Origin of the sequence: Demequina oxidasica (genome assembly GCF_000975115.1) — a bacterium.
GTDB classification, from domain to species: domain Bacteria; phylum Actinomycetota; class Actinomycetes; order Actinomycetales; family Demequinaceae; genus Demequina; species Demequina oxidasica.
Genome location: NZ_BBRE01000001.1, coordinates 1,320,288 through 1,432,463, shown reverse-complemented (window position 1 = coordinate 1,432,463; position 112,176 = coordinate 1,320,288). Strand labels below are relative to the sequence as shown.

Annotated in this window: 114 protein-coding genes, 4 tRNA genes, 1 pseudogene and 1 riboswitch; of the genes and pseudogenes, 56 read left to right on the top strand and 63 right to left on the bottom strand. The window is 63.9% G+C overall.

What is annotated here, in order from left to right; genetic code table 11:
• Positions 1-84 precede the first annotated feature (84 nt).
• The 8 genes from AOP77_RS06645 to chvE all read right to left on the bottom strand — a co-directional run bounded on the left by AOP77_RS06645 (position 85) and on the right by chvE (position 10,736).
• A complete protein-coding gene (locus AOP77_RS06645; protein ID WP_152649792.1) occupies positions 85-2,097 on the bottom strand; it encodes a beta-galactosidase in 2,013 nt (670 codons plus the stop codon).
• Between the two features lie 6 nt (positions 2,098-2,103).
• A complete protein-coding gene (locus AOP77_RS06640) occupies positions 2,104-3,009 on the bottom strand; it encodes a carbohydrate ABC transporter permease (protein ID WP_062210967.1) in 906 nt (301 codons plus the stop codon).
• Positions 3,006-3,773 (bottom strand): carbohydrate ABC transporter permease, encoded by a 768-nt coding sequence (locus AOP77_RS06635; protein ID WP_236685762.1) that lies wholly within the window; start codon positions 3,771-3,773, stop codon positions 3,006-3,008. The genes AOP77_RS06640 and AOP77_RS06635 overlap by 4 nt, the downstream gene beginning before the upstream one ends.
• Before the next feature lie 215 nt (positions 3,774-3,988).
• Complete coding sequence (locus AOP77_RS06630) at positions 3,989-5,365, bottom strand: ABC transporter substrate-binding protein (RefSeq protein WP_062210964.1); 1,377 nt, start codon at positions 5,363-5,365, stop codon at positions 3,989-3,991.
• 132 nt (positions 5,366-5,497) lie between these two features.
• A complete protein-coding gene (locus AOP77_RS06625; RefSeq protein WP_062210961.1) occupies positions 5,498-6,526 on the bottom strand; it encodes a LacI family DNA-binding transcriptional regulator in 1,029 nt (342 codons plus the stop codon).
• A gap of 204 nt (positions 6,527-6,730) precedes the next feature.
• Positions 6,731-7,909, bottom strand: coding sequence for a multiple monosaccharide ABC transporter permease (mmsB, locus tag AOP77_RS06620; protein ID WP_062211554.1), 1,179 nt, complete (start codon positions 7,907-7,909; stop codon positions 6,731-6,733).
• On the bottom strand, positions 7,909-9,477 hold the full coding sequence (gene mmsA, locus AOP77_RS06615) for a multiple monosaccharide ABC transporter ATP-binding protein (RefSeq protein WP_062210957.1): 1,569 nt from the start codon (positions 9,475-9,477) through the stop codon (positions 7,909-7,911). The genes mmsB and mmsA overlap by 1 nt, the downstream gene beginning before the upstream one ends.
• Positions 9,478-9,554: 77 nt before the next feature.
• The gene (gene chvE / locus AOP77_RS06610; protein ID WP_062210953.1) at positions 9,555-10,736 is read right to left on the bottom strand and encodes a multiple monosaccharide ABC transporter substrate-binding protein; all 1,182 of its coding nucleotides are present in this window, start codon (positions 10,734-10,736) and stop codon (positions 9,555-9,557) included.
• 246 nt (positions 10,737-10,982) lie between these two features.
• Between chvE and AOP77_RS06605 the strand changes: the two genes are divergently transcribed.
• From AOP77_RS06605 to AOP77_RS06590, 5 genes and pseudogenes are all read left to right on the top strand, one after another.
• Complete coding sequence (locus AOP77_RS06605; protein ID WP_062210950.1) at positions 10,983-11,714, top strand: AzlC family ABC transporter permease; 732 nt, start codon at positions 10,983-10,985, stop codon at positions 11,712-11,714.
• Positions 11,711-12,025, top strand: coding sequence for an AzlD domain-containing protein (locus AOP77_RS12365; protein ID WP_062210947.1), 315 nt, complete (start codon positions 11,711-11,713; stop codon positions 12,023-12,025). The genes AOP77_RS06605 and AOP77_RS12365 overlap by 4 nt, the downstream gene beginning before the upstream one ends.
• Before the next feature lie 22 nt (positions 12,026-12,047).
• A pseudogene (locus tag AOP77_RS12515) lies at positions 12,048-12,146 on the top strand (formylglycine-generating enzyme family protein); the annotation flags it as partial.
• 118 nt (positions 12,147-12,264) lie between these two features.
• Positions 12,265-13,491 (top strand): kynureninase, encoded by a 1,227-nt coding sequence (locus tag AOP77_RS06595; protein ID WP_062210944.1) that lies wholly within the window; start codon positions 12,265-12,267, stop codon positions 13,489-13,491.
• Entirely contained in the window at positions 13,488-14,330 is an 843-nt protein-coding gene (locus AOP77_RS06590; protein WP_062210941.1) for a PaaX family transcriptional regulator, read from the top strand. The genes AOP77_RS06595 and AOP77_RS06590 overlap by 4 nt, the downstream gene beginning before the upstream one ends.
• Here the strand turns inward: AOP77_RS06590 and AOP77_RS06585 are convergent.
• The gene (locus tag AOP77_RS06585; RefSeq protein ID WP_062210938.1) at positions 14,309-14,746 is read right to left on the bottom strand and encodes a VOC family protein; all 438 of its coding nucleotides are present in this window, start codon (positions 14,744-14,746) and stop codon (positions 14,309-14,311) included. The two genes, AOP77_RS06590 and AOP77_RS06585, sit on opposite strands and share 22 nt — an antisense overlap.
• A gap of 27 nt (positions 14,747-14,773) precedes the next feature.
• On the bottom strand, positions 14,774-15,373 hold the full coding sequence (locus AOP77_RS06580) for a DUF1349 domain-containing protein (RefSeq protein ID WP_084622372.1): 600 nt from the start codon (positions 15,371-15,373) through the stop codon (positions 14,774-14,776).
• 58 nt (positions 15,374-15,431) lie between these two features.
• Between AOP77_RS06580 and AOP77_RS06575 the strand changes: the two genes are divergently transcribed.
• From AOP77_RS06575 to AOP77_RS06560, 4 genes are all read left to right on the top strand, one after another.
• Positions 15,432-15,504 (top strand) — tRNA-Lys (locus tag AOP77_RS06575).
• A 99-nt stretch (positions 15,505-15,603) separates the two neighbouring features.
• Complete coding sequence (locus AOP77_RS06570) at positions 15,604-17,121, top strand: CotH kinase family protein (RefSeq protein ID WP_062210935.1); 1,518 nt, start codon at positions 15,604-15,606, stop codon at positions 17,119-17,121.
• 183 nt (positions 17,122-17,304) lie between these two features.
• Entirely contained in the window at positions 17,305-17,745 is a 441-nt protein-coding gene (locus tag AOP77_RS06565; protein ID WP_062210932.1) for a MarR family winged helix-turn-helix transcriptional regulator, read from the top strand.
• The gene (locus AOP77_RS06560) at positions 17,742-18,386 is read left to right on the top strand and encodes an NAD(P)H-dependent oxidoreductase (protein ID WP_062210930.1); all 645 of its coding nucleotides are present in this window, start codon (positions 17,742-17,744) and stop codon (positions 18,384-18,386) included. Before AOP77_RS06565 ends, AOP77_RS06560 begins: the two co-directional genes overlap by 4 nt.
• Before the next feature lie 12 nt (positions 18,387-18,398).
• Here AOP77_RS06560 and AOP77_RS06555 read toward each other — a convergent pair whose 3' ends face one another.
• Complete coding sequence (locus tag AOP77_RS06555; RefSeq protein ID WP_062210927.1) at positions 18,399-18,776, bottom strand: hypothetical protein; 378 nt, start codon at positions 18,774-18,776, stop codon at positions 18,399-18,401.
• A gap of 14 nt (positions 18,777-18,790) precedes the next feature.
• Positions 18,791-18,906, bottom strand: a riboswitch (SAM riboswitch).
• Positions 18,907-19,036: 130 nt separating this feature from the next.
• Here AOP77_RS06555 and AOP77_RS12115 point away from each other — a divergent pair.
• Entirely contained in the window at positions 19,037-19,951 is a 915-nt protein-coding gene (locus tag AOP77_RS12115; RefSeq protein ID WP_084622370.1) for a DUF8612 domain-containing protein, read from the top strand.
• A 15-nt stretch (positions 19,952-19,966) separates the two neighbouring features.
• Positions 19,967-20,257 carry a DUF4143 domain-containing protein gene (locus AOP77_RS06545; RefSeq protein ID WP_062210920.1) on the top strand — a complete coding sequence of 97 codons (291 nt, stop codon included), beginning with the start codon at positions 19,967-19,969 and terminating at the stop codon, positions 20,255-20,257.
• A 43-nt stretch (positions 20,258-20,300) separates the two neighbouring features.
• Here the strand turns inward: AOP77_RS06545 and AOP77_RS06540 are convergent, their stop codons facing one another.
• Together AOP77_RS06540 and AOP77_RS06535 are read right to left on the bottom strand one after the other, a co-directional pair.
• Positions 20,301-20,483: a hypothetical protein gene (locus AOP77_RS06540; RefSeq protein WP_062210917.1), complete on the bottom strand. Its 183-nt coding sequence runs from the start codon at positions 20,481-20,483 to the stop codon at positions 20,301-20,303.
• 126 nt (positions 20,484-20,609) lie between these two features.
• Positions 20,610-22,445 (bottom strand): cytochrome c biogenesis protein DipZ, encoded by a 1,836-nt coding sequence (locus AOP77_RS06535; protein WP_062210914.1) that lies wholly within the window; start codon positions 22,443-22,445, stop codon positions 20,610-20,612.
• Positions 22,446-22,688: 243 nt separating this feature from the next.
• Here AOP77_RS06535 and AOP77_RS06530 point away from each other — a divergent pair, with 243 nt between their 5' ends.
• From AOP77_RS06530 to AOP77_RS06515, 4 genes are all read left to right on the top strand, one after another.
• A complete protein-coding gene (locus tag AOP77_RS06530) occupies positions 22,689-23,393 on the top strand; it encodes a fasciclin domain-containing protein (RefSeq protein ID WP_062210911.1) in 705 nt (234 codons plus the stop codon).
• A gap of 190 nt (positions 23,394-23,583) precedes the next feature.
• Entirely contained in the window at positions 23,584-24,096 is a 513-nt protein-coding gene (locus AOP77_RS06525) for an LURP-one-related/scramblase family protein (protein WP_062210908.1), read from the top strand.
• 66 nt (positions 24,097-24,162) lie between these two features.
• Entirely contained in the window at positions 24,163-24,534 is a 372-nt protein-coding gene (locus AOP77_RS06520; RefSeq protein WP_062210905.1) for a VOC family protein, read from the top strand.
• A gap of 47 nt (positions 24,535-24,581) precedes the next feature.
• The gene (locus AOP77_RS06515) at positions 24,582-25,433 is read left to right on the top strand and encodes an aldo/keto reductase (protein ID WP_062210902.1); all 852 of its coding nucleotides are present in this window, start codon (positions 24,582-24,584) and stop codon (positions 25,431-25,433) included.
• A 43-nt stretch (positions 25,434-25,476) separates the two neighbouring features.
• On the opposite strand, the gene AOP77_RS06510 is transcribed toward AOP77_RS06515, so the two are convergent.
• The 4 genes from AOP77_RS06510 to AOP77_RS06495 form a co-directional block, all read right to left on the bottom strand.
• On the bottom strand, positions 25,477-25,959 hold the full coding sequence (locus AOP77_RS06510) for a DUF4190 domain-containing protein (RefSeq protein ID WP_062210900.1): 483 nt from the start codon (positions 25,957-25,959) through the stop codon (positions 25,477-25,479).
• A 235-nt stretch (positions 25,960-26,194) separates the two neighbouring features.
• The gene (locus tag AOP77_RS06505; RefSeq protein WP_062210897.1) at positions 26,195-26,974 is read right to left on the bottom strand and encodes a siderophore-interacting protein; all 780 of its coding nucleotides are present in this window, start codon (positions 26,972-26,974) and stop codon (positions 26,195-26,197) included.
• A 14-nt stretch (positions 26,975-26,988) separates the two neighbouring features.
• Entirely contained in the window at positions 26,989-27,639 is a 651-nt protein-coding gene (locus AOP77_RS06500) for an NAD(P)-dependent oxidoreductase (protein WP_062210894.1), read from the bottom strand.
• 68 nt (positions 27,640-27,707) lie between these two features.
• Entirely contained in the window at positions 27,708-28,937 is a 1,230-nt protein-coding gene (locus AOP77_RS06495; protein WP_062210891.1) for an MFS transporter, read from the bottom strand.
• A gap of 225 nt (positions 28,938-29,162) precedes the next feature.
• On the opposite strand from AOP77_RS06495, the gene AOP77_RS06490 reads away from it, so the two are divergent.
• The 8 genes from AOP77_RS06490 to AOP77_RS06455 all read left to right on the top strand — a co-directional run bounded on the left by AOP77_RS06490 (position 29,163) and on the right by AOP77_RS06455 (position 36,987).
• Entirely contained in the window at positions 29,163-29,762 is a 600-nt protein-coding gene (locus AOP77_RS06490; RefSeq protein WP_152649791.1) for a Pr6Pr family membrane protein, read from the top strand.
• 10 nt (positions 29,763-29,772) lie between these two features.
• Complete coding sequence (locus AOP77_RS06485) at positions 29,773-30,774, top strand: CE1 family esterase (RefSeq protein WP_062210884.1); 1,002 nt, start codon at positions 29,773-29,775, stop codon at positions 30,772-30,774.
• Positions 30,775-30,810: 36 nt separating this feature from the next.
• Entirely contained in the window at positions 30,811-32,169 is a 1,359-nt protein-coding gene (locus AOP77_RS06480) for an APC family permease (protein WP_062210881.1), read from the top strand.
• Positions 32,170-32,243: 74 nt separating this feature from the next.
• Positions 32,244-32,945 carry a Pr6Pr family membrane protein gene (locus tag AOP77_RS06475; protein ID WP_062210877.1) on the top strand — a complete coding sequence of 234 codons (702 nt, stop codon included), beginning with the start codon at positions 32,244-32,246 and terminating at the stop codon, positions 32,943-32,945.
• Positions 32,946-32,984: 39 nt separating this feature from the next.
• The gene (locus AOP77_RS06470; RefSeq protein ID WP_062210874.1) at positions 32,985-33,887 is read left to right on the top strand and encodes a cation diffusion facilitator family transporter; all 903 of its coding nucleotides are present in this window, start codon (positions 32,985-32,987) and stop codon (positions 33,885-33,887) included.
• A 115-nt stretch (positions 33,888-34,002) separates the two neighbouring features.
• Positions 34,003-35,838 carry a BCCT family transporter gene (locus tag AOP77_RS06465; protein ID WP_062210872.1) on the top strand — a complete coding sequence of 612 codons (1,836 nt, stop codon included), beginning with the start codon at positions 34,003-34,005 and terminating at the stop codon, positions 35,836-35,838.
• Positions 35,839-35,904: 66 nt separating this feature from the next.
• Positions 35,905-36,351, top strand: coding sequence for a hypothetical protein (locus AOP77_RS06460; protein ID WP_062210869.1), 447 nt, complete (start codon positions 35,905-35,907; stop codon positions 36,349-36,351).
• Positions 36,352-36,444: 93 nt separating this feature from the next.
• Entirely contained in the window at positions 36,445-36,987 is a 543-nt protein-coding gene (locus AOP77_RS06455; protein ID WP_062210866.1) for a DUF305 domain-containing protein, read from the top strand.
• 36 nt (positions 36,988-37,023) lie between these two features.
• Here AOP77_RS06455 and AOP77_RS06450 read toward each other — a convergent pair whose 3' ends face one another.
• On the bottom strand, positions 37,024-37,521 hold the full coding sequence (locus tag AOP77_RS06450) for a GyrI-like domain-containing protein (RefSeq protein ID WP_062210863.1): 498 nt from the start codon (positions 37,519-37,521) through the stop codon (positions 37,024-37,026).
• A gap of 4 nt (positions 37,522-37,525) precedes the next feature.
• Positions 37,526-38,254: a flavodoxin family protein gene (locus tag AOP77_RS06445; RefSeq protein ID WP_084622431.1), complete on the bottom strand. Its 729-nt coding sequence runs from the start codon at positions 38,252-38,254 to the stop codon at positions 37,526-37,528.
• 53 nt (positions 38,255-38,307) lie between these two features.
• Here AOP77_RS06445 and AOP77_RS06440 point away from each other — a divergent pair, with 53 nt between their 5' ends.
• Positions 38,308-39,012, top strand: a complete 705-nt coding sequence (locus AOP77_RS06440) for a Pr6Pr family membrane protein (RefSeq protein ID WP_062210856.1) — start codon at positions 38,308-38,310, stop codon at positions 39,010-39,012.
• Here AOP77_RS06440 and AOP77_RS06435 read toward each other — a convergent pair.
• Both AOP77_RS06435 and AOP77_RS06430 read right to left on the bottom strand, forming a co-directional pair.
• Entirely contained in the window at positions 38,973-39,179 is a 207-nt protein-coding gene (locus AOP77_RS06435; RefSeq protein WP_201774094.1) for a YkvA family protein, read from the bottom strand. The two genes, AOP77_RS06440 and AOP77_RS06435, sit on opposite strands and share 40 nt — an antisense overlap.
• Positions 39,180-39,337: 158 nt before the next feature.
• On the bottom strand, positions 39,338-39,838 hold the full coding sequence (locus AOP77_RS06430) for a beta-class carbonic anhydrase (RefSeq protein ID WP_062210850.1): 501 nt from the start codon (positions 39,836-39,838) through the stop codon (positions 39,338-39,340).
• A 266-nt stretch (positions 39,839-40,104) separates the two neighbouring features.
• Here AOP77_RS06430 and AOP77_RS06425 point away from each other — a divergent pair, with 266 nt between their 5' ends.
• From AOP77_RS06425 to galE, 4 genes are all read left to right on the top strand, one after another.
• Positions 40,105-40,875 carry an SDR family NAD(P)-dependent oxidoreductase gene (locus AOP77_RS06425; protein ID WP_062210847.1) on the top strand — a complete coding sequence of 257 codons (771 nt, stop codon included), beginning with the start codon at positions 40,105-40,107 and terminating at the stop codon, positions 40,873-40,875.
• 235 nt (positions 40,876-41,110) lie between these two features.
• On the top strand, positions 41,111-42,277 hold the full coding sequence (gene galT, locus AOP77_RS06420) for a galactose-1-phosphate uridylyltransferase (protein WP_062210844.1): 1,167 nt from the start codon (positions 41,111-41,113) through the stop codon (positions 42,275-42,277).
• Complete coding sequence (gene galK / locus AOP77_RS06415; protein WP_062210841.1) at positions 42,277-43,437, top strand: galactokinase; 1,161 nt, start codon at positions 42,277-42,279, stop codon at positions 43,435-43,437. Before galT ends, galK begins: the two co-directional genes overlap by 1 nt.
• 209 nt (positions 43,438-43,646) lie before the next feature.
• Positions 43,647-44,621, top strand: a complete 975-nt coding sequence (gene galE / locus AOP77_RS06410) for a UDP-glucose 4-epimerase GalE (protein ID WP_062210838.1) — start codon at positions 43,647-43,649, stop codon at positions 44,619-44,621.
• An 84-nt stretch (positions 44,622-44,705) separates the two neighbouring features.
• Here galE and AOP77_RS06405 read toward each other — a convergent pair whose 3' ends face one another.
• On the bottom strand, positions 44,706-45,098 hold the full coding sequence (locus AOP77_RS06405) for a Rid family hydrolase (RefSeq protein WP_062210835.1): 393 nt from the start codon (positions 45,096-45,098) through the stop codon (positions 44,706-44,708).
• A 25-nt stretch (positions 45,099-45,123) separates the two neighbouring features.
• Complete coding sequence (locus AOP77_RS06400) at positions 45,124-46,887, bottom strand: ABC transporter ATP-binding protein (protein ID WP_062210832.1); 1,764 nt, start codon at positions 46,885-46,887, stop codon at positions 45,124-45,126.
• A gap of 125 nt (positions 46,888-47,012) precedes the next feature.
• Here AOP77_RS06400 and AOP77_RS06395 point away from each other — a divergent pair, with 125 nt between their 5' ends.
• Both AOP77_RS06395 and AOP77_RS06390 read left to right on the top strand, forming a co-directional pair.
• Entirely contained in the window at positions 47,013-47,831 is an 819-nt protein-coding gene (locus AOP77_RS06395) for an SDR family NAD(P)-dependent oxidoreductase (protein WP_062210829.1), read from the top strand.
• A gap of 9 nt (positions 47,832-47,840) precedes the next feature.
• Positions 47,841-48,068 (top strand): hypothetical protein, encoded by a 228-nt coding sequence (locus AOP77_RS06390; RefSeq protein WP_062210826.1) that lies wholly within the window; start codon positions 47,841-47,843, stop codon positions 48,066-48,068.
• An 86-nt stretch (positions 48,069-48,154) separates the two neighbouring features.
• On the opposite strand, the gene AOP77_RS06385 is transcribed toward AOP77_RS06390, so the two are convergent.
• Positions 48,155-48,499, bottom strand: a complete 345-nt coding sequence (locus AOP77_RS06385; protein WP_061964770.1) for a metallopeptidase family protein — start codon at positions 48,497-48,499, stop codon at positions 48,155-48,157.
• 16 nt (positions 48,500-48,515) lie between these two features.
• Positions 48,516-48,866, bottom strand: coding sequence for a metallopeptidase family protein (locus AOP77_RS06380; protein ID WP_062210823.1), 351 nt, complete (start codon positions 48,864-48,866; stop codon positions 48,516-48,518).
• Positions 48,867-48,987: 121 nt separating this feature from the next.
• Here AOP77_RS06380 and AOP77_RS06375 point away from each other — a divergent pair.
• The 5 genes from AOP77_RS06375 to AOP77_RS06350 all read left to right on the top strand — a co-directional run bounded on the left by AOP77_RS06375 (position 48,988) and on the right by AOP77_RS06350 (position 52,759).
• A tRNA-Glu gene (locus tag AOP77_RS06375) sits at positions 48,988-49,060 on the top strand.
• Between the two features lie 61 nt (positions 49,061-49,121).
• Positions 49,122-49,195 (top strand) — tRNA-Asp (locus tag AOP77_RS06370).
• Between the two features lie 79 nt (positions 49,196-49,274).
• Positions 49,275-49,350: transfer RNA gene (locus tag AOP77_RS06365), tRNA-Phe, on the top strand.
• A gap of 1,188 nt (positions 49,351-50,538) precedes the next feature.
• Positions 50,539-52,023, top strand: a complete 1,485-nt coding sequence (locus AOP77_RS06355; protein ID WP_062210817.1) for a hypothetical protein — start codon at positions 50,539-50,541, stop codon at positions 52,021-52,023.
• A gap of 355 nt (positions 52,024-52,378) precedes the next feature.
• Positions 52,379-52,759, top strand: a complete 381-nt coding sequence (locus AOP77_RS06350) for a phage holin family protein (protein WP_062210814.1) — start codon at positions 52,379-52,381, stop codon at positions 52,757-52,759.
• A gap of 7 nt (positions 52,760-52,766) precedes the next feature.
• Here AOP77_RS06350 and AOP77_RS06345 read toward each other — a convergent pair whose 3' ends face one another.
• From AOP77_RS06345 to AOP77_RS06335, 3 genes are all read right to left on the bottom strand, one after another.
• The gene (locus tag AOP77_RS06345; protein WP_062210811.1) at positions 52,767-53,798 is read right to left on the bottom strand and encodes a DMT family transporter; all 1,032 of its coding nucleotides are present in this window, start codon (positions 53,796-53,798) and stop codon (positions 52,767-52,769) included.
• Complete coding sequence (locus tag AOP77_RS06340) at positions 53,795-54,355, bottom strand: methylated-DNA--[protein]-cysteine S-methyltransferase (protein ID WP_062210808.1); 561 nt, start codon at positions 54,353-54,355, stop codon at positions 53,795-53,797. The genes AOP77_RS06345 and AOP77_RS06340 overlap by 4 nt, the downstream gene beginning before the upstream one ends.
• A gap of 181 nt (positions 54,356-54,536) precedes the next feature.
• A complete protein-coding gene (locus AOP77_RS06335; protein ID WP_061964772.1) occupies positions 54,537-54,743 on the bottom strand; it encodes a BldC family transcriptional regulator in 207 nt (68 codons plus the stop codon).
• A gap of 217 nt (positions 54,744-54,960) precedes the next feature.
• Between AOP77_RS06335 and AOP77_RS06330 the strand changes: the two genes are divergently transcribed.
• Positions 54,961-55,152, top strand: a complete 192-nt coding sequence (locus AOP77_RS06330; protein WP_062210805.1) for a DUF3073 family protein — start codon at positions 54,961-54,963, stop codon at positions 55,150-55,152.
• Positions 55,153-55,185: 33 nt separating this feature from the next.
• Here AOP77_RS06330 and AOP77_RS06325 read toward each other — a convergent pair whose 3' ends face one another.
• The 11 genes from AOP77_RS06325 to AOP77_RS06275 all read right to left on the bottom strand — a co-directional run bounded on the left by AOP77_RS06325 (position 55,186) and on the right by AOP77_RS06275 (position 67,583).
• Positions 55,186-56,211 carry an alpha/beta hydrolase gene (locus AOP77_RS06325; protein WP_062210802.1) on the bottom strand — a complete coding sequence of 342 codons (1,026 nt, stop codon included), beginning with the start codon at positions 56,209-56,211 and terminating at the stop codon, positions 55,186-55,188.
• A 55-nt stretch (positions 56,212-56,266) separates the two neighbouring features.
• On the bottom strand, positions 56,267-57,373 hold the full coding sequence (gene purM / locus AOP77_RS06320) for a phosphoribosylformylglycinamidine cyclo-ligase (protein ID WP_062210799.1): 1,107 nt from the start codon (positions 57,371-57,373) through the stop codon (positions 56,267-56,269).
• Positions 57,370-58,845, bottom strand: coding sequence for an amidophosphoribosyltransferase (purF, locus tag AOP77_RS06315; RefSeq protein WP_062210796.1), 1,476 nt, complete (start codon positions 58,843-58,845; stop codon positions 57,370-57,372). The genes purM and purF overlap by 4 nt, the downstream gene beginning before the upstream one ends.
• Complete coding sequence (locus AOP77_RS06310) at positions 58,845-59,270, bottom strand: hypothetical protein (protein ID WP_062210793.1); 426 nt, start codon at positions 59,268-59,270, stop codon at positions 58,845-58,847. Before AOP77_RS06310 ends, purF begins: the two co-directional genes overlap by 1 nt.
• Before the next feature lie 91 nt (positions 59,271-59,361).
• Complete coding sequence (locus tag AOP77_RS06305) at positions 59,362-60,318, bottom strand: carbohydrate ABC transporter permease (RefSeq protein WP_062210791.1); 957 nt, start codon at positions 60,316-60,318, stop codon at positions 59,362-59,364.
• A complete protein-coding gene (locus AOP77_RS06300) occupies positions 60,318-61,391 on the bottom strand; it encodes a carbohydrate ABC transporter permease (protein WP_369345399.1) in 1,074 nt (357 codons plus the stop codon). Before AOP77_RS06300 ends, AOP77_RS06305 begins: the two co-directional genes overlap by 1 nt.
• 85 nt (positions 61,392-61,476) lie before the next feature.
• Complete coding sequence (locus tag AOP77_RS06295; protein WP_369345398.1) at positions 61,477-62,862, bottom strand: ABC transporter substrate-binding protein; 1,386 nt, start codon at positions 62,860-62,862, stop codon at positions 61,477-61,479.
• A 248-nt stretch (positions 62,863-63,110) separates the two neighbouring features.
• Positions 63,111-64,172, bottom strand: a complete 1,062-nt coding sequence (locus AOP77_RS06290) for a glycoside hydrolase family 6 protein (protein ID WP_062210785.1) — start codon at positions 64,170-64,172, stop codon at positions 63,111-63,113.
• Positions 64,169-64,609: a sterol carrier family protein gene (locus AOP77_RS06285; RefSeq protein WP_062210782.1), complete on the bottom strand. Its 441-nt coding sequence runs from the start codon at positions 64,607-64,609 to the stop codon at positions 64,169-64,171. The genes AOP77_RS06290 and AOP77_RS06285 overlap by 4 nt, the downstream gene beginning before the upstream one ends.
• Positions 64,610-64,728: 119 nt before the next feature.
• Positions 64,729-67,074 carry a phosphoribosylformylglycinamidine synthase subunit PurL gene (gene purL / locus AOP77_RS06280; protein ID WP_062210779.1) on the bottom strand — a complete coding sequence of 782 codons (2,346 nt, stop codon included), beginning with the start codon at positions 67,072-67,074 and terminating at the stop codon, positions 64,729-64,731.
• A 74-nt stretch (positions 67,075-67,148) separates the two neighbouring features.
• Positions 67,149-67,583: a hypothetical protein gene (locus AOP77_RS06275; RefSeq protein WP_062210776.1), complete on the bottom strand. Its 435-nt coding sequence runs from the start codon at positions 67,581-67,583 to the stop codon at positions 67,149-67,151.
• 122 nt (positions 67,584-67,705) lie between these two features.
• On the opposite strand from AOP77_RS06275, the gene AOP77_RS06270 reads away from it, so the two are divergent.
• From AOP77_RS06270 to AOP77_RS06245, 6 genes are all read left to right on the top strand, one after another.
• Complete coding sequence (locus AOP77_RS06270; RefSeq protein WP_084622363.1) at positions 67,706-68,563, top strand: sensor histidine kinase; 858 nt, start codon at positions 67,706-67,708, stop codon at positions 68,561-68,563.
• On the top strand, positions 68,560-69,213 hold the full coding sequence (locus tag AOP77_RS06265) for a response regulator (protein WP_062210770.1): 654 nt from the start codon (positions 68,560-68,562) through the stop codon (positions 69,211-69,213). The genes AOP77_RS06270 and AOP77_RS06265 overlap by 4 nt, the downstream gene beginning before the upstream one ends.
• 90 nt (positions 69,214-69,303) lie before the next feature.
• Positions 69,304-70,068 carry an ABC transporter ATP-binding protein gene (locus tag AOP77_RS06260; RefSeq protein WP_062210768.1) on the top strand — a complete coding sequence of 255 codons (765 nt, stop codon included), beginning with the start codon at positions 69,304-69,306 and terminating at the stop codon, positions 70,066-70,068.
• A complete protein-coding gene (locus tag AOP77_RS06255; protein ID WP_062210765.1) occupies positions 70,065-72,080 on the top strand; it encodes an FtsX-like permease family protein in 2,016 nt (671 codons plus the stop codon). Before AOP77_RS06260 ends, AOP77_RS06255 begins: the two co-directional genes overlap by 4 nt.
• Positions 72,077-74,149, top strand: coding sequence for an FtsX-like permease family protein (locus tag AOP77_RS06250; protein ID WP_062210762.1), 2,073 nt, complete (start codon positions 72,077-72,079; stop codon positions 74,147-74,149). The genes AOP77_RS06255 and AOP77_RS06250 overlap by 4 nt, the downstream gene beginning before the upstream one ends.
• Positions 74,150-74,251: 102 nt before the next feature.
• The gene (locus AOP77_RS06245) at positions 74,252-74,674 is read left to right on the top strand and encodes a rhodanese-like domain-containing protein (RefSeq protein WP_062210759.1); all 423 of its coding nucleotides are present in this window, start codon (positions 74,252-74,254) and stop codon (positions 74,672-74,674) included.
• A gap of 130 nt (positions 74,675-74,804) precedes the next feature.
• Here the strand turns inward: AOP77_RS06245 and AOP77_RS06240 are convergent, their stop codons facing one another.
• Complete coding sequence (locus AOP77_RS06240) at positions 74,805-75,536, bottom strand: hypothetical protein (protein ID WP_062210757.1); 732 nt, start codon at positions 75,534-75,536, stop codon at positions 74,805-74,807.
• Between the two features lie 207 nt (positions 75,537-75,743).
• On the opposite strand from AOP77_RS06240, the gene AOP77_RS06235 reads away from it, so the two are divergent.
• The 9 genes from AOP77_RS06235 to AOP77_RS06195 all read left to right on the top strand — a co-directional run bounded on the left by AOP77_RS06235 (position 75,744) and on the right by AOP77_RS06195 (position 89,130).
• Positions 75,744-76,772, top strand: a complete 1,029-nt coding sequence (locus AOP77_RS06235) for a LacI family DNA-binding transcriptional regulator (protein WP_062210748.1) — start codon at positions 75,744-75,746, stop codon at positions 76,770-76,772.
• A 121-nt stretch (positions 76,773-76,893) separates the two neighbouring features.
• The gene (locus tag AOP77_RS06230) at positions 76,894-78,222 is read left to right on the top strand and encodes an ABC transporter substrate-binding protein (RefSeq protein ID WP_062210745.1); all 1,329 of its coding nucleotides are present in this window, start codon (positions 76,894-76,896) and stop codon (positions 78,220-78,222) included.
• Between the two features lie 63 nt (positions 78,223-78,285).
• On the top strand, positions 78,286-79,275 hold the full coding sequence (locus tag AOP77_RS06225) for a carbohydrate ABC transporter permease (RefSeq protein WP_062210740.1): 990 nt from the start codon (positions 78,286-78,288) through the stop codon (positions 79,273-79,275).
• Position 79,276: 1 nt separating this feature from the next.
• Positions 79,277-80,203 carry a carbohydrate ABC transporter permease gene (locus tag AOP77_RS06220; protein WP_084622361.1) on the top strand — a complete coding sequence of 309 codons (927 nt, stop codon included), beginning with the start codon at positions 79,277-79,279 and terminating at the stop codon, positions 80,201-80,203.
• Entirely contained in the window at positions 80,204-82,477 is a 2,274-nt protein-coding gene (gene yicI, locus AOP77_RS06215) for an alpha-xylosidase (protein ID WP_084622360.1), read from the top strand.
• Positions 82,478-82,669: 192 nt separating this feature from the next.
• Positions 82,670-85,888 (top strand): lamin tail domain-containing protein, encoded by a 3,219-nt coding sequence (locus AOP77_RS06210; RefSeq protein WP_084622359.1) that lies wholly within the window; start codon positions 82,670-82,672, stop codon positions 85,886-85,888.
• 67 nt (positions 85,889-85,955) lie between these two features.
• Positions 85,956-87,179 (top strand): O-succinylhomoserine sulfhydrylase, encoded by a 1,224-nt coding sequence (metZ, locus tag AOP77_RS06205; protein WP_062210732.1) that lies wholly within the window; start codon positions 85,956-85,958, stop codon positions 87,177-87,179.
• 14 nt (positions 87,180-87,193) lie between these two features.
• The gene (locus tag AOP77_RS06200) at positions 87,194-87,895 is read left to right on the top strand and encodes a hypothetical protein (protein WP_062210729.1); all 702 of its coding nucleotides are present in this window, start codon (positions 87,194-87,196) and stop codon (positions 87,893-87,895) included.
• Positions 87,892-89,130 carry a PrsW family intramembrane metalloprotease gene (locus AOP77_RS06195; protein WP_062210726.1) on the top strand — a complete coding sequence of 413 codons (1,239 nt, stop codon included), beginning with the start codon at positions 87,892-87,894 and terminating at the stop codon, positions 89,128-89,130. The genes AOP77_RS06200 and AOP77_RS06195 overlap by 4 nt, the downstream gene beginning before the upstream one ends.
• 76 nt (positions 89,131-89,206) lie before the next feature.
• Here the strand turns inward: AOP77_RS06195 and AOP77_RS06190 are convergent, their stop codons facing one another.
• Genes AOP77_RS06190 through AOP77_RS06180 form a run of 3 tightly spaced genes read right to left on the bottom strand, consistent with a single transcriptional unit; the run spans position 89,207 to position 92,329 of the window.
• Entirely contained in the window at positions 89,207-91,603 is a 2,397-nt protein-coding gene (locus AOP77_RS06190) for a heavy metal translocating P-type ATPase (RefSeq protein ID WP_062210723.1), read from the bottom strand.
• Positions 91,604-91,651: 48 nt separating this feature from the next.
• On the bottom strand, positions 91,652-91,882 hold the full coding sequence (locus tag AOP77_RS06185) for a heavy-metal-associated domain-containing protein (RefSeq protein WP_062210719.1): 231 nt from the start codon (positions 91,880-91,882) through the stop codon (positions 91,652-91,654).
• Positions 91,883-91,933: 51 nt separating this feature from the next.
• A complete protein-coding gene (locus AOP77_RS06180) occupies positions 91,934-92,329 on the bottom strand; it encodes a heavy metal-responsive transcriptional regulator (RefSeq protein ID WP_062210713.1) in 396 nt (131 codons plus the stop codon).
• A gap of 107 nt (positions 92,330-92,436) precedes the next feature.
• Here AOP77_RS06180 and AOP77_RS06175 point away from each other — a divergent pair, with 107 nt between their 5' ends.
• Positions 92,437-93,147, top strand: coding sequence for an aspartate/glutamate racemase family protein (locus tag AOP77_RS06175; protein ID WP_062210710.1), 711 nt, complete (start codon positions 92,437-92,439; stop codon positions 93,145-93,147).
• A 2-nt stretch (positions 93,148-93,149) separates the two neighbouring features.
• On the opposite strand, the gene AOP77_RS06170 is transcribed toward AOP77_RS06175, so the two are convergent.
• Together AOP77_RS06170 and AOP77_RS06165 are read right to left on the bottom strand one after the other, a co-directional pair.
• Positions 93,150-94,160 (bottom strand): GNAT family N-acetyltransferase, encoded by a 1,011-nt coding sequence (locus AOP77_RS06170; RefSeq protein WP_062210707.1) that lies wholly within the window; start codon positions 94,158-94,160, stop codon positions 93,150-93,152.
• Between the two features lie 28 nt (positions 94,161-94,188).
• Positions 94,189-94,530, bottom strand: coding sequence for a winged helix-turn-helix transcriptional regulator (locus AOP77_RS06165; RefSeq protein ID WP_062210704.1), 342 nt, complete (start codon positions 94,528-94,530; stop codon positions 94,189-94,191).
• An 81-nt stretch (positions 94,531-94,611) separates the two neighbouring features.
• Between AOP77_RS06165 and AOP77_RS06160 the strand changes: the two genes are divergently transcribed.
• Positions 94,612-95,262: an FMN-dependent NADH-azoreductase gene (locus tag AOP77_RS06160; RefSeq protein ID WP_062210701.1), complete on the top strand. Its 651-nt coding sequence runs from the start codon at positions 94,612-94,614 to the stop codon at positions 95,260-95,262.
• Between the two features lie 81 nt (positions 95,263-95,343).
• Here AOP77_RS06160 and AOP77_RS06155 read toward each other — a convergent pair whose 3' ends face one another.
• Entirely contained in the window at positions 95,344-95,877 is a 534-nt protein-coding gene (locus tag AOP77_RS06155; protein WP_062210698.1) for a ferritin, read from the bottom strand.
• Positions 95,878-96,034: 157 nt separating this feature from the next.
• Here AOP77_RS06155 and AOP77_RS06150 point away from each other — a divergent pair, with 157 nt between their 5' ends.
• A complete protein-coding gene (locus AOP77_RS06150; protein WP_062211542.1) occupies positions 96,035-97,066 on the top strand; it encodes an LLM class flavin-dependent oxidoreductase in 1,032 nt (343 codons plus the stop codon).
• Between the two features lie 8 nt (positions 97,067-97,074).
• Here the strand turns inward: AOP77_RS06150 and AOP77_RS06145 are convergent, their stop codons facing one another.
• Genes AOP77_RS06145 through purD form a run of 6 tightly spaced genes read right to left on the bottom strand, consistent with a single transcriptional unit; the run spans position 97,075 to position 100,975 of the window.
• Positions 97,075-97,365, bottom strand: coding sequence for an antibiotic biosynthesis monooxygenase family protein (locus AOP77_RS06145; protein ID WP_062210695.1), 291 nt, complete (start codon positions 97,363-97,365; stop codon positions 97,075-97,077).
• A gap of 7 nt (positions 97,366-97,372) precedes the next feature.
• Entirely contained in the window at positions 97,373-98,077 is a 705-nt protein-coding gene (gene purQ, locus AOP77_RS06140; protein WP_062210692.1) for a phosphoribosylformylglycinamidine synthase subunit PurQ, read from the bottom strand.
• Positions 98,078-98,329 (bottom strand): phosphoribosylformylglycinamidine synthase subunit PurS, encoded by a 252-nt coding sequence (purS, locus tag AOP77_RS06135; protein WP_062210689.1) that lies wholly within the window; start codon positions 98,327-98,329, stop codon positions 98,078-98,080.
• Between the two features lie 21 nt (positions 98,330-98,350).
• Entirely contained in the window at positions 98,351-98,767 is a 417-nt protein-coding gene (locus tag AOP77_RS06130) for a hypothetical protein (protein ID WP_062210686.1), read from the bottom strand.
• 52 nt (positions 98,768-98,819) lie between these two features.
• The gene (locus AOP77_RS06125) at positions 98,820-99,713 is read right to left on the bottom strand and encodes a phosphoribosylaminoimidazolesuccinocarboxamide synthase (protein ID WP_062210683.1); all 894 of its coding nucleotides are present in this window, start codon (positions 99,711-99,713) and stop codon (positions 98,820-98,822) included.
• On the bottom strand, positions 99,713-100,975 hold the full coding sequence (gene purD / locus AOP77_RS06120) for a phosphoribosylamine--glycine ligase (RefSeq protein WP_062210680.1): 1,263 nt from the start codon (positions 100,973-100,975) through the stop codon (positions 99,713-99,715). Before purD ends, AOP77_RS06125 begins: the two co-directional genes overlap by 1 nt.
• Positions 100,976-101,207: 232 nt before the next feature.
• On the opposite strand from purD, the gene AOP77_RS06115 reads away from it, so the two are divergent.
• Positions 101,208-101,519 (top strand): ArsR/SmtB family transcription factor, encoded by a 312-nt coding sequence (locus AOP77_RS06115; protein WP_062210677.1) that lies wholly within the window; start codon positions 101,208-101,210, stop codon positions 101,517-101,519.
• Positions 101,520-101,604: 85 nt separating this feature from the next.
• Here AOP77_RS06115 and AOP77_RS06110 read toward each other — a convergent pair whose 3' ends face one another.
• The 7 genes from AOP77_RS06110 to AOP77_RS06080 all read right to left on the bottom strand — a co-directional run bounded on the left by AOP77_RS06110 (position 101,605) and on the right by AOP77_RS06080 (position 108,835).
• The gene (locus AOP77_RS06110; protein ID WP_062210674.1) at positions 101,605-102,897 is read right to left on the bottom strand and encodes an adenylosuccinate synthase; all 1,293 of its coding nucleotides are present in this window, start codon (positions 102,895-102,897) and stop codon (positions 101,605-101,607) included.
• A gap of 145 nt (positions 102,898-103,042) precedes the next feature.
• Positions 103,043-104,062 (bottom strand): class II fructose-bisphosphate aldolase, encoded by a 1,020-nt coding sequence (gene fbaA / locus AOP77_RS06105; protein WP_062210671.1) that lies wholly within the window; start codon positions 104,060-104,062, stop codon positions 103,043-103,045.
• 89 nt (positions 104,063-104,151) lie between these two features.
• The gene (locus AOP77_RS06100) at positions 104,152-105,423 is read right to left on the bottom strand and encodes an RNA polymerase sigma factor (protein WP_062210668.1); all 1,272 of its coding nucleotides are present in this window, start codon (positions 105,421-105,423) and stop codon (positions 104,152-104,154) included.
• A 44-nt stretch (positions 105,424-105,467) separates the two neighbouring features.
• Positions 105,468-105,827, bottom strand: a complete 360-nt coding sequence (locus AOP77_RS06095) for a YciI family protein (RefSeq protein WP_062210665.1) — start codon at positions 105,825-105,827, stop codon at positions 105,468-105,470.
• A gap of 226 nt (positions 105,828-106,053) precedes the next feature.
• Positions 106,054-106,668 carry a TrmH family RNA methyltransferase gene (locus AOP77_RS06090; RefSeq protein WP_236685774.1) on the bottom strand — a complete coding sequence of 205 codons (615 nt, stop codon included), beginning with the start codon at positions 106,666-106,668 and terminating at the stop codon, positions 106,054-106,056.
• A 56-nt stretch (positions 106,669-106,724) separates the two neighbouring features.
• A complete protein-coding gene (locus AOP77_RS12510) occupies positions 106,725-107,939 on the bottom strand; it encodes an ABC transporter permease (protein WP_062210662.1) in 1,215 nt (404 codons plus the stop codon).
• A complete protein-coding gene (locus AOP77_RS06080) occupies positions 107,936-108,835 on the bottom strand; it encodes an ABC transporter ATP-binding protein (protein ID WP_062210659.1) in 900 nt (299 codons plus the stop codon). The genes AOP77_RS12510 and AOP77_RS06080 overlap by 4 nt, the downstream gene beginning before the upstream one ends.
• 65 nt (positions 108,836-108,900) lie before the next feature.
• Here AOP77_RS06080 and AOP77_RS06075 point away from each other — a divergent pair, with 65 nt between their 5' ends.
• Positions 108,901-109,638: a VTT domain-containing protein gene (locus tag AOP77_RS06075; protein WP_084622428.1), complete on the top strand. Its 738-nt coding sequence runs from the start codon at positions 108,901-108,903 to the stop codon at positions 109,636-109,638.
• A gap of 16 nt (positions 109,639-109,654) precedes the next feature.
• Here the strand turns inward: AOP77_RS06075 and AOP77_RS06070 are convergent, their stop codons facing one another.
• From AOP77_RS06070 to AOP77_RS12360, 4 genes are all read right to left on the bottom strand, one after another.
• The gene (locus tag AOP77_RS06070; protein WP_062210653.1) at positions 109,655-110,395 is read right to left on the bottom strand and encodes a hypothetical protein; all 741 of its coding nucleotides are present in this window, start codon (positions 110,393-110,395) and stop codon (positions 109,655-109,657) included.
• Between the two features lie 3 nt (positions 110,396-110,398).
• A complete protein-coding gene (locus tag AOP77_RS06065; protein WP_062210650.1) occupies positions 110,399-111,106 on the bottom strand; it encodes a hypothetical protein in 708 nt (235 codons plus the stop codon).
• 29 nt (positions 111,107-111,135) lie between these two features.
• Complete coding sequence (locus AOP77_RS06060; RefSeq protein ID WP_062210647.1) at positions 111,136-111,699, bottom strand: LemA family protein; 564 nt, start codon at positions 111,697-111,699, stop codon at positions 111,136-111,138.
• Positions 111,700-111,770: 71 nt separating this feature from the next.
• A partial coding sequence (locus AOP77_RS12360) for a hypothetical protein (RefSeq protein ID WP_201774093.1) occupies positions 111,771-112,176 on the bottom strand: 406 nt, incomplete at its 5' end.

Below are 112,176 nucleotides of genomic sequence, written 5' to 3'. Positions count from 1 at the left end.
TTGCGCCCCCACTAAGTGAGCCGATGCCAAGTGCGGCTCACCCGGCAAGGAGGACCAGGCGAGCCGCACGTTGGAAACTGAGCTTTAGGAACCGGTCGATCTGACCGAGCCGACCGAGCCGAATGTAGCGGTACCCCGCGAGCGGCACACCACCCCAAACGGTTCCAGCTCGACGTGCTCGACGGATTGCGAGTGAGGCAAATCGAGGGCGACCGTTCTCGCTACTTCGTCGTGGTTAATCACGAACTCAAGGCCGCCGCGACCCACAAACTCGACAGTGGCATCTGATTCTTCCGCTCGCACTATCGCTGGTGTGAGCCCAAGCGCCTTGAGGAGACTGCGGCGCAACGTTGAATCAAGCGATGTTGCTACGTACCAGGCAACACCATCCTGGACTTCATTCCGAGTAATGGCGGGCCTGCCCGGCAGTTCACCTTCGTCAAAGGTCGCCACGACTTCGGCGCCCTCAAGGAATACTGTTTCCGCCCAGACACTGGAACGTCCGGAACCGACCAACTCTCCTGAAAGCTTCGCGGCGGTGCCGTACCTCGCCGATGCGTCCACCGCCATTGGCGCAAACTCATCAATGGCCAAACCGAGAGTCTGCGACAACGGACCCAAGTAGCCGTCCTGGCGAACCTTCGAGGTTCTGTCGGTCGTTCCCGACAAGTACGTCACGAGCAGTTGCCCACCCCCGCGCACGTAGTCATTAAGCGCGTTGAGTTCGCCATCCGATGCGACAAACAATGTAGGAACGATGACGACGTCATACCCCTCGGGCACCGCTCCCGCCTGGATGAAGTCCACTGTGATACCCATGTCAAACAGGGCACGGTGCCACTGCGTGACCTCACGCAGATAGTCAAGGTTGGCTGGGTTAGCGTCCTCCTCGAGCGACCACCAACTCTCCCAATCGAACACCATCGCCACCCTCGCGGGAACGGGCGCTGTCACCAGCGTATCGAGTGCACCCAGTTCGTTTCCCAAAGTATGAACTGCATGCCATGACGTTGATCGTGTGCCCGTATGCGGAAGCATCCCCGTGAGGAACCTTTCTGCACCTCGCTCTGATTGCCGCCATTGGAAGTACATCACGCTGTCGGAGCCCCTCGCGATCGCCTGGTACGACAGAGCCCGCATCTGCTGCGGATGCTTCCGAGCATTGACCGGCAACCAACTAATTGCGCTCGCCGCTTGTTCCATTAGCATCCAGGACTGTCCAGACTTGAGCGATCGCATGAGATCACGACTCATTGCCGCCGCGGCAGCTCCACCTACATCATGCGGGTCTGGATAGTTGTCGTCGCTAATGATCGACAAATGCGGCGCCCACGACCAGTAGTCAGCTCCCTTGAAGAAGCCCATGAAATTCGTCGTGACCTGGGCGTCGGGATAAGACTCGCGGATCACATTTGCCTCGTTCAGGTAGCAGGCGAGCAATTCGTCTGAGCTGAAGCGCTCAAAATCAAGCAACTGGGAAGGGTTCTTCCAGGTGGGAGTGGCCCCTGGGACTGATACCTCATCAAATGACGAGTAGCTTTGCGACCAGAACGACGTACCCCACGACTCATTGAGCGCAGCAACCGTGGTGTATTTTGCCTCGAGCCACGTGCGAAAGGACCGCGCGGACTGCTCGCAAAAGCACCGGGAGGTGTGGCAACCGAACTCATTATTGACGTGCCACATGGACACGGCGGGGTGGCTGCCATAGCGATCCACCATCATTCTGGTGAGCTCGCGCGCGTGGCGCCTGTAGATGGGCGAACTCGGGCAGTAGTGCTGACGGCTACCGGTAGTGAGTGTGACTCCCTGGTCGTTGACAGGGAGTGTCTCAGGATAGCGCCGGCTGAGCCAAGGAGGAGGCGAGGCGGTTGCTGTTGCGAGATCAACTTTGATTCCTGCTGCGTCGAGCCGGCCAAGAATGTCGTCGAGCCACCCGAATTCAAAGACTCCCTCTGACGGTTCGAGTCGCGCCCACGAGAACACTCCCAGCGTCACCAAGTTCACGTTGGCCGACACCATCAGTTCGATGTCTTCGTCCCACTTTTCCTGGCCCCACTGTTCGGGGTTGTAGTCCCCGCCATAACTGATTCTCACGTGTGATTACTCCTTGACTGACCCAGCGGCTAACCCGCTCTGCCAGAACTTCTGCAGATAGAGGAAGACGACGATAAGGGGAACGATTGAGATGAAGGAACCGGTGATCACGGTGGAAAACAGCGCTTGCGAGCCGCCGCCAGCCGCGCTCATCGATTGCCACTGAGCGAGCCCTACCGTGAGCGGATAGAGCGCCGAGTCGGACAACATGATCAGCGGCAGGAAGTAGTTGTTCCAGGTTGCGACGAGCGCGAAAAGAAAGACCGTCACCATCCCGGGTGCCATGAGCGGGACGCCAAACCTGAAAAAGATGCTCAACTCACTCGATCCATCGATTCGGGCCGCCTCAATGACTTGATCCGGGACTGAATCGGTCGCATAGACCCGCATCAGGAAGACACCGAAGGGGCTCACGACGGAGGGCAGGATCACTGCCCACGGGGTGTTCGTCAGTCCCATGCCAGAAAACATCAGGTACGTCGGGAGTGCGAGCGCAGTCAGTGGAATCATGATCGAGCCAAGGACAACGGCAAAGATGGCAGCCTTGCCGCCAAAGTCATACTTGGCAAACGCGTAGCCTGCCGCCGTGGCAAGCGCTGTCGCAATTAATGCGCTTGTGCCCGCGTAGAGAACAGTGTTGCCTACCCAGCGCAGGAACACCCCGTCCTGAAACGTGAATACCGACGCAATATTGTCGAAGAGCGCGAACTCATTGCCAAATGCGAACCCGAAAGTTGAGAAGAGGTCGCTATTGGACTTGGTGGACGAGATGGCCAGCCACAGGAGCGGCAGCAGGAAATAGGCTGCGCAAGCCCAGACGAGCACGGTAGTCAGCTTTGAGGTTCGCTTGCGTCGCCTCACGTCAGAAAGCGACTTGGATTTTCTCGCGGTTTCTGTGCTGAAGAAGCTCATGCCGACACCTTTCTGCGACCGCGCAGTTGCACCACGTAGGAAACGGTCATGATGAGCGCGCCGAGAACGAAAGCGACAGCAGCGGCGTAGTTGGGATCTTGGTTCACGAACGCCAGGCTGTAGGCGTAGAGATTTGGCGTGTACGACGTCCCGATGACATTGGGCGCGATCTTGGAAAGAAGGCTCGGCTCGTTGAAGAGCTGGAAGGTGCCGATGACCGAGAAAATGAGGGTCAACATGATGGCCTGGCGGATCGCTGGAATTTTGATACTTAGTGCGGTTCGGATCTGTCCCGCTCCATCGATCTGAGCTGCTTCAAGTGATTCCAGCGGAATCGTTCGCAGGGCAGCGAACATGATGATCATGTTGTAGCCCACGAACTCCCACGTCACGATGTTCATCATCGAGGCGAGGATGAGATTGCTCGACAGCAGGTCCGGCGGCGTCAGTCCCACTGCTTTGAACGCCTGCGCGATGGGGCTAAAGTCCGGACCGTAGAGGTATCCCCACATGAGCGTCGCGACCACTCCGGGTACGGCGTAGGGAATAAAGACGGCCAGGCGGGATGCCCTCGCGGCTCGCACCCGACCGCTGTCGAGCGCCAGGGCGATGAACAAGGCGAGTCCCAGCATGATCGGTACCTGGACGACAAAGAACACTGTCATCCGACCCACACCCTCGAGGAAGCGTTGGTCTGTGAATACGCTGATAATGTTCTGCAGCCCTACAAAGGTCTCGCCGCCCACCAAGGTTCTCTTGAACATGCTCAAGTACCCGGAGTAAACCAGCGGCACCACGAGCATCGCAAGAAAAACAAGGATGAATGGGGTGAGGAGTAAGTAGGCGGTGCGTGAGCGGCCCCGCGCGAGCGATGTCCGCCGGCCTTGTTGAGCCGCCTTTTGGGCACTGATGGTCACAGTAACTCCAATCGAGTTGAGAGGGGCGGCCACCGGTACAGGTAGCCGCCCCTGGGTTGGAGTTACGACTCGACTACGGTGAAGCCCTGTGCCGTCGCGTACTCCACGACATCTGCTTGCCACTCGTCAAGGCCCGCAAGGAGGTCACCGCGCTCCGCAATTGCAGCGCCGATGGTCTCATTGAAGGATCCGAAGACATAGTCCGCGATGGGCAGCCACTGAAAGTCGCTGTCCACGGTCGCCGAGATCTCGGCAAACACTTCGTTGACTCGCTGGCCGCCATAGAACTCCAGTTCATCGGAGGTGAACTCCGGCGACTCAAGAATCTCTGTGCGAGTCGGGAACAAGAATTGCTCGTTGGCGAACATCTCGGTGGACTCCGCGTTGGTGTTGAGCCATTTAGCGAACTCAGATGCAGCAATAGGCGCGTCAGTGTTTGCCAGAACCGCGGTGGACGATCCACCCCAGTTGCCTGCGCTTGGAGCACTGGCATCCCACTGCGGCAAGGGCGCGGCGCGCCATAGTCCACTCGTGTCTGCTGCCGTGCCCTGAAGGAACAGCGGACCCCAGGCTGCCGTCTGCCAGCTTGCATAGGTACCGTTAGCAAGGCCCTGGTACCAGGTGTCGGTGAAGTCGGGGTCGACTCCTACGAGGTCGTTCTGCACCAGATCTTGCCAGTACGCGACAACCTCTTTGGAACGGTCGTTATTGAGGGAGATTCCCAGCGTCTCCGAACCATCGAAGCTGAAGGGCGAGGCACCCGCCTGCCACAACAGGCTCAAGAAAGCCCCCGGCTCGTTTGAGGCAAAGTTAGTAATGTAACTTCCCGTCTCCTCCTTGACCTGCTGCGCGGCGGACGCGAATTCCGCCCAAGTTTCTGGCGACCCGTCCAGCCCCGCCTCGGCGAAGATGTCCTCACGATAGAGCGTCCCCACTGGTCCGCTGTCCTGCGGAATCGCCCAGACGTGCGCATCATCACTCACCTGGCTCCAGACCCAGGGTACGAACTGGTCCTGAACGCCGTCGGCGCCGTATTCCTTCAGGTTTAGCAGGCTGTTGGTGAGGACGAAGGACGACACATACTGGTACTCCATCTGCATCACGTCGGGTCCACCGTCACCAGCTTCGAGAGCCGTGCGCACCTTCGTGTAGTGCTCGCCGCCCTGTCCAACGTTCTGAACGTTGACAGTGATGTCTGGATACTCGGCTTCGAAGAGGTCAACCTCATTTTGAATGTCTGGAACCCAGGTCCAAAAGTCAATGGTCGTTGGAGTGGACATCGCCTCAGCAATGGCTGCGTCATCAACTGCGGGAGAAGTGACGGGTTCCGGCGAGGAATTCTCCGTGTCGGGATCTGAGCTGCAAGCCGCGAGTGTCAGAGCCCCGACGGCGGTCAATGCTGCGATTGCTCTGATTGGCTTATTGGTACGAGTGGACATTGTGAGGATTCCATTCCTTGGTCGAACACGGCACTGGGCCGACTGAGGAGCAAGCACGATTCGCGCCTGGTGCAGATAATGTTACCGGCAACATCCACTATGTTGCCGGTAACATGGTGAAATGTCAAGTGCTTAGGCGAATGAACTCGGAACGCGGCCAGTGGACCCTCGAACTACCAGTCGGGGCGAGAGGAAGACGCTCTCGTCTGGGTGCTCGCCACCTTCGATCTGCGCGAGCGTGCGCATGAATAGATACCGTCCCTGCTGATCAAAGTCGATCCTGGCGGTCGTGAGTGCCGGCGAGTAGTACGGCGATTCCTCGACATCGTCGAAGCCAGTCACGCTGATATCCGACGGGACTCCGACCCCAGCCGCTCGCAGCGATGCCATCGCCCCCAGCGCCATTTGGTCGTTGCCGCACACCAGAGCCGTCACCCCCGAGGGGATCGGGCTGCCAGACAGCGCCGCATATCCCGATGCAGCCGTCCAGTCACCGACGAGGGACGGACGAGAGTGAAGGCCCTTCGCTGCGATGAAGTCATGAAATGCCTGCGAACGGTTCTTCGCGGCGATCCAGTCCTGGGGACCGGCCAAGTGCATGAAGTCACGGTGGCCAAGGCTCCACAAGTGTTCAAGACACAAGGTGATGCCCTGAGCATTAAACGAGGCGCCGCCCTCCGCTATGTGGTCCGCAGGGCCACTCTCCATCACCACCGGGTTCACTTGTGTCAGCGCACTCAATGCTTCGGCGACACCATCGGATACCGCGAGTACTACCATGGCGGCCACATCTTGACGCCGCCCTAACTCCATCGCAGAGTCAATAGTTGTTGATACGGCGGGATCGACGACGGCGATCTCAACGGAGTATCCCCGCTCCTGAGCTCCCGCGATGAGCCCACCTACAGTTCGACTTGGGCCTTCCGAGAGAAAGTCCGAAGTCACCACCGCGATGCGATGAGAAGTCTGTGTGGCTAGGGAACGTGCGACCACGTTGGGCCGGTATTTGAGTTCCTCAAGGGCCTGTTCGACGCGAGCCCGAGTCGCAGGGCGAATACCTTCGAACCCCTTGAGGTACCGCGAGACGGTCTGGTGAGAAACTCCAGCGCGAGTGGCTACGTCGTAGATCGTCGCAGATCGTGACCGCTTTGGCCCGCTCATCAATGCGCCCCCGGAATCTAGAGTTACAGTTCACATCTCACGAAGTTCGCGATTACCGCCAATCATATCTGCCCTAGTAATACGGCACCCTCTCGTGATCCGCCCGTCGGTCTCTCAATCCTTCTCTGTCACAGCAGACAAAAAGCTGATGGCCCGCTCCCTTGCAGGAACGGGCCATCAGTTCAGTACTGAGAGGTACTTGGGTTAGCGAGCGCCTGCGCGCCGCTTGTTGTAGACATCGAAGGCCACTGCGAGCAGCAGCACGAGGCCCTTGACGACGGATTGGATGGACTGGTCAATACCCATGAGCTGCATACCGTTGGACATCACGGCCATGATCAGACCACCGACGATGGCGCCGGTCACTCGACCCACACCACCAGTCACCGCGGCACCACCGATGAAACAGGCGGCGATGGCGTCGAGCTCGAACATATTTCCGGCTGCGGGCTGCGCGGTGTTAGAGCGTGATGAGAACACCACGCCAGCAATACCGGCGAGGAAGCCCATGTTAAGCATGATGCCGAAGTTAACCCAGCGCACCTTGACACCGGACAGCATGGCGGCGGACAGGTTGCCACCGATCGCGTAGACGTGGCGGCCAAAGACTGAACGCGTCGTCACGAGCGTGTAGGCGATCACCAGGAAGGCCAACAGGATCAACACGTTAGGCAAACCACGAGCGTTCGACAGCTGCCATCCGAGCCACATCACTACTACGGCAACAGCGACCAAGCGCAGGACGAACAGCGGTGCAGCCTCAACGGTCTGGTTGTAGGAAATGCGGTTGCGACGGCCACGGATGGCAGAGAACGCATAACCAGCGACAGCGATCGCGAAGATCACCAGCGTGAAGACGTCGAAGCCCTGTCCACCCAGCAGCCCGTTCTGAAAGCCCTGGGCAATCTTGGTGTAGACCGGGGGGAACGGTGACAGGGAGATGTTGCCCAGCACCAGCAGTGTCAGACCGCGGAAGAGCAACATGCCGGCCAGGGTGGTAATGAACGCGGGAATACCCACGAAGGCCACCCAGAAGCCCTGCCACGCTCCCACCAAACAACCGACGATCAGTGCGGCGATCACACCACCCCACCATGGGACGTCGTGCTTGATAACGAGCACAGCAGATACGGCACCTGTCAGCGCCACCACGGAACCGACCGAAAGGTCGATATGCCCCGCGATAATCACGATCACCATACCGATCGCGAGGATCAGGATGTAGGAGTACTGCAGGATCAGGTTAGTGACGTTGGTCGAGCTGAGTAGCGTGCCGTCCGTCAGGATCGCGAAGAACGCGACGATAAGGACGAACGCGATGTAGATTCCGCTGGTCCGGATGTTACGAGTCACGAGTTCGCGAATGTTCGCGGTGCCGGTCATCATGACAGGACCTCCTTGTCCTCAGTCATCTTTTCTTGCTCCCTTTCCTGCGTCATAAGTTCCATGAGTACTTCCTGCGTCGCGTCGGCGACGGGCATTTCACCCGTCATGCGTCCGAACGCGAGGGTGTAAATCCGGTCACACGTGCCGAGCAGCTCAGGCAGCTCGGACGAGATGATGACGACGGCCTTGCCGGCGGCCACGAGTCGGTTGATGATCGTGTAGATCTCGTACTTAGCACCCACGTCAATTCCGCGAGTGGGCTCGTCCAAGATCATCACGTCAGCATCGGAGTAGATCCACTTGCTGAGCACCACCTTCTGCTGGTTTCCACCAGAGAGGTTGCCTACGGTCTGCATGACCGAGGGCGTCTTGATGTTCATCGATTCGCGGTATTCCTCCGCGACCTTGAGCTCCTCGTTGCCGTTGATCCAGCCGTTAGAGGACAACTTGTCGAGACCCGCCGCAGAGATGTTGGTGCGAATGTCCTGAATCAAGTTGAGGCCATACTTCTTGCGGTCCTCGGTGGCATATGCGAGGCCGTGGCTAATCGCCTCGGCCACGTCGCGCACCTTGATGAGTTCACCGCGCTTGTAGATCTCGCCAGTGATATCCCGGCCGTAGCTACGACCGAACACACTCATGGCGAGCTCAGTACGTCCGGCCCCCATCACGCCAGCGATGCCGACGACTTCGCCCGACTTCACATTGAAGGAGGCGCGGTCCACCACGATGCGGCCTGGCTGGGTGGGGTGATGCACGGTCCAGTTCTCGACGCGCAGCACTTCCTCGCCAACTTTGTGGTCACGCTTGGGGTAACGGTTCTCGAGTTCGCGGCCCACCATGCCCTTAATGATGCGTTCCTGCGGGTCCTTGGTCGAGGCCATGTCAAAGGTCTCGATGGTGTGACCGTCGCGCAGGATGGTGGTGCGGTCCGCGATCTCTTCAATCTCGTTGAGCTTGTGGGAGATCATGATCGAGCCGATGCCACGGTCCTGCAACTTGCGGAGCAGTCCCAGCAAGTGTTCGGAGTCGTCATCGTTAAGCGCGGACGTTGGCTCATCGAGGATGAGCAACTGCACTTCCTTAGAAAGTGCTTTCGCAATCTCAATGAGTTGCTGCTTACCCACGCCGAGCTGGCTCACCGGTGTCAGCGGGTTCTCGTCGAGACCCACCTCAGCCATGAGTCTCATCGCCTCGTGGTTAGTGCGGTTCCAGTCGATCAGGCCGCTGCTTCCGCGCCGCTCGTTGCCGAGGAAGATGTTTTCCGCGACGGAGAGGTAGGGCACCAGAGCGAGCTCCTGGTGAATGATGACGATGCCCTTGGCTTCACTTTCATTAATGCTGTGAAACTCAACGGTCTCGCCTTTAAAAACTATGTCGCCCGTGTACGTGCCGTGGGGGTACACACCAGACAGCACCTTCATAAGCGTCGACTTGCCGGCACCGTTCTCGCCGCAGATGGCGTGAATCTCGCCATCGATTACGTCGAGCTCTACGTCCTCCAGGGCCTTGACGCCCGGGAAAGTCTTGGTGATCTTGCGCATCTCGAGAATGTTTGTGGACATGACTCACCTCCATTGGTGAAAGGTCGGACGAAGGTGGTGCCGGCCCGCGGGGGAGCGAGCCGGCACCACCGTCTGGGTTACTCGGCTACGCCGGAAGCAACCTCATCAGCGGTCCAGTAGCCCGAGTCAACGAGCAGCGACGTGATGTTGTCCTTGTACACGATGTCCGAGTCAAGCAGGTAGGAAGGAACAACCTTCACACCGTTGTCGTACGTCGTGGTGTCATTGGCCTCAGGCTCGGCACCATCAAGGAACGAGAGCGCGCCCACGACTGCCTGAGCAGCGAGCTTGCGCGTGTCCTTGAAGATGGTCGCGAACTGAACGTCATCGTTGATGAGCTTGACCGATGCGATCTCAGCGTCCTGACCGGTGACGACGGGCATGCCATCGGCGATGGTCGGGCCGTAGCCAGCGTTGGAAAGTGCCGTCAGGATGCCGCGCGAGATGCCGTCGTACGGCGAGAGAACGCCGTTCAGCGTTTCACTCGCGTAGTTTGCAGTGAGGAGGTCCTCCATGCGCTTCTGAGCGGTTTCCTGTGCCCAGCGGAGCGTAGCAACCTGCTCGATTTCCGTCTGTCCCGAAGGAACGACGAGAACGCCCGAGTCGATGTACGGCTGCAGGGTGTCGATGGCGCCGTTGAAGAAGAAGAAGGCGTTGTTGTCGTCCAGCGAACCAGCGAAGAGCTCGATGTTGAACGGGCCCTCAGCGTCGCCTTCGGAGCCGTCTTCGTTCAGGATGCCGAGGCCAACGAGCAGCGAGGTGGCCTGCTGTACGCCGACCTTGTAGTTGTCGAACGTCACGTAGTAGTCGACGTTCGGGGTGTCGCGGATCAGGCGGTCGTAGGCAATGACCGGGATGCCCGCAGCTGCAGCAGCTTCAAGCTGACCCGACAGTGCGGTTCCGTCAATGGCTGCAACGATCAGAAGCTGCGAGCCGTTGGTGATCATCGAGTCGATCTGCTGCGACTGGGTGGGGATGTCATCGCCAGCGAACTGCAGGTCGACGGTGTAACCCTCGGCCTCGAGGCCCTTCTTCACTGCATCGCCGTCGGCGATCCAGCGCTCGGACGTCTGCGTAGGCATTGCGACACCGATGGTGCCCTTTTCCATGGCAGCGTCGCCACCGTTGGACTCTGCCGGTGCTGCCGAAGTCGTCGCGTCTGCTGACGAGTCGTCACCTGCGCCGCTTCCGCTGCATGCAGCGAGCGTAAATGCCATGACAGCTCCAGCTGCAACAGCAATAAGCTTCTTACCCTTCATTTCTCCTCCTTGAGAACACAACCCACCGCTTTGCGGGTTTGAGTGCACGCCATTATGTTCACGTTCACATTCGCATGTCAACACGAATTGATTACGGTTCCATCACGGTTGCGTTCAAGACTCTAACTCAAGGCGCTGGTGGCAAATGACCATTTGTTGTCACGATGCAATAACGGTTCTAGATAGCACGTCGTGCACAACACTCCTGGTAGAAGGTATCTGCGAACGGCATGGCAGACTGACGCCGTGAACACTCCGAGCCCCCGCGACAGCCCCCGTGGCTCATCATCGCGGCTGGGCATCGGCAAAACCCAATGGTCAGACTTCACCGCCGGAGCCCGGGCCATCGCCCCACTTGATCCGGGATCGTTCGTATTCGGCCTCGCCTTTGGCGCCTTGGTGCAGGTCAGTGGCTTCAACTCCTGGGTCGGCATGTCAGGATCTTTCCTGGTCATGGCCGGAGCGAGCCAGATCGCGATCGTCGAGGGACTGCGGATAGGCGCGCCGCTGGTCGTCGTAGTGCTCACCGCACTAGTGCTCAATTCTCGCCTCGCGCTCTACTCTGCGGCCGTCGCACCCGCCTACTCCGGGTTTCCGCGTCGATGGAAGCTTGGCCTTGCGTATCTCATGACCGATCAGGCGGCTGCAGTGACGCTGCAGTATCAGGACCGCTACCCCGACCCCGCACGGCGCCGGTGGTTCGTGCTGGGCGCCTCACTGACTTTCACTCTTGCCTGGTACCTGGGGACTGTTGCGGGCGTGGTCCTGGGGCCGGTTATCCCGGAGGCCTGGCAGATTGGCTTTATCGTTCCGCTGATGTTCGTGGCCCTGATGGTGCCTGCCTTGCGCCACCGCGCCGAGGTAGTCGCCGCCGTGACCGCAATCGTGGTTGCGGTTGCCTTCAAGGATCTGCCGCTGGGGCTGAACGTGATTGCCGCCGCGCTCGCTGGCATCGGCGTGGGGAGGCTCATCAAGTGATCCTTCTCCTCGCCTTCTTACTCGCCGGAATCGGCACGTACCTGATTCGGTTGTCGGGCATCATGTTGCTTGGCGGCGAGCGTGAGCTCCCCGAGGCGGTCACCAAGACCCTGCGACTGATTGCCCCCGCCGCCTTGGCGGCAATCATCGCGAACTCGCTTCTGTTGGACGGGGGGCAATGGCGCGAGTTTGGTGCGTGGCAGATCGCGGCCCTCGTGGCAGTGGGGGTTGCGTTGTGGAAGCGGTCCATGGGCTGGACGCTCGTCGCCGGGGCAGGCGCGTTCGCGGTGCTGATTCTTGTCGGCCTCTAGCTCGACAGCGGCAATAGTCCGGCACCAGAAGTACTGCAACCGGTATCGCGATGCGGCGCGCTCGCAGGACACTCCAGACTCCTCCATGGGCAACGCCCGCTTCCGCACGGTCGCGCTCTAAACATCCCAGGATCAACGGCCGCTCAATTCGTCAAGCCCTAGACGACTATCCCGCTCACCGCATCGCTCGATAGTGCAAAACCCTGGCGAGCGTCACATTTATGCAATATGGTGACAGCATGACACTCACCTCAGCAGCCGAGTTAGACGCATCGGACCCCCTGGCGACCTTCCGCGACAAGTTTGTGCTCGACGGCGACGTCCACGCCTACCTCGACGGCAACTCGCTCGGCCGCCCCGTGAAGGCAAGCGCCGACCAGCTGTCCAAGTTCGTCACTGGCGAGTGGGGCGGCCGGTTGATCCGGGGCTGGGACGAGCGATGGTACGAGCTGCCGCTCACGGTGGGCGACAAGATCGGCAGGAGTTGTCTGGGTGCCGCGCCCGGACAGGTATTCGTGGGCGACTCCACCACCGTGATCCTGTACAAGCTGATTCGCTCTGCCGTTGACGCGCGGCCGGGGCGGCGAGAGATCGTCGTCGACACCGACAACTTCCCCACCGACCGCTTCATCCTGCAGGGAATCGCCGCCGAGTGCGGGATGACCCTGCGCTGGGTACGGCCAGCGTCCGATGCTGGAGTCACGGCCGCGCAGGTCGCGGAGGTCGTAGGGGACGACACCGCATTGGTGGTCCTCAGCCATGTCGCGTACCGCTCGGGTTATCTCGCTGATGCGCCCGCCATCACCGCGATCGCGCACGCCGCCGGCGCGCTGGTGTTGTGGGACCTCTGCCATTCGGTGGGCTCGGTCCCGGTCGAGCTGGACGAGTGGGGCATCGATCTCGCGGCAGGTTGCACCTACAAGTACCTGAATGGCGGACCGGGCTCGCCCGCCTTTGGCTACGTTCGCGCCGACCATCAGGGCACCATGCGGCAGCCCATCCAGGGGTGGATGGGCACCAACCAGCCGTTTGAGATGGGTCCGGAATACGAGCCGCATGAGGGCATCCGGCGCTTCATCAGTGGCACGCCAGCCATTGGCGGAATGCTGGCCATGCAGGGCATGCTCGATCTCATTGAGCAGGCCGGCATCGATCAGATCCGGGCCAAGTCAGCACTCCTCACGGCCTTCGCCGTGGAACTCGTCGACGAACTACTCGTACCGCTTGGCGCTGTGCTCGCGAGTCCCCGCGACCCTGCCCTTCGCGGCAGCCACGTGACCGTCGACCACGATGCCTTCGCGGACATCATGGCGCCGCTCTGGGCCGCCGGCATCATCCCCGACTTCCGCCGCCCCAACGGTCTGCGACTCGGACTGTCACCGCTGACAACGAGCTTCTCCGAGTTGCAGGTGGGCGTCGAGGCGATCGAGCGCGAGCTGCGTGCCGCGACCAGCCCGGCTCGATGATCCTCGACGACTTCGAGTCGCGCCCGGGAAGCGCCCCGTCCCTATTGCGCACCGTGATCGGGTCGTACCTGCGGGAGTTGGGAGGCTGGATATCGGTCTCCGAGCTGATTCGGCTCATGGGCGCGCTCGGCATCAGCCCCGAGCAGGCGAGGACGGCAGTGACCCGAGTCAAGGGCAAGGGGGTTCTTGATTCCGAGCAAGTCGACGGGGTGCGCGGCTACCGCCTAGCCGACGACGCCATCCCGATGCTCGAGAACGGCGACCGGCGCATCTTCAGTTTTCGCCAGCAGGAAGACGGCGGCGAGTGGTGCCTGGTCTCCTTCTCGCTGCCCGAGACCGCTCGCGCCACAAGACACCAACTGCGCAGACGACTCGAGTGGATCGGGTGCGGCACGGTCACCACCGGGCTGTGGATTGGCCCGGCATTCCTTACGGAGGAAGTAGAGCGCATTCTGGCCGACCTGGACATCCGGGATTGCGCGACGGTGTTCATCACTAAGTCCCCTCAGACGGCTGGATCTCTCCGCGATGCGGTGGCGCAGTGGTGGGACCTCGAACGCCTTGCGCAGCTTCATCACGACTTCCTGGCCGCCTTCGCTGTTGTACCCGACAAGATCGGCGCCGAGAACCCTGAGATGGCGTTCAGCGGCTACATCCACGCCTTGGATAGTTGGCGCACAATCCCCTACTTAGACCCAGGCCTCCAACCAAGCGCGCTGCCGGAGAACTGGCCAGGATTCGCCAGTGTCGCGCTGTTCCAGCGAATTCAGCGGGAGCTCGGCCCTATCGCCTCCACCTTCGTCTCCCCCGAGGCGCGTCAGCCCTTGCTGAGGTCCTGAGCGAGCATCACGATGATTCCGCTAGGACCACGCACGTAGGCCAGCTTGTAGACGTCCTGGTAATTGGCGACGCCCCGGAGTGGGTGGCATCCATGCGTCGCGGCGATCGCGAGTGCTTCGTCGATGTCGTCCACGGAGAATCCGACGCGGTGCATGCCGATTTCGTTCGGCTGCGTGGGCTCCGTTTCGATGGCCTCCGGGTGAAGGTACTCCATCAGCTCAAGGTGGCCATGCCCGTCGGGCGTCTGCAGCATCGCAATCTTGGCGTGATTGCCGTCGAGGCCCACCGCAGTGTCCGCCCATTCGCCGCTGACCTCATCGCGACCAACGACCGTCAGTCCCAAGTCCGTGAAGAAGGAGATCGCACCTTCCAGGTCACTGACGGCGATGCCGACATTCTCGAGTGTGATGCCCATGGTTTGGATACTACCCAGCGGAGCTTCCTAGTGCAGCGACTCGTCGGGGTCACCAAACTCAACTCGGGTGAACCGCACGGCCAGACCCGAGCGCGAGGGTGCGCAGCAGAACAACCCAGCCGCGGCATCGGCCGTAGGGTCGAGGTAGGCCACGCGCACCAGCCGCCACCCCTCACCGTCGGCACGCGCGCGAATGGTCAGCGCGTCGCCGTCGCGAGAGGCCCGTACCGTGATCTCACGTCCCACCCACTCGGGCACGGGCGCGACCGACCAATCCGAGGTGCCATGAGTGACCACAGCACCCACCTGCGGCGCACCATCCGAGAACTCCACACCCGCCTTGATCCACTCGCTGTCGCTCACCCGTACAAAAATGCCAGCCTGATCAAACTGCTCCGCGAAGTCGAGCACAAAAGTGGCCTCGAGACTCCAGCGCGCCCCTACTGGCACGAGTGCCGCGTGCTCCGTGTCATGGACGAACCCATAGCTCGTGGTTCGCCAAGCATCGGACCCCTCGACCGCGGTGACCACCGCGGCATCGGCTTCCAAGACGACGGCTTCGGGCGGAGTAGTCCACGACGCGCGGTCCAGGAATGCGCGGGGAGTCGATGAATTGATGGGATCCATGAATCGAGCCTATTGCGGCGCACGGGAAAGGGCGGGCGCCCCGGTACGATGTTCGGGCGGGCCTCTAGCTCAGTTGGTAGAGCAGCGGACTTTTAATCCGCGGGTCGTGGGTTCGAGCCCCACGGGGCCCACTTGTTTTGAAAGAGCGATTCAGCATAGACAACCGAAGTCTGCGCCACCTCGCAGGCGGCTCCCAGCGTTCTCACAGGCGCCGTTGGTTTTCTTGAACCATGAACATTCGCCCCCGTGTCCTCGCCGCGATCGCCGTTACCGGTATCAGCGGCGTCATCCTGGCCGGCTGCTCGACCGCCGACCCCAACTCCTCCGGAGATTCGGACGGCGCCATGAACGCGCAGACCGCCGCCGACTCCTCCAACTCCGACGCAGCCACCCCCGCCGTCTGGGACAGCACCCAGATGCACACCATCACCATTGACTACGACGAGTCCGACTACGACGCCCTCATCAGCTCGTACATGGAATCGAGCGAGAAGGTCTGGATCTCCGCGACCGTCACCATCGACGGCGAGACTTTCGAGAACGTCGGGCTGAAGCTCAAGGGCAACTCATCGCTGCGCGGACTCACCGAAGACGCTGACGCGACCGTGAGCGCCGCTCATCCCGAGGACCTGCCGTGGATCATCCGCCTGGACAAGTACGTGGACGACCAGTCCATGGACGGTGCAACCGAGTTCGTGGTGCGCGGCAACTCTTCGGGGACCTCGCTGAACGAGGCGGTGGCTCTCGACTTGCTCGCCGACACCGGCCTCGCGGCTGAGGAGGCCATCGCGGTCAGCTTCTCCGCTAACGGCTCGGACTCGTCGCTGCGCCTGGTCATCGAGAACCCCAACGACGCGTGGATGGAGCGTGAACTGGGCGACGGCTACCTCTGGAAGGCCGAGTCCCCCGGCACCTGGGATTACATCGACGAAGACCCCGAGTCCTACAAGGAGGCCTTCGACCAGGAGGGCGGCGAGGACAACTACGAGCCACTGATCGACTTCCTGCAGTTCGTCAATGAGTCCGACGACGAGACCTTCGGAACAGACCTTGACGAGTGGCTCGACGTGGACGCCTTCGCCACCTACCTCGCCTTCCAGAACGTGGTCAACAACTTTGACGACATTGACGGCCCCGGCAACAACTCCTACCTCTATTGGGACACCGATACCTCGCAGATGACGGTGGTCAACTGGGACCTTAACCTCGCGTTCGGCCAGGAGAACATTGGCGGTGGCGGCGGCCAGGGTGGCGGCCCGGGAGGCGCACTTCCAGACGCCGATGCCGAGGCGGGGGCGGCCCCCGGTGGCAAGGCCGGTGGTGGGGGTGAACGACCCGATCGCGGCCAGGCACCGGACGGCGCGACAGCACCTGACGGCGCAGCTTTGCCCGATGGCGCCGAGCGGCCCGAACGCCCCGGCACAGCGAACGGCGGTCAGCGTCCCGACGGCGCACAGGCCCTCGGCGATGCGGCCGATGCTGGAGCCGGCCAGGCAGGCGGCGCCAACAAGGGTGGCGGTCGCGGTGGCAGCAACATCCTGTCCGAGCGCTTCCTTGCCAACACCGACTTCAACGCGCTGTACGAGACAGCTGTTGAGGATCTGACGGAGTCGCTCTTCACCTCGGGCACCGCCCAGGAGGATCTCGAAACTTGGTCTGAGCTACTCACGACGGACGCGTCCGACCTGGTTGACCCCGACGTGGTCGCCACCGAGTCGCAGACCCTCAGCGACGCCTTCCCCTTGTAGTCGCCCGCCTGCAAGCGGAGATTCCGCGCGAGGGGTCCTCGCCGTCGACACGCGACAGACCCCCCCGTGACAAGTGCCTAGCCCGATGCTGTGATGACCACAGCATCGGGCTTGACGCGTCTCCGATGCACCGTCAATGTCAACCTGTTGACAACCGAGGTGTCAACTGGTTTACTACTGAATATGTCCGACAAGATCACCTTCACCCTGCACGAAGTCGTCGCCGCGCTTGACGAGGCCGCCGACTCCCTCTTGATCGACAAGTACGGCGTGACCGGCAGCCAGTTCGTCTTCCTCGCAGTGTGCGCGGACGTCGAGCCGACTGACGTCACCTCGCTCGCTCGCTGCCTAGGCGTGTCGAAGGCCGCAGTGTCTAAACGAGTGCCGAGCATGGTCGCCGGCGGCTGGATCGTCACTCGCGACGACCCCGCGAACGCCCGACGCGTGGTGATCGAACTGTCAGACACTGCACGTGAGCTGGTAGAAACCGGCGGCCGCGACCTGGACAGGGCGTTCACCTCACTCTTCGACGACCCCCGCGCCGCGGGCATCGATCCACACCAACTTAACCGTCAACTCGGCGTTCTCACCGAACTCCTCCTGGAGAAGGGCCCCTTCGCATGACTAGCATTCTGGTGGTCATCGGCACCCCGGTGACCGATTCCCTCAACCACGCCATGGCACAGGCTTACGTCGAGTCAGCACGGGAGGCTGGGGCCGACGTCGACGTGATTGACCTCGCCACCGACCCCATACCCCCGCATCCACATCAGCGGGGGAACCTCCGCATGCCCCGGGACGGCAACGATCTCGCCCTCGATCCGGGAGTAGGCGACTACATTGCGCGAGTTGAGAGCGCCGACCACCTTGTGGTCCTCTTTCCCCAATGGTGGGGGTCGTACCCCGCCGCACTCAAGGCGTGGGTCGATGCCGTGTTCCTGTCTGGATTCGCGTTCCGATACGCACCAACGGGTCGAGGCTGGGACAAGCTCCTGAAGGGTCGGACGGCTCGCATTGTGATGACCATGGACTCACCCCGACTGTGGAACAGGCTGGCATACCGTGACGCAGCGATCGCCACCCTGAAGAACGCGACGCTCTGGTATTCCGGTATCAAGACCATTGGCGTCACGCGCGTGGGTGAGGTGCGCCACCAGGACACCGCCGCACTCACCAAGGCTGTGGCAAAGATTGGGAACCTAGGGGCGGCCGATGCCAAACGCACCCCTACCCTCCGTCACGCTGGGATTCAGGTCGCCACCTAGATCCCAGTCGCATCAGGCACGCTCGACCCAGAAGTGTGTGGCACCAATGTGAGCCACGCTGCGCAAGGCGCCGTCTGCGTTGACGACGTACAGTGCTCGCTCGCACGTCGAATCGTGGCACACGGTCTTGGCGATGGGGCCCCACCCTTGCACGTAGCCCTCGAACCACAGTGCCCACACCGAGTCACCGGGCTTGAGCGCAAGGTCAAGTGGCGCACCGATCCAGACGAGCGGCCGGCGGTCTCCGTCCGCGACGGCGATGTGGTCACTGGCGCCGGCGCCAAACTCGACCGTGGTGACCGTGCGCCTCTGATATTTGGCGCGGCGCCTGCCGTACTTGAGGTCGTTGAGCGGGAGCAGGTGAATCTTGGGTGAGGATGCATCGAACATGGCGATTCCTTAGGTGTCCGTTCTTCCCGTGCGCCGGTTGGCGACGGGCAGATCTTCCTCCGGGGGCACCGTGTGCGGGACGCGGTTGCCAGTCGGCCTGCCGGAGGGCGTGTGGCCGAGCTTCTTGATCTTCATTCACCCTACTCAATGACTCCGACAATGGCCTGCGCTGGTGGATTGGCTCGACACGCGACGACTGCCAACCTGCAAAAACCGCTACTCACTAGCCGCAAAAACCGCTAGTGGCCACACTTTTTGACATGACCGAATCGGCAGTAAACCCAGCAGGGTACCTCCCGCGCCTCACTGACGCTGCCCTCAAACGAGCCCTGGCAGCGTCACCCATCGTTCTAGTCGACGGACCTCGAGCTGTAGGGAAGACAACCTCGGCCGCGCGAGAAGCAGCATCAACACTGAGGCTTCCCCACGACCTGGCAAGGCTGACGGCGAGTCCAGAAGAGAACCTGCGTGGCCTCGCGCGTCCCGTACTCATAGATGAGTGGCAACTCGCTGGCGTTGATCTGCTGTGGACGTTGAAGCAGCTGTTCGACGTAGACCTAACCCCAGGACAGTTCCTACTTGCCGGGAGCGTCGAGCCGGCGACTTATGGGCCGACTTTCCCGCTGACGGGCCGCGCGACGAGGATTGTCATGCGGCCAATGAGCCAGGCTGAAATTCGTGGTGACGGTGCGCACCCGTCGTTCTTAGAACGCCTAGTGAACGGTGAGCGCCCGACTCCCACAGCCGGGCGCAGCGGCGCGTTTTCGCTCGACGGGATTGCCACCTCCGAATTCCCCGCCGTGCGAGCATGGGCAGACCCCGCGACCTTCCTGGAGGGCTACGCTGCGCTGGTGGCGCAACGGGCGGGCGACGAGGGACGAGACGCCTCCCGCCTGCTCACTACAATGCGCGTCCTCGCAACCCTCGAGTCACAAGCGGTCCCTGCGCGGCGGGTGTGGGAGGCCGCGGACATCAACAAGACCACCTGGGCAAACCACGAGGCTCTCTTGGCACGCACCCACATCACGGAGCCGAGCCCGGCCTATGAGAGCAACCGCCTGGCACGCCTCACCACCTACCCCAAGAGCTACCTGGCGGATACGGCCCTTGCTCTAACGCTCGCTGGCCTCACCACGGCCAACCTCGAGGCCGAACACTCGTTGGCCGGCCAATAACTCGAATCCCACGCGATGCACCAACTGCGTCCTCAAGTCGACGCCGTACGCGGCTCACTATTCCACCTTCGCACCGGCGCCAGTGAGCACGAGGTTGATGCAATCGTTACCGAGGGCCTTGAGCTCTTTGCCTTCGAGGTGAAGTATGGAACGCGACCCACGGCACGCGATGCGCGGCACCTCGCATGGCTCCGAGATCAGCGTGGAGACTCGTTCACCGCTAACTTTGTTGCCCACACAGGAGGCGACTCCTTCCTCATCGAGGACCGGATCTGGGCAATGCCGGTGAGCGCCCTAGCGACATAGCGAGCGCGCGCCAGGACGACAGCGCCCAGGCTTCCTAGCAGCGTTAGTCCGCTATCTCCGCCGCGCCGGATGACTGCGACTGCTTGACGCGGAACCACCAGTACACGGCGGTCAACGCGAACAGGATGAAACCCAAGAATGCCAACCACAACAGCGCCTTCACTAGAAATCCGACGATTCCGAGCGCCAGGAACACGATCAACAGGACGATGAGAAAATATTTCATGCCATGACGGTACGGCACATCACCCCCTTTTCCGTCGTCTGACGCCCTCGAGGAACTACACCGAGAACGGCAAACGCCCGGTCCCCTCTCAGCGAGGACCGGGCGCTCAGGTGGTGCCGAACAAGATCACCCGAAGGTGAAGGAGTACGCCTCCACGCCCTGGCTCACCTGGACGTCGAGCACGTGCTGCCCGTCGCCCACGTCGTTGACCAAGGCGTAGGACCTCGGCGTACCGTCCACGTCAATCACGGTCTCGGTGCCGTCATCGAGCGTCACGGTCACCTGCCCCGTGCCAGCCAGCACCATCTCCACCACGGTTGCGTGGAAGTTCAGCCGGACGCTCGCTCCGTCCGCGGTGGGGGTCGCGTACTGCGTCTGGATGTCCCAGTCGCCGTCAAGCGCGAAGGTGTCGTCGCCCTGAGAGTCAGGGAACGAATACGAGCCCTCTCCCGGCGCGTAACGATCCGTACCGGCGTAGTTGAGGTCCTTGGACGATCCCAGGAAGGTCTCCTGGGTGGTGGAGCCCAGGTCAGGGGTGTCGTCCACAGTCTCGGTCGCCTTGGGCAGCTCCACGTCCGGATCAGCGTCCTCGAGCAACTCGCGGATGAGCTTCTCGGTCGTGGCGTAGTTGCCCTCGCCAAACGCGATGTGGCGAACGGTGCCCTCGGCGTCGATCAGGTAGTGCGCGGGCCAGTAGCGGTTGCGGTAGTTAGTCCAGGTGGACAGGTTGTTGTCGAGTGCGACCGGGTAGGTGATGCCAAAGTCCTTGGCGCCGGCGGCTACGTTGCCCGCGTCCTTCTCGAACGCGTACTCGGGCGAATGCACTCCAATGACGTTCAGGCCGGCATCGCGGTAAGCGTCGTCCCAGCCCACCACGTGAGGGATGGAGCGCTGGCAATTGATGCAGGAGTAGGCCCAGAAGTCCACGAGCACTACCTCACCCTTCAGGTCCGCAAGGTCAATTTCTGCACCACCAGGAGTATTGAGCCACGAGTCGATGCCCTTGATGCTGGGCGCGGTGCCGCAAGACTCGAGTTCGGGAGCACCGTCGGTGCAAAGGTCAAGGTCCTTGTTCTCGTCGTTAATCAGGCCACCAAGCGCGAGTGCGTCACGCGCACTCTCGTTGTCCGTGAGCTGCGTCTGCACGCCCGCGGTGTAGTCGGGGAGGAGGGTCTGCAGTTTCTGCGGAACGTTGAAGGCGAGGCCCACCGCGAGAGCGATCATGGCGACTCCAGCGGCGACGCGCAGTCCGCGCTCACGCTTGCGGAACGCTTTGACGCGCTCCGCAAGACCGCGGCCGGCGAGGGCGAAGAACAGCAGCGGCACAGCGACGCCGATCGCGAATGAGAGCGTCAAGATGACCGTGCCTATCCCGATCTGACCGGTGGAGCCGGCGACGATGATTGCCGCGAGAACCGGTCCCGCGCAGGGCACAAATACTGCGCCTAGGGCAAGGCCCACTCCGAACCCACTGCGCTTAGCGTCCACGTTGCGCTTGGGCAGGAACGCGAAGGGCTTCTCCAGGATGAACTCGAACTTGGGAACAATCAGACCGATACCGATGAGCACCAAGACGATCGTGCCCACCCAACGGATGATGTCCTGCGGGAGGTTCAGCGCGCTGAGGAGCACCGAGCCCACCAGGGTGACGAGCGTGAAGCTCGTGACCAGGCCCGCAATCACGAAGTAGGGACGCCACCGCGAGACCTCAGGCTGGGCGACCGGCATAGCATCGGCGTCGACTCCCGCCTTAATGACTCCAGCAGAGCCGGCCCGGATCGCGGCGCCTGCCCCCACCTGGCCGCCAATTCCCGCTGCTACCTTCTCGCGGGCAGGTGCGGCCGTGCGGGTGCGGGCTGACTGCGCGCCGCCCGTTAAGAAGATGACCGGTAGGACCGGCAGGATGCAGGGCGAGATGCCCGTGATAAGACCGCCGAGCAGTCCGATGATGATGAGTTCCATGGCGTAAGCCTCCGTTGAGTTACGGAGGGTTCGCCCGGGAGGGTGGCCCGGATTGCCCGAGGCGCCGATGCCGCCGATTTACCTGGGAATTTGTGAGTAACCAAATCATTCTGAAGATTGCCACCAATCCGGCCCGATGCATCGGGCGAACCTCCTGTGAAGCCGCACACCGCGGCGGGCAACCCACCAGGGAAGCCACAGACCGAAGTCCGTTCCGGCGGGCGACACACTATGGAGGAAATCATGGCTACACGCACTAAGAAGCTGACCTCAGGATTCGCGCTGGTCTTTGCCGGCGCACTCGCCCTCTCCGCTTGCTCCTCGTCCGGCTCGGACGATGCGGTAGAGAACACCGACTCGGCCCCCGCAATGTCCACCGAGGCTCCTGCCCCCACCCCCGCCATGTCGGACGACGCGATGGCAGAGGACGACGCCATGATGGACCCGGCCGCCAACCTCGTGGGTGCCGCCTGCGCCGACTACGCCGCAGCGGTTCCGGAAGGCGCAGGCTCCGTCCAGGGCATGTCTCAGGACCCGGTCGCGGTTGCCGCATCGAACAACCCGCTGCTCACCACGCTCGTGGCGGCAGTGAGCGGCCAGCTCAACCCCGACGTCGACCTCGTTGACACCCTCAACGGAGACGAGTTCACGGTGTTCGCACCGGTTGACGACGCGTTCGGCAAGATCGACGCAGACACCATCGAGGTCCTCAAGACCGACAGTGACCTGCTCAGCTCCATTCTGACCTACCACGTGATCCCCGGCCAGATCGAGCCCGACGACATCGACGGCACCTTCACCACCGTCAATGGCGCTGACCTCACCGTGACCGGTACCGGCGACGACATCATGGTCAACGGCGAGTCCAACGTCATCTGCGGTGGCGTCCAGACCGCCAACGCGACCGTGTACCTGGTCGACACGGTGCTCATGCCCCCGGCTAACTAACAGCCGGTTAGTACCCCCCAACGGCGGCGGCCGATGCCAACTCAGGTTGGCATCGGCCGCTGTTTTCGTCGTGGGGTAGGCCGGCAACAAAACGTGGCGAACTGGCATGCGATTCACGTCGCGTTGTGAGCCTCGCGGGAGGTAGATTCGGGGTTGCCGGCTTAATCCACGCGACCCCCTGGAGAATCCCATGGCCATCCCGCCGCCGATTGACGGCTTTGCCCGGTACCTGATGAAGAGCAAGTTCGGTGCGGGCCGCGACTTCAAGGTGCTTGACCCCAACACCGAGGAGCAACTGTTCCTCATTGACGGCCACATTGGGACGCGCCCCAAGGCGGAAGTCAAGGGACCCGACGGGAAGGACCTCTACAAGGTTCGCGGCAAGCTACTCGGAATCCCCAAGCGCATTGACGTTGCCGACGCCAGCGGCGAGCATGTGGCGCACCTGCACGCGAAGCCGTTCAAGTTTGTCCACGACAAGATCGAGATCACGTTCGCCAACGGCGACGAGTGGCTCGTAGTCGGCAGTGTCATGGAGAAGTCCTACACGGTCAACGACTCGAACGACCGTCACGTCATGCAGATCACCCAGAAGTGGGTCACGATGCGCGACAAGTTCATCATGGACGTCGCCGATGGCGTGGATCCTGGCCTCGCCTTCGCCGTGATGTGGGCGATTGACCGCTGGGTCGAGCACGACTGATCCAGTGCGGAACTGACGCTACCGATGCATACTGAGAATCCACATCCGTAGCGAACGGCGACCACCATGGCCCACGGCGACATCACGCACATCGACATCCCAGTGGCGGAGCTCGGCGCCGCATCTCAGTTCTACTCTGACCTTTTCGGGTGGAAGATCGCGGAGATCCCCGGGTTCGAGGGCTACCCCATGTGGTCTGCCCCCAACGGCATCAGTGGCGGCGGCTTAGCACCCCGTTCCGAGGGATTCACGCAGCCGCGTTCGTACGTGGAGGTCGACTCGATCGACGACACCCTCGCCGCCGCGGTTGCCGCGGGTGCGACAGTGACGATGGCCAAGGACCAGATTTCGGAGACGAGCTGGTGGGCGGTCTTCAACGATCCGGATGGAAACAGCATCGGGCTGTATGAAGGCGTCACCGACGCGTCCGGCGAGTAGCCCCGGGCCTTGTGGTGACCTCCGCGCTGAGGTAATAGCCTGGAGGAATGACTCAGACACCCACACACCAGCTCAACGACGGCCACTCGATCCCCGCCATCGGATTCGGGACTTATCCACTCAAGGGCGAAGAGGGGCGCGACGTCGTTCACTCCGCTCTCGACAACGGCTACCGCCTATTGGACTCTGCGACCAACTACGAGAACGAGGGGGCAGTCGGCCGTGGGTTGCACGACTTCCTCGAGGAGACGGGCGTGTCTCGAGACGAGGTGACCGTGCAGAGCAAGCTCGCCGGTCGACACCACGACTACGACACAGCGTTGGCCGCCGGATATGAGTCAGTCGCCCGACTAGGTTTGGATCGCCTCGACGTGCTGCTGATCCACTGGCCCAACCCCATCACCAACAAGTACCGCGAGGCGTGGCGCGCGCTCGTGGAACTCCAGAAGCGTGGACTAGTCCGCAGCATCGGGGTCTCCAACTTCACCGCCCAACACCTCGCAGACATCATCGAGGACTCCGGCGTGACGCCCGCGATCAACCAGATCGAGCTCCACCCGTACTTCGTCCAGGAGTCGATGCGCGCTACGCACGACAAGCTTGGAATCGTCACCGAGGCGTGGAGCCCGCTGGGCAAGCGCAGCGCGCCGTTCGACGAGGCCCCAGTCGCCGATGCAGCGAAGGCCCACGGTGTGACACCCGCCCAGGTGATCCTGCGCTGGCACGCGCAGATCGGCTCGCTTCCACTTCCCAAGTCGTCGACGCCTTCACGTCAAGAGGAGAACCTGAATGTGTTTGGGTTCGAACTGACCGATGCTGAGGTCGCGGCGATCTCCGGGCTCACCAAGCCCGATGGTCGACTCTTCGATGGCGACCCGGACACACACGAGGAGATGTAGCATCTGCCGTCACCGTCACCATCGCTCGGCGCACTGACTGTCTTCAGTCGGCCGATACCCCAAATGCCGCGATCAGAACGAACCAAAAGACCGCGAGCGCGATACCCGTCGCAATCGCTAAGTAGCCGGTGACCAGTCCGGCTATGGCGAATCCCTTGCCACCCACCGGTCGCTGAGATTTCTTTACCTGGCTCAGACCTACGTGCCCACACACCACGGCAGCGATGCCCAACAGCGGCACCAGCACTGCAAACAGCCAACCGATCGTGAGCGCCGCTATTCCTAGGCACATCGACGTCACGGTGATGCCGAGGGTGGGCGGCTTCACCGCGTAGGTGGCCGGGAACTGTGAATAGCCCTGCGCGTATTGCGGATACGGGGGCGGCGGGGGCACGGCCGGATAGTTTGACGGTGCCGTCGGATAGTTTGCCGGAGCCGCAGGAGGTGGCGGTGGAGGCACCTGCGCGTACTGCGGCTGCGCGGGCGCCGCTCCGTCCGGCTGCTGCTCGTTTCCCTCAACGGACACGGCCTTCTCCTCATCATTCGAGCTGGCTCACCGAGTGCGCGATCCCTGCGCACTGGTCGCGGATGTTTGCGGACAGGCTAGCGCAGTTCCTTAGGAAGATCCCTGCGCCGGCCCACTCTGTTGGGCGTTGTCCGTGCCTGTGGCGCCTTCACGAAGTTGTTCTGCCATGCGCCAATGATGGCCACCTCCGGGCGCAGCGGCCAGCATCACATGGCGAAACTATCAGGGGAAGGTGTCAGTCCTCAGCCTCCATGGCGGCGTTGAACTCGGCCTTGCTGGACTGCCAGCCGTCCTCATTCATGCCGGTGCGCCAATATCCGGAGATCGACACCTGATCGCGCGGTACTCCCACCTGCTTGAACAGGTACCTGCGCAACGGCTTGATCATGTCCGCGTTGCCGTGGACGAAGGCCTCGACTCGCCCCTCTGGAACGGCCGCACGCATCACGGTCAGCGTCAGCGCCTCGCCGTACCCAAGAGGCCGGCCGGCCGGAGTCTTGTGCTCATCGCGGTGGACCCAGGTGATCTCGGTGCGCGAGGTCTCGCGTAGTGGTTGGTGGTGCGCACCGGAGGCGACCTCCACAAAAACCCGTGCCACAGCATCGTCCGGAAGCGCCTCGAGCGCCGCCGCGATGGCGGGAATTGCCGCCTCGTCGCCCACAAAGAGATGCGCATCGGCTTGAGCGTTGGGACGCCACTTGCCACCGGGGCCGTTGAACGAGATCTCGTCGCCGGGCTGAGCTCGCGCAGCCCAGGGCCCCGCGAGCCCCTCGTCGCCGTGGATGACGAAGTCAATCGCCATCTCGTTGACCTCACGATCGAACGAGCGAATCGTGTACGTACGCGTCACGTCACCGAACTTGAACTTGACGTAGTGATCCGTGTGCGTGAGCTCGGGGAGCGCGCGCAGGCCGTCGCCGGTGAGGATCACTCGGATCATATTGGGCGCCACTGGCTCAGTGCGGGAAACGGTCGCGGTGTGCAGCGGTCGGGGAGGCCGCTTGTCTTTACTCATGTAGCCAGGCTAGATCAGTATGCGAACGTGACTTGCTGGCGCGTGTGGTCATGCGACTCGATTTCGTCGACCACTGCCTGACCAAAGTCAGGCCCGGAGATCACCGAATCCCCAGCATCGTCCGTCACAACAACGTCGCCGCCCACTCGGTAATGGCCCGTGGACTCGCCCGGCGCGTAGGAGCCGAACGTGCGGGCAGGGCTCACAAAGAGCCAGTCGAGGTCGTCAGTCCGTGCCTGCAGGTCCTGGAGGACTCCGAACATCTCCATGGCCTCCTCCGCGAAGGCCGCCGGGGCCTGTCCCGACTCGGCGAACGTGGGCTCGCCTGCCGCGGGGCGCAGTGCGCTGGCGCCGCCGATCACTACCAACCTGACCCCAGACTCGGCCGCCTCGTTGGCGAGTTCCGCGTAAAGACTTCGCACCCGACCCGTCATGTCGCCGCGAGGAGACAGTGCGGCGACCAACACATCGGTAGCCGTCAGGGAGTCGGCCCGCACTGCGGCGTCAGTGATGGAACCCACCTCATAGCTCACGCCGTCGAGTAGATCGGACGAGTGGGGTAGGCGACGGCTGTAGGACGCGACCTCATGATCGCGGGTGATCGCGTCGGCGACGATGGCGCCGCCCGCGTAGCCGGTGCCGCCTAGAACTGTGATGCGTGCCATGAGTGATGCTCCTGTGCTCGGGTTGTCGCGGGTGTTTGCTACTTCAGCAACGCCCGTGGGCCCGGCCACTATTCCGGGTGCGTGAAGCGATTGCGTCCCGCAAAAGCGACAAACCCACCCTGACCTGCCGCGAGCAGCGCCGCGAATACCAGCACGGGCGTCCAGCTGTCGGCGAGTTCATAGAGGAGCCCGGACATGATGGGGCCGAGCGAGGCAATCAGATAACCCACCGACTGCGACATTGCCGACAGCCTTCCTGAGTCTTGTGGAGTGCGGGCGCGCACCGACATCAGGGTTAGGGCAACCACCAGGGACGCGCCAGCACTTGCACCGGCGAAGGCCACCCAGACCACCACGAGGCCTGGCAGCACCAGCAAGCCGACCATGGCGACGACCATGAGTCCGGCGGTGGCCATTCCCACGCCGCGCTGGTCGTGGCGACCATGCAACACCGGACCGGCTACGAGTCCGCCGATGATGCCGGCCAACTGGAAAATCACCAGGTGCCAGCCGGCCTCTGACTCCCCCACTCCGTGCGACGACTCGATGGATGGTAGCCAGGTGATGAGCAGGTAGAAGACAGAGGACTGCAGCGCCATCACGAGGGCGACCTGCCAGGCGACGCTCGATCTCCACATGGACCGGGCGGCACTGGGCGCCATAGTGGCGGGGATAGGAACGGGGCGTGCGGCCTGGGCTCCGCGCAGGCGGAACACCCACACGCCCGCCGCGATCAGCGCTGGGATGGCCCAGACTCCCAGTGCCAACTCCCAGTTGGCGGAGCTAGCAATGGGGACCGCGATGCCCGACGCGACGGCCGCGAAGCCGCTCATGACGGCCGAGTACAGGCCGGTCATGAGCGAGACCTTCTGAGGGAAGTCCCGCTTGACTATCGCGGGCATCAGCACGTTTGCCACCGCGATGGCTGCGGCAAGCAGCACCGTACCCACCCACAGCCAACCGCTGAAGCCTGGCAGTGACCGCACCACAGTTCCGAGGGTCAGGAGTAGCAGTGCGCCAAACACCGCTCGGTCGGCGCCGAACTTTGACGACAGCCGGTGGACCAGCGGCGACACTACTCCGAAGGTGAGAATCGGCAGCGCCCCAAGAACGCCGAGCGCCCCGGCGGACAGGCCGGTGTCGGTTCCTACGCGGTCGATGATGGGGCCGAGTGCCGTAATCGCGCCCCGCAGGTTCGCCGCGACGACGAGGACCGTGACGGCGAGTAGCAGGTACGACGGCGCACGGCCCGAGGAGGGCGTAAGCGCTGGCGCGGCGCTTGATGCTGGCGTGTTCATTGCTCTAAGTGTCACCGACATCCGGGGTGCCAATGGACCGCCACTGGCCCCGTTTCACGCGGCTAGACCTGGACGCGAGGTTCGCTGGCAAACAACGGATCGGTTGTCGCATCCCACAGCAACCGCGACTCCAGCGCTTGCATCTGGACTCCTTTCTTGTGCCCAAAGTCCGTCAAAGGTAAGCGCAGGAGCGTGCGGAAGAGCCCGGGCAGTAGCATCAGACGCATGAACAGAGTTGTGAGATTTGCGCGCGTCGCGGCCGTCTTGATCATTCTTGCTGCGATCACCACGGATGCTGCTCGAGCAATATCGCTCGGCACCTTCGAGTTCTTCAACTTTTTTGGGTACTTCACCATCCAGACCAACCTGATCGGGGCGACTGCACTCGGGCTGGCCGTTGCCCACACTGGCCGCGAGCGGCCGCGCTGGCTCGAGTACCTTCGAGCAAGCGCTACCGTCTACCTGGTTATCGTGACGACCGTGTATTGGACGCTACTCGCGCCCACGTCGGAACCGGACGTCGTGTGGACCAACCTGGTACTCCATCTGTTCAGCGGCATCTTTGTCCTGGCGGATTGGCTAGTTGAGGGTCCCCGCCACAGCTTGCCTGCCTCACATTTCTGGGTAGTGCTGCTCTATCCCGCTGCGTGGCTCACCGTGGTACTCATCCGAGGCGCCACTGATGGCTGGGTCCCCTATCCGTTCCTCGAGCCGGGCAACGGCTACGCGTCGGTCGCAATCGTGGTCGGCGGCATACTCGCTGTCGGTACCATCCTCGCGCTGCTGATTTTCAGGTCGACCCGATGGCGGCTAGTCACGCCGTAGGCTGGCATACATGCTTATTGCGATTGGTGTCATCGGCGGACTCGCCATCGTTGCGCTGGTGGGCTGGATCGTGTTCTATGCGCCTCAGCCGTCCGCGCCCACACTAGACAACGACGTGTCGCGACTATCGATCAAGGTAGGCGACATCAACCGCGACTACATTGCGGTGGTGCCGGCTCACCTCACACCCGGCGCCCCCCTTTGGGTAGTGCTCCACGGCGCTAGCTCCAATGCTGAAGACATGCGCTTCATCACTGGCTACCAGTTCGAAGAACTCGCGGCCCGCGAAGGATTTGTCGTGGTGTACCCCGACGGCTACAAACGCAGTTGGCACGACTGCCGCACGGCCACCAAGTACCCCGCACGCGCTGAGGGCATCGACGATGTCGCGTTCCTCACCTCTCTCGTGGCGGACCTGACCCAGAAGCACGGCCTCGACGCCGGGCGCGCGTACGGCTTCGGCTATTCCAACGGCGCCCACATGCTCTACAAGATGCTTGCCCAAAGCCCCAAGACGTTCGCCGTCATCGTGGCCAATGCGGCGAACCTGTCGGAGCCCGGCAGCTCCGACTGCATCAACTTCAGCATCCCCAAGCCAGTCATGTTGGTCGAAGGCACCAGGGACCCACTCAATCCCTTCGCCGGCGGGAGGGCGGGCAGTCGCGGCAATCCGCTCGGCGAGGTGAAGTCGGCGATCGACTCTGCCATTGCCTTCGCTCGCGTCAACGGCGTGGCCGGGCCAGCATCGGATCCTGGCATCAACAGCGTGGAGGGTGCCCCGGTTCGCACCCTGGTTGCCGGGGTCGAGGGCAAGCGCCGGTCGGTGGTCCTCAAGGAGTTCGGCGGAGGCAGTGGCGTTCCCGTGCGGCTCTACGCAGTCAAGGGCGGAGGGCACGTGGTCCCGAACACGGGCTACCGAGCCCCGCGCATGATGGGTCGTAGCTCCAAGAACTTCGACGCACCCATCGTGGCCTGGGAATTTACAGAGGCATTGACGCGTAGCAAGAAGTAGAAGCGACAACCAGCCCCTCTGCGAAGGAGTAACGCGATGGCCAAAATCGACGGCGGTGCCGAGGGTAAATCAGCAGATCGCACCGAGGCCGGCTACCGCGAGAACAGCCTGACGCTACGCGGCGCAATCGCGATGGGCACCGGCGTCATGGTGGGTGCAGGCATCTTTGCGCTGACGGGTCAGGTTGCCGAACTAGCCGGACCACTCTTCCCGCTCGCCTTCCTGGCGGCCGCGGGCGTGGCCGGACTCAGTGCCTACGCCTACGTCAAGGTCACTCGGGTGAATCCGTCGGCTGGCGGGATCGCCATGATCCTGACTCAGGCCTACGGCCGCCGCACCATCGCTGCCGGGTCAGCGATGCTCATGGCGCTGTCGATGGTGCTCAACGAAGCACTGGTAGCGCGCACCTTCGGCACCTACATCCTCAGGCCATTCGGCGGTGGTCCGCCGTGGCTCATCTCGGTGCTCGCCGTCGCGCTGGTAGCCGCCGCCGTCGGCATCAATCTGGCTCGCAATGAATCCATTTCCTGGGTGCAGACAGTCGGCGCAGTCATCAAGATCGGCGGAATCGGGTTGCTCGCGATCGCCGCGATCGCCGTTTCTGGCTTCAGCTACAAGGCCGCCGACGAGGGCCTGGCTCAAGGGACCAGCATCGGCGGATTTGTCGCCGCCACCGCGCTGGCGGTACTCGCCTACAAGGGATTCACCACCATCACCAACGACGGCGCGGAACTTAAAGAGCCCCGGCGCAATGTTGGCCGGGCCATCATCATCTCGCTGAGCATCTGTGCCGCGCTCTACGTGATGGTGAGCTTCAGCGTAGGGGCGTCGCTGTCGGTCAGCGAGATCGTCGACGCCAAGGACTACTCACTCGCGCAGGCCGCACAGCCCGCGCTCGGGCAGTTCGGCATCAACGCCACCGTGGTGGTGGCGGTCGTCGCGACCGTCACGGGACTGATCGCGAGCCTATTCGCCGTATCTCGCATGCTCACCATGGTCACCGACATGAAGATGATCCCCCACCGTCACTTTGGTTTGCCGGGGACCATGAGGCAGCATGTGCTGGTCTACGTCGGAGTCGTGGCCGCGGTGCTCGCCGCGACGCTTGGGTTGTCGGCCATCGCCGCCGTAGGCATCATCGTCTACCTGATCATGGACATCGCCCTCCAGTGGGGAGTGCTTCGTCACCTGCGCAAAGAAGTGAAGGCAAAGGCTTGGGTCATCATTGCCGCCCTCGCTGCGGACGTGACGGCACTGGTCGCGTTCGTACTGATCCGGGGCGCCGAGGCTCCTTGGGTGATCGTCGGCGCGGCGGTCGCGATGGTTGTCGTGTTCGGCTTCGAGGCTTGGTACTTACGGCGACACCCCGAGAACGACGAGGTGGGGCAGAAGTAGCTTCGAACAAAGTTTTTAGGGGATTTTTAACGTAAAGGCCACGCAAAGCCCGCCGCAAAAGCGCCAAAAGGGACATGGGCTCGGCGGCAACCCGAGGGCGCGCCGATGCGGATCCCACATCGCGTTCAGGTAACGCTAAGGTCAAGAACGTGTACGCAACGGTGCGGACGTTAAGAGTGCTCGCCGCCCTCGGCATTATGGCCGCGGTGGTGGCCTCGGCCCTGCCCTCGATGACCGATGGCACCTTCAAGTTCTTCAATACCTACGGGTTCTTCACCAACCAGACCAACGCGATTGCGGCCGCCGCACTGATCGTCGCCGCCATCTATACCCGTAGCCCACGGCCCGACTGGGTGGAACTGCTGCGAGCATCGGCCGCGGTGTATCTGACCGTCGTCACGATTATCTACTGGCTACTCCTGGCGCCCTTTCATGACCCCGCGGTGCCGTGGGCAAACACCGTGCTGCACCTGGCGAGCGGCATCATCGTGGTCGCCGACTGGCTTATCGCGGGCCCGCGCCGCCCCCTGCCGCTGGGCAAGATGTGGGTGGTACTCATCTACCCGGCGCTGTGGCTAGGCGTCATTCTGGCCCGCGGCATTACCGACGGTTGGGTGCCCTATCCGTTCCTCAACCCCAACAATGGATACGCATACATTGCGACCATCTGCATCGTGATGGTGAGCGTGGGCGCGCTCTTCTCCGCCGTGTACTTCCGAGCTCCGCGCTGGCGCCCCGACCCCACCCACGTGCCTGCCACTCAGGCCTCGGCGTAGGGGCTGTTGCGCCGCCGATGCGGCGCGTAGCCTGTTGGGATGAGTGGAAGCCACAGTCACACGGGGCACGCCGGTGGACGACACCGCTGGCGGCTCGCGGTCTCGTTCGGCCTAATCCTGGCATTCTTTGTGGTCGAGCTCATCAGCGCCATCACATCTGGCTCGCTTGCCCTGCTGACGGATGCCGGGCACATGGCCGCCGACGTCGTCGCCTTGGGCGCCGCCCTCATCGCGACCCGAGTCGCCACCCGTCCCGACCGCACCGGAACCCGCTCGTACGGAAGCTACCGCGCCGAGGTTTTTGCCTCTGGGCTTACGGTCTTGCTGATGTGGGGCGTCAGCATCTACGTGGTGGTGGAGGCGATCGGCCGCATTGGCGACGAGCCGGAACTCGCGTCAGGAACCATGCTGGTGGTTGGCGTGGTGGGACTCGTTGTCAACCTGGCGGCTTTGATGCTCTTGCGCGGCGGCTCCAAGGAGTCGATCAACGTCAAGGGCGCGTACCTCGAGGTTTTCGCCGATGCGCTAGGTTCCGTGGGGGTCATTGCGGCGGGCATTCTGGTGCGCACCACCGGCAACGGGATGTGGGACACGGTGATTGCACTCGCGATCGGGGCCTTCGTGGCAGTCCGTGCCACGATTCTTGGGCGCGAGGTAGTGCACGTGCTCGCGCAGCACGCGCCAGCTGGCGCCGATCCCCGCCAGATTGACCTCGACCTGCTTTCCATCGAGGGCGTAGAAGGGGTCCATGATCTTCATGTGTGGACGCTCACCTCCGGCATGGACGTCGCCACGGCACATCTCGTGGCCAGCCCTGACGCGGATCCCACCGCGGTGCTCAGCGCCGCGCGGACGTTGCTGCGCGAGACCTACTCCCTTGCCCACGCGACCATTCAGGTGGAGTACGCCAAGGATGAGAGCTGCCACGAGGCGGATTGGTAGAAGACCAGGGACTTTTCCGCGTCACGGGGGCGCGGCTAGCCCGATGGGGCTAGCGTAGAAGCGCAACCCCTTCCATTTCTTACGATCCAGCCTTACCTCAGCACAGGGAGAGTCGATGGCGACCGAGCAGGACGTTCACACCCCGATGACCAAGTCGACACTAGGCAAGTCCGTTTTCTGGCCTGCGTCGATCCTGATTCTGGGCTTCTGTCTCTATGCCATCATCTGGCCCGACTCCGCCGAGGCGTTGTTTGAGCAGATCCAGTCCGGCATCGTCTCCGGCTTTGGCTGGTACTACGTTCTCATTGCGGCCGTGTTCGTGGCATTCACGTTGTTCATCGGCTTCAGCAGGTTCGGCAACATCAAGCTGGGCAAGGACGAGGACAAGCCGGCATTCTCGCTGTTCTCGTGGTTCGCGCTTCTGTTCGCCGCGGGAATGGGAATCGGACTGGTGTTCTACGGTGTTGCGGAGCCCCTCGCCCACTACGCAGACCCGCGCCCGGGTGTCACCGGGACTCCAGAGCAACTCGCGCAGGCCTCTATGACGCAGACCTTCCTGCACTGGGGCATCCACGCGTGGTCCATTTACATCGTGGTGGGTGTCTCGATCGCGTATGCCGTGCACCGGCGCGGCCGGCCGGTCTCCATCCGCTGGGCACTCGAGCCACTGATGGGCGACAAGGTCAAAGGCCGCTGGGGCGACGTGATCGACGTGACCGCCGTGGTGGGAACGATGTTCGGTGTCGCCACCTCTCTGGGACTCGGCGTACTGCAGATGAGTTCGGGCCTCGACTCTGCTGGAATCGCTCAGCCCACCACCAGCACACAGATCATGCTGATCGGAATCATCACCGTTTTCACCATCTTCTCGCTGGTCACGGGCCTGCAGAAGGGCATGAAGTGGCTATCCAGCATTAACCTCGCACTCGCCGGAGCGATCCTGCTCTACGTATTGTTCGCGGGACCTACGCTGTTCATCCTGCGTGAGTTTGTCCAGGATGTGGGCGCGTACGTACAGAGCTTTGTGGGACTGAGTTTCAATGTCTCGGCCTACGCCGGCGAGGCCGGCGAGCAGTGGCAGGCGGCCTGGACAACGTTCTACTGGGGCTGGTGGATCTCCTGGGCACCGTTCGTCGGCATCTTCATCGCACGCGTCTCAAAGGGCCGAACCGTGCGCGAATTCGTGTGGGGCGTACTGCTCGTCCCGACGTCGATCGCATTCCTGTGGTTCGCCACACTCGGTGGCACGGCAATTTACCGGGAGCTCTACGGGGACGGCGGACTGATCGGGCCCAACGGTGAGGTGGATTACAACGGTTCACTGTTCGCCATGCTGGACGGGCTACCCGGAGGCGCCGCGGCATCGTACGGCGCGATCCTACTGATCGGCCTGTTCTTCATCACATCCTCGGACTCGGGCTCCCTCGTACTCGGTATGCTGACCTCCGGCGGCGCGGAGAACCCGCGCCAGTGGCTGCGAGTGTTTTGGGCAGTCACCACCGCGCTGGTGGCTATCGCGCTCCTGCTCAGTGGCGGCCTTACCGCGCTTCAGACGGCGGCGATCATTACCGCCCTGCCGTTCTCGGTGGTAATGATCGGCATGATGCTGGCCACCCTTAAGGCGTTCAGATACGAGCATCAGGTCTATCTCCGCGGTAACCGCGCCGAGTTTGTTGAGCACATTACCGATCACGTGGGCGACGAGTACGGCCTCGAATCTGCTGACCAGGAAACAGCGCCAATCAAGTACAAGGTGTCCTGGCTTCAGAAGCTTGGGCGCGCTCCCGAACGGGATGACCGGCCAACCGGCCAGGCCAGCGGACCTCGCGGGGTAAGGGCGGCCACCCCAAACTCGGAAGCGATCGCTGACGAGGACCACATCAGCCCGTCCTTCACGAACTCGACCACCGACGAGATCGTGACACCGGTGGAGGGCGACACTCGCGAATAGATTGGTGCATGGCCAACGGTCCGTGGGGCCACGACACCTCCCAATGAACTGTAAAATTGGGCCACTGTGAAGATCGTCTCACGCATGCGCAAGAGCCTGAAGGCACACTCGCGCGCCCACGTGGCGATGCTGATCGCCGCCGCGCTACTTGTCGCGGTCGGGTACGGAACCTCGCACCATTCGATCGCCGACCCCGCGGGCATGACGACCCCTGAGCACGCAGTAGCTGACGCTCACGGGCACGGTGCGGACCACGGATCGGGCTCGCCCGCGCTTGCGGCACCGTTTGAGTCCATTCAAGGTGCCTGCGACTCGATGTGCGGATCTCCCTCTGACCTTGCGATGGCGTGCCTGATGCTCGCGATTGCGATCATTGCTCTAGCGGGCACCATTAGGGCGCCAAGGCTTACTCGCGTGATCGCCATGAGCCAACGCACTATGCACGTGGTCTGCTCCTCGGTCTGGCCTCCTACCCGCCCTCACCTTCACGTACTCGGAATCAGTCGAACCTAGGCCGGGAGTCAGTGGCGTTACGACGCCTAGACCTAGCACGCCGTATTGCGTGCACTCCCCCCTCTTCCTCAACTGAACCGAAAGACAACTCTCATGAATCGTCCCACCCAGTTCGCGGCGCTCTGCGTCGCCACCGCCCTCTTCATCTCCGGTTGCGCCAGCGCCGCGGAGAGTCCCACCGGCCTGGCACCAACTACTGATTCCGGATCCAACCAAACGGATGTGGCCTTCGCACAGATGATGATCCCCCACCACGCGGATGCCATCGCCATATCGGAGGCTCTTCTTGAGTCCGAGGGTGTGCGCGACGAGGTCGCGGAACTTGCGCACAACATCATCAAGTCACAGCGCTCTGAGAACGTCGCCATGGCCGAATGGCTCACTGCACAGGATGCTGCCGTCCCCAACGACGCGCCAGTCGTCGACGCATCAACTGAGGACATTGCGGCGCTCACGCCCGGCGAACGCGAAGACGCCTTCCTCGCAGCCATGATCTCTCACCATGAACACGGCGTGATGATGGCCGACAACGCCGCAGCGAAGGGTGGTTCAGACTTCATGGTGGAACTGGAACGCGAGATGTCTGCGGCCCAGTCAGAAGAGATTGCGACCATGCAGAGCTGGCTCGACTCGTAACACCGAGCTTGAGTAGCGCGCCCTGACCGGGGCGTGCTACTCAAGCGTCAGGATGGCTACCTCTACGGGACCCTCAAGCCCCTCCTCGCCCTCGCGCGGATCGTCTAGGTAGAGCTCCACGCGCGATGCCCACTTGCCGTCGACGCCGGGCTCGACGTCAAAGTTGAGGTCCTTCAGATCCGCCCACATCAAGGTTTCGCGCGTCACTTCCTCCAGATGCGCGTAGGGACCTTCGAATGACCCCACGGCGTAGCGCCCAGCGGGTAGAACATCTGCGACGTAGGGCAGGTCGATCCAGGTGTTCTCCGGGATCACCCAGCCCACCTCGATGGTGAACGGGCCCCGCATGTCGAGCTTGCGGTACCTCACGAGCGACGGCCCGCTGGGGTTGATGCCACGTGCGGCCAGGTAGACATCGAGTTGTGTATAAGCTGCGCCGATTCGCTCGCCAATGTCGTGCATCGTCACCGTCACGGGCAGCGCCACATAGGTCACGGGTTCGCGGTTTTCCACGCGGTAGGTTGCGTTCGACACTTGGCTACGCCCTGTACTCAGGGTTGGGATGGTCGAAGCGAGCGCCATCGCTCCATTCCTCGCTGGAGTTGCCTCCGCTGGGATACCCCCCAGAGTCCTTGAGCCACCGCGCCGCGTGCATCAAGTTCCACGTCATGAAGGTGGTGTTGCGGCGGGTGAAGTCGGTCTCGGGTCCGCCGCTGCCCTCGTCCAGGTAGGACGGCCCCGGCCCCACGGGCCCAATCCAACCAGCATCGGCGTTGGGTGGAATCGTGTAGCCCAGATGCTGCAGCGAGTACAGGACGTTCATTGCTACGTGCTTGATGCCGTCTTCGTTGCCGGTGACAAGGACGCCTGCCGTGCGCCCGTAATAGAGAAACTGGCCGCGGTCATTCGTCTGTCCCGACAGTGCGTAGAGACGCTCAATCACTCGTGTTGCCACCGACGACTTGTCGCCCAACCAAATCGGGGTGCCGATCACCAGGATGTCGGCGTCAAGGATCCGATGCTTCAGATCCGGCCACCCGTCGCTCGCCTGGCCACCGCCGGGAACGTCCTCGCGCATATCCGGGTAGACGCCCGGAGCCAAATCGCAGTCCACGGCGCGGACCACGTCCACCTCCACTCCGTGCTCACGCATGATGGCGATCGAGTTGTCCATCAGCCCCTGAGTGTGGCTGAGCTCGGGACTGGGTTTGAGCGTGCAATTCACAAAACACGCTTTGAGGTCGGTGAAATCTGTATCTGTACTCATGGTTCCGACGCTACGCGAGGGGAGGAACCCTCGCCACCCCATAGTCTGAGCCAGTGAACAAAGCCGTCCTTGCCTCCCGCCTGACCATGATGGGGCTGATTGCCTCCGCACTATTGGCGACCCTGACGGATACCTCTGGGCGGGTGCCGTCGTCGTTCTCCGAGATCGCCACGTACTTCACGTTCCAGGCGAACGTGATTGCCATGGCTACCTGGGGAGCGCTGGTCTTCTACGCGCTGCGCCGACAGCGCCACGGTGTTGCAAGCCCGCACTGGCTGGAATACGGCCGCGCTTTTACCGCCGCCAACCTGGTCACGATTGGCGCGATCTATTGGATTGCCATCGCGCCCCTGGGTCTCCAAGACGGGCCACAACTCATCTATGTGATGGTCATCTCGCACCTCGTCACGCCGATGTACGCCGTCGCCGAGCAGTTGCTCGTGGGACCTCGGCGACCGCTGCCCTGGCGCCACGTGTGGTGGATGACGACGTATGCGACGGTGTGGGTATGCATCGCAGTGCTTAGGTCGTGGCAGGGTCAACCAGCCGTGTACGAGTACTTGGACACGGCGTTGGGCGCAGCGGCAATCGCTGGCGGTCTGGCCTGGAACTACGCGATCCTGTTCGCAGCATCAGCAGGGGCGATGAGAATTCGGCGTTGGCGCCGTTGGGACGAGGGTGGTTCTGGCAGCTCAGGTGCTGCGAGTAATCCCAGGGGTCAGCGAACCGGCTCGGCGTCAATAATGACCCCGTCGTAGGCCAACTGCGCTTCCCACTTCTGCTTCTCACGCGTGGCGAGCATCGCCATCACGCCCCACATGCCGAGGTCGTCAATGAGACCCACGGGGCCGAGGATGAAATCGGGGATGAAATCGAGTGGCCACAGCGTGTAGACAATCGTGCCAGCAAAAGCCAGCCACGTCATCGGCGCCAATTTGTATTGGCCCGTGCGGACCGCAGTAAAGAACTTCCACCACATGCTCACACCTCCGTCGTCCCTCGGAGCATGGGCTTCCATTCGCTCCCACGCTCTATGTGGCTTTCTAGGCTACGCCGAGAATCGACGTTGGACCAGAGTTTGCGCTACGCGGAGGGCGAAGTAACCTCACGCAGTTCTCCCGAGTGCACGTCAAAAACGAATCCGCGTACCTGCGTAGCATCCACGAGGAAAGGGTTGCGACGCACGCGCTCAATGGACTGGCGAAGGTCCGCGTCTAGGTCGCGGAAGCTCTCGGGACTCCAGGTGGGCTTGAGTCCAGTCTCGTCCAGAAGCTGGTTGCGCAGCTCGTCGTCGGTGAACGTGAGTGCGCCACAATCCGTGTGGTGAACCAAGACGATCTCGCGGGTGCCGAGCTTGCGCTGCGAGATGACCAAGGAGCGGATCACGTCGTCCGTCACCACTCCCCCTGCATTGCGGACAATGTGCGCATCGCCAAGGTCGAGTCCGAGCATGGCAAAGGTGTCTAAGCGGGAGTCCATGCAAGACACCACCGCGAGCTTGAGCTTGGGGGGCAGCGGGAGATCCGGCGTGAAACCCTCGGCGTACGCACGGTTGTTCTCTACTAGCTGATCAGCAACTGACATAAGCTCCTCCATCGTTCAGGCGCACAGCGATGGCTCGGGCCGCGCGGGACTCCGTTCAGAATAGGGCACCATTCGTGCTCAACCCAACACTCGCCAGTAGTCACCACTCTGCCCGTGACGCGGCCTCACCATTCGTCTTACCGAGCCCGGGTTTCACCATCAGAAGAGGCTCCGTCGCGGCTTGGGTTAACACGAGGCGCGGGCATAGACTCATCCCGGCGAATCGAATTGATTCGACCTACTCAATTTTGCCGCGAGAGGTCCCCATGTCACGCATCTTCATCACCGGATCTGCCCAAGGAATTGGTGCCGAGTGCGCGCGGCAACTCCTCGCGGCGGGACACGAGGTGGTGCTGCATGCACGCAACGCACGACGAGCCTCCACCGCACTGGCTGCGAACCCTACGGCTAGCGCCGTCGTGGCAGGTGAACTGGCGGACATGTGCTCAACACGCGCCCTCGCAGCGGCGGCCCAGGCGGCCGGTCCGTTCGACGTCATCATTCACAACGCCGGGGTGGGCGGCGGCAACGGTGACCGCACCGAAACTGTCGACGGCCTAGAGCGCATTTTCCAGATCAACGTGGTCGCGCCCTACATCCTCACCTGTCTGATGCCGCTCGCTCCACGGATGGTCTACCTGACTTCCGGGCTGGAGGCCAACGGCCATTGGGCGGCTGACGACCTGCAATGGAATAGTCGGGACTGGGACAGCATGCAGGCATATTCCGACTCCAAACTGCATGACTCGATGCTGAGCCTTGAGCTCGCCGCCCGTCACCCCGAGTCCGTCATCAACGTCGTTGACCCCGGTTGGATCAGGACTCAACTCGGAGGCCCCGACGCATGGGACTCGGTCGAAGACGGCGCCGAAAGTCAGGTGTGGCTCGCAACATCACACGAGGCAGTAGCCACCACTACGGGTCAATACGTGAAGCGCCGCGAAGTTCTCGAACCAAACCCCATCACCCAGGACGCCGAGGCTCGCGCGGCCCTGGTAGCCGAACTCGAGCGCGTCACCAGACTCCGTTTGCCGTAAGGGCGCCACTCCGTCGGGCGCACATTTCCCCCTCATGTCGCTCCCGCCGCGCGGACGCGGAGGGGTCCGGCTCCACCCGGGCAGTTTCCTGGGGAGGCGTCCCAACAATTGCCGCGAGCGCCCGCATCGGCTATTGTTCACGTTAACATCGTGTTGCAATGGCGCGGTGAAGAGTTGGGCTGTGCGCGGTCACAGTCTCCGATGAAGGGCACCAATGAGTTCCGGGTCACAGGCAATGAAGCCAGGCAACGAGGAAATAGCTCGCGATAAGGCGATCCGCGTCAGTCGTGATCACCTCGCGGACGGCCGCGAGATCATCTACTTCGACGACCGCGGCGCCACGCTGCCGACGGCTCGCAAGGCCGATTCCCGCACCCTCGACCCGCGTCCCGCCACAGCCAACGCACGTCAGGACCCCCTGACCGGCGAGTGGATTTCTGTAGCAGCCGCCCGTCAGAACCGCGTCATGCTGCCGCCGGCTCACCTGGACCCGCTGGCGCCACAGTCCCCCACCAACCCGTCCGAGGTCCCCGACAACTACGACGTCGCCGTCTTTGAAAACCGGTCGCCATCGTTCGGCCCCCAGCCCACCATCGAGGGCGTCGGCTTCACCGCGGCGATTGGCCTTGAGCGCACCGCCCAGTCCGCGGGCCGTTGCGAGGTGGTGTGCTTCTCCCCCGAGCACGATGGCTCGTTCGCGTCACTGGGCGATCTCCGCGCTCGCACCGTCATCGAGGCCTGGGCGCACCGCACCGCAGAGCTGTCCAAGGTTCCCGCAGTCAAGCAGGTGTTCCCGTTCGAGAACAGGGGCGAGGCCATCGGCGTCACACTTCACCACCCTCACGGCCAGATCTACTCGTACCCGTACGTCACGCCGCGCACCCAGCGCCTACAGGCCAGTGTTGCGGACTACGGCCAGTCCCTCATGTCGGACATCCTCGACCGCGAGCGCGAGGGCGGTCGCGTACTGATCGCCGGTGAGTACTGGACCGCGTTTGTTCCCTTCGCGGCCCGCTGGCCCGTGGAGATTCACGTCCTGCCTCACCGCGACGTCCCCGACTTCGCCCACACTTCGCTCGAGGAGCGTGACGAACTCGCCTCGCTCTACCCCCGCCTCCTGCGTGGAGTCGACGCGCTCTACGACACCCCCACCCCGTACATCGGCGCGTGGCACCAAGCCCCACTCGAGGGCGGCGACGGCATCCGACTGATGGCCCAGGTCACGAGCCCGCGTCGCGCGGCTGACAAGCTCAAGTTCCTCGCCGGCTCCGAGGCCGCCATGGGCGCCTGGATAGCCGACGTCTCTCCCGAGGTGGCCGCCGAGAACCTGCGCGAAGCGATCGCCCGCGCCGATGCATCGGCCGCCCAATCTTCGAACACAAGCCCCCAGAAGGACGCCTGATGACTGCCACCGAACCCGCCACTCCGAACCTCGCCCTTGGCGGCGTCTGGTCCGCCCCGGGCCGCGTCAACCTGATTGGCGAGCACACCGACTACAACGGCGGACTAGTGCTTCCCCTCGCAATCGACCGCCGCACCACGTGCACCGTCACTCCGCGCGAGGACCGCATCCTGCGCGTCACCTCGACTGCGGGCGACGGCACTGCGATCGAATTGAGCATCGACGACCTCGCGGCCGATGCCGTGGCTGGCTGGTCCGCCTACGTCCTTGGCGTGGCGTGGGCTTTGGGCGAGATGGGCGCCGACTTGTCCGGCGTCACGGGTCTCAACATAGAGCTCGACTCGGACGTGCCGATCGGCGCGGGACTGTCCTCCTCCGCCGCGATCGAGTGCTCCGTCGCGGTCGCACTGAATGACCTGTGGGACCTTGGCCTGGCGCCGATGGAGCTCGCTCGCGCGGGTCGGCTCGCAGAGAACAGCGCCGTGGGCGCCCCCACTGGAATCATGGATCAGGCAGCCTCGATGCTAGGCGAGCAGGACCACGCGGTGTTCCTGGACTGCATGACCGAGGAGGCCCAAACGGTGCCGCTGCACCTCGAGGAGAACCACCTGGCGTTGCTGATTGTCGATACCCGCGTCGAGCACGCTCATGCGACCGGCGGGTACGCCTCCCGCCGTGCCTCGTGTGAGAAGGGCGCCGCTGCGATGGGCGTCGCGTTGCTCAGCGAGCTGTCCGTGGTCGACTTACCCGAGCTGCAGAGACGCGTCGATGAGGAGACCTTCCGCCGCTGTCGCCACATCATCACGGAGAACCAGCGAGTGCTCGATACCGTCGAGGCGCTGCGCACCAAGGGACCCCTCGCGATCGGCGACTTGCTGTGTGCGGGCCACGCCTCGATGCGCGACGATTTTGAGATCTCGGTGCCGGAGATGGACCTCGCAGTCGAGACCGCGATGGCGAACGGCGCGATTGGCGCCCGGCTCACCGGTGGTGGCTTTGGTGGCTCAATGGTCGCCCTGGTGCGCGACGGTGACGTCGATGCCATCTCCGCAGCGGTCGCCGCAGCATTCGCGGGCGCGGGCTACACGGAGCCGCACTCGTTCACCGTTCACGCGGCCTCCGGCGCTCGGCGCGACCACTCCGGATCAACCACTGCGTGAACATAGGGTGCGGAAGCGGGCTCAAAGCAACCATTTCCTGAACGCAGGAGAGGTGGGGATGCACTTGCCTCGCATCGCCACCCCAGCGTTACCACCCCAGCGTTACCACCCCAGCGTTACCACCCCAGCGTTCAGGAAATGGTTGAGAATCGGGGCTTCACGCACCTCACGTTCACTTAGTGGTTGATTATTTAGGTAAGGATGTAGGCATGACTTGGATGGTGACCGGCGGGGCCGGCTATATCGGATCACACGTCGTCAGGGCGCTCACGGGCGCCGGCATGAGTGCAGTGGCACTCGACGACCTCTCCACCGGCTTCGAGGACTTTGTCGAGGACGGCGTGCCCCTGGTGCGTGCCAGCATCTTGGATGGCGACGCGGTGACCGCCGCGATGCGTGAGCACGGCGTCACGGGAGTCATCCACTGCGCCGGCTACAAGTACGCGGGCGAGTCCGTCAAGCGCCCGGTCCACACCTACCGTCAGAACGTCGAGGGCTTGGGCGTGCTGCTGGACTCGATGGCCGCCGCAGGTGCCGGACGCCTGGTGTTCTCCTCCTCCGCGGGCGTCTACGGCACCCCGTCGGTGGATCTCGTCACCGAGGACACCCCCACCACGCCGGAGTCGCCCTACGGCGAATCCAAGCTCATTGGCGAGTGGCTGATCCGCGACCAGGTGCGCGCTCTCGCGGGCTCCGAGACACCGCTCACCGCCACCAGCCTGCGCTACTTCAACGTGGTGGGCTCCGGCTTTGAGGACATCTACGACGCCTCGCCCTACAACCTCTTCCCACTAGTCTTCGCGAAACTCACGGCGGGCGACACCCCCGCGATCTTTGGAGACGACTACGGAACCGACGACGGCACCTGCGTGCGCGACTACGTGCACGTCAGCGATCTCGCTCACTCTCACGTGGCCGCAGCCCGCATGATGGAGGCCGGCCGCGAACTCGCCCCGGTCTACAACCTGGGCTCGGGCGCAGGCACCTCGGTACGCGAGATCATGGACGCCGTCCGTGAGGTCACGGAGATCGATTTCCACCCTCGCATTGAACCCCGCCGTGCGGGTGACCCCGCACGCATCGTCGCCACCGGAGAGTTGGCCGGGGACGACATCGAGTGGAAGAACAGCCACAACGTGCACGAGATGGTAGCGACCGCCTGGGCTTCGCACCCTAAGGGCTAATCCCGCCGGCACCCCGCCTTAGCGTCTGCTCATTCTCCAGCGTTCACCTAGTGGTTGAAATTCCACGACTCAGCATCTCTGCGTTCACGCAGTGGTTGGTTTGCCCTCGTCAACAACGGCGTCGACCTGAATCTCCACCCTGTAGCGCGCGTCGGCGAACGCACTCACCTCGACGATGGTCGCAGCAGGCAGTACCTCGCCGAACAACTCACGGTGCGCGCGGGCTACTAGCGCCATGTCCGCGATGTCGGTCACGTACGTGACAGTCCGCACCACGTCCGCAAGCGACGCCCCGGCTTCGGCGAGCGAACCCGCGATGACTCTCAGCGCGTCCGCCGCTTGCTCGTAGGCGTCACCATCGACGGCGTCGCCACGGGCACACGAGCCGGACACCCAGACCTGATCGCCGACGCGCACCGCGCGGGAGTAGCCGTACTCGGCCTCGAAGGGGCCGCCCGAACTGAAGTTCTCTCTCATGCGGACATCGTAGGGCGCGAGGCGCCTAGTCGGTCTGCATGCGGTGCAGCGTGGCGTAGCGGCCCTCAGCGGCCAGCAGCTCATCATGCGAGCCCACCTCGACGATGCGGCCCTTCTCCATCACCACGATGCGGTCCGCTGCGCGGATGGTCGACAGCCGGTGTGCGACCACCAGCGTGGTGCGGTCGGCGACGAGGTTAGCGAGCGCGCCCTGGATTTTCTGTTCGGACTCGGTGTCCAGCGCACTAGTGGCCTCGTCGAGCAGCAGGATGCGCGGGTCACGGATGAGCGCCCGAGCGATCGACAGTCGCTGACGCTGGCCGCCGGACATCCGGGCCCCTCGGTCGCCCACCATGGTGTGGATGCCCTCGGGCAGGTCCTCCACAAAGTCACGGGCGTTGGCACTGGACAGCGCGTCCCACACCACCGACTCCGGGACGTTCCCCAGTCCGTAGGTGACGTTGTCCAGAATCGACCCCTCAAACATGACTGACTCCTGGGGGACCACGGACAGGAAGCGCCTCGCGGTGCGCAGATCCATCGTCTCCATGTCTACGCCGTCGAGCAGCATGCGGCCGTCCGTGGGACGTAAGAAGCCCAGCACCAGGTTCAGTAGCGTTGACTTGCCGGAGCCAGACGACCCCACGAGCGCCACCGTCTCGCCCGTCTTAATGTGGAGATCCAGACCGTGGATAGCCGGCTCGCTGGCGCCCGGGTACTGATAGGTGACGTTCTCCACATTGAGGTCGCCATCCACCGAGTCCACCCGGTCCTTGCCCTCGTTAAACTCGAGGTCAGGCTCCTGTAGCACTCCAGCAATCGACTTGAGTGACTCCCCGCCCTTAGCGGAGATCGGAACAAGGGAAAGCAACGACGTGACGGCGCCCGTGAGCAGCGAGAAGTAGGTGGACAGCAGGACCACTTGGCCGGCGGAGATGTCGATCATCCCTGAAATAGATGCGGCGGCCGCGCCAATCAAGCAGAACACCGTGAGCATCTGCAGCGACACCCAGCTGAGGGCGCCAAATCGCCCGTTGAGAATGTCGAGACGCAGGCCCGCAGAACGGACGTTCTCCGCGCCGTGAGCGACGCGCTCGGCGGCGACGTGCTCGAGGCCGTGTGCGCGCGTGATCGGCAAGAGGGTAGCCATCTCCCCCACCCGGGAGGAGAACATCTCTACCTCGCGGCGGAACTCCTCGTTCCGGCGCGCACTTGAACGGCGCACCATCCACCATAGGCCGGCGCCAAACGGGACCGCCAGCGCGTACACAGGAAGAAACTGCGGCACCTGAATGGCGGTGATGACTACGGCGCCTGCGAACACCGTCGTCGCGCTCAGAGCGGGCGCTCCGACCTGCAAGAAGGCGAGCTCCACGTTCTCCACGTCGCGCACCAGCTTGGTCTGCACCACAGCGGCCGATGCGCGGGAATGGAAGCCGATAGACAACACTTGCAGGCGGTTGATCAGGGCATTGCGCAGGTCTGCTCCGATCTGCCTGCTCGCGCCCATAAAAAGGCGGATAAAGAGCATGTGAAACGGATAGTTCTGGCCCAGCAGGATGGCGGCGGCCATCGCGAGGAAGCCCAGCTTGCGCATCGGCCCCCCGTCCACCACCGTGTCTACGACGGCTGCAGTGACGACGGGCAGGAGCCACAGCGGGCTGTCCTTTAGGACAAAGACCCCCGCCGCGAGGGCAAAGTTCTTGCGGTGCGGGCGCATGAGCGAACGCGCGCTGCGAACCGGGTGCGCCGCGTCGAGCTGAATCTCGGGGTGCTTGGGGTGGTGCACGGCAACTCCTCCTAATGGGTCCACTCGGGGCGACAAACCTGGCAAGTCTATTGCCGCACCCTCACGGACCGGATCCTGGGCTCCAGCCGGAACCTGCGCCTCGGCTCGACGGTTACGCTCGAAACATGACTGACCCCATTCTGATCACTGGTTGCTCCTCCGGCATGGGCCGCGAGGCTGCCCGCGCCCTCCTGGAGCGCGGCCACACCGTTTACGCCACCGCACGCCGTCCGGAGACCCTCGCGGAACTCAAGGCCAAGGGCGCGCACGTGCTCGCGCTGGACGTCACCGACATCGAGTCGATGCGCGCCGCCGTGGCCGCCGTGGAGGCCGAACACGGCGCCGTGGGTACGCTCATCAACAACGCTGGATACTCGCAGCCCGGGCCCATCGAGACGGTGCCAGTCGCCAAGGCGCGCGCGCAATACGAGACCAATGTCTTTGGACTGACCCAGATGTGTCAACTGGTGCTGCCTGCCATGCGGGCCAAGGGTTCGGGGCGCATCATCAATGTCGGCTCCATGGGCGGGCGCATGACGCTGCCGGTGAACGGCTGGTATCACTCCACCAAGTACGCGATCGAGTCGCTCTCCGATGCGCTTCGCATGGAGGTGCGGCCGTTCGGCATTGACGTGGTGATCATCGAGCCCGGTGCCATCAAGACGGAGTTCGACACCACGGCCGGCATGGGCGTCGGCATCGACATGGACTCGCCGTACGCCGAGCTTGAGGTCACGAACGGGCAGGTCTTCTCCGGGGCCTACGGCAAGGCAGCCGCGAGCGCCGAATACGGCGCCAAGACATACGTGAAGGCCGTGGAGGCCCGCCACCCTCGCCACCGCTACCTCAACACCGCCTCAGGGCGCGTGGTGGTCTATGCACGCCACTTCCTGGGCTCGCAGTTCTGGGACGCGGCGGTGGGCCGGGCGTACCGCTGGCGCTAGCCTGGAGCCATGGAACCGTTCAGCATGACCAAGGGCACCGAGGTGAAGGTGTTCAGCCTCGAGAACAACGACGCCACACTCGTCGTCGCCACCTCCGACACCGCCCGTCCCGACGTGCCCGCGCGCATGCAGTACGAGGAGTGCGAGAACGACGCGGAATCGACGGCAGTCGTCCAGAAGTTCGTGTTCGACCTGCAGCGCCAGGGTTGGACCCTGGAAGACGAGCCCGAGGACTAATACCCAGCGAGCAGCCGCCACCCGGCCGATGCGCCGGTGGCCTTGGGTTTTCATGCCAGCCCCAGCATCGGCCGGCGAGAAGTTTTCTAGCCCCAGCCCAGCTCGTGCAGGCGCGCGTCGTCAATTCCGAAGTGGTGCGCGATTTCGTGCACCACGGTGACGGTGACTTCCTCGCGCACATGGTCCGCGTCGTCGCAGAAGCGCAGCGTGGGATTCATGTAGATGAAAATGCGGTCAGGAAGCTCGCCCATGCCCCAGTCGGAGCCGCGCTCGGTGAGTGCCACGCCGTCGTAGAGGCCTAGCAGGTCGGGCTCGCCGGCCGGGGCGTCGTCCTCGATCAGGATCACCACGTTGTCGACCAACGCGATCAAATCCTCGGGGATCCCGTCGAGCGCGTCGTCTACCGCGGACTCGAAGTCCTCACGGGACATCTCGACTGTCACTGAATCAGTAACCCAATTCGCGCAACCGCGCGTCGTTGATTCCAAAGTGGTGGCCCACCTCGTGCACGACGGTCTTGGCGACCCGCTTGCGGACCTCCTCGACGGTGCGCGAAAGGCGCTGGATGGAGCTGCGGTAGATGATGATGCGGTCCGGCACCTGACCCACGCCCCAGTCGTTTCCACGGCGCGTGCGAGCGACACCCGTGTAAAGACCGAGCAGGTTGGGGCGGCCAGGCGGTGTCTGATCCTCGACCAGGATCACTACGTCATCGATAAGTGCCGTGAGGTCATCCGGAATCAGATCCAGCCCGTCGCGCACTGCGTCCTCGAACTCTTCGCGTGACATCTCGACCATGCCTCCATTGTGACGCACCCACGCTCACGTGGAAGCACGTGCGGCCCGAGTTGGATATTGGGCTCGCCAACCCGTATCATTTGGAGGTCCACGGTGACCTCACAAGGGGAATCGCGAACGGGCCCCCATCGTCTAGCGGCCTAGGACGCCGCCCTTTCACGGCGGTAGCACGGGTTCGAATCCCGTTGGGGGTACAAGTGGAGGCCAGATATGGTCTAAACTTCATACGGTTCACTTGGTAACAAGGGAATGCAAGGCCCTGTAGCGCAGTTGGTTAGCGCGCCGCCCTGTCACGGCGGAGGTCGCGGGTTCAAGTCCCGTCAGGGTCGCGGGTTGAATGCCCCTTCTTAGGAAGGGGCATTCGTCTCAGTGGGGTACGGCTTCTCGCCGACGCCGTATCTCACGCCTGGCTCTGTAGCTCAGTTGGTAGAGCGCACGACTGAAAATCGTGAGGTCACGGGATCGACGCCCGTCGGAGCCACCAGCAAGACACTGATCATTGAAGTGGACTTACCACTTTCGGATTTTAGATCGGATCTCCTTAGCGTAGACACGACCATGATTGCCGCAGTTCGGTGAAGATCCGCGGCATATGACGTCGAGTACGTGCCCTCACCAACAAGTCATACCTAGTCGACCATGGTCGTACTGATGTGCGGATACGTCCGCGTTGAGCCTCGTTGACCTTTGGCGTCGATTGCCTAGCCAGGAACGGGTCCGATAGACCGTGTAATAGGGGTCATGGTTCATGAGTATCTGGCGATCTTCATGAACTCGGCAACAAACTACGCGAGGATTCGGCTGCGGAAGTCGGCTCCGCGAGTAAACAAGTCAACCATCCTGCAAGCTTGCTCGAGGAAAAACTTGCCGCGCTTGCAATTCTCGGGATTCCCCGCGCGGACCTCCGTGGCGTGGTTCGAGTCAGCGCTTGTGCTCCCACCGCAGCGGACAAACACCTGTACCGATAGATTCTTCAACGCGCCACATGCGCGGGCACTCTTCTGAAACATGAGCCACCCACACGTACAGCCGTGGCGGAAAGTACTACGAAAACCAAAGAACGTTCCGGGGAACCTGTCCATGGCGGGTGCTTCGTAAGCAATGATTGCCGCATCCACGCCATCTATTGACACTTCTCGATATCAGTAGCAGGATGCTTGTTACCGGTAACAAACTGCCGGCAACTTTCAACCAGCATAGGGATCTCTGTCCAAATTGCCACGCAACGGTTGCTGACGCGAGTACTCGCAATTGCAACCCGAGCGACTTCAGTGTGATTCGGCAAACGTCCTTCGGCTGGACCAGCTGCGATCGTCGGGATTGCGGTGTTATCGAGCAAAGGGGCTCACGAATGAAATTCCACGCCAAAACGACACAACGGCACCGCCGCACCATCTCGGGACTGGGGGTGATGGTGCTCGGCCTAAGTTTGACGGTCGCTTCAGGATCGGCGGCCCCGGCCGCATCGCAAACAGTCGCACTTCGATCAGATCTCCCCGTAGTGAGACCGGCTGGCTGTTCACAGACTTTTTATGTCAAGCCCACTGGAAACGATAGTTCGACAGGAACAACTGTCGCGAAGGCGTGGAAGACCATCGCGAAAGTAAACCAGGTTCAGCTCACACCGGGCACGTGCGTCTTATTCGCAGGCGGCCACACCTACTCCGGTTCATTGCAAATCTTCGACAACGGGGAGGGGGGCGGTGACGCCAACTCTGAGACCACTCGGGTAGTCATCGGCTCGTACGGCAGCCATAAAGCCACCATTTCTTCGGGCGTAGACGACGGCATCATCGTGAGCAATGTTGGTGGAGTCACAATCCAGGACCTCTACGTCATCGGCAACTTCAGTTCCGGGCCGGGGCATGGCATCAATCTGCACAACGGGCTCGGCGGCAATGACCGTCGCCCAGGTATCACGATCGATCGAGTCAACATTCAAGGTTACGGCGGAAGCGGAATCATTCTTGGCGGTGGTGACCTCGTCGCGAACAACAAGAGTGGGTTTTCCAACGTGCTCATAAGCAATACAGACGTTCACAACAACGCTGACGCAGGCATCCAGTCATACGGAAATTTGTGTGCTGTGCCAAACACTACGTATTCGAGTGCGAACGTGACGATTGACAACGTCGCGGCTTTTGACAACAAGGGGATCCCCTCAAAGATGGTGAGCAACTGCTCGGGGGCCACAGAGCAAACCAACTCGGGGAGTGGAATCGTTCTCGGCGACGTTGACGGCGCCACTGTGCAATCCAGTTACGCATTCCGCAACGGCGCCCTAAATAACTTTAGCGGAGGAGGCCCAATCGGAATCTGGGCCTACAACGCCAATGCAGTAGTCATACAGTTTTGCACATCGTTCTCGAATCGCAGCCAAACCAAGGACGGCGGTGGATTCGACCTCGACGGTGGAGTGACAAACTCCGTGATGCAGTACAACTACAGTTACGACAACCAAGGTGCGGGCTACCTGATCTACCAGTACCAAGGTGCCCGACCACTTGACAACAATGTCGTTCGCTACAACATCTCGCGCAACGATTCACGGGGAATTTCGTCAGACAGTAACTACGGTGGCATTGTGATCGGATCCAACGACACAGTTAACGGCGCTACGAACACGTACGTCTATGGCAACACGATCTACACCAAGCCAAGCGTTGCGGGTACGGCGGCCGGAATCAGAGTGTGGGAGCGCTCGCACGATGCATTCTTTTACAACAATGCCGTCCACACGAGCGGAGGGGTTCCGTTGGTCAGCGTCGAGGTCAATACGACCGCAACTTTCAAGGGCAACAATTACTTTGCTGATGGCGCGTTCTCGATTCGCACCGGTGGAAGCAACTACTCAGATGATTCCTCGGTCAACCGCACCTCGTTGACGGCGTGGCAAGCTGCCTTCCCGTTGGTCGAGAAAATTGGATCGACCAACGTTGGCAAGACCGCGGTCCCTGGCTACTATTTGCCGGCCGTTACTGGAACTTCAACATGGATTGACCCGGTGAATTTTGGTCTCACATCTACGTCCCTACTCAGGGGCAAAGGTATCGATCCAGCACAGTTCGGGCTGTCGGCCGGCCCGAGGGACTACTTCGGAGTCATTGTTCCCCCGACTAATCTGAAGTACTCGATCGGCGCCTCTCAGGGCAACTAGCTCATCACGGCTGGCTCCGTTTCACGTCAGAAACGGAGCCAGCACTCTTCTGTGACGCCGCGGTGTCAAATAATGTAGACACAATCACCGACATCGCTACGGATGCCTGCACCGAGTCAATAGTCATCATCGCCACGTCGCCAACGGAACCATGGCAGCAACGGGCGAAACCGTCGTCGGAGATAAACAGTTCGTTGGCGGGGTCGGACAACGATCAGGCCCTTGCGGGTGACCCGACCATCTGATCCGACCCATAGTTGCGAAAAAACGTGCAAACTAACGTCGCTGGCACTTGAGCGTTTGCTATTGGGTGCCGATGACCTGTGTACTAGAGGCACGCCATCAAGGAGGAACCATGTCCGACAACAACATCGGTAAAGCGTTTGTGAACTCGGTCGTGTCCGCGTTCTTCGGAAACTGGATCTCCACGATTAAGACCGAGTTCGAGATCGCCAAGATCGAACTGAAGTACAAGGCGGCCGAGCTCGGCAAGGGCATCGGCATGCTCGTTGGCGCCGCTGTCTTCGGATTCTTCCTGGTACTCCTCCTACTGACGGCCGCTGTTGCTGGCCTGTCCACCGCGCTGCCCGTGTGGGCATCGGCGCTCGTCGTGGCCGGCCTGATCCTGGTGATCGTGCTGATCCTCGGCATCTGGGGCGCCTACAAGGTCAAGAAGAACAAGGACATCAAGCCCGAGCGCGCCATCAACAACATCAAGAACTCGATGCCGTTCTAGCTTTGAGCTAGACCTCGCGGGTACTTTCCGCCACGCGAGCATCCTCTGACGTTTCTTCCCCGAGTTCTGGCAATTCCTCGATCTGAGATGCGCCGGCAATTGCTGGCTGCGCCGCCAGGCCCTCCTCAGCGACCATTACGGGCCTCTTCTTGCGTCCGGCGAGGGCTACCCCCACAAAGACGATGCCGGCGCCTGCTAGCTCGTACCAGGGCAGGTGGTCGCCAAGGACCACCACTCCCAAGAACGTCGCGACGACTGGCACCACATAGGTGACCGATGCAGCCGTGGTCGCCCCGGCCACTTTCACCACGCGCCAGAACAGTACGTAGGCAAAGGACGTGCCCAACACGCCCAACGCGATAAGGGCCCACATGGCACCCGAACTCAGTTCAAAGGCCGTAGGAGCCGGTGTAGGGCTCATCAGCACGAACGGGGCCAGCATGAGCGCGGACAGCCCGATTTGTGTCGCCGCGAGCGTCACGTTGGATTCCTGGACACGGTTCAGGAGCACACGCGAAAGGGTTCCGCCGATGCCGTAGCAGGCCGTCGCCCCCAGCATCAGTCCGGCGCCCAGCAGGGGGAACGAGTGGACATTCCACGCGCCTAGCAGGACGGCGATCCCTAGGGCGCCAATCACCAGGCCCGTCAGCTGCAGACGATTGACCTTCTCCGCCGGGATCAGCAGCGCGACAAACAGCGCGGTCCACAGCGGGGTGCTTGCGTTCAGCAGACTTGCGAGGGTGGAGGTGATCTGCTGCTCGGCCATGGGGATCAACACCAGCGGGATGCCGGACATGAACACCGCGACGATGGCAATCGCGCCCACGTTCTTCCAGGACAGGTGGGGCCAGTTCTTGGTCCACGCCACCATCCCCAGCAGCACCACAGCCCCGATGGCCACGCGCCCAAAACCCACCTGCACAGGCGTGAACTCGCGCAGCGCAATGGCGATAAACAGGAACGAGGAACCCCACGCAAGAGAAACCACGAGGAACGCGGGTAGCCAGGCACGTAGTGGCGCGTCACCTACACCCGTCATACGGAAGCCTCCGCCGCAGAGCGACGCAAGGCGGCATCGTCCGCTTGGGCAGCGCCCTTGTGCTCGAGGGCGATCATGCCGGCCTTCATCTCCACCCCACCAAAACCGTAGTTACCCAGAGCCCCGCCCGACTTGATGACGCGGTGGCACGGGATGAACAGGGCGATGTTGTTGCGCGCGCACGCGGTGCCGGCGGCTCGCATGGCACGGGGACGACCGGCGGCCTCTGCGAGATCCCGATAGGAGATGGTCTCGCCATTGGGGACGTCGCGCATCGTCTCCCAGACCTCCTGAAAGAACGGGCCGCCCTCTTGCTGGACGTCTATGTCTCGCAGCAGAGAACCATCGCCGGACAGCCATGCCGCGACGGCCGCGTCAATGTGAGGCAGGTCCCCGGGCTCCCAGCCGCGGCCCCGCTGACTCGGAGCAACCCGTAGCGCCATGTCCGCGGCCGCATGAAATCCCGCAGACCTCACCGTGCCGTCCTCCGGAGAGACCAGCACCGCGAGGTCACCGAAGGGCGTGTCGTACTCGGCGGCGACGAGCGGGAGTGGCATTCCGCAAGCGTACGCCCGAGTGCAGAGGCGTGAGGGTGAGCGTCGGCGGCCAGGGGCCTCCAACTGGCACCTGAATGCTGAGACCGCCGCATCATCGTCCCGTTGAACCCACCGCCACGCAAAGCGGCCCCCGTCCAACGTTGGACGGGGGCCGCGACTAATGGTCGTGCGTAGTCAAAACTTAAGCCAGGTGGCGCTGCTCCTGTGCATCAGCAAGCAACTGCTGTACCTCGGCCTCACGGAAACGGCGGTGACCGCCTAGCGTGCGAATCGAGGAGAGCTTGCCGACCTTAGCCCAGCGCGTCACGGTCTTCGGATCAACGCGGAAGATCGCGGCAACCTCGCTCGGCGTCAGGAGCTTTTCCGGCTCCTGGATCGTTTCTGCCATCATTTTGTCCCTCTATCCGTCCGTGCCCTTGATGGGCTTCACACGTATTGAGACGGGCCAGGTGCCGGGCTATGACGCGGTTTCGGCAAGATTTCCCAAATAGTCGAATTGCCGGGAGTCGCATTGGGGGCCGTGGGCGTTGTAAAGTACGGGTTTAGGACTCAACCGTAGGGCGAGCGCGCACAGCGCAGTCCGCGAAGGTGGAAGGGACGGCGACATGGGACGCGGTCGTCAGAAGGCCAAAGACGCAAAGATTGCACGCGAGCTGAAGTACACGCCGCATGGTGCTGACTTGCGCGACCTCGAACGCGAGTTGATTCACAGCGATGCTGTGCGTCCCGCAAAGGTCGAGGTTGCCGTCGAGGAAGATAACGATCCCTACGCCCGCTGGGCCAACGACGAGGACTGAGTTCCTATCCGGGGCTGGCCGCTCCGACGTTGACTACTCCAGTTGAGTGCGAGCTGACAGGAATTCCAGCGTCGACTGGAGTGCAGTCTGCGCGTCCGGATAGTCGAGGTGGAACTGGTACTCGTGTGGCAGTTCCGGCGTGTGGTCTGCCGCGTAGAACACCTCGGTGACCGGCACCCCAAGGAATGTCAGCTTCTCCGCTAGCGGCTTTGACTGCGTATCCGTGAGCGGGTCTCCGTTGCCGCCGGAGATCCAGGTAGCGGGGAAATCTGCCGTCACGTGGGCGACGCTGGACATCTGCGACGCCCCAGTGGTGTGCGACCAGTCTCTGTCGCCTAGGTACGACCACAAGGCGAGCCCGAGGCCCCACGCGCCGATGCCAGGAGCGTCGGCGACCCCGCTGACGTCGTAGATTCCACAGTTCAGAATTACCCCCACCAGTTGGCTTTGATCAATTTGCGGGGCGATCCCCATCTCTGTAGCGAACTCCGGGTTGGTCGCCAGGTTCGCGAGCTGGCTCGTGAGTTGTGCCCCTGCCGAGTCCCCGGCAATCACAATGCGATTCGGGTCGATGTTGAGCTCATCGGCGTTGTCTACGAGGTAGCCGAGCGCAGAGTTGAGTTGCTCCAGCGCTACGGGATACACCGCCTCAGGTGACACTGTGTAGTTCACCGTCACGGCCGTATAGCCTTCCGCGGCGATCATCTGGGCATACGGATTCACGCTTGTCTTATCCCCAGAGATCCAGGCGCCGCCGTGGATCCAGATCACCGTGGCCTGCGGCGAAGTGGTCCCGTCCGGATAGAACACGTCGAGGGTGGTGTCCGCGCCCTGAGTTGCGTACTCCACGTCAGGTTGCGAGGCGACGCCATCAGGAACGTAAGGGTCCATCTCCGCCACCGTGTCCGCCGCGCCCTTGTCGAACATCCCACGGATCAGCAGGCTGGTGGGCCACGGGCTGACCACACTCACGGCCACCACGGCCAAACCGGCGGCTAGAAAGGCCGTCGGGATGACGATGCGCTTGCGGCGGTACCAGGACTTTTGAGATGCAGACATGCATCAACGGTACTGGGGTTCGGAGCGGGTGCTTTTAGCCGGGCGTTCCCTGTGGCTAGGCCCGGTAAGAACCGCTCAGGTAGACCGCGCCACCGTCGACACCCTTGGCGCCCTGAATAACGTCGGGGCCGCCAACGCGCCCGTCCTCTGGGAGGACCTCTCCGAGTACCCAAGCGGGAACACCGGCAGCTGCGGACTGCGCGATGAGAGCGTCCGCGTCCTCGGGGGCCACGATTGCCACCATGCCCACTCCCATGTTCAGCGTCGACTCCAGGTCATTCCACGGCACCTTGCCAGCGGACTGCACCAGCGCGAAGATGGCGGGCAGGTCCCACGCGTCGCGGGACACCGTCGCGGCGAGGCCCTGCGGGATGATGCGCGCCACGTTGGCGGCCAGTCCCCCTCCGGTGACATGGCTGAAGGCGTGAAGGCCCGCGTGTGCGGCCGCCATGTCCACGCACAGTTGAGCGTAGATGCGGGTGGGCTCGAGGAGCTCCTCCCCTAACCGTCGTCCCAACTCGGGGATGTCCTGGTCGAGCGTCCAGCCGGCGTGCTTCACTACCGAACGCACCAGCGAGTAACCATTCGAGTGCAGGCCAGAGGCCGCCATCGCCACCACGACGTCGCCCGCGGCCACCTTGTCCGGGCCCAGCAGAGCGTCGGCCTCGACCACGCCAATGGCCGCACCGGCCACGTCATACTCGTCCACGCCCATCACTCCGGGGTGCTCCGCGGTTTCGCCCCCTACCAGCGCGGTGCCGGCCATCTGGCAGCCCTCCGCGATGCCGCGCACGATGTCGGCGATGCGCTCCGGCACCACCTTGCCGCACGCGATGTAGTCGGTCATCACCAGCGGCTTGGCACCGCACACCACGATGTCGTCGACGACCATGGCGACCAGGTCCTGGCCGATGGTGTCGTGCGTGTCCATGGCCTGCGCGATCACGATCTTGGTGCCCACACCGTCCGTGGACGAGGCCAACAACGGGCGCTTGTAGGACTTGAGCGCAGAAGCATCGAACAGGCCAGCGAATGCACCTACGCCGCCCAGAACTTCCGGGCCGTGAGTCTTCGCCACGGCGCCCTTCATGAGCTCTACGGCGCGGTCGCCCGCGTGAGTGTCGACACCGGCATCGGCGTACGTCATTCCGTCGGCGGTCATCGAGCTACCTCTTCCCTCTGGATCATGAGTAGGTGGCGGGCATCCACGGGCGGGTCGATGCTGTAGTCGCCGGTGAAGCACGCGGTACAGAGCCGGTCCTCGGCCTGCTGGGTCGCGGCAACCATGCCGTCCAGGGAGATGTGCCCCAACGAGTCGGCGCCAATCTGCACTCGCAACTCTTCGATGCTGTGCTCGACCGCAGCGAGTTCGCCGCGCGTGGGGAAGTCAATGCCAAAGAAGCACGGCCACTGGACCGGCGGCGCGGAGATTCGCACGTGGACCTCGGCGGCTCCAGACTCGCGAAGCATGGCGATGATGGCGCGCTGGGTATTGCCGCGCACAATCGTGTCGTCGACCACGATCAGGCGCTTGCCCTCGATGACCTCGCGCAGCGGGTTGAGCTTGAGGCGAATTCCTAACTGGCGCAGCGTCTGCGACGGCTGAATGAACGTCCGGCCCACATAGGCGTTCTTCATGAGGCCTTGCGCGAAGGGGATGCCCGACTCCTGGGCGTAGCCCACGGCGGCGGGGGTTCCGGACTCGGGCACCGGAATGACCAAGTCCGCCTCGACGGGGTGCTCGCGGGCCAGCGTGCGGCCCATCTCGAGCCGTGCCGCGTTGATAGAGCGCCCGTTGATGGTGGTGTCCGGGCGGGCAAGGTAGACGTACTCGAACACGCAACCACGCGGCGTCGCCTCCGCGAATCGGAAGGACTGGACGCCATCCGCGTTGATCACGAGGAACTCGCCGGGCTCCACCTCGCGCTCGAACACCGCACCCACAATGTCTAGCGCGGGCGTCTCAGATGCCACCACCCAACCACCGGAAGGCAACTTGCCGAGCTGAAGGGGGCGCACACCGTGGCGGTCACGGGCGGCGTAAAGCGTGTCCTCATCCATAAAAGCGAAGCAGAATGCGCCCTCAATCTGAGGCAGGAGCTCGAGCGCAGTCTGCGCGAGCGTGCCCTGATTCTTGTCGCCCAACAGCGCAGTGACGACCGCCGTGTCGGTGGCCTTGCCGCCGCTCAGTTTGTTGCGGGCCGCGTCACCCTGGCGCTCGCCCAGCAGTTCGAGCAGTTCTGCGGTGTTGGTCAAGTTGCCGTTGTGACCGAGCGCGACGGTGCCGTGCGCCGTAGGACCGAGCGTGGGCTGGGCGTTCGCCCACGTCGAAGCCCCGGTGGTGGAATAGCGCGCGTGGCCGATGGCGATGTGGCCGGTGAGAGCCTCGAGCGCACCTTCGTCGAACACCTGCGAGACCAGACCCATGTCCTTGAAGACCAGGATCTTGTCGCCGTCGGACGTCGCGATTCCTGCCGACTCCTGGCCGCGGTGCTGCAGGGCGTAGAGACCAAAGTACGTGAGTTTCGACACCTCTTCGCCGGGTCCGTAGACGCCAAAGACGCCGCACGCGTCCTGCGGGCCCTTCTCGCCGGGCAGTAGGTCGTGGTTCAGGCGTCCGTCACCGCGAGGCATCAGGTGGGATCTCCGTTCGGGCGTTCTATTGGTGGTTGCTCGGGCACTGAAGGGGTGGCGTCCGTGGCCGTAGCATCGCGCGTGGCCACCTTCTCCGTGACGATGGCATCCTGCGGGAACAGCGGGCCGTCGGCCTGGTTCTTGAGGGGCTTGTCGAGGCGCGTCGCGATGACGCCGGCGAAGAGTCCGCCGAGGACCGCGAAGCCCAGGCTCAACAGCACCATGACGATGCCACGGCCCGCTCCCGTCGAGTTTGGTAGCACGGCACCGAGCACAATTCCGAGCGCGATTCCGATGCCGACACCGGTGCCGATCATGCGACCCACTCGGGGTGCATGGCGGATCGCCGCAGGTACTGCGGTGCGTCGCAATTCCTCGTTTGAGGGGACTGCCTCGGCGTGGTCGGGGGTGGGTGCGTCACTCACGGAGTCAAGTCTAGGCGGTGTGCCTCAAAGCAACGAACCGGGCGGCACCACAGCGAATGACACCAGTGCCTTCCGAGTGGTGACTCCGCCCTCACCCCTTACTCGAACCCGCCAGAAGGCCCCTGACGAAGTACCGCTGCAGGCTGAAGAACACAATCAACGGGATGATCATCGAGATGAACGCTGCCGGCGGAACCAGGTACGCATACTGACCGTAGTCACCGGCCAGGTTGGAAATCGGGTACGTCAGCGGATACGTATCTGCGGATCCAAAGACTGCTGAGACGAGCAAGTCATTCCACACCCACAGGAACTGGAAGATCGCGAGCGAGGCGATCGCCGGAAGCGAGAGCGGAATGATGATCTTGAAGAAGATCTGTGTGTGGCTCGCGCCGTCGACTCGGGCAGCCTCAAGCACCTCTCGTGGAATATGCGACACAAAGTTGTGAAGGAGGAACACCGCGAGCGGAAGCGCGAAGATTGTATGGGCGATCCACACACCGGAGAACTCACCCGCTAGGCCCAGGTTCTCCGGGCCAAGCAACTTCAGCAACGGGATCAGTGCCAATTGCAGGGGGACCACTTGCAACGCGAAGATCAGGACGAACAGGAAGGACGACCCGCGGAATGGAATCCACGCGAACGCGTAGGCCGCCATCATGCCTAGCACTAGGGGGAACACCACTGCTGGGACGGTGACAACAATCGAGTTGAAGACGTATTCGAGAAGCGGCGGGGCCGTCGAGTTGTCTCCGAAGGAGTCGAACAGCACCTGGTTGAAGTTGCCGAACGTCAGGTCACCGTCGGCCATCACCGTCCACCACGCATCGGTGCGGTAGCGGCTGCCAGGAACGAGTGACGTCATGAACAACGCCACCGTGGGGATGGTCCACAGCATGGCAATGATCATGGCCGCGGCGGTGGCCCATGGCGAGGTGAGGCGGTCCTTTGCCTTCTTAGCTGCGCCGCTACCGCGGGAGACTCGCGTTCCGCCCTTTTTGGGGTTGTCGTCCTCGACCGGTCGTTGGGGAGGCATCGTGACGCTCATCAGTGATTCTCCTTCACCTTATTGAGGGATCGCACGTTGTAGATCACGATCGGAATGACAAACACGAAGAGGATCACTGCAAGCGCGGCACCCAGTGGTTCGCGCCCTTCAACAAAGCTCAGCACGTACATGCGGTTGGCGACCACGTCGGTTCCGTCGCGTCCCTGGGTCACTGTGCGCACAATGTCGTAGACCTTCAGGGCCATGATCGTGATTGTTGTCAGCACCACCACTATGGTGCTGCGAATCGAGGGAATGGTGATCGACCAGAATCGCTGCCAGGCATTGGCGCCATCCAGCGAGGCGGCCTCATTCATCTCGACTGGTACGCCCTTGATCGCCGCGGAAAGAATCACCATGGCAAACCCTGTCTGAATCCAGACCAAGATGATGATCAGCCAGAACGTATTCCAAGGATTGTCTGTCAAGAAGTTGTACGGCTCGAGACCCACCAGACTGCGTAGCGCGTTGAGCATTCCCGTTTGCTCGCCCACCTGGTTGTAGTCGTACATGATGTTGCCCCAGATAACCGAGGCTCCCACCAGAGAGATTGCCATCGGCATGAATACGAGGGACTTCAGCACCTTCTCGCCCTTGGCCCTGTCGATAAAGACTGCGTAGGCAAGCCCAAATCCGGTAGAGAGCAACGGCACCAGAACCATCCATACGAACGTGTTGATGACGGTACGGAGAGTTGACGGATCGGTGAAGGCGAATCGGTAGTTGTCGAGGCCGACGAACTGCATGACGGTCGTGTAGATACCGGTGTCTGGGTCGGCCTCGTTGGAGACGTCGTTGAACGACAACCACGTGGTACTCAGGGCTGGATAGACCAGCCCGATCCCGAGGAGCAACAGCACCGGTGCAATCAGGACAATCAACGTGATTTTGTCGCGCCCGCGGCCCCTAATCAGGTCCGCGCCGTACATGATCAGCAACACGATCACGATAAATACCACGATCGCGATGCCCGCCATCAGCAGGTTCTGGCCTTGGGTAGCCCAAAAGTCCGCTCCCAGACCGGAGGTCGGCAACACTCTCGATGCGGCGATCTGCATCTCCATCGGCACCATTGCCGACTCCTTTCGTCACGTCATGCAAGGCTGTCTGTGCCCCGCACTCAGTGCGGGGCACAGACAGCTACTTACCGGGGATGGATCAGGGCCAGGAGTTTTCGATGTCCGTGAGGACCGTGTTCAGCGGCGTACCGCTGACATAGTCATTCATCCCGGTCCAGAAGGACGACGCTCCCACCACTGCGGGCATCAGGTCCGATGCATCAAAGCGGAAGGTCGTGTCTTCTCCTTGGAGAATCTCGATTGACGCCTGTCCAATGGGGCTGGACGCGTTGGCCGGGTCAAGACCCTTGTTGGCCGAGATGACTCCACCGATGGAGACCCGCTCGTTAGCCCACGTGTCCGAGGACAGGTAGGTCTGCAGAGCCACGGTCTCGGGCTTGTCGTTGAACGCTGCGACGAATTCGCCACCACCGGTGACAGCAGCGGGGTCATCGGCGTTCACGTTGGGCGTGAGGAAGGCCCAGATGTCGCCATCTTCCGCAACGGTGGTGCCCTCCGGCCACTGAGCCTCGTAGAACGAAGCCTGGTGGTGAAGCGAGCAGGACCCGTTAAGGATCTCGAGTCCCGCCTCCTGGAAGGCGGTGTCCACGATCGACGCCGAGTCTCCCAGGCCACCGTTGACGTAGTCAGCGTTCAGGGCAATATCGCCAAAGCTCTCGAAGGCCTTGGTGATCTCTGGTGACGTGAAGTCGAGGTCTCCCGCGACCCATGCGTCGTACGCGTCCGGTCCGGCCTGGCGAAGGACGAGGTCCTCAATCCAGTCCGTGCCCGACCAGCCAGTGGCGGTTCCGGATTCGAAGCCGATGCACCACGGCTTGTAGTTGGGGCCCGGGCCACCATTGTCAGCCATCGTCGCCGTCAGATCCATGAGCTCATCCCATGTCGTGGGAACCTCGTATCCGTTCTCCGCGAACTCCGTAGGCGAGTACCAGACCCAACCCTTAACCGAGGCCATCAGCGGCGAAGCGTAGAACGTTGTGCCTACCGTGCCGTAGTTCTTCCAGTCGGGTGACCAGAACTCGTCGACATTCGCGGATACGGCATCCGGGGCGGGAACGACCGCGCCGGTGCCGACCACACGCTGCAGCAACCCTGGCTGAGGGATGATCGCCAGGTCGGGGGCATTTCCGCCCTCGACGCGAATATTGATCTCCGTCTCAAACTCATCTGAGCCGTTATATGTGACGACTACGCCGGTGCATTCTTCGAAAGGCACGAGCGACTCCGTGAGTTGCTCCGCCTCGACACCCGAGATGGTGCCGTACAGTTCGACCGCCGCACTGTCGAACGTGCCGTAGTCACCGTAATCTTCGCAACCCGCGGCCATCGTGGCACCGCCGCCATCACTGGTCGCGGTACCTTCCGCGCTCGTACTTGCTTCAGGGTCGTCACTTGACGAACAACCCGCGATAAACAGCCCCGACGCCGCCGCGACGGCGACCAGACTTAATGAACGTCTCTTCATGAGCAACATGCCTCCTCTTCGGTGAGTAGGACCTCTCCAGTCCCGGCAAGGATCGGCGAGGCAGTGCCTGAATCGAGGAAGCTTAGAAGCCGTCCTCGGTGCAAGCGGTTGCTTTCCACCGTAGGGACTTACTGCGCTGGTGGCAACACAAAAGTGCCGAATTCAGGAAACGTTACCTAAACAGGACAAACCTCACAGCGCCGCACGCGTAGACCGGACGGTCACGTCGATCTCCGGGCGCGTGAAATCTACTGAGCGTTGCGAACCAGCTCGAGTGCGATCTCTTCCCACCATGCTCCGGCCGCGGGTCCGCCGTTGCAGGTGCCGTCGGATTCGCCCGGAACCTTGGTCCAGACCGTCGCGATCATGTGGTCGCCACCTAACACTTCGGGCGCGTCGCCAATGGCCCGGCCGCGCGGGTTGCACCACTCGCCGTTGGACCCGTTGCCGTTGCGCGACGTGTCAACGACGAACGGGAGCCCAACGCGGTGACCCACCTGATCCGCCCATTCGCTTTCGTCGGCAGTCGCGTTGTAGTTAGACGTATTGGTCGCGAAGCCCGTGAGGTGCTCCGTACCTACCTTGCCAATGCGATCTGCCGCCTCGGACACGCTCAGCCACGTGGAGTGGCCCACGTCCAAGAACACCTTGGCCCCGGCATTGTCTAGTGCCTTGGCCGCGCCTGCAAGAAGGGCGACTCGGTCGCCCTGCCCGTCGCAATCGCCCAACTGTGGCAGCGCATCAGGCTCAAGGATTACCCAGGCGTCGCTGCCCTCAATTGCCTCGCCGATGCTCGTGGCGAAGTCCAGGTACTGCTCCTCCGGCAGGCCGCCGGCACTGTAGAGACCGCAGTCGCGGCCCGGGATCGCATAGAGCACAAAGAGGGGAATTTGTCCCGCCGCTTTGGCGGCGTCTGCGACCTCGGCGGCCTCATTCAGTGCCTGGCCGTTGTCCCCCAGCCAGGTGGCCGTGGGCTGGTCCACGAGTCGCTTGAGAAGCGCGGCGTCGTCGTCGCGACCCTCTTCTAGTGCTCGCTGATACTCGGCGTCTGCCTTCTTTGGCGCGTTATAGAAGGTCGCCGATGCTTGCGCGTCATTGGGCATGCTGGTCTCCGTGGGTTTGGGGGTAGGTGAAATGCTGAGAGGCGGCACCGCTGAGGTGGTGGCCGCCGGAGCGGCATTGGCCGTAGCGGGAGTCTCCGGCGCGGTGGGGTTGATCGCCGTCGGCTCGCTCGTGCACCCCGTGAGCGCGAGCGTTAACCCGGCTATCAGGGCCACCGCTACGAGGCCTGCCCGCTTCGTAACATTCATGGTCGCTCCTCGGTCAGGGGAAGCAAGTCGGATAGGTTTGCGCGCTCACCCGAGGCACTGACGTCGCCCGATGCGAGGGCCTCGCCCCATTCCCGGCTCCCGGTTGCGACTTCTAGCCAGGTCTGCGGTGACATCTCCACGACGCCCGGCGGTGTGCCCCTGGTGTGACGTGGGCCCTTGATGCACTGAGTCGCGCCGAACGGCGGGACGCGCACCTCAAGGGCCTGGCCGGGTGCTCGGGCGGTGAGCTCCTCGAGCGTGTAGCGGACCGCGGTGGCCATCACGGCTCGATCGACGGCGGGCAACGACCCGGGCTCGGCTTGCTCCTCAGAGACATCAGGGTCGAAGGCGCGCAACGTGCAGTCGCGTTGGGCGTTGAACCACTCAGCGACGGCGGCGCGCCCCTCGAGGAGCGGAATTCTGCGACGGGTGGGCATTCGCCTAGCCTGCCACACCCGTCGTTGTACACCGGCGGACCGCCAGAAAAAACCGTCTGCAGAATTCGTACGCTGAGGGACCGCTACGAGGATGACTCGGGCGGGCGAAGACAGCCGGATTAACCGAAGTGGTGCAGGAGCGGGCCCTCCCAGGCGATGTTCAGTTCGGCTAGGGGCAACACGAACTGGTCTTGGACGTCCAGCACCGCACCGCCGCCATCGGAGTCGTTGCCGTGGGGCGCCTCCTCGGTCACGCCCAGGCGGATCGCAGGCACGCCGCGCGCCTCGAGCATCGCCACGAAGCGCGCCTCCTCGTTGCGGGGAAGCGCGACCAGCACGCGGCCCTGCGACTCGGACAGCAACGCCTGCGCGGGAGTGACCCCGTCACGCTCCACAATCTCGTCAAGCACCACGCGGGCACCCACGCCATAGCGCAGCGCGCCGTAGCTGAGTGCGGCGGCAAGGCCACCTTCGGAGACGTCGCGGGCCGCGTCGATCAGGCCGTCGCGCGAGGCGGACACCATGACCTCCGCGAGCACGCGCTCCTTCTCCAGGTCCACGACGGGCGGCATTCCGCCCAGGTGGCCGCTCAGCGAGGCGAACTGCGAGCCGTTCAGCTCCGCGCGGGTCTCGCCCAGCAGGTACAGCAGCTGTCCGCCCTCGCGCCAGCCGGAGGGCGTCACGCGCTCGACGGTGTCGAGCACGCCGAGGATGCCCACGATCGCGGTGGGGTTGATCGACGAGTCGATCTTGCCCGGCTCGCCGGTGCCGTTGTACAGCGACACGTTGCCGCCGGTGACGGGCACGCCGAGCGTCTGGCACGCGTCCGCGAGGCCACGGATGGCCTCCACGAACTGCCACATCGCGTCGGGGTCCTCGGGTGAGCCAAAGTTCAGCCCGTCGGTCACTGCGAGCGGCACGGCGCCGGCGATGGCCACCGCGCGGTACGCCGCGGCGATGGACTGCTGAGCACCCGCGTACGGGTCGAGCTTGGTGTAACGGTCGTTGGAGCGGGTCGCGATGGCCACGCCGCGCCCGGTCTCCTCGTCCACACGCACCACACCAACCGTGTCGGGGCGGGCCTGCGCGGTGTTGCCCTGCACGTAGCGGTCGTACTGGCCGTAAATCCACTCACGCGACGACATGTTGACGCTGCCGATCAGCTCAAGAACCGTGGCGCGCAACTCGTCGCCGGTGGCCGGAAGCTGAAGCGAGGCAGCATCGTCCGCCTGCAGGCCGTCCATCCACGCGGGTCGCGCGAAGGGACGGTCGTAGACGGGGCCGTCGTGGGCGACGGTGCGGGGGTCGACGTCGACGATCCGCTCGCCGTGGTGATCGATGGTCAGGCGCCCGGAGTCGTTGACCTCGCCCACCACGGAGGACTCGATGTCCCACTTGGCTGCGATCGCCATGAACGCGTCGAGCTTGTCGGGCGTGACGACCGCCATCATGCGCTCCTGCGACTCGGACATGAGAATCTCGCCGGCGTTGAGCGAGGGGTCGCGCAGCAGGACGTCGTCGAGCCACACGTGCATGCCACCCGAACCGTTGGAGGCTAGCTCCGAGGTCGCGCAGGAGATGCCCGCGGCGCCCAGGTCCTGGATGCCCTGCACCACGTCGGCTGCGAAGAGCTCGAGGCAGCACTCGATGAGCACCTTCTCCATGAAGGGGTCGCCCACCTGGACGGACGGGCGCTTGGTCGGCACCCCGTCCTCGAAGGTCTCCGAGGCCAGGATCGATGCCCCGCCGATGCCGTCGCCGCCGGTACGCGCGCCGAATAGTACGACCTTGTTGCCCACGCCCTCGGCGGAGGCGAGGTGAATGTCCTCGTGCTTCATGACGCCGACGCAGAGCGCGTTGACCAGGGGGTTGCCCTGGTAGCAGGAGTCGAAGATCGCGCCGCCGCCGATGTTGGGCAGGCCCAGCGAGTTGCCGTAGCCACCCACGCCGCTGACCACGCCATGGACCACTCGGGGAGTGTCGGGGTGATCGATCTTTCCAAAGCGCAGCTCGTCCATGATGGCCACGGGGCGCGCGCCCATCGCGAGGATGTCGCGGACGATGCCGCCCACGCCGGTCGCGGCGCCCTGGTGGGGCTCGACGTAGCTGGGGTGGTTATGGCTCTCGACCTTGAAAGTCACCGCCCAGTTGTCACCGATGTCGACCACGCCGGCGTTCTCGCCGATGCCGACCATGAGGGACTTCTTCATCTCCTCGGTGGTCTTCTCGCCGAACTGACGGAGGTGATTCTTGGAGGACTTGTAGGAGCAGTGCTCCGACCACATCACGGAGTACATGGCGAGCTCGGCGGCCGTGGGACGGCGACCCAGCAGTTCCACGATCGACGCGTACTCGTCGGGCTTGAGTCCCAAGGCCGCGAACGGCATCTCCTGGTCGGGGTTCGCGGCGGCGTTGTCCACCGTGTCCAGGTGGGCGTTGGGCGATGCGGGCGCTTCGGAGCTCATGGGTTCCCTCGTGGGTGCGGGCGAGAAGGGGTCTGGGTCAAGACTACCGGGCGCGAGCGCGAGCGAACGCTTGCCTAAGAGGCAAGAATCTGGTCGACGGCGGCGCGCGCACCGTCAAGCAGGTCACCGTGGCGCGAACCGGCCGCGCGCAGGTGCATGAGGTCGAGGCCGTCCCACTCGTAGGCACTCACTCCGGGCAGTCGTCCGATCGCGTCGGATAGCTTGTCGAGTCCGTGCGAGCCCAGGATGGACTCGGCGCTCGGCGACACCCACAGTACGTGCGAGTAGCCGGATCGGCGCGACGTGCCGCAGTCGATGACGACAGTGGCGGCAGTGCTGGACTGCGCCGACTTGCTAGCAAGGTTCTCGCCGGGTTGACGGTCGGGAAGCCCCGTGCGTCCAATAGCACTTTCTCGGCGATCGGGCGTGAACTCGCGAGCGTGCTCGCCGAGGCTATGGACCAGGTCCTCGAGTGCGCCAGCGCGCTGCTCGTCTGCTTGCCGTGCCATGCTCACTCCCGCCGTGTAGGTCTCGTGTTTACTTTCACTACAGTTTCACCTTAATTACACTCTCGGCAGATTGATACCCGAGTATGAGTTTTTGAACATGTGACGCCATTACTCTGCGCGCTATGAGCCCGCGGCAGCGCGCCCAGCCCTACAGTGACCACATGGAGTTGCTGGCGTGGGTGATTGCGGGGGCTGCGGCGATGACGGCCGCGCTCCTGGCGTGGCGCCTGCGCACGGCGTTATGGCGCGTCGAGGACCTGGAGCGTCAATTGGACCTCGACAAGGCGGCCGACCGCGCGCTGGCGGCCGCCGAGGAACGCGCCCGCATCGCCCGCGAGATGCACGATGTCGTGGCCCACACCCTGTCCGTGGTGGTCGCCCAGGCCGACGGCGGACGCTTTGCCGGAGCGAATAGTCCCACCGAGGCGACGCGCGCGCTCGAGACAATCGCCGAGGTGAGTCGCTCCGCGCTAGCCGAGATGCGCTCGCTGCTGGGGGTCCTGCGCGAGTCCAACTCTGACACCGCGATGGGTCCACAGCCCAACCTCTCCGACGTCCCCACGCTGGTAGCCGCCATGAGGGGCGGCGGCCTCGCGGTCTCGTACATCACTACCGGCACCCCGCGCACACTGCCCATCGGCGAGGGTCTGGCGGTCTACCGCATTGTCCAGGAGGCGCTCACCAACGTGCTGAAGCACGCGGGACCCGCGGTGACCGCGTTCGTTCAACTCCAATGGGAAGCGGATTCCGTGACAGTCACCGTCAGCGACGACGGCCGTGGCGCCGCGGCGCGCAGCGACGGACAAGGCACCGGGCTTGAAGGAATGCGCGAGCGCGTCACCGTTTTCAGCGGAACACTCGATGCGGGACCCAAGGCCGGCGGCGGATACCTGGTGCGCGCACGTCTACCGCTCGGTACTAGCATCGGCCCCGGGCACGAGCCCGCGCCCCGCTTCACCGAAACCGAGGGAACTCCATGACCATCCGCGTCGCGATCGTCGATGATCAGCAACTCATCCGTGCCGGCTTCCGGATGGTGGTGGACAGCCAGGAGGACATGCAGGTCGTCACTGAGGCAGGGGACGGCGCCGATGCCGTGGTGGCGTTGGCGATTGAGCCCGCCGACGTGGTGCTCATGGACGTGCGCATGCCGGGTCAGGACGGCATCGCGACGTGCGCCCAGGTCACCTCCGCGTCCGACGCGCGGGTCATCATCCTGACCACCTTCGACCTGGACGAGTACGTGATAGCGGCCATCAAGGCCGGCGCTAGCGGCTTCCTGCTCAAGGACACACCGCCAGAGGAACTTCTGGCTGCGATTCGCACCGTGCACGCGGGAGACGCAGTGATCGCACCGTCGTCCACCCGTCGTTTGCTCACGCGCCTGGCCGGGTCACTGCCCGATCCGACAGATGGCCAGGGACTCGAGGACCTCACGGACCGCGAGCGCGAGGTGCTGCTGCTCATGGCGCGCGGACTGTCTAATCAGGAGATCTGCAAGGAGTTGTTCCTCGCGGAACCTACCGTGAAGTCGCACGTGGGCAAGGTGTTGGCCAAGCTGGGCGCGCGCGACCGCGTGCAGGCAGTTGTCATCGCCTACGAGACCGGCCTGGTCAGGCCGCAGGGCTAGTCCGGTGGCTTGCGCTATACCGCGGTATGACGCCAGATCAACACCACAGGCCGATGCCCTAGCGGGCTTCCCCTCACTAAGTTGAGGGATATGGATGACAACGGTGTACCGGCCAAGGGGCCGCTCAACGCTTTGGTAGCGCGTGGACTCACCAAGACGTATGGGAAGGGTGACGCGCGGGTCACTGCCGTCGATCACGTGGACCTGACGATCCCCGCCGGCAGGTTGACCGCGGTGATGGGCCCGTCTGGCTCCGGAAAAACCACGCTGGTACACCTGCTCGCCGGACTGGACCGCCCCGACAGTGGCGAGGTCTGGGTGGGCGACGACGAGATCACCGCACTCAAAGACAAGCAGCTCGCCAAGGTGCGTGGGCGCATCGTTGGGTTCGTGTTCCAGGGCTTCAACCTGCTGCAAACCATGACCGCGCGTGACAACATCCTGCTGCCACTGCGCCTCAACGGAATCGAGCGCGACGACGAGTGGATGAATTCACTGGTCGACATGCTCGGAATCGGCCGCGAGCTGGACCGCAAGCCATTCGAAATGTCCGGCGGTCAGCAACAACGCGTCGCGATTGCCCGCGCCCTCATCACCCGTCCGCAAATAGTTCTCGCAGACGAGCCCACCGGCAACCTGGACACGCACGCGAGCGCCGAGATTCTCGCTCACCTACGCCAGAGCTGTCGCGAACTGGGCCAATCCGTGGTGATGGTCACGCATGACCCCACCGCGGCATCGTACGCAGGAACGGTCTTGCTGTTCGCCAACGGCCGCGTGGACGGGCATATCACCGACCCGACGCCCGAGGCGGTCCTCGCCGGGCTCGATGCGCTTTCCGGAGGACAACGATGAAGTGGGCCGCGGGAATCACACTCGGCATCGCCGCGGCGCTCGCAAGTTGGATGACTGGAGCGGTGTGGGTGTCGCCGGAAACGGCATCGGATCCGCGCATTCCATCCGTTTTCGAGATCTTCTTTTTAGGCTTCTACCTGGTGCCGCTGTTCCTCGTCGCCGGACTAGTCGCGCTGCTGTTCCTGCGGCTCGACCTTGCAGGCAGGCGCCACGAGATCGCCACGCGAATGGCGCTAGGCGAGCAGCGCTCGACGATGTTGCGCGGTGCGGTGCGTAGTGGGCTGAGGCTAGGACTGATCGTTGCCGGCGCGGGTGTGATCGTGGGCGCGATCCTCGCACAGTTCACCTTCTTCGAGGCCGCGGGAGTACGCGACGGTGAGTTCTCCGTGCGCGCCTTGTTGGGCCGCCTCTTTGTCGTTGCGCTCGCCGTGGGTACCGCGACCCTGGTTAATCTCGTTGCGATCGAGGCCGTAACGCGCGGGACTCCCGACGACGTCGACAACTCCGCCCACGAGGTTTCCTCCGTGGCCAGGACGCGCTCGCCACGCTTCGTCGCGATTCGCCTCACGTGGTGGATTGCCTACGCGCTTGGTATGGCCGTAGCTGTCGTCAACCGGTTTGTCCCGCTGGACGCGTGGTCCGTGAAGAACCTAGGTGACCCCGGTTGGCTCATGGTGGTGAAGAACATCGCTCTGACAATCGCCTTCTTCGGAACACTGTGGGTGGTTTACGCCATCACGAGGTGGCTTGCGGTGCACGCCGTCGAGCGCGTGGCCGCCCTGCTTGCCCGCGGAGATGTGGCGGGAGGGCGCTCGCTCGCCGCGGACGGGCTGGGACGCCCGTCCGATACCCGCGTGCGCATTGTCAGCCTCTCCGCGGTCATCGCGCTGCTCGTGGCGGCGTCACTAGCTGCCTTGGGCCACTCGCAAGCAATCGAGGCTGCCGCGCGCGAGGCCAACCCCAACAGCTTCCTGTTCTCCGTCTCAGTACTGGACGACGCCGCACAGCCTCCTGGGTTCGAGGCGACGCCACTCGACGCAGAAGCGCTCGGCAAACTCGTCGCAGACCCACGCGTCGCAGTCGTCCCAGTCTCCCTGCTGTACGAGGACTCCTTTGACTACACCAACATTGACCCGGACGGGCTCGAGGATGGCACGGCGCAACACTTCTCCCTCGCTGTGGACCTCGCCACCGACAATGCCATCACGCCCGATGCCTTGCGGGAGTTGGGCCTTACTGGCGGGGTGCTTCTCAACGGCGATCAGTCCTCGATCTACGCCGACAATTTCGATGGCAGCGATCCCACTGGAGTGTCGGACATAGTCGTCGACAGCATCGCGACCCCGGCCTACCGCATCTCCACTCCGCTGACATTCAACGCATCTGACCGCGCCTGGGCGACGGGAACCTGGGGCGCGGCACCTGTGAGCGGCGCCATGCTCTATCTCGCCGACGGCGACCTGGAGCAGTCCAGCGCCGCGGATATTGCGCGCGAGTACTTTCCAGAAGGCACCGCATGGACCTACGAGCCGGGGATCACCGGCTGGGCGAGCATCTACGGCGGCATCAGCGTGGCCATGGTCGCGATTGGCCTCGGGATCGCGGTGGTCATGATCGTCAGTGCTACGGCCACCTCCGTGCGGCTGCGCCGCCGCGACCTCGCCACCTTCGCCGCCCTGGGCGCTACTCCCAAGGTTCTCCGAGCGGCCCCGGTGTGGGAGGCATCTGCCCTCGCGGCATCGTCCTATGTGGCCGGCGCGCTGGTCGGCATCGTGACGTCGGTCGTCAGCACCAACGTCTTCCTGCTCAAGCCAGGTGCGCCGTCGCAATCCAGCGAGATCCTGTGGCATGCCGCTCAGGACCTGGGCGCGGTGCCGTGGGCATGGGTGCTCGTAGCGGGCGTCGCAACAGTCGCGGCCGCGGCGATCGCCGCCGCAGTGTTCGGCGCGTCAATGGCCGGCAAATCCCCTGTCGAGGAACTCCGCACTGCAGACAAGGAAGGCGTTCGATGATCTGGCAACTGGCGCGCGAGCAGCTGCGCTCTCAGAAGCGATACACGGCCTGGACAGGGGCACTACTCACTCTGGCGATCGCGCTCGCCTCGTATGCGGCAATCACCACCACCACTCAGATCGACAATGAGTTGCACGCCCAACGCGTTGCCGGCGGCGACGACGAGTTCCAGGGCTACGTCACCTCGTGGGTGGGATCCCAGGACCCCCAGGAAAATGCCGGGCTCGAAGAGGCACCTGTGGAGCAGGTCGACGGCGAGATCGCCCACGCCATCGCGGCGGGCTCCGACCTGCAAGCTAGGCGCGATACCAATGTGTATCTGACGCCCCCGGACCTTACCGCTAACTATGACTCCTCAGCGGACGTCGAGACTGTGTACCGGTCCCCCATGACCGCCATCACCGGTGACTACGACTGGGATTCGGTGTTGCTCGATGGCGAGCCACCCGTGGCCGGCGAAGTCGCCATCAGCACCCGGATCGCAGGCTTATTGGGGGTCGGAATCGGCGACATTGTTCCGGCATATCCGCTTGATTACGACGCAGACGGCATGCCCACTAAGTTGGCAAAGATTGCGGACTACAAAGTTTCCGGCCTGACTCGCAGCCCCGCAATAGACCGCAACTACGACGTATGGCTTCCCGAGGCCTACGCGTCTTGGCCTGACTCGGTCACGCTTGCCGCCGCGTCCCCCTCCGACACCTCCCAGCGCGGTGCCCCCGTGAGCACCACCGCGTCGTGGAACGATGACGCGGGTGTGGCGCTCTCCGCGTTCACATATGTCGATAGCTACTACTATGCCTCCGCGGGGCACTCCAATAGCGCCGGTATCAGCGTCGCCCTGTCCGTTGCACTTCTCGTCGGCTTGGTGGCGATGGCGTTTGCGGTTGGCCGTAGCCAGGCACAGTCACGCACTACGTGGGCGGCGACCGCCCGCGCCATGGGCGCCCGAAGGTCCTCAATCGTCCTCGCGACACTGATGGAGACCCTGCTGGTGGGTGCCGTCTCCTCAGCGTTCGGCATCGTACTGGGGTGGCTCGCAGTGAATGCTGACCTGGCGCTCATCCGTGCCTCCAACCACGGAGTGTTCCTGCCCGGATCCGCAGTCGTCGTGTGGTGGGTCGTCGCAGTCCTTCTCACCACCGGCCTACTCTTCGCCACGATTGTGGGGGCGGTGCCCGCCTTCTGGGCGGCGCGAGTCTCGCCGGTGGCAGCCCTCAAACCTGTCACCCCACTTGCCGACGCTGAGATGTCGCGCAAGGTGTCGGCGCGCGGCATCGTTGTCCTCTGGGCTCTCGCCCTTGTGGGGCTGTGGTTCGCGAGCTTCCACAGCGAGTATGACGAGGGCGGCCAGACCCTCACCGTGCTCCTTACCATCGCATCCGTGGTCTTGAGCTACGTCGTCGCGCTGGAGGCCCTACGCACACTCATGCCGTTGCTCGGGCGCCGGCTAGGACAATCCAGCGCGCCGTGGGGGATCAGCGCCGGTGACGCCCTGGTAGCCAACCCACGCCAGTCGGCCATTCCCGCCTTCATCATGTCGATGGTCACTTTTGGGGCCATTGCCATCAACACCTCGTACTTCCTCGCCCTGTGGATGGAGGAACAGTTCACGGCGCTCAGCGCCACCGGGGTGGTGTCTTCCGTCAGCCCCGGCGCAGTGATCTCCCTCACCTTTGCGGCAGCGGCCGTGGCGACGCTCATCGCAGTCGCTATCTTCGCGTCTAGCTCCCGCGCTCACCACGCTGAGGATGCCACCCGCGCGGCGCTTGGCCTCACGGCGGACGATGCGCGCAAGGCCAGGGCCCTGCACTTTAGTCTCCCGCTCGTGACGGGGGCCGCACTGGGAGCCATCGCCGGCGCGGCTCTCGCGCTCGCACTCGCCTTCCGTCAGGGCGATATGAAGGGATTCGCCGAGGAGTTTAACTGGCCGCTAGCCGCAGTTCCCTCGACGCTGCCACCCAATTTGCTCCTCGCACTCGTGGTGGTGGCGGCGATTGCGGGCGGTGCCGGCATTGTCGCAGCCATGACCTCTCGCCGCACGCCGGTAGGCGTCCTGAAGCTGTAGTGGGAGCCACTGGCGGAGCGCGGGAACCCTCCCCTACACTGACGCTGAGAAAAGCCACGCCTACCAGGCGCACGTGCATCGGACGCAGATAAGGAATCCCTCGTGAGCAACTACGCCGGAGACATCACGCCGCAGGAGGCGTGGGACATCCTCACATCGAACCCCGACTCACGCCTCGTGGACGTGCGCACCGATGCCGAGTGGCGCTTTGTAGGCGTGCCGGATACGTCCTCCACCGGTACCGAGCCGCTGTTCGTCGAGTGGGTCAGCTACCCGGACGGCGAGCGGAACTACCAGTTCGTGGCGCAGCTCAAGGAGCAGGGCATCGAGCCCGGCACCGACGCGCCCATCATCTTCCTGTGCCGCTCGGGCCAGCGCTCCATCGGTGCGGCCGTCGCCGCAACCGACGCCGGCATCGGCCCGTCGTACAACATCCTCGAGGGCTTCGAAGGCGCGACCAACGACGAGGGCCACCGCGGCTGGCAGGGCTGGCGCAAGGCCGGTCTGCCCTGGCGCCAGGGCTAAGTACTCCCTCAACTACGTCCGCACCCTAAATCGGGGGTGGCCGTAGTGCCGTGTGAGTGACCTCGTTCACCCAGCACTGATCTAGGGTGCGGACGTTGCCAGGGTTCGGTGGAGAGTGCCGTCGCGCCACCTATCGCTGAGGCGGTGTAATCCAGGCGCGCGCCTGGGCCCGTGCACTCTCCACGGCGGCACGGCGTGCCCGGAGTGCGTCGGCGTCGGTCACGTCGTGCGTTGAGGTCTCAGCATCGATGGTCGACGTGAGTCCCTGGAGCGCCTGCAGTCCCTGGACTGTAGAAGCAGTGCCGGCCTCTGACGGGGCACTGTCGCCGAGCTCGTGAAGCTCGCGGTCGAGGTCGAGGATGCGCGGCCGCGCGGCCTGCCAGAGCGACTGGGCCTCGGCGGCAGTGGGCTTGGACAGCACCTGCGGGATCAACGAGTCTTCGACCCAGGAAAGCTCGGACTTGGCCTTGTGGAGGCGATCCATCCAGGCCTTGCGCGCCGAGCTACGGCGCGTCAGCACGATGATAACGATGAGCAGGATGACGGCGATGAGCACCCAGGGCCACCAAGTAACGGAGGAGCCGTCGGCGTCGGCGTCCGATGTGGGGCTGGGCTCGGGGCTGGGCTCCGCCGTCACGGTCTGCGCGGGCTCCGGATCCTCGGTCACGGTGGGCTGAGGCTCAGGGTCGTTGGTGACGGTCTCGGTGGGAACCGGAACCGCACTTTCGGTGGGCCTCGACGGGATGCTGATACTCGGCAGGCTCGACGGGTCAATGTTGTCGATGATGCCGCAGCCGGAGATGCCCGTCATCAGTGCGGCCCCGAGAGCCAGCGTCGCGATTGAACGAGTGGACTTTTTCACGGGGCTCCCCTTGGTGGACCGACTGACGCGATTTTCTGCTGACTTCGACCCTAACCGAGTGCGAGAGCACCGCCGGTGACATTCGCGGCAGAGTCACCCATGTAACGATTAGGTCACTGCGGTTGCATTGTTGGCGACAAGAACTTATTGTCGTAAACACAACGAAGCGTCGAAGCGCTTCGACATCGACATGACAACGAGGTCACTGTGGCAACTATCGCAGACGTAGCGCACGAGGCGGGTGTTTCAATCAGCACCGTCTCGTATGCGCTCAGTGGTAAACGCTCGATCTCCCCGTCCACCCGCGACAAGGTTGAGGCCGCGGCCTCCAAACTTGGCTATCGCCCCCACGCCTCTGCCCGAATGCTCGCTGCTAATCGCTCCAACATCATCGCCGTCACCGCGCCGCTGCACGCCGACACTGACCACAGCGCGCACATGCAGTTCGCGATGGAGGTCACCCAGTGCGCCCGCGAACACGACTATGACACGCTGCTCCTCGTCCACAACGACGCCCTCGAGGGCATGCAACGCTCAGCTGCCACCTCGCTCGCGGACGGCATCATCGTGTTGGACGTCGACGCCCACGACGACCGCGCGGCACTCGCGCGCACCCTCAAGTGTCCGATTGTCTTCATTGGAATCCCCGAGGACACCACTGGCTTAGTGTGTGTCGACCTCGACTTCGAGGCCGCGGCGGAGATGGCCATCGACCGACTGGTCGCCGCAGGCCGCAATAACATCGGCCTCATCTCGCACCATCAAGAGACGCTCGAGCGAGAATCCAACTTCCCCCTCCGCTTCCTCCATGGATTCCGCAAGCACGCAGCCGACTCAGGCGTAGCCTCTGCCATCGCGTACCCCACCGAGCACCGCGCCCACGAGGCGATCGCAGCGCTGCTGAAGGAACTTCCCGACCTGGATGGCCTGGTGCTTAACACGTCTGCAGATGTCGCCGCGTCCGTCACCGCTGCCCTTGCTGAACTCGGCAAGTCCGTGCCAGTCGACGTCTCCGCGATTGCAGCCGGCGTGACCTTCTCCACTCACCGCTTCCCCCTGGCTCTCGACACGATCCCTCTCGACGCACATGCATCGTGCTCAGTGGCCGTGGACATGCTGGTCGAGATGGTGGAAGACGGCCTCAAGCCCCCCGCGACTACCCTTATCGCCCCCACCTATATCAACTTCGGATCGGTCACATCCTCGACCGCATCCGTCATCCCCCAGGTCAACTAATGACAATAACTAGCTGACTGACTCACGGTCGTTGTCGAAGCGCTTCGATGATTTCGACAACGACGGCAGTATCCACGGCGCACCGTCACCCCGAGACGTCGCCACTACAAGGAGGTAGAAAATGATGAAGTCCCGCACCTGGGCATTCGCTGCGTTTGCCGCAGCCGGAGCTCTCACACTGGCGGCCTGCTCGTCCGATGACGGCGGCAGCGCCACCCCATCCGGAAGCGCCGGCGGCGACGCCGACTACAGCGGACAGACCCTCAACGTAATGCACTACGAAGGCGCTGACTCCGCCATGGGCATTGCATGGAACAAGGCGATTGAGATTTTCGAGGAGGAGACGGGCGCGACCGTCAACCTCGAAGAGACTGCTTTCGAAGACCTGCGCACGTCCGCAGAGCAGCTCTTCGACTCGTCCGACGCACCTGACGTCTCCGAGTACAACAAGGGCAACGCGACCGCTGGGCAGCTCGCTTCAATCGGCGTAATCCAGAACCTCGACGATGCGTACGAGCAGTACGGATGGGGCGACAAGCTCGCCGACTCCGTCGCCACCACCGCCAATTACTCCGATGACGGAGTCATGGGCTCGGGTAGCTACTACGGAGTTCCGAACTACGGCGAGTTCGTCTTCCTCTACTACAACCAGGACATGTTCGACGAGGCCGGCATCGCCGTTCCGACGAGCGTTGAAGAGATCGAAGCAGCGGCACAGCAGTTTGCTGATGCTGGAATCACCCCATTTGCGGAGTCGGCACAGGAGTACCCCTTGGGCCAGCTCTGGTACCAGCTCACGCTGAGCCAGGCCGACCGCTCGTTCGTCGACGCCTACCAGCTCTACACCGAGCCGGTCGATTGGCAGGGTGAGCCCATCTCCTATGGCACCACCACCCTCAGCGACTGGATCGACAAGGGCTACATTTCCAAGGACGTCACCGGTATGACCGCGGAGGACGCGGGCCTTGACTTCATCGCCGGCAAGAACCCCATGTTCTACTCAGGGTCCTGGTGGTACGGCCGCTTCCTTGACGACATCAGTGATTTCAACCTCGGCATCACCAACTGGCCCGCCACGGAACTGACGCCGGGATCCGGCGGCAACATGTGGGTCGTTCCCGTCGAGTCCAAGCAGCCCGAGCTCGCGAAGATGTTCATCGACATCACCATGCGCCCCGAGATCCAGAACCTGCTGGGCGAGTCCGGCGGCCTTCCCGTCGCAGCCAACACCGACGAGATCACCGACGAGGACGCCAAGGCGCTCATCGAGCTCTTCGACGAGGTCAACGACCGCGACGGCCTAGCCTTTTACCCCGACTGGCCCACGCCTAGCTTCTACGGCGACCTCAACGGCGTTCTCCAGGGCCTGGTGAACGGCGACTTCACCCCGGAGCAAGCACAGACCGAGCTCGAGGGCTACTACGAGGACTACGTAGCGGACCTCCGCTAGTCCCACGACTCACCACGGTGGGGCCGGGTTGCCAAGACCCGGCCCCACCAGAGACGGACTGACATGACAACGACGGCGACTGACAAGCCTGAGGCCAAAGAGCCCAAGCGTCGGCAAAAGGGAGCGGCGGAGCCGGCTCGCATTCCGCAGCGTGACGGCGGAAAGTGGGGCTACTGGCTCTACTTCATTCCCGGTATTGCACTGGTGGGGCTCATCATCTTCTACCCCATCGTGCGCAACCTAAGGCTCAGTTTCTTTCACTGGCGCGGTGGCCGCGCGGAGGAGACCTTCGCGGGCCTCGACAACTGGATAGCACTGTTCCAGGACGACGAGTTCATTCGCTCGTTCGTCAACATCATCCTGGTCGTCATCGCGATGGTAATCATCCCGACGCTTGTGGGCCTCGTCATTGCAGCGGCCCTGTTCGACGTGGTCGGCAGACGGTTCGGCGGTGGCCTCTCGAGCTTCCTACGAGCCACCTACTACCTGCCACAGATCCTGCCGATCGCAGTAGCGGGTGTCCTCTTTGGGTGGTTGCTCAAACCCAACAGTGAGGGCGTGCTCAACCAGTTCCTCAGCGCTATCACCGGCAGTGACGTCACCGTCAACTGGCTGGGCGGATCATACGGAACCGCGATGGGGTCCGTCATGGTGCTCATGATCTGGATTCAGATCGGCTACCCCATCGTGATTTTTATGGCGGCTCTGCAGCGCGTTGACCCGGAGCTGTACGAGGCATCGGAGCTCGACGGCGCCAACTGGTATCAGCGCTTCCGCGCCATCACCCTGCCGATGATCCGCCCAGAGGTATTTGTGGTCTCGCTGACCACCACCATCGCGGCACTCAAAGTGTTCGCACCGGTGTTCATCCTCACGCAGGGAGGACCCAACAAATCCACCTACGTACCGTCCTTCTACGCGTACAACGAGTTCATCAACGGCACCGACAAGGGCTACGCGGCGACTATCGCATCGGCGGTCTTCATCGTGGTCACCATCGTGGCGATCGTGTTCCTGCGCGTCCAAACCCGCTCCGAGAAGAAGGATGCGTGACATGACTACTTCAGCCGGATCCGCCGCGCTCCCCGCGCCAGCGTCCACTCCCTACAAGTCTTACAAGGCAAAGCAACGTCCCACCAGGGAAAAGACCAAGAAGCGCCCCAAGACACCGATGGAGTGGATACTCCTCGCCATCGTGGTCCTGGGCGCCCTGATCATTGTCTTCCCCATCGTGCTGCTGCTCATCAACGCATTCAAGTCCCCCGCGGACTACGCCACGTCCGGACCGCTCGACCTGCCACAGGCGCTGAGCTTTGAGGGCATCAGGACATTCTGGGCGGAGAACAACTTCCCTCGCGCACTATGGAACTCGATCTTCATTTCCAGCGTGGTGGCTGTACTCGCCGTCATCCTGTCGGTGTTCAACTCGTTCGCCATCGGCATCGGCCGCGTCAAGGGCCGTAGCTGGATCGTCCTGATCTTCCTGATGGCCAACCTGGTCCCGCAGGAGATGCTGTTCGACCCGCTCTTCAAGCTGTACGACGACCTCGGTCTGCTGTCCAACCCCTGGTCAGTGATCATCACGTTCGTGGTCATCCAGTCCGCCTTCGGCACGTACCTGCTGTCGAGTCTGCTGGGGACCTTCCCTAAGGAAATCCTCGAGGCCGCAGCGGTCGATGGCGCGACTCGCTGGCGCTCGCTCAGGTCAGTGATCGTTCCAGTGATCAAGCCCACGCTGTCAGTCCTCATGGTGTTCTTCTTCATCTGGACGTGGAACGAGTTCCTGTTGCCGCTGGCGTTCCTGAACACTTCGGATTCGCTGACCGTGCCGCTGCTCCTTGAGCAACTCAACGGCGAGCGTCAGACCGACACCACCACGCTGATCGCCGGAACGCTAATCAGCATCATTCCCACCATCATCTTCTTCCTCATCTTCCAGCGCACGCTGACCCGAGGAATCACGGCAGGAGCAGTGAAGTAAATGAAGTTCACCGACGGTTACTGGCACCTACGACCAGGAGTCACCGCCACCTACGCGCAAGAGGCGTTCGACGTCGCCGACGCGGACGGTTCGCTCGTGGTGCACGCGCCGGGACGCCAGATCCTGCAACGCGGCAATGTTCTCAACCAGCCAATGCTCACTGTCACCCTGAGCGCCCCCCTCGAAGGTGTGGTGCGGGTACGCATCGAGCATCACAAGGGCGCCCACCGCTCCCCCGGCTTCGCGATCAACGAGACCGAGGGCGCAGCGAGCGTTTCCGTGGACGATGCAGGGGGCAGCCTCGTCACCGGCTCGCTCACCGCTCGCATCACCAAGGGCGCGCCGTGGGACCTGAGCTTCTCACACGACGGCCGCCGCCTCACGGGCAGTGGACACAAGTCCGTGGGGCACATCGCCCTCGCCGCCGATGCTCCGGTGGCCGCGGAACCGGCGGGTGTCGCGGGCTACACGGTGGACGGCCTGGCCCCGTCCAACACCTACGTTCACGAGCAACTCGACCTGGACGTGGGCGAGCTCGTCTACGGCCTGGGCGAGCGCTTCGGGGCGTTCGTCAAGAATGGGCAGACGGTCGACATCTGGAATGCAGACGGCGGCACTAGCTCTGAGCAGTCGTACAAGAACGTCCCGTTCTATCTCTCCTCCCGTGGCTACGGGGTCTTCGTCAACCAGCCCGAGCACGTGTCATTCGAGGTGGGAACCGAGATGGTGGAGCGTGTCCAGTTCTCTACCGCCGGCGAGGCGCTCGAGTACTTCATCATTGATGGCCCCACGCCACGAGATGTGATCGACCGCTACACCAAGCTCACCGGCCGCCCACCCATGTTGCCCGCGTGGTCCTACGGCCTGTGGCTGTCCACGTCCTTCACCACAGACTACGACGAGGAGACTGTCAACTCATTCGTGGACGGCATGCGCGAGCGCGACATCCCGCTGAGCGCCTTCCACTACGACTGCTTCTGGATGCGCGAATTCAACTGGACCGACCTGGTCTGGGACGAGCGCACCTTCCCAGACCCGGAGGGGATGCTGCAGCGCATGCACGACGAGAAGGACCTGCACGTCTGCGTGTGGATCAATCCGTACATCGCACAGCGCTCGGTGCTGTTCGATGAGGCGATGGAGGCGGGCTACCTACTCAAGCGTGCCGACGGCACCGTGTGGCAGTGGGATTGGTGGCAGGCGGGCATGGCGCTCGTCGATTTCACCAACCCGGACGCGACCGCGTGGTTCCAGGAGAAGCTGCGCGGCCTGCTGCGTCAGGGTGTCGATGCACTCAAGACCGACTTTGGCGAGCGCATTCCCACCGACGTGGTGTGGCACAGCGGCGCAAGCCCCGCAGCGATGCACAACCTCTACACACAGCTCTACAACCAGGCCGTGTGGGACGTGCTCGTCGAGGAGCGAGGTGTAGGAGAGGCTGTGCTGTTCTCCCGCTCGGCCACGGCCGGCGGCCAGACCATGCCCGTACATTGGGGCGGGGATAACTCCTCGTCGTACGTGTCGATGGCGGAAACCCTGCGCGGCGGACTCTCCCTAGCATCGTCCGGCTTTGGCTACTGGAGCCATGACATTGGTGGCTTTGAGGGCCTGCCAGACGCTGGTGTCTTCAAGCGCTGGGTGGCCTTTGGCCTGCTGTCCTCGCACTCGCGACTGCACGGCTCCACCTCCTACCGGGTCCCGTGGGCGTTCGACGATGAGGCGGTGGACGTCACGCGTCAGTTCGCTCAACTCAAGAACTCTCTCATGCCGTATCTCTACACGGCAGGAGCCGATGCCGCGACAAGTGGCGTCTCCGTGGCCCGTCCGATGTTCATGGAGTTCCCCGACGACCCCGCCGTGGGCTACCTAGACCGTCAGTACATGTTGGGCAACGACATCCTTGTCGCGCCTGTCATGACCGCCGACGGCACGGTGGACTTCTACTTGCCCACCGGCGTGTGGACGCACCTGCTGACCGGCGAACTCGTGGGCGGTGGGCGCTGGGTGCGAGAGACCCACGGCTTCGACTCGCTGCCGGTCTACGTGCGCCAAGGCGCCATCATTGCTCGCGGCGGTCGCGTGGACCGTCCCGACTACGACTTCCTCGACGGGCTGACGCTCGACGTCTATTCCGGTGGTGAGGCCGTGGATAAGGACCTCGAGGTGGTGACGGCTGATGGCCGTCGCGTCACGTACCGTGTGCGCGGTACTGGCGAAGGCATCACCGCCAGGTCCTCCGATGCAGGGGAGGTTTCGGTCCGCGTCGTTACCTAGTCGTACTCGCGACCGAACGCAGCGATCGCTGCACACACGACGGCCCGACCCTCCTCTCTGGGGTCGGGCCGTCGCTATGCCAGCAGCGAAGGATTAACCCGTCGCTCACCTCGCGTTCATCCGACGTTTGCCCTGCGTCGTTAGGTTCGGCCGCACGGCCTATGCCTGGCAGTACCGACAAAGGGGTAACTAATGCGTGGTTCAAAAGCGGCTCTCGCCGCTGTCATGACGTTGACGATCGGAGCCGCGTCCGTCGCGGTGGGCACTCCCGCCCTGGCTGTTGACGACGGTGGCTCCGTGGTTGACGTCGTCATCACCGAGGTGGAGTCGAAGGCACCCGACGGCCCAGATTGGGTCGAGCTCTACAACCCCACCCGCGACACCATTGCGCTGGACGGGCTGATCTTCAAGGATGACGACGACACCCACTCCTGGACCGTTCCAGCGGGCACGAGCCTGGCGGCCGGCTCCTACATCGCATTCGAAAAGTCGGACGATGCAGCGGTTGGCTTTGACTTTGGCCTGGGCGGTGCCGACTCGGCACGATTGTTCGCCGAGGACGGCGAGACGCTGATTGACAGCTTCACCTGGGAATCTGAGGCAGACACCACCTGGGGTCGTTGCCCCGCGCCGGACAGTGACTTTGAGGTCACCGCCGAGGCCACTCAGGGGGCCGCCAACTCGTGCGTTGCCGACGAGCCGACACCCACTCCGATCACCGCGGCCGACGTCATCGCGATCAGCGAGATCGAGTCCAGCTCTGACGACACCGCGGACTTCATCGAGCTCTACAACACGGGCGAGACCTCCGTCAGCATCGCGGGCTTGGTCCTCAGCGATGACGATGACTCCCACGCCTACGTGATTCCCGAGGACACGGACCTTGCCGCCGGCGCGTACGTCGCGTTCCTCAATGACGACACCGACAGCAGTCTTGGCTTTGGCCTAGGAGGCTCGGACAGCGCTCGGCTCTTCGACACCGATGGCACCACGCTGATTGACAGCTTTGCCTGGGACGGCCACGCAGAGACCACGTGGGGCCGCTGCCCTGTTCCCGCAATCGACAAGGACTTTGTCCTCACCGCATCGGCCACCCCGGGAGTGGCAAACCACTGCACCGTTACCGATACCGAGCCGGGCACTGGCGGCATCATCGTGATTAACGAGGTCGAGTCCAATGGTGACGACACTGACTGGGTCGAGGTCATGAACATCGGCGACACGGCAGCAGACATCTCCGGATTCGTCATGATGGACAACAAGGATCGCGACGCGTACGCGCTGCCCCAAGGCAGCTCGGTTGCACCCGGAGCCGTCTTTGTCATCGATCAGAAGACCACGACCGCCGATGGCTTCGAATTCGGCCTGGGCGACCCCGACGAGGTGCGCCTGTTCGCCGCCGACGGCACCACCCCCGTCGCGAACTTCGCCTACGACAGCCACGCCGCCGTCACCTGGGCGCGCTGCCCCAACGGCACCGGAGACTTCGTCGACTCGAGCGTCTCCACCAAGGGCGAGCTCAACGACTGCTCCACCCCCGTCCGCATCAACGAGATCGAGTCCAGCGACGCTAATGACGGTGCCGACTGGATCGAGCTGATCAACATCAGCGACGCCCCCGTGGACATCACGGGCCTCGTGCTGAGCGACAACAAGGACGACGACGTCTTCTCCATCCCTGCGACCCCGGTGCTCGCCGCGGGCGCCATCGTGGTGTTCGAGCGGACCGACGACCCGGCCACGGGCTTCGGCTACGGCCTGGGCGGTGGCGACAACGTGCGCCTGTTCGAGGCCGACGGCGTCACGCTGATCGACTCCTATGAATGGACCGAGCACGCGACGACCACGTTCGGCCGATGCCCCGACGGCACCGGCGAGTTCGTCACCACCGCGCAGCCCACCCCCGGCGCGGCCAACATCTGCGCGGGCATCGTGAACGCGCAGGCCTGGCCCGGCGGCGCCGACGTGTCGACCGTTGACGCGATGGACACCTACGCCGGCGACATGAGCGGTATCGACTACGACTCCTCCGCCGCAGTCCTGTGGGCGGTCCAGAACGGCGACGGTCTGCTCTACCGGATCGTTCAGGACGGCTCAGGTAACTGGGTCCCCGACGCCACCGATGGTTGGGCCGACGGCAAGACGCTGCGCTACCCAGGCGGCACCGGTACGGTCGACGCCGAGGGCGTGACGGTCACCGACGCCGGTGCTTCTGAGGGTGTCTACGTCTCCTCCGAACGCAACAACGACTCGAGCAGCACCAGCCGTCCCTCCGTCCTGAAGTACGACGTGAGTGGCACCGGAACTGAACTCACGGCATCGGCCGAATGGAACCTGGCCGCGGACTTCCCCAGCATCGGCGCGAACGCGGGCATGGAGGGCATTACCTACATCCCCGACTCGTGGCTCACCGCGCGGGGCTTCCTCGACCAGAACACGTCCTCCGCGTACTCCCCCGCGGACTACGCGGGCCACGGCAACGGCCTGTTCTTTGTGAGCATCGAGGGCACCGCGGGTGTCTACGCCTACGCGCTCATGGATGGCGGCGCGTTCGAGCGCGTGGCCGAGTTGGACCTGTCCTCGCTGAGCTTCAACAACGTGGCGGACGTGCAGTTCGACGCGTACCGCGACCTGCTCTGGGTGGTGTGTGACGACGCCTGCGACGGGCGCATCGCGACGTTTGACCTCTCCGACGCGGGAGACAACGTCGGCGTATTCACCGCATCGGCGCTCTATGAGCGTCCCGCGGGCATGGCCAACGTCGCGAACGAGGGCTTCGCTATCGCAGATGCGGCGACCTGCACCGACGGTTCCGTCGCTACGTTCTACGTGGACGATGCGAACACCGACGGATTCTCGATCCGCACCGGCACATTGGGCTGCACGGACGACGGTGATTCCAATCCCGGCACCACGGATCCGGGCACCACCGAGCCCGGGACGACCGACCCCGTGACGCCGGACCCGAGCGCCCCTGACGCGACCGAGGGGGAGGGTGACTCCGCACAGTGCACGGTGACAGCTCCCGGTGACGCAACCGCGGGTGAGAGCATTGCCATCACCGTGGATCCAGCCTGTGCTGGCGACTCTGTGATTGTGGTGATGTACTCCGAGCCCACGGTCATCGGCACCTTCGCGGTGGGCGCCGATGGCGTGATCTCCTTCACGATCCCAGTGGATCTACCTGCCGGGACGCACACCATCGAGGTGCAGAGTGCAGACGGCACGGCGCTGGGTTCCACGACCATTCAACTCGCGGCGCCGGCCGCGGCGGGCGACACCATCACCGCGCCGGCTAGCGAACTTTCCCAGACGGGTGCACCCCTTGACGGGACCATCCTCTTGGTAGTCCTGCTGCTGCTCTCAGGTGGCGCACTCGTGGTCGCTCGTCGTAGGGCCACCGTCCGCTGAAACGAGTGCGTGGGCAGGTGCCGTGGCTAACAGCCGTGGCACTTGCCCACGCCGCTACGCTTGAGCCATGACGAACCAGGACAACTCGCACTCGTACGGACCCGACACGCTCGCGCTGCACACGGGCATCCACCGCTCCGAGGCCAACGAGATGTCCGAGGGGCTCTTCCTGACGCAGGGCTACGCGTACGAGTCGGCGGAGCAGGCCGCCGCCGCCTTCGCGGGGGACATCGACGTCTACATGTATTCGCGTTACGCCAACCCCACAGTGACCGCCTTCCAGGAGCGCCTGGCAGCAATCGAGGGCGCTGAGGCCTGCTTCGGCACCGCCACGGGCATGGCAGCGGTGTTCGTGTCGCTGGCGTCGATCCTCAAGCAAGGCGACCGCCTCGTGGCCGGCCGCGCGTTGTTCGGCTCCAGCATCCAGGTGTTCACCAACTACTTCGAAAACTGGGGCATTACAGTCGACTACGTCGATGCCCACGACAACGACGACTGGGCGCGAGCGCTCTCCACACCAGCCAAGGTGGTGTTCGTCGAGTCGCCGTCCAACCCCATGCAGGACGTGGTCGACATCCCGGCCGTCGCCAAACTGTCAAAGGCAGCCGGCGCGCTCTTCGTGGTCGACAACGTCTTCGCGACGGCAATCGGGCAGAAGCCGCTTGAGCTCGGCGCCGATGCCGTGGTCTACTCCGCGACCAAGCACATTGACGGTCAGGGTCGAGTCATGGGCGGGGCGATCCTTGGCTCCGCCGAATACATCAATGGCCCGGTCAAGCAGATGGTGCGTCAGATGGGCGCGACGATGTCGCCCTTCAACGCCTGGGTCTTGCTGAAGTCCCTGGAAACTCTGAGCGTGCGCGTGAGGGCGCAGAGTTCATCGGCCGCTGATCTTGCCGCCTGGCTGGATGCCCACCCCAAGGTGGCCCTCGCGCGCTACCCGCTGCTGCCGTCACACCCGCAGTACGAGTTGGCCAAGAGCCAGATGACACTGGGCGGGACGCTCGTGACGATCGACGTGGCGCTGCCCCAGGGCACGGACCCGGCGGGCCCCGCGGCGCGCGCGGCCGCGTTCCGCTTCATGAATGCGCTCGACCTGTTCGAAGTGTCGAACAACCTAGGCGACGCGAAGTCGATCTCAACGCACCCCGCGACCACGACTCACAACAAGATGACACCCGAGGCGCGCGCCGCCGTGGGCATGTCGGAGGCGACGGTGCGCCTCAGCATCGGGCTCGAAGAACTTGAGGACCTGCGCGCCGACCTCGAGCGCGCACTCGCGACGATCTAGCGAAGGGGCTCATCGTGGCCAAGTTCAGCCTCGGACGACGGCGTGCCTCGCGTCGCACCGAGGCCGAGCACGCCAGAAAGCCCGCACCCGTGGCCGAGTACGCACCGCTCACTTCCGAGATGCCGATTCAGACTGCGGGACCGCGCAGGAGCGCGATGCCCCTGTCCATCGCCCTGCTTAATAGGCAGTCCATCGGAGGTGCGGCCGCCATCCTGCTCAGCGCACTGTTCTTCATCCTGGTGCTCCCCGCGATTGGCGACTACGTCAAGGGCGAAGATCTGACGGTAGGCGTCCCGCTCGCGGTTGGTGAGAACCTGCAGGTCACTCCACCTCCCGGGTGGGTGCTGAGCGACTCGGAGGACGGCGACTTCACCGCCCTCACCAATAGCGGCGCGCAGCTCATCATCACGTCTGCGACCCCGGCCGCTGAGTCCGTCGCCACGCGGACTCAGACACTCGCGGATGCGCTCGCCGATAACCCCGACAATTCCTGGGTCGTCACGCCTCCCTCTACTTTCACCACGACGGCAGGCGACTCGGGCGCGACGGTGACCGCCCAGTCCAAAGACGCCGCCACGCAGGTGTGGGTGGTCTCTAACGGCGACCTTCAGACCACCTTGGTCTTGACCTCCCCGCTTTCGGTGTGGGACGGCATCTCCGACAGCGCCAACGCCATCGCCGCCTCGGTGAAGTTCACCCCGGAGCAACTGCCGTGAGCCGCCGGACCACCTTCGATCGCATTGCGTCCGGCAAGCGCGGCTCGGCGGCCGCGACGCCCACCTCCCCAGAACCTGCACCGGCGCTACGTCATTCACCGCGCACGCGGTCGTTTGTCGATACCCACTCCCTGGTGTTCTGGGTCTTCATGATTCTGTCCGCGTATGGGTTGATTCAGGTCACTCCCCTATTGCTACGGGGCATGCAGACCTACCCGGCGGCAGGCATGCTCGCGGTGATCCTGTGGAGCCTCTACGCCCTGGCCTTCGTGTTTGTGGTCTACAAACTTGAACTGTTTGAGCGCCGGTCCCCTGTCACTATCCTTGGTGCCTTGATGTGGGGCTCCCTGGTCTGTGCGGGCATTGGTGTGGTCGCCGCCCCCGCCATGCACGGAATCGCAGCCTCGTGGCTTGGCGAAGACTCACCGTGGATCGCGGCGGTGTCCGCGCCACTCGTCGAGGAGCCGTTAAAGATGCTTGGCGTGGTGGCTCTCGCGCTGATTCCTGGCGCCCGGGTTCGTAGTGCTGCCGACGGGCTGTTCTACGGCGCGATCATTGGGCTCGGGTTCATGGTCGTGGAGAGCTACCTGTACACGATGCAGGCTGCCGTGGCATCGGGCGGGAACTTTGACACCGTCTTCCAGCTGGTGATCCTGCGCGGGGTGGTCTCCGGGCTGTGGAGCCACGCCACCCTGACCGCGATCGCCGGCGCGGGGGTGGGCTACTTCTTTAATTCCACGCGCGGTCCTGGGGTGCGCTGGGGAGTAATGCTGGGTGGACTCGGAGTGGCGATGCTGCTGCACGCGTTCTTCGACTCGCCCGTCCTCGACACCAACGTCTACGCGGCGACCTTCGCCAAGGGCATTCCCGTGTTTGTCATGCTGCTCGTGGTACTGCGCGTGGTCCACAAGCGCGAGCGATCCATCCTCGCTCACCTGGCTCGCGATACTGTGCCCGACCATCTGGTGAGCCCGCTCGACTTCGCGCTGTTGTCCAACCGCACCATCCGCACCCACGTGCGCACCTCTGCCCGCCGGAGCCTCGGGCTGTCGGGCGCGCTTGCCATGCGGCAGCTTCAACAGAGCCAGCTCGCGCTACTGAGTGCGGCGCATGAGGACGGAATGGATTCCGAACGCGCGGACGAGGCGACGGAGCACGTCCTCGCCGCGCAGGCGGCGCTCGCCCAATTACGGGCCGATGCCGCGGGCCAACCGGCCACCTCCTCACCTCGCTAGAGATTGCGGCCTGGACTACTCGACAGTTGATCTACGCGCTCAAACATCCTCGCGAGCGGACCAGTTGACCCTCTAGCTAACCCCGATATCCCGAGAAGCCGCGCAGTCGGAGCGAGTTGGCGACCACGAACAAGCTCGACCCGCCCATGGCGGCTGCCGCAATCATGGGATTAAGAATGCCGAACGCAGCTAGCGGGATCGCGGCCACGTTGTAAGCGAACGCCCAGAACAGGTTGCCCCGGATGGTGCCGAGCGTGCGCCGCGACAGGGCGATCGCATCGGCGGCCGCGCGCAGGTCGCCCGAGACGATGGTCAGGTCCGATGCTTCGCGCGCCACGTCCGTGCCGGTGCCGACCGCGATGCCGAGGTCCGCCTGGGCGAGGGCAGGGGCGTCGTTGATTCCGTCGCCCACCATCGCCACGCGCTTGCCGTCCGTTTGGAGCCTCTTGATGACGTCGGACTTGTCGCCGGGAAGAACCTCCGCGATCACCTCACTGATGCCCACCTGGGCGGCGACCGCGCGGGCAGCACGCTCGTTGTCACCAGTGAGCAGGACCACGTCGAGACCCAGTTCGCGGAACGCGGCAATCGCGTCCTTCGAGGTTGCCTTGACGGTGTCGCTTACGGAAATCATCGCCTCGGCGACCGCAGCGCCTGCCGGCGCCTCAGCATCGGCCGATGCCGTGGTTTGGTCGTTCGAATCCGCGGGCTTGGGTGCTGCGCGCCCGGCGAAGATTGCGGTGCGGCCCTCGGCCTCGGCCTGGGACGCGAGCTCCTCGAGGTAGTCCGGAACGCTGGCGAACAGTCGGCGCGAGCCCACGTAGACCAGCGCATTGGAGCCATCCGGGGCCGCGCTCTGCACCGTGGCGACAACCCCCTTGCCGGCGACATTGCTGAAACCTTTGACCCTCAGACGGTTGCCACGGGAGTCCGCGACCGCCTGGGCGATGGGGTGCGAGGCGCGGTCCTCGACGGACGCGATGGCGTCGAGCAGAGAACTTGCCGAATCCCCCTCGAGGCCCGGGGTCTCGGTGTCGACGACGGACATCTTGCCCTCGGTCACGGTGCCGGTCTTGTCGAGCACGATGGTACTGACGGAGCGCGTGTCCTCGAGAGCTTCTGGCCCGCGAACCAGAACACCCAACTGGGCGCCACGGCCGGTCCCGACCATGATGGCGAGCGGAGTGGCCAGCCCCAGGGCGCAGGGGCAGCTGATGATCATGACGGCAACGGCGGCGGTGAAGGCCGCGTTGACATCTCCCGTGATGGAGATCCACAGGATGAGGGTCACGAGGGCGATCCCCAGGACCACCGGGACAAAGATGCGCGAGATACGGTCCGCGAGGCGCTGCACGCGTGCCCGGCCGTTCTGCGCCTGATCCACCATCTGGGCGATCTGGGACAGCATGGTCTCGCTGCCCACCTTGGTCGCCTCGATGGTGAGCGCGCCGTCGGTCGCGACCGTGCCGCCCACCACCTCGCCGCCCACCTCGACGCGTACGGGGACGGACTCGCCGGTGACGAGGCTCGCGTCCACGGAGGCACCTCCGTCAACCACGGTGCCGTCAGTTGCGATGGTCTCGCCGGGGCGCGTCACGAAGCGCATGCCCACCTCGAGCTCCTCGCGGGAGATCTCCGTGCCGTCCTCGAGCCGCGCGGTCGCGGATTGGCGTGAGCTGAGCGCGCGGATGGCGTCGCCCGCGCGGGCGGTTGAGCGAGTCTCGAGCCACTTGCCCAGCAGGATCAGGGAGATGATGACCCCGGCCGTCTCGTAGTAGACGTGGCCGTTCTGGAAGGCAGTGACGCCCAGCGCACCTCCGAACAACACAACGGTCGACCACAGCCAGGCGGCGCCGGTGCCCATGGTCACGAGCGTGTCCATGTTGGTGGCGCCGTGACGCGCGCTCTTGAGCGCACTGCGGTGGAACGGCCAGGCGGCGTAGAACACGACCGGGGTAGCGAGCGCGAAGGCGAGCCACTCCCAGCCGTCGAACTGCCATGCCGGAATCATCGAGATCAGGAGCAGAGGCACGCTGAAGAGAAGCGCGAAGATGAAGCGGCGCTTGTAGTCAGCGATGCGCGAGGCGTCGGCGTTCATGTGGGCGGCGTGCTCGTCGCCCATGTCCATACCATTCTCACCGTGGTTCATGTCACCGTGATTCATGCCGTCGTGGTCCACGTCACCGCTACCGCCATCAACCGCGGACTTCGAGCGCTGAGGCGTGAGCACCTGGTACCCGAGTCCCTCGATGGTGGTGCGCATCGCGGCCTCGAGTTCTGCGCGGTCCATGGTGCCGTCAGTCTGGACGGTGGCGCGGCGGGTCGCGTAGTTCACGGTTGCGTCTGTGGTGCCGGGAAGCTTGGCGAGCCCGCCCTGGATGGACGAGGCGCAGCTTGCACACGTCATGCCGTCGATCGCGAGGTTGATAGCGACACTCGGCTGTTCAGTGCTGGGCGTAGTCGGGGTACTCATGAGTGCTCTCCGTGCGTAGGTGCGTGAGTGATGAGGAGTGGTCGGGGGCTAGACGCCTACGGTGTAGCCGGCTTGGGTCACGGCCTCGTCGATGGAGAATTCGAGGTCATCAACGGGCACAGTGCCGTCGGAGTGGACGGTGACCTTTCCGGTCGCGACGTCGATGTCCGCGGCTGAGATGCCGTCGGTAGCAACCAGTGCCTCGCGCACCGTGGTGGCGCAACCCTCGCAGGTCATGCCCTTTACTGAGAGTTCAATGATGTTCGTTGAAGTGGTCATAACCTCAACATAGACCTTACAGTACGCTGGAAGGTCAAGTCAGAACGGAAACTAGTGCGCGAGCACCTGGCACGCGTTCGGGTCGTTGCAGTTCGCGGGATCCAAACTTGCCGCCCGGCGCGACAGTGCGGTGAGCTCCCCCTTGGCCGCAAGCAGGCTCGCGATCTGCAGGTCGATGTCCGCGAGGTGGCGATCCACCAGCGCGCGCGTGTGCTGGCACGTGGACTCGCCGTCGTCCTTCATTCCCAGAATCTGCCCCGCCTCAGCAAGCGTCAGACCCGACGCCTGAGCGTCACGAATAAAGCGCAGCCGGTCAACGGCATCGTCCCCGTAGTCGCGGTAGCCGGAGGCAGTGCGCCCTGGGGCAGGCATCAGCCCGATGCTCTCGTAGTACCGCACGGTCTTCGCCGTCACGTGCCCGGCCTCGGCAAGTTCGCCAATTTTCATAGTTCCACGATACGCCGATTCTTTCCATCTGGCTAGAAGGTTTGTCTTTGCCCATGGTGCCACCCGGCGCGTGCCTGGCCCCGGCATCGGCCGCTAGTGTGAAAAGTATGCGAACCACACCCCGTCGACTCGGCCTCCTGGGAGGCATCACTTGGCACAGCTCCATCGAGATGGAGCGCGAGATCAACGAGGGCGTCAACGCCGCCCTGGGCGGGAGCAACTCGGGCGACCTCGTGGTGCGCTCGTACAACTTCCAGCACATCGCCGAGCTCCAAGCCGCTGGGGATTGGGGTGGCCTGGGGTCCGAGTTCGCGGCCGATGCCGTGGCGCTGCAGAATGCCGGCGCCGAGGCCATCATGATTTGCGCCAACACGATGCACAAGGTGGCCCCCGCGGTCGAGGCTGCTATCGACGTGCCCTTGATTCACATGCTCGACGCGACCGCCGATGCGGTCCTGGCCGCCGGCCTGGACACCGTCGCCCTGCTTGGCACTGGCTACACGATGCGAGACCCTTTCTATCGCGACCACATGGCGACGCGCGGCATCACGACTATCGCGCCGCCCGAGCCCGCGCTGAGCGAGCTACACGAGCTCATCTACGGCTCGCTCGCCAAGGGCGTCGTTCCAGTGGGAGCGCGCGGGCAGGTGCTCGCCATCCTCAATCCACTGCTGGCCCAGGGCGCACAGGGAATGATTTCCGGCTGCACCGAGATCCCCATGGTCGTCACGCAGGCCGACATCGAGGTGCCCTACTTCGACTCGGCCGGCCTATTCGTGGACGCGGCACTGAAGTTCTGCCTGGACGACCAGCCCTAACCTTAGGCCCATCCGGCCGCATCAAGAATGTCGCCGGCCACCTCTGCGCGCGAACGGTCCTCGCCTGCGTCCGTCGCGCTCGCTACGACCGCGTCGTCAAGGTCCAGGTCATCGAGCGTGTCGCTCAGCTCGACGGTGCGAGCGAGCGCCCAGTCGCGCCACCTTTCCTCTGACTCGCGCACGGACACGCGCGCCTCGCGCACCACCTGCGGGGCGTCCACGCGGACGATGCTGACGTCCGCTCGCCCCGCGTCGCTGACAAAAGCTTGGGCGTAGCGGTCCCTGTCCGCATCGTCCTCGACCACGCGCGCGATCACCATCAGCCCACAGCCTCGGGCTCGGTACACGGGCGCCACGGCAGCGAGGTTCTGGAAGAGCAGCGCCTGGCTGTACGGGTCATCAGCGGGGGATGGCTCCGCTTGGCACAGGTAGTCGCCGTCGATGAATGCCGCGCGAGACCCGCGTGCCGCGAGGGAGTCGAAGACCGCAGCGGCGCTGGTCGTCTTTCCGGCGCCGATGCTTCCGTTGACCACCAGCACCCGCGTGGGCAATTCCTTCGCAAAACATACCGAACGCGGGTCCTCTTGGTACTGGCCGTATGGCTCGATGCGGTGATACCCGAGCGCCTCGTACAGCGCGATCGCCGCGGGCTGCTCGGTGCCAGTCTCGAGTGCAATGCTCGTGGCGCCAGACTTGCGTGCGGCGGCCTCGAGCGCACCCATCATGACCCGCGAGTACCCACGCCTGCGGTGGTCGGGGCGGACGAAAAGCCGCTTGGCCTCTATGGTCCCCGGCGGCAGATCGTAAGCGGGCCATTGGAGCATCGCGGTGGCCAGCGCCTCCCCGGCATCGTCCGACCCTACCAGCGACACATGCACGGCTGCTGAATCGATCGCGCGATCGAAGGTGTCGTCACCGTCGTCTCCGTAGACGACCCGCATCTCGGCCTGCTGCTCGTCCCAGAGGCCCCGGGCCACGGCATCGTCCGGTGTGACCCGACGAATGGAAAGCATGTCCCGCGCCTAAGTCCGCAGCGTGCGGCTACGCCTTGACCGGCGATGGCAGACTGCTCGAGGCCCACTGGCCGAGCTGCTCCAACACGGGCACCAGGCGCTCGCCGCCGTCGGTAAGAGCGTAAGAGACGGCGATGGGCGGGCCAGGGTTGACGCTGCGAGTGACCAGGGTGACCTCGGCGAGTTCGGACAGTCGGTCGGACAACACCGCGTCGCTGATGCCGGGCACCGCGCGTCGCAGTTCGGCGAAGCACAGCGGGCCCTTGCCGAGCGTGGCGATGATCATGCCGTTCCAGCGCTTACCGAGGATCGTAAAGGCGAGGCTGACTGCGCCATCGCACTCATTGTGCTCACTGGTCTCGGTTTCCATGCCCCGATTCTAGCGTGCTACGCTCCGTCTAGTCACTTTGTTTTTATTAGTTACTATTGAGACCCAACACTTGGAGTAGAAATGACACTGTTCCGTCTGGACGCGAGCATCATGCCCGCCACCTCAGCAAGCCGCGCGCTCGGCGACATCGTCGAGCAGGAGTGGGCCACGGCACACCCCGAATCCGCGGTCACTCGTCGCGATGTTGCCGCCGATCCCGTCCCCGCCACCGCATGGCAGAACGCCGTACTCGGCGGCTTCACTCCCGAGGCGGACCGTTCCCCCGCCCAGCTCGAGGCTGGTGCGCTTGCCAAGACTCTCGCGGACGAGCTCGTTAATGCCGATGCACTGCTATTCGACGTGCCGCTGTACAACTTTGGCGTCTCGCAGCACTTCAAGACCTGGTACGACCTGGTCCTGACAGACCCGCGCATTGGCGGCGCGGCCGAACTCAAGGGCAAGCCAGCGACGCTCGTCACCGTGCTCGGCGGCAACTACGACGATGGCACCCCCAAGGAGGGCTGGAACCACTCGACCGCGTGGCTGGTTCGCGTCCTCCAGGACGTCTGGGGCCTGGACCTCCGCGTGGTGGAGCGCTCGTTCACGCTCGTGGGCGTGGACCCCGCGCTGAACGACTTCACCGAAATGGCCGCTGGCCTCAAGAGCGACGCCGAAGAGGTCGCGCGCAAGTCCGGTCGCGAGCTTGCCGAACTCCGCGGCGCTGCCTCCTAACTCCGGCGCAAACACGAACGGTTCCGCTCGGCCACTGTGGCCGAGCGGAACCGTTGTCGTTGTAGGTGACTCGAGCGGTCGCTAGAGCGCTCCGCCAGCCGCCCCGGGAGCATCGGCGTCGACGCCACCGTCGCCCACCTGCTCGCGAGCCACAAAGTTCTCAATGTCGAACAGGTTGCCGCTGGCCCGCTGTGCGACGGTGAGGAGCGTCGACATGGAGGCGACCTCCTCAACCTGCTCCTTGAGGAACCACAGCAGGAACTGCTCGGACAGCACGTCACCCTCGGCGCGGGCCGCGGCGAAGAGCGCCTCGATCTGCTTGGTGACCTGCTTCTCCTGGGCGAGCGCGAGTTCGATGGGCTCGGTGACGGAGCCGAAGCCGTTCTTTGGCTCCTTGCCAGCAGGAATCTCGACCTTGAGGTCGCGGTCCAGCATGTACTGGACGATCATCATGCCGTGGTTGCGCTCCTCAACCGCCTGGCGGTAGAAGTGTGCAGCGAGCTGGGGGAGGTCCTCGGAGTCGAAGTACACGGCAATTGCGATGTACTGCGTGTGAGCGTCGAGTTCCACGCCCACCTGGGCCCTGAGCAGTGATTCAAAGGTGTCGTTTGTCATATCGCCAGCCTAGGGCGCGACCACACTTTGCGCTAGCAAGGACAGGCTCAACTCAGTGAGGCACGCCTGTTCCCGCCATTGTGGGCCGATGCGGGAATGACGGCTCCGCGGCCCACGTTGAGATGGACAGTAGACACGTCAACAATTGGACAGCTTCTTGAAGAATTTTGGCTTTCTCTCCTTTGGCCACTGGTCAGCAGCGCCCGGATCGCGGACGCGTGACGCCGGCGAGACCGTGCGCGACACCATCGACTTGGCGGTCGCGGCCGAGGAGGCCGGCATGGACGGCGCCTGGATCCGAGTGCATCACTACGAGCAGAACCTGTCCTCGCCCTTCCCGCTCTTAGCTGCCATGGCCGCGCGCACGTCCCGCATCGAGCTCGGTACCGGCGTGATCAACATGCGCTACGAGAACCCGCTTTACATGGCGGAGCTCGCCGCCACCGCCGACCTCGTGTCCGCAGGGCGCCTTCAACTAGGCGTCTCCCGCGGCTCTCCCGAGCCTGCGGCCGATGGCCCGGCCAGTTTTGGCTACCCGCTCCCTGTGGGGAAGTTGCCGGTTGAGGACGCTGCCGAGCGCATCGCCCTGTTCCGCAAAGCGATCTCCGGCGAGGGGATCGCCGAGCCTGGTGCCAACGCCCACGCGCTCGCGGGCCAGAAGTTGCCGATCACACCGCAGTCGCCGGGCCTTGCGGAGCGCATCTGGTACGGGGCAGGCAATACCGACAGCGCTAAGCGAGTCGGCTCACTTGGTATGCACCTCATGTCCTCGACTCTGATTCTCGAGGCAACGGGCGAGCCACTCGGCACGGTCCAGGCTCGCCAGATCGCGGCCTATCGCGAGGCGTGGGCAGCGGCTGGACACGCCGGCACGCCACGCGTTTCCGTGAGCCGATCCATCATGCCCATCTTCGACGACGCATCCGAGCGCTACTTTGGCGGCATGCTCGCACGCGAGTCCATGGGCGGCAACGAGGACCAGATCGGCTACATCGACAACTCCAAGGGCACCTTCGGCAAGACCTACGTTGGCGCGCCGGACAAGATCGTGGCGGAGCTCCTCCAGGACGAGGCCGTCATGGCCGCCGACACCATCCTGGTGACGGTCCCCAACCAACTGGGAGCTGAGTTCAACGGGCGCACGTTTGAGGTGCTGGCCCGCGACATCAAGCCCGCCCTGGGGGCCTAGCGAGGAGGCTAGGACCGGGGCGCGTAGTGGAACACCTGCGGCAGGGTGATGTAAAAGTGGTGCAGGAGCCGCTTCCACTCCTGATAGTCAGCGGAGCCGCGGAAGCCCACTTCATGTGCCTCGACGGTCTCCCACTCGACGGACAACAGGTACGTTGAGGGCTGCTCAACTCCCCTGCGCAGCGAATGCGCGACGTAGCCGGCCTGGCAAACGATGAGCGGCTCAGCCCTGGCGAACGCCGCCTCGAAGTCTTCTTCGCTTCCCGGACGAATCGGAAGTACCACAGACTCGAGAATCACCGCGTGATTAAGGGTTGGCGAGCAAGCTAGAAATAGCGCTCGTGAAGAACGTCAGCCCGTCGGTTCCGGCGCGTCCGTCCTCGGTAGAGTCGGGGCCGAAGCCACGCTCGACCGCGTGCTCGGGGTGAGGCATGAGGCCCACGACGTTGCCTCGAGCGTTGGTGATGCCGGCGATGTCGCGTCGCGAACCATTCGGGTTCCAGCCCACGTAGCGGAAGGCCACGCGACCCTCGGCCTCGAGCTCGTCGAGCGTGTGCTCGTCCGCGACGTACTGGCCGTCCTGGTTTTTGAGCGGCACGATGATGTCCTGGCCGGCCTCGTATTCCCGGGTCCAGTCGGTGTCCGCGTTCTCGACGCGCAGCGTCTGGTCGCGGCAGATGAAGTGCAGGTGTTCATTCTTGATCATGGAGCCAGGCAGTAGGTGGACCTCCGTCAGCACCTGGAAGCCGTTGCAGATGCCCAGCACCGGCATGCCGCCATTCGCGGCGTCCACGATCTTCTCCGTGATGGGAGAGAAACGCGAGATGGCGCCTGCGCGCAGGTAGTCGCCGTAGCTGAACCCGCCGGGAAGGACGATCGCGTCAACGTCCTTGAGGTCGGGCTCCGCGTGAAACAGCGAGACCGGCTCGGCACCGGCGAGGCGGACGGCACGCGCCGCGTCGCGGTCGTCGAGCGTGCCGGGGAACGTAACGACGCCGATGCGGGCGGTCATCTAGTTCTCCTCGATGGCGACCGAAACCACGTCTTCGATGACCGGGTTGGACAGCATCGTCTCTGCGGCCTCGCGAGCCTTGGCGAGCACCTCGTCGGTGACCTCCCCGTCAACAGTCAGTTCGAACCGCTTGCCTTGGCGAACGCCGGCAAACTGGTCGAATCCCAGACGCGGGAGTGCGGCGCCGACAGCCTTGCCCTGCGGGTCAAGGATCTCGGGCTTGGGCATCACGTGAACGACGATAGTGGCCATGCGCAAAGTCTAGCGGCAGTCTCAGCAGACAAAGTTGTAGTCGATCTTGTCGGTGGTCAGCCAGGTGGTGAAGTCGCCACTGTCGGAGCGGAAGTACGCGTACCCGCCGTCGTAGACGACCAGTGTTCCCGTGTCGTCTCCAGGGCCGGGGGCCACGACGGCTTTGGTCGAACGCGACATACCAAGTCCGGGCAAGTCCGCCGCCGCGAACGCGACGGGTGTGGGGAAGTTCTCGGTGTTGTCGGGGTCGAACTGGTACCAGGTCATGCCGTCAAAGGTCAGCGTCTCGTTTCCACAGGCGGGGTAGTACTCGACGCCCTCGACTACCTGCTGCTGCTCGCCGGGAGAACTGGCGGCTCCACTCGCGCAGCCCGTCAGGGCGGCGCCGGTTCCGAAGGTGATGGCCGCCAGGACCAGGAACTGTTGAAAACGCTTCATACAGATAAGACGGCCGATGCTCGCAAAAGGTTGGGGTGGTGCGGCAGGATTGTTAGGACTTGGCGAGCCGGTCGTACGCCTCGAGGTAGCGCTGCCGCGTCTTCTCGACAATCTCGTCGGGAAGCTCGGGCGGCGGCACATCACCTGACTTGTCCCATCCAGATTCTGACGAAGTGAGCCAGTCGCGCACGAACTGCTTGTCGTAACTTGGCTGAGCACGACCCGGCTCCCACGTGTCCGCGGGCCAGAAGCGGCTCGAGTCCGGGGTGAGCACCTCGTCGCCAATCACGATGTCGCCGGCGGCGTTGCGACCAAACTCGAACTTGGTGTCAGCCAGGATGATGCCCTTGCTTGCGGCGATCTCGTGCGCACGCGTGTAGGCGTGCAACGTGATCTCGCGCAAGGCGGCCGCGTCTACGGGGCCGATGCTGTCTGCCACGGCTTCAAAACTTACGTTCTCGTCGTGGTCGCCCACGGCAGCCTTGGTGGCTGGCGTGAAGATCGGGGTGCGCAGGCGCGATCCGTCCACCAGGCCATCGGGCAGTGGGACGCCACACACCTGACCGTTGTCGCGGTACTCGACGAGGCCAGAGCCGGTCAGGTAGCCGCGCGCGACGCACTCCACGGGGAACATGTCCAGGCGCTGGCAGATCATGCCGCGGCCGGCGACCTCGGCGGGCACCGACGATTCCACCGTGTGGTTGGGGACGATGTCGCGGATCTGGTCGAACCACCACAGGCTCAGCGCCGTGAGGATCTCACCCTTGCCCGGGATGGTCGTGGGCAGGACCCAGTCGTAGGCACTGATGCGGTCCGATGCGACCACCAGGACCACGTCACCGCGCGGGTGCGGCTCGATGGGCTCGTACAGGTCGCGAACCTTGCCGGAGTAGATGTGGCGCCAGCCGGATACTGCCGGAGGAGTGGGCAGAACGATGTCGCCCATCAGTTCGCCTCCGCCGCGGTCCGCGCGATGTCCGTGCGGTGGTGCGAGCCGGGCAGGTCGATCGCGTCGACCCCGGCGTACGCGAGCGCGCGAGCCTCGGTCAGATCGGGGCCAGCCGCGACGACGGACAGCACGCGCCCGCCGTTGGACACGAGCGCACCGTTGTCGTCAAAGGTGGTGCCTGCGTGAAGCACGTGCACGTCCTCCATCGTCTCAGCATCGTCGATACCCGTGATGGGGTCGCCCTTGCGGGGATCCGCCGGGTAGCCCTCGGCCGCAATAACTACGGTCACGGCCGACTCGGCGCGCCAGGCGAGCCTCGGTAGTTCGGGAAGTCGTCCCAGTGCCGCCGCCATCAACAGGTCGGAGAGCGGGGTCTCTAGCCGGGCGAGCACCACCTGGGTCTCGGGGTCACCAAAGCGCGCATTGAACTCGATGACGCGCACGCCGCGTGAGGTGAGCGCGAGGCCGCAGTAGAGCACGCCCTGGAACGGGGTGCCGCGACGGGCCATCTCGTCGACGGTCGGCTGGGCGACGGTGCGCACCACCTCGTCGACCAGGTCGGCCGGGGCCCACGGCAGCGGGCTGTATGCACCCATGCCGCCGGTGTTGAGGCCCTCGTCACCGTCGTAGGCGCGCTTGAAGTCCTGCGCGGGCTGAAGCGGAACCACGTTGGTGCCGTCGCAGATCACGAACAGGCTAACCTCGGGTCCGTCGAGGAACTCCTCGATCACCACCTGGCCACCCGAGCTGAGAATCGACTCGCCATGAGCATCGGCCTCGGCACGGTCGTTGGTCACGACGACGCCCTTGCCCGCCGCCAGCCCGTCATCCTTGACGACGTGCGGAGCGCCAAACTCGTCGAGTGCGGCGGCCAACTGTTCCCGGTCGGTGCACACGGCCGCGCCGGCAGTTGGCACGTTGGCGGCGTTCATCACGTCCTTGGCGAAGGCCTTGGATCCTTCAAGCATCGCGGCTGCGGCGCCGGGGCCAAAGCAGGGGATGCCTGCCTTGCGCACCGCATCGGCCACGCCATTGACGAGAGGGGCCTCGGGTCCGACTACGACCAGGTCCGCACGTACCTGCGCCGCGAGCGACGCGACGGCCATCCCGTCGTTCTGGTCAGTCGAGTGCAACGTCGCAACCTTGCCGATGCCCGGGTTGCCGGGGGCGGCGTGAAGCTCGGTAACTGAGGGGTCCAAGTGGAGGGAGCGGGCAATGGCATGCTCGCGGGCTCCCCCGCCGACGATGAGGATGATCACCCCGCGAGTCTAGCGAAGGAGCAAGGGGGCCACCTCTCACCCAGCACCCCGCACCCAGCACCCCCACTTCGCGCTGTGCCACCCACACGAATGGGCAAACGCGCTCGGCGGCGCGGGCGGGGTGGCAGGACGCTCCCGGTAACAAGTGCTCTGCGATGCGGGCGCCCCGCCATGTCAGTGCACCCTGCTTTCCTTGTTCCAGCAATTCCTAGAACAAGGAAACGGAGCCCCCATGCGAGTGGCAAACGCTTCAGAGCGATTCGCGGAGCTGATAGAACTAGACCAAGTGATGCTCGCTCTCGCCCACCCAGTTCGCCGATTCCTCCTTGAACTCATCATCATCGACGGCGCATACGCGGGAAACCTTGCTGCCTCCGCCGCGACCAAGTTTGGGATCTCGACGCAACGCGGCTCGCAACACCTCAAAGTTCTCGAAAATGCCGGAATCGTCGAGGTCACCGTGGACGGCACGTGGCGGCACTACCGACTCGAGCCGGGATCCACAGAGTCAGTTTCACGCTGGATCAGCTCACTGTGGATCTAATACCCGGACACGCGCGCTAACAGACCGCCAGTATCATTTCGGTGCACAGAACGTACATCTAGGGACCGCTACGAGGCATGGGTTGCTAGCGGGCGTGAATCAGGTCGTTGACCTCAATGGTCTGCTCGCGGTCTGGCCCCACTCCGATGGAGCTAATTCGGCAGCCAGACATCGCCTCAAGCGCGCGCACGTAATTCTGCGCGTTCGCCGGCAACTCGTCGAAGGTCCGGCAAGCGGAGATGTCCTCGGTCCAGCCGGGGAACTCTTCCCAGATGGGCTTGGCTGCGGCGAAGGCGGCCTGGTCCTGCGGGAGGTCCTCGTAGCGAACGCCATCGACGTCGTACGCGACACACACCGGGATGGACTCCCAGCCGGTCAGCACATCGAGCTTGGTCAGCACAAAGTCGGTCAGACCGTTGATGCGGGCCGAGTAGCGTGCGATGACCGCGTCATACCAGCCGCAACGACGGGTGCGTCCGGTGGTCACACCAAACTCACCGCCAATGGTCTGCAGCTTGATGCCGTCCTCGTCGAACAACTCGGTGGGCATGGGACCCTCGCCCACGCGGGTCGTGTACGCCTTCACGATGCCGATGACGGAGTCGATGCGGGTCGGGCCAACACCGGAACCGGTGCATGCGCCACCGGCGGTCGCGTTGGACGACGTGACGAACGGGTAGGTGCCGTGGTCGACGTCCAGCATGGTGGCCTGACCACCCTCGAAGAGCACAGTCTCGCCACGGTCGAGCGCATCGTTGAGCACCAGCGAGGTGTCAGTCACCATGGGCGCGAGACGCTCGCGGTACTGCATCAGTTCCTCGACCACCTCGTCGACTTCGATCGCACGGCGGTTGTAGACCTTCACGAGCAGGTGGTTCTTCTGCTCGAGCGCGCCTTCGATCTTGTCGCGCAGCACCTGGTCGTCGAACAAGTCGCCCATACGAATGCCAAGGCGGTTGATCTTGTCGGCGTACGCCGGGCCGATTCCACGGCCTGTGGTGCCAATCTTGCGTGACCCGAGGAAGCGCTCAGTGACGTTGTCCAGCGTCCGCGCGTACGGCGCGATCACGTGGGCAGCGTTGGAGATCAGCAGCTTGGAGGTGTCCACCCCGCGCTCCTCGATGGCGTCGAGCTCCTGGAAGAGCACTGAGATGTCCACCACGACTCCGTTGCCGATCACCGGCGTGACGCCGGGAGACAAGATGCCGGAAGGCAGGAGGTGCAGGGCGAACTTTTGGTCGCCAATCACCACGGTGTGGCCGGCATTGTTACCGCCGTTGAACTTCACCACGTAGTCCACGCGGGAGCCCAGGACGTCAGTCGCCTTGCCCTTGCCTTCATCGCCCCACTGGGCGCCAACAATAACTACTCCGGGCACAAGGCCCTCCCCTCACCCGGAAACAACGCCCGGGGCTTGGTTAACGTGAGCACTCACTCACGTCACTAATGCGTGTCTATCTTACGGTGACGTGCGAAAGCCCCCGGTGTCAGTGCGACTCCGGGGGCCTTCACCACAGTCGTACTTAAATCTTCTTGCCGGCCGAGCCGAGCTGCTGGCATGCCTCGACGATGCGAGCGGCCATACCGGCCTCTGCCAGCTTGCCCCAGGCGCGAGGGTCGTAGGCCTTCTTGTTGCCCCACTCGCCGTCGACCTTGAGGACGCCGTCGTAGTTCTTCATCATGTGGTCGACCACGGGACGCGTGTACGCGTACTGCGTGTCCGTGTCGACGTTCATCTTGATGACACCGTGGCTGACCGCCTCCGCGATCTCTTCTGCGGTCGAGCCGGAGCCGCCGTGGAAGACGAGGTCGAAAGGCTTGTCCTTGCCGTACTTGGCGCCGACCTCGGCCTGAATGGTGCCGAGGAGCTCGGGGCGGAGCTTGACGGCGCCGGGCTTGTAGGCGCCGTGCACGTTGCCGAAGGTGAGAGCCGTCAGGTAGCGGCCCTTCTCGCCAAGACCCAGCGCCTCGACGGTCGCGAGACCGTCTTCGGTGGTGGTGTAGAGCTTGTCGTTGATCTCGGCCGTGTGACCGTCTTCCTCGCCACCGACAACACCGATCTCGATCTCGAGAATGGTCTTGGCCGCCTGCGAGAGCTCAAGCAGCTCCTGCGCGAGCGACAGGTTGTCAGCCATGGGAACCGGCGAGCCGTCCCACATGTGCGACTGGAAGATGGGCTCTCCGCCGTTCTTCACACGCTCGGTCGAGGCGGCGAGCAGCGGGCGGAGCCATGAGTCAACGTAGTCAGGGTGGCAGTGGTCGGTGTGCAGCGCGATGGTCACGCCGTAGCTGTCAGCAACCTCGCGAGCGTAGGCCGCGAGTGCGAGCGAGCCCACCACCTGGTCCTTGATCGTGGAACCGGAGGCGTACTGGCCACCGCCAACCGAGACCTGGATGATGCCGTCGGACTCGGCCTCCGCGAAGCCCTGGATGGCTGCGGTGATCGAGGACGAGGACGTGATGTTGATCGCGGGGAACGCGTAAGAGCCGGCCTTGGCGGCATCGAGCATCGCGTTGTAAGACTCGGGATTGGCGAGAGCCATAGTTATCTCCTGAAGTTAAGGGGGGACGTATCCGCTTCCCATTCTGTCAGAAACCGCGCCCAAAAGGCACCGGGCCTTGGTCCCGCGACTCAGGTCTCGGTCTCAACGAGCCGCGCGGCAACGAAGGCAAGCTCGGAGGGGTTGCGGGTGAGCGAGGCCGCTCTGCGCCATTGCGCGCCGGCCTCGGCATCCCTGCCAACGCGTCCCAGCAGGTGTGCCCGGGCGGCATGTAACAGGTGATATTGGTCGAGCCCCGCGATTGCCTCCAGCGCGTCAAGGCCCGCCTGCGGCCCGTCCGCCTCGGCCACCGCCACCGCGCGGTTAAGTTCGGCGACCGGCCCCGGGGTCAAGGTGAGCAATAGGTCGTAATAGCGGACGATGCGCGCCCAGTCCGGTTGGTCGCGCGTGTGCTCCGCGGCAATCATCGCCTGAACCTGCCACGGGCCCAGGCGCCGCTGCGCCAAAGCGAGCGACAAGGCCGCGTACCCCCGCGCGACCATCGTGCGATCCCACAGCGCCCGGTCCTGGTCATCGAGGCGCACCAGCACCCCGTCAGCGTCGGCGCGTGCGCGCTCACGCGAGCGGTGAAACAACTCGACTGCGAGCAATCCCCCAAGTTCCGGCTCGTCCGGCAGCGCATCGGCCGCCGTCGCTGTGAGCCGAATGGCCTGGTCCGCGAGCTCCGTGCGCGTCAGCGTTCCCGCGGCCTCGGTGTGAGAGAGGTAGCCCTCGTTAAAGATCAACGCGAGTGCGGCGGTCAGCACCGCGGCGCGCTCGGAAAGGTCGGCCGGAATCGTCAGCGGGATGCCCGCATCGCGGATCTTGCGCTTGGCCCGCACGATTCGTTGGGCCACGGTGGCCTCCGGCACCAGGTATGCCGCCGCGATCTCGGCGGTCGTGAGGCCGCCCGCCAGCCGCAGGGTCAGCGCCACCTGGACGTCGGGCGCCAGCGCCGGGTGGCAGCACAGCAGCATCAGGCGCAGCTGCTCGTCGCCGACCAACGCGTACTCCTCGACCAGTTCCGACGCGTGATCGTCGTCCGCGTTGGCTGAGCCGTCGCGACCCGCGGCCCGGCCAGCCTCGTCGGCGACGCCAGCGGCGAGCGCGCGGGATTGGTCGCCGATGCGGCGCGCCGATGCCTTCTCGCGCCGCAGTCGGTCGATGCCCGCGTTGCGCGCGACGGTGTAGACCCAGGCGGCCGGATTGTCAGGGACTCCTGACGCGTCCCACGCCGTCGCGGCACGCAGGTACGCCTCCTGCAGGCACTCCTCCGCCTGATCGATGCCGCCCACGCGGTCCGCGAGGAGGGCGAGCAGGCGCCCGCCCTCCTCGCGTGCCACTCGCGTCAGTTGGGCGTCCACCGCTGAGTCCCCTCCCGCGCGGTCGCCGTCGCGTGGCGTAAGCGTCAGCTCTCCGGTCCCGTCGGCATGATGGGGCGCACCTCGACCGCGCCGGTGCCCACGGGGAGCTTCTTGGCCCATCCGATGGCGTCGTCCAGCGTGTCCACGTCAATCACGTAGTAGCCACCCAGGTGCTCCTTGAGCTCCACGAACGGTCCGTCGACGATGGTCGTCGCACCGCCCTCGTGGCGCACGGTGGTCGCGGTATCCGCCGGCAGGAGCGCCTCGCCGCCAACGTAGGCGCCGGCCTTCTCGAGTTCCTCGGTGTAGGCCATCCAGGCGTCCATGTACGCGCCAAAGTCGTCGTCGCCGGGTGCGGGCGACGGGAGCGTGGGGTCCGAGGCAATAATCAGCAAGTACTTCATGGCATGTCCTCCGTAGTGGCGAGCCCGGGCCCATCCCGGGTCTCACTGGTATGACGCAGCGGCCGCCTCAGATAGACAGCCCTATTCATTTTTCTTTGAAGCACGAGCTTTTGGTCGAGGCCGCGCGCTCGACGGCGACCCGACGACGGGGACAGCAGACATCACGAGCCTCCAAGAGTGGAACGCCTCCACGCCTGTCAGCGCAGACCACGGCAAGAACGGACCGCTAGCCGGTGTGGCCCGCGCTCACATCTCCATGTTGGCGCACCCACGAGTGCATCGCAATAGCAGCCGCCGCGCCAGCGTTGATGGACCGGGTGGAGCCGTACTGCGCGATGGCGAGCGTCGCATCTGCCGCCTCCCGCACCGCGTCGGTCAGGCCCACGCTCTCCTGGCCAAAGACCAGCGCGCAGTTGCGGGGCAGGTCGTACGTCTCGATGGGGACGGAGCCGGGCAGGTTGTCGATGCCGATGACCGCCAGCCCCTCGCCGTGCGCCCACGCCACGAACTGCTCGACGGTGGGGTGGTGGCGGACGTGCTGATAGCGGTCGGTGACCATGGCGCCGCGCCGATTCCAGCGGCGGTTGCCCACAATGTGCACCTCGCGGGCCATGAACGCATTTGCGGTGCGGACCACGGAGCCGATGTTGAAGTCGTGCTGCCAATTCTCAATCGCTACGTGGAAGTCATGCCGGCGCGCGTCCAGGTCAGCGACAATCGCGTCGTGGTTCCAGTACCGGTAGCGGTCCACCACGTTGCGGCGGTCGCCGTCGCGCAGCAGGTCTTGATCCCACTGGTCGCCCTCGGGAGGCGTCCCCTCCCAGGGCCCCAGTCCGTGCATCGGCTCCTCAGGGAGACCCGATGCTTGGTCGGCTTCCGCCGCAGGGGCGGTATCACTCACGCGCCGGCTCCTTGGACCCAGGCGGATCGCACGTGAGAGCGCTGAGAAGTGTTGAGAACGGACCCCGCGTACAGGCGCGCACCCACCACGATCAGGATCGCGGCGGTCAGCAGCACGAGAGCCATGGCTACCCACGGCTCCCATCCCGCCGCTGTGCCCTGGATCATGCGCGCAGGCATGAGGAGCGGTGCGGTGAGGGGGAAGTAGGACAATACGCGCTGGAGCGGGGTGTCGTCCTGGATCAATACCGCGGCAAAGAACGGCACCATGACCACGATCTGCATGTAGAGAGTGGTGGATTGCAGGTCCTCGATGCGGGACGCCAGGGATCCGGCCACTGCCCACAGGCACGCGAGCATCAGGAATCCCACCACAAAGAACGCCAGGAACCATCCGCTCACCCCCGCGACCTGACCGATCACGTCGCTCGCGCCCGTCACCGACGCGCCGATGAGACCCGCGCCAATGATGATGGCCACCTGCGAGATGGCAAGCACCGCGTTGCCGAGCACCTTGCCGGACAGCAACCAGCGAATCGGCACAGCTGCCACCAGCAGCTCGACCACCCGCGACTGCTTCTCCTCGACCACCGACTGCGCGATCGACATGCCGAACGTCAGCACGGAGAAGTAGAACAGGAAGCCGAACACGATGATCACGAGCTGTGGGGGCACGGCGAAATCCGGGGGTGGATCGGCGAGGACCACCTGGGGTGCGGGTGGCGCAGTGAGCGTCGCGAGCTGGTCGGCATCAAGGCCCGCCTCGGTCGCCACGGCGCCGATGACTGTCTGGGCGTGGGCGATGGTCACCAAGGTCAGCAACTCACCGGGCATGCTGGCGCGGCCGGACAGCACCGCGTCCTGGCCGTCGACGGTGAGGACAGCGTCGACGTCCTCGTCCGCGAACCCCTCGTCCACGCTGGCGACGTCGACGAGCGTAATGTCCGCCGCAGGTACGTCCGCGGGGCGCTCATCGTCGTTGAGTCCACCTAGTTGCTGAGCAATCTCTGCCTCGGACTGCGCCCCCTGGGTCACGCCCACCGTGTACGAGGGCGTGCCGCCTTGAAGCAGCGCGGGTAGCACCGTCGCCACGACAATGACGACCAAGAACACGACGGTCGAGGCGATGAAGCCCTTGTCGTGCAGCTTGACGGAGATCTCGCGCCCGGCGATGGTGCGCACCAGGTCCGAGCGGTTTGCGGTAGTGCTCATCGGGACACCTCCGCGAAGAGGTCGGCAAGGGTGGGAAGGACACGTCCAAAGTGCCCAATGGGGCCCGCCTGCTGCGCCGCAGCGAGCAACTCTTGTGGGTCGGCGTCATCGGCGAGCTCGACCGTGGTGCCGTCTGCTTCCGTCGTGATCACGCTGACGCCCCCGAGGTTCGGTCTCCAATCAGCGACGCCGTCGACCTGTACTCGGAAGCGGCGACCGGCGCGCTCCTCACGCAGGGCGCGCACCTCGCCGGTGGCCACCACGCGGCCCTCATGAATCAGGACGATGTCGTCGCACAATTTTTCGACGAGGTCGAGTTGGTGCGAGGAGAACAGCACGGGCACGCCGGCACTGGCCCGCTCCCGAAGGCGCACACTCATCGCGTCCATCGCGTTGGGGTCGAGGCCGCTGAAGGGCTCGTCAAGCACCAAGAGCGCCGGGTCGTGGATCAGCGCCGCCGCCACCTGAACGCGCTGCTGATTACCGAGCGAGAGAGTGTGCAGGACGTCATCCGCGCGGTCGCTCAGACCGAAGTCCTCCAACAACTGCGCCGCCCGCTCACGCGCCACGTCCTTGTCGACGCCAAATATCCGACCGAGAAAGACCAGTTGCTCAAGCACTTTCATCTTGGGATACAGGCCCCGCTCCTCCGGCATGTAGCCGATGGTTCGCCGCACACCTAGCGTCATCGGCAGATCGCCAAAGGTGACGTCCCCAGCATCGGGCGTCAGGACCCCGACGATGGCCCGCATCGTCGTGGTCTTACCCGCGCCGTTACCGCCCACAAAGCCGGTGAGCCGGCCGGGACGAACCTCAAAGGACACGTCGTCGAGTGCGGTGCGGTCGCCAAAATTCTGGGTGAGGCCGCGTACGGAAAGAGTGGTGGATGCTGACACAACTCCGACACTAGCAACGAGGACGACGCGGGGTGATGCACGCCTCGCTCACGTATCCTTGCCCCATGAATCACGCCCTCGCGCTCGCTGGCGCGCACTTGCCCACGCTCGGGCCGGATTGGCTGGACCCCGAGCATCTGATCAACGGTTTCCTCGACCGTTGGGGCACATGGGCCGTCTTCGCGATCTGCTGCGTCATCATCATCGAGACCGGGCTGCTGTTCCCGTTCCTACCCGGCGACTCGTTGCTGTTCACGGTGGGACTGTTCGTCGGCACGGGCGCGATTGACATGCCCATCTGGGTGGCGGCACTCACTATGGGTGTCGCGGCGTTCGTAGGCGACCAGATTGGATTCGGAATCGGTCACTACGCCGGCCCCCGAATCTTCAATAGACCCAACTCCCGCCTCTTCAAGCAGGAATACGCGGACCAAACGGAGAAGTTCTTCGACAAGTACGGGCCCCGCGCCATCATCCTGGCTCGGTTCGTGCCCTTCGTGCGCACCTACGTACCGGTCGCGGCCGGCGTGGGCCGCATGCACTGGGGTCACTTCGCACGCTACAACGCGATCGGCGCCGTGGTGTGGGGAGTGGGAGTCACTCTGCTGGGCTACTGGCTGGGCGGGTTCCCTGTAGTGAGCGAGAACATCGAGGTGGCGCTCATCCTGGTGGTGTTCGTGTCGCTACTGCCCATCATCATCGAGACCATCAACCACCGCGTGGCCGCCCGCCGCGCCGCTGCGGCCGTGGTCGACGCCGTCGAGGACGAAGTGACGCCTACCCAGCAGCCCCCGACCGCCTAAGTCCGGCCTCAGTCGTCTACGAATCCCCGAGGTAGGCGGGTATCGAGTCCGCCACGCCGTACAGCGCGCTCACCAACTCCTCGAGCTCACTCAGGTCGGTGTGCCCGGTCGAGTAGGTCATCAGCATTTGCTGCTCGATCACCACGATGCGCCCCGACCACACGGGTGCGAGCAACTGCTCAATCACCCGCGGGCTAAGGATCGCGTGGCCGAGGCGATCGTCCGCGCAACTCACCGTCCAACGCTCGTTGAACTCGTGGGACTCGACGTCCAAGTCCTTGTCGCCCAGAACGGAACGCGACTCCACCAGCCAGTGTTGTGCGCTGAGGCGAATTAGCGGTAGTGGCGCGGGTAACGGGATCCACGTTATCTGGAACGGTAGCGGGACCGCGTACTCGCCGCCTCCCTTCTCGTTTCTCCCCAGCTCGTACGAGTAGGCGAAGGTCTCGAACGGACGTCCGTCCACGTTGCCCCACACCACGTCGCGAGCCCATCGCGTTTCACCGAGTCCGAACGGGGCGGAGTCAAGGAGCGCGGTGCGGGCCGGATACTCGGGCAAGTAGGAGTACCCCTTGGCCGCGACATTCTTCACCAACGCATCGTGGCGATTCCTGGTGCGGCGTGTCCCAAAGAACCAGAATCCGCCAATTAATCCAACCGCCAGCACGGCGAATAATGCGGCCACTGAGAACGTCAGGAAAAACGACCCAAGATCGAAGGTACTTTCCGTTTGGGAGCCGGCAATTGAAAAGATCACGCTTCAGGCCCCACGTAGGAACGCAGGTATGTCATCGAAGATTTGATAGAGCGCTCCGACCACGGACTCGAGGTCGGACAGGTCCGTGTGCCCCGAGACGTACGTCATCAACAGGCGTCCTTCGATCACCAACCCGCGGCCGTACCACCCGGGCGCTAGTAAGCTCTCGACCAGCGTGGGGGTCAGTACCGCGTGCCCGGTGCGGTCGTCCTCGCACCACACCTTCCACCGCTGGTTGAACTCGTGGGACTCGACTTGGAGATCCTTGGCGCCCATCTTGGCAAACAGCCGCATCACGGCATTGTCAGCGGTGAAGCGCATTGTCGGCAGCGCGGCTGGCAGTGGAATCCAGGTGATCTGATAGCGGTGCGTGGTGGTCTGGCGATGGCCCTTAGAGTCGGTCGTGTGTGTCTCGTAGGTGTACGCGAACGTCTCAAATGGCCTGCCGTTGAGAGCCCCCCACACGAGGTCGGTCGCCCGTCGGGAGTCGCCGCTCCCAAAGGGCGTCGATCGGAAAAGGTCGGCGCGCGTCGGGTCCTGGGGCGCATAGGCGTACCCCTTCGCCGTCATGCGAGCAGCAAGAGCCGCCCGCCGTTCGCGGTTCTTGCGCGCCTGAACGACGCCCAGCCAGATGAGCACACCCACCACGGCGGAAGAGATCAGCAAAATGAGGAAGAAGATCGCGCCTAAGCCCAGCATCTCACCGCCCACGTGTCGCCCTTACCCAAGTAGCGGAGCGATTAGAACTGAACGTTAGGCGCCTGGCGTGCTGCCTGATCCTCCACCTCGAAGTACTCCTCGCGGTGGAAGCCGAACATGTTGGCGATGATGCTCGTGGGGAACGTCTCGACCTTGGTATTGATGGTGCGGACGTTCGCGTTATAGAAACGGCGTCCGGCGGCCACCCGGTCCTCGGTGTTGGTCAGTTCGCGCTGCAACTCCATGAAGTTCTGGTTGGCCTTGAGGTCCGGGTAGGCCTCGGCCACGGCGAACAGGCGTCCGAGCGCCTGTGTCAGCACATTCTCCTGCTGGGCCTGCTGTCCAGGAGTCGATCCAGGGGCCGCGGCAATGGTGCGCGCCTGCGTGACCTCTTCAAGAGTCGACTTCTCGTGGCCGGCGTAGCCCTTGACCGTCTCGACGAGGTTGGGGATGAGGTCGTGACGACGCTGCAGTTCGACGTCAATCTGGCGCCAGGCTTCCTGCACGAGGTTGCGCAGGCGTACTAGTCCGTTGTACGCACTGATGGCCCATAGCACCGCGATGACGATCAACGCGAAGATGATGATGAGGAAAATCTCCAGCATGATGTGACTCCCTTTGATGAGTATCTAGTGCGATGCTAGCGCCCCGCACAGGCGAACGCGACGACCGCTGGTTACAGGGTCGGAGGGGCGAGTCGTTGCGGATCGTCGTCTTGAGCGCCGATGCCCGTGTAGCGTCCGGAGGTCAGGGCGCCGGGGGTGATGGCCCAGTCTGGGCCCACGAGCGGCCGATGCGCTCCGGGACTGCTCGCATACTTGCCGTGGCGCGAGGCGAGGCCGCGCTCGGTGTACTCCCGCAGCACGTGATCCGGGATACGTCGCGCGATGGCCGTCAGCACACCCAGCCGCGCGGCGAGGCCGTCGAGCCCCACGCGACCCGCCTGCCAGGTCATTACCGCCCCACCCTCGATGCGGATCATGGCGCCCTGCGCATCGGGCAATGTCAGTCGCTCAAGCATGCGCGGGTCCAACACGTCGTGCGCGTAGCGCCGGTCTGCTGCTCGCACCCGCCACTGGCGG

Bases quoted from the DNA above. Each gene is read 5' to 3' on its own strand.
- AOP77_RS06580 (WP_084622372.1), bottom strand. From the start codon at position 15,373: ATGGATCCCATCAATTCATCGACTCCCCGCGCATTCCTGGACCGCGCG.
- AOP77_RS06380 (WP_062210823.1), bottom strand. From the start codon at position 48,866: ATGGTCGAGATGTCACGCGAAGAGTTCGAGGACGCAGTGCGCGACGGG.
- AOP77_RS06155 (WP_062210698.1), bottom strand. From the start codon at position 95,877: ATGACAAACGACACCTTTGAATCACTGCTCAGGGCCCAGGTGGGCGTG.
- purS (WP_062210689.1), bottom strand. From the start codon at position 98,329: ATGGCCACTATCGTCGTTCACGTGATGCCCAAGCCCGAGATCCTTGAC.
- AOP77_RS06535 (WP_062210914.1), bottom strand. From the start codon at position 22,445: ATGGAACTCATCATCATCGGACTGCTCGGCGGTCTTATCACGGGCATC.
- AOP77_RS12510 (WP_062210662.1), bottom strand. From the start codon at position 107,939: ATGAGCACTACCGCAAACCGCTCGGACCTGGTGCGCACCATCGCCGGG.
- AOP77_RS06330 (WP_062210805.1), top strand. From the start codon at position 54,961: ATGGGACGCGGTCGTCAGAAGGCCAAAGACGCAAAGATTGCACGCGAG.
- AOP77_RS06540 (WP_062210917.1), bottom strand. From the start codon at position 20,483: ATGAAATATTTTCTCATCGTCCTGTTGATCGTGTTCCTGGCGCTCGGA.
- AOP77_RS06125 (WP_062210683.1), bottom strand. From the start codon at position 99,713: ATGGGCGACATCGTTCTGCCCACTCCTCCGGCAGTATCCGGCTGGCGC.
- AOP77_RS06470 (WP_062210874.1), top strand. From the start codon at position 32,985: ATGAGTGGAAGCCACAGTCACACGGGGCACGCCGGTGGACGACACCGC.
- AOP77_RS12115 (WP_084622370.1), top strand. From the start codon at position 19,037: ATGACCGAATCGGCAGTAAACCCAGCAGGGTACCTCCCGCGCCTCACT.
- AOP77_RS06445 (WP_084622431.1), bottom strand. From the start codon at position 38,254: ATGAGTACAGATACAGATTTCACCGACCTCAAAGCGTGTTTTGTGAAT.
- galK (WP_062210841.1), top strand. From the start codon at position 42,277: ATGACTGCCACCGAACCCGCCACTCCGAACCTCGCCCTTGGCGGCGTC.
- AOP77_RS06475 (WP_062210877.1), top strand. From the start codon at position 32,244: ATGGGCTCGGCGGCAACCCGAGGGCGCGCCGATGCGGATCCCACATCG.
- AOP77_RS06385 (WP_061964770.1), bottom strand. From the start codon at position 48,499: ATGTCCCGTGAGGACTTCGAGTCCGCGGTAGACGACGCGCTCGACGGG.
- AOP77_RS06300 (WP_369345399.1), bottom strand. From the start codon at position 61,391: ATGGTGCCGATGGAGATGCAGATCGCCGCATCGAGAGTGTTGCCGACC.
- AOP77_RS06095 (WP_062210665.1), bottom strand. From the start codon at position 105,827: ATGAAGTACTTGCTGATTATTGCCTCGGACCCCACGCTCCCGTCGCCC.
- purF (WP_062210796.1), bottom strand. From the start codon at position 58,845: ATGCCTCGCGGTGACGGACGCCTGAACCACGACCTACTGCCCGGCGAG.
- AOP77_RS06345 (WP_062210811.1), bottom strand. From the start codon at position 53,798: ATGACGGGTGTAGGTGACGCGCCACTACGTGCCTGGCTACCCGCGTTC.
- AOP77_RS06265 (WP_062210770.1), top strand. From the start codon at position 68,560: ATGACCATCCGCGTCGCGATCGTCGATGATCAGCAACTCATCCGTGCC.
- AOP77_RS06305 (WP_062210791.1), bottom strand. From the start codon at position 60,318: ATGAGCGTCACGATGCCTCCCCAACGACCGGTCGAGGACGACAACCCC.
- AOP77_RS06185 (WP_062210719.1), bottom strand. From the start codon at position 91,882: ATGACCACTTCAACGAACATCATTGAACTCTCAGTAAAGGGCATGACC.
- mmsB (WP_062211554.1), bottom strand. From the start codon at position 7,909: ATGACCGGCACCGCGAACATTCGCGAACTCGTGACTCGTAACATCCGG.
- AOP77_RS06495 (WP_062210891.1), bottom strand. From the start codon at position 28,937: ATGAACACGCCAGCATCAAGCGCCGCGCCAGCGCTTACGCCCTCCTCG.
- AOP77_RS06480 (WP_062210881.1), top strand. From the start codon at position 30,811: ATGGCCAAAATCGACGGCGGTGCCGAGGGTAAATCAGCAGATCGCACC.
- AOP77_RS06455 (WP_062210866.1), top strand. From the start codon at position 36,445: ATGAATCGTCCCACCCAGTTCGCGGCGCTCTGCGTCGCCACCGCCCTC.
- chvE (WP_062210953.1), bottom strand. From the start codon at position 10,736: ATGAAGGGTAAGAAGCTTATTGCTGTTGCAGCTGGAGCTGTCATGGCA.
- AOP77_RS06435 (WP_201774094.1), bottom strand. From the start codon at position 39,179: ATGACGTGGCTGGCTTTTGCTGGCACGATTGTCTACACGCTGTGGCCA.
- AOP77_RS06250 (WP_062210762.1), top strand. From the start codon at position 72,077: ATGATCTGGCAACTGGCGCGCGAGCAGCTGCGCTCTCAGAAGCGATAC.
- AOP77_RS06090 (WP_236685774.1), bottom strand. From the start codon at position 106,668: ATGCACGGACTGGGGCCCTGGGAGGGGACGCCTCCCGAGGGCGACCAG.
- AOP77_RS06165 (WP_062210704.1), bottom strand. From the start codon at position 94,530: ATGGAAACCGAGACCAGTGAGCACAATGAGTGCGATGGCGCAGTCAGC.
- AOP77_RS06585 (WP_062210938.1), bottom strand. From the start codon at position 14,746: ATGGGCATCACACTCGAGAATGTCGGCATCGCCGTCAGTGACCTGGAA.
- AOP77_RS06270 (WP_084622363.1), top strand. From the start codon at position 67,706: ATGAGCCCGCGGCAGCGCGCCCAGCCCTACAGTGACCACATGGAGTTG.
- AOP77_RS06255 (WP_062210765.1), top strand. From the start codon at position 70,065: ATGAAGTGGGCCGCGGGAATCACACTCGGCATCGCCGCGGCGCTCGCA.
- AOP77_RS06130 (WP_062210686.1), bottom strand. From the start codon at position 98,767: ATGAAGCGTTTTCAACAGTTCCTGGTCCTGGCGGCCATCACCTTCGGA.
- AOP77_RS06060 (WP_062210647.1), bottom strand. From the start codon at position 111,699: ATGCTGGAGATTTTCCTCATCATCATCTTCGCGTTGATCGTCATCGCG.
- AOP77_RS06285 (WP_062210782.1), bottom strand. From the start codon at position 64,609: ATGCCCACCCGTCGCAGAATTCCGCTCCTCGAGGGGCGCGCCGCCGTC.
- AOP77_RS06160 (WP_062210701.1), top strand. From the start codon at position 94,612: ATGACACTGTTCCGTCTGGACGCGAGCATCATGCCCGCCACCTCAGCA.
- fbaA (WP_062210671.1), bottom strand. From the start codon at position 104,062: ATGGCTCTCGCCAATCCCGAGTCTTACAACGCGATGCTCGATGCCGCC.
- AOP77_RS06230 (WP_062210745.1), top strand. From the start codon at position 76,894: ATGATGAAGTCCCGCACCTGGGCATTCGCTGCGTTTGCCGCAGCCGGA.
- AOP77_RS06625 (WP_062210961.1), bottom strand. From the start codon at position 6,526: ATGAGCGGGCCAAAGCGGTCACGATCTGCGACGATCTACGACGTAGCC.
- mmsA (WP_062210957.1), bottom strand. From the start codon at position 9,477: ATGTCCACAAACATTCTCGAGATGCGCAAGATCACCAAGACTTTCCCG.
- AOP77_RS06500 (WP_062210894.1), bottom strand. From the start codon at position 27,639: ATGGCACGCATCACAGTTCTAGGCGGCACCGGCTACGCGGGCGGCGCC.
- galT (WP_062210844.1), top strand. From the start codon at position 41,111: ATGAAGCCAGGCAACGAGGAAATAGCTCGCGATAAGGCGATCCGCGTC.
- AOP77_RS06545 (WP_062210920.1), top strand. From the start codon at position 19,967: ATGCACCAACTGCGTCCTCAAGTCGACGCCGTACGCGGCTCACTATTC.
- AOP77_RS06335 (WP_061964772.1), bottom strand. From the start codon at position 54,743: ATGGCAGAAACGATCCAGGAGCCGGAAAAGCTCCTGACGCCGAGCGAG.
- AOP77_RS06465 (WP_062210872.1), top strand. From the start codon at position 34,003: ATGGCGACCGAGCAGGACGTTCACACCCCGATGACCAAGTCGACACTA.
- AOP77_RS06175 (WP_062210710.1), top strand. From the start codon at position 92,437: ATGCGAACCACACCCCGTCGACTCGGCCTCCTGGGAGGCATCACTTGG.
- AOP77_RS06595 (WP_062210944.1), top strand. From the start codon at position 12,265: ATGACACTCACCTCAGCAGCCGAGTTAGACGCATCGGACCCCCTGGCG.
- AOP77_RS06190 (WP_062210723.1), bottom strand. From the start codon at position 91,603: ATGAGTACCCCGACTACGCCCAGCACTGAACAGCCGAGTGTCGCTATC.
- AOP77_RS06340 (WP_062210808.1), bottom strand. From the start codon at position 54,355: ATGCCACTCCCGCTCGTCGCCGCCGAGTACGACACGCCCTTCGGTGAC.
- AOP77_RS06630 (WP_062210964.1), bottom strand. From the start codon at position 5,365: ATGTCCACTCGTACCAATAAGCCAATCAGAGCAATCGCAGCATTGACC.
- AOP77_RS06590 (WP_062210941.1), top strand. From the start codon at position 13,488: ATGATCCTCGACGACTTCGAGTCGCGCCCGGGAAGCGCCCCGTCCCTA.
- AOP77_RS06115 (WP_062210677.1), top strand. From the start codon at position 101,208: ATGCGAGTGGCAAACGCTTCAGAGCGATTCGCGGAGCTGATAGAACTA.
- purM (WP_062210799.1), bottom strand. From the start codon at position 57,373: ATGACCGCCGACGGAATGACGTACGCCGATGCCGGTGTCGACACTCAC.
- AOP77_RS06075 (WP_084622428.1), top strand. From the start codon at position 108,901: ATGAATCACGCCCTCGCGCTCGCTGGCGCGCACTTGCCCACGCTCGGG.
- galE (WP_062210838.1), top strand. From the start codon at position 43,647: ATGACTTGGATGGTGACCGGCGGGGCCGGCTATATCGGATCACACGTC.
- metZ (WP_062210732.1), top strand. From the start codon at position 85,956: ATGACGAACCAGGACAACTCGCACTCGTACGGACCCGACACGCTCGCG.
- AOP77_RS06260 (WP_062210768.1), top strand. From the start codon at position 69,304: ATGGATGACAACGGTGTACCGGCCAAGGGGCCGCTCAACGCTTTGGTA.
- AOP77_RS06635 (WP_236685762.1), bottom strand. From the start codon at position 3,773: ATGTTCAAGAGAACCTTGGTGGGCGGCGAGACCTTTGTAGGGCTGCAG.
- AOP77_RS06555 (WP_062210927.1), bottom strand. From the start codon at position 18,776: ATGTTCGATGCATCCTCACCCAAGATTCACCTGCTCCCGCTCAACGAC.
- AOP77_RS06425 (WP_062210847.1), top strand. From the start codon at position 40,105: ATGTCACGCATCTTCATCACCGGATCTGCCCAAGGAATTGGTGCCGAG.
- AOP77_RS06520 (WP_062210905.1), top strand. From the start codon at position 24,163: ATGGCCCACGGCGACATCACGCACATCGACATCCCAGTGGCGGAGCTC.
- AOP77_RS06295 (WP_369345398.1), bottom strand. From the start codon at position 62,862: ATGAAGAGACGTTCATTAAGTCTGGTCGCCGTCGCGGCGGCGTCGGGG.
- yicI (WP_084622360.1), top strand. From the start codon at position 80,204: ATGAAGTTCACCGACGGTTACTGGCACCTACGACCAGGAGTCACCGCC.
- AOP77_RS06405 (WP_062210835.1), bottom strand. From the start codon at position 45,098: ATGAGAGAGAACTTCAGTTCGGGCGGCCCCTTCGAGGCCGAGTACGGC.
- purQ (WP_062210692.1), bottom strand. From the start codon at position 98,077: ATGACCGCCCGCATCGGCGTCGTTACGTTCCCCGGCACGCTCGACGAC.
- AOP77_RS06225 (WP_062210740.1), top strand. From the start codon at position 78,286: ATGACAACGACGGCGACTGACAAGCCTGAGGCCAAAGAGCCCAAGCGT.
- AOP77_RS06560 (WP_062210930.1), top strand. From the start codon at position 17,742: ATGACTAGCATTCTGGTGGTCATCGGCACCCCGGTGACCGATTCCCTC.
- AOP77_RS06640 (WP_062210967.1), bottom strand. From the start codon at position 3,009: ATGAGCTTCTTCAGCACAGAAACCGCGAGAAAATCCAAGTCGCTTTCT.
- AOP77_RS06490 (WP_152649791.1), top strand. From the start codon at position 29,163: ATGAACAGAGTTGTGAGATTTGCGCGCGTCGCGGCCGTCTTGATCATT.
- AOP77_RS06505 (WP_062210897.1), bottom strand. From the start codon at position 26,974: ATGAGTAAAGACAAGCGGCCTCCCCGACCGCTGCACACCGCGACCGTT.
- AOP77_RS06530 (WP_062210911.1), top strand. From the start codon at position 22,689: ATGGCTACACGCACTAAGAAGCTGACCTCAGGATTCGCGCTGGTCTTT.
- AOP77_RS06390 (WP_062210826.1), top strand. From the start codon at position 47,841: ATGGAACCGTTCAGCATGACCAAGGGCACCGAGGTGAAGGTGTTCAGC.
- AOP77_RS06210 (WP_084622359.1), top strand. From the start codon at position 82,670: ATGCGTGGTTCAAAAGCGGCTCTCGCCGCTGTCATGACGTTGACGATC.
- AOP77_RS06515 (WP_062210902.1), top strand. From the start codon at position 24,582: ATGACTCAGACACCCACACACCAGCTCAACGACGGCCACTCGATCCCC.
- AOP77_RS06170 (WP_062210707.1), bottom strand. From the start codon at position 94,160: ATGCTTTCCATTCGTCGGGTCACACCGGACGATGCCGTGGCCCGGGGC.
- AOP77_RS06325 (WP_062210802.1), bottom strand. From the start codon at position 56,211: ATGTCTGCATCTCAAAAGTCCTGGTACCGCCGCAAGCGCATCGTCATC.
- AOP77_RS06350 (WP_062210814.1), top strand. From the start codon at position 52,379: ATGTCCGACAACAACATCGGTAAAGCGTTTGTGAACTCGGTCGTGTCC.
- AOP77_RS06565 (WP_062210932.1), top strand. From the start codon at position 17,305: ATGTCCGACAAGATCACCTTCACCCTGCACGAAGTCGTCGCCGCGCTT.
- AOP77_RS06220 (WP_084622361.1), top strand. From the start codon at position 79,277: ATGACTACTTCAGCCGGATCCGCCGCGCTCCCCGCGCCAGCGTCCACT.
- AOP77_RS06275 (WP_062210776.1), bottom strand. From the start codon at position 67,583: ATGGCACGGCAAGCAGACGAGCAGCGCGCTGGCGCACTCGAGGACCTG.
- purL (WP_062210779.1), bottom strand. From the start codon at position 67,074: ATGAGCTCCGAAGCGCCCGCATCGCCCAACGCCCACCTGGACACGGTG.
- AOP77_RS06180 (WP_062210713.1), bottom strand. From the start codon at position 92,329: ATGAAAATTGGCGAACTTGCCGAGGCCGGGCACGTGACGGCGAAGACC.
- AOP77_RS06525 (WP_062210908.1), top strand. From the start codon at position 23,584: ATGGCCATCCCGCCGCCGATTGACGGCTTTGCCCGGTACCTGATGAAG.
- AOP77_RS06485 (WP_062210884.1), top strand. From the start codon at position 29,773: ATGCTTATTGCGATTGGTGTCATCGGCGGACTCGCCATCGTTGCGCTG.
- AOP77_RS06570 (WP_062210935.1), top strand. From the start codon at position 15,604: ATGAACATTCGCCCCCGTGTCCTCGCCGCGATCGCCGTTACCGGTATC.
- AOP77_RS06430 (WP_062210850.1), bottom strand. From the start codon at position 39,838: ATGTCAGTTGCTGATCAGCTAGTAGAGAACAACCGTGCGTACGCCGAG.
- AOP77_RS06395 (WP_062210829.1), top strand. From the start codon at position 47,013: ATGACTGACCCCATTCTGATCACTGGTTGCTCCTCCGGCATGGGCCGC.
- AOP77_RS06290 (WP_062210785.1), bottom strand. From the start codon at position 64,172: ATGAATGTTACGAAGCGGGCAGGCCTCGTAGCGGTGGCCCTGATAGCC.